The sequence below is a fragment of the Pedobacter quisquiliarum genome (genome assembly GCF_014642175.1).
Classification (GTDB): Bacteria; Bacteroidota; Bacteroidia; order Sphingobacteriales; family Sphingobacteriaceae; genus Pedobacter; species Pedobacter quisquiliarum.
The window spans coordinates 288,358-403,700 of the sequence record NZ_BMIL01000001.1 but is presented as its reverse complement, the minus strand read 5'-3'; the positions used below and the strand labels follow the sequence as shown (position 1 = coordinate 403,700).

112 protein-coding genes and 1 tRNA gene (2 of these 113 only partly in view) are annotated in these 115,343 nt (G+C 45.7%); 58 read left to right on the top strand and 55 right to left on the bottom strand.

The genetic code is table 11. The features are described from left to right. A protein-coding gene (locus tag IEW69_RS01830; protein WP_188625112.1) for an alpha-1,4-glucan--maltose-1-phosphate maltosyltransferase crosses the window boundary here: on the bottom strand, positions 1-1,913 show its 5' portion. 34 nt of this gene lie to the left of the window's left edge; the window shows 1,913 of its 1,947 coding nt (coding positions 1-1,913); it begins with the start codon at positions 1,911-1,913; the stop codon falls past the left edge of the window. Positions 1,914-2,161: 248 nt separating this feature from the next. Between IEW69_RS01830 and IEW69_RS01825 the strand changes: the two genes are divergently transcribed. The 3 genes from IEW69_RS01825 (at position 2,162) to IEW69_RS01815 (ending at position 4,145) form a co-directional block, all read left to right on the top strand. After that, positions 2,162-2,461, top strand: a complete 300-nt coding sequence (locus IEW69_RS01825; RefSeq protein ID WP_188625111.1) for an ArsR/SmtB family transcription factor — start codon at positions 2,162-2,164, stop codon at positions 2,459-2,461. A gap of 23 nt (positions 2,462-2,484) precedes the next feature. Next, positions 2,485-3,585: an NADH:flavin oxidoreductase gene (locus tag IEW69_RS01820; RefSeq protein ID WP_188625110.1), complete on the top strand. Its 1,101-nt coding sequence runs from the start codon at positions 2,485-2,487 to the stop codon at positions 3,583-3,585. A 74-nt stretch (positions 3,586-3,659) separates the two neighbouring features. Beyond that, positions 3,660-4,145, top strand: a complete 486-nt coding sequence (locus IEW69_RS01815; RefSeq protein ID WP_188625109.1) for an FKBP-type peptidyl-prolyl cis-trans isomerase — start codon at positions 3,660-3,662, stop codon at positions 4,143-4,145. Positions 4,146-4,170: 25 nt separating this feature from the next. On the opposite strand, the gene IEW69_RS01810 is transcribed toward IEW69_RS01815, so the two are convergent. After that, positions 4,171-5,007, bottom strand: coding sequence for a protein kinase family protein (locus IEW69_RS01810; protein ID WP_188625108.1), 837 nt, complete (start codon positions 5,005-5,007; stop codon positions 4,171-4,173). Beyond that, positions 5,004-5,765 carry an EcsC family protein gene (locus tag IEW69_RS01805; RefSeq protein WP_188625107.1) on the bottom strand — a complete coding sequence of 254 codons (762 nt, stop codon included), beginning with the start codon at positions 5,763-5,765 and terminating at the stop codon, positions 5,004-5,006. Before IEW69_RS01805 ends, IEW69_RS01810 begins: the two co-directional genes overlap by 4 nt. A 104-nt stretch (positions 5,766-5,869) precedes the next feature. Here IEW69_RS01805 and IEW69_RS01800 point away from each other — a divergent pair, with 104 nt between their 5' ends. Continuing rightward, entirely contained in the window at positions 5,870-7,495 is a 1,626-nt protein-coding gene (locus tag IEW69_RS01800; protein WP_188625106.1) for an amidase, read from the top strand. A 43-nt stretch (positions 7,496-7,538) separates the two neighbouring features. Then, positions 7,539-8,840, top strand: a complete 1,302-nt coding sequence (locus IEW69_RS01795; protein ID WP_188625105.1) for an MgtC/SapB family protein — start codon at positions 7,539-7,541, stop codon at positions 8,838-8,840. Positions 8,841-8,853: 13 nt separating this feature from the next. On the opposite strand, the gene IEW69_RS01790 is transcribed toward IEW69_RS01795, so the two are convergent. After that, positions 8,854-9,819, bottom strand: coding sequence for an SDR family oxidoreductase (locus IEW69_RS01790; protein ID WP_188625104.1), 966 nt, complete (start codon positions 9,817-9,819; stop codon positions 8,854-8,856). A gap of 206 nt (positions 9,820-10,025) precedes the next feature. Here IEW69_RS01790 and kaiC point away from each other — a divergent pair, with 206 nt between their 5' ends. The 5 genes from kaiC (at position 10,026) to IEW69_RS01765 (ending at position 15,010) form a co-directional block, all read left to right on the top strand. Next, the gene (gene kaiC, locus IEW69_RS01785; protein ID WP_188625103.1) at positions 10,026-11,759 is read left to right on the top strand and encodes a circadian clock protein KaiC; all 1,734 of its coding nucleotides are present in this window, start codon (positions 10,026-10,028) and stop codon (positions 11,757-11,759) included. Positions 11,760-11,777: 18 nt separating this feature from the next. Further along, positions 11,778-12,074, top strand: coding sequence for a circadian clock KaiB family protein (locus tag IEW69_RS01780; protein WP_188625102.1), 297 nt, complete (start codon positions 11,778-11,780; stop codon positions 12,072-12,074). Next, positions 12,067-12,372 carry a circadian clock KaiB family protein gene (locus IEW69_RS01775; RefSeq protein ID WP_229663480.1) on the top strand — a complete coding sequence of 102 codons (306 nt, stop codon included), beginning with the start codon at positions 12,067-12,069 and terminating at the stop codon, positions 12,370-12,372. The genes IEW69_RS01780 and IEW69_RS01775 overlap by 8 nt, the downstream gene beginning before the upstream one ends. Beyond that, a complete protein-coding gene (locus tag IEW69_RS01770) occupies positions 12,359-14,029 on the top strand; it encodes a PAS domain-containing sensor histidine kinase (protein ID WP_188625101.1) in 1,671 nt (556 codons plus the stop codon). The genes IEW69_RS01775 and IEW69_RS01770 overlap by 14 nt, the downstream gene beginning before the upstream one ends. A gap of 96 nt (positions 14,030-14,125) precedes the next feature. Then, positions 14,126-15,010 (top strand): universal stress protein, encoded by an 885-nt coding sequence (locus tag IEW69_RS01765; protein ID WP_188625100.1) that lies wholly within the window; start codon positions 14,126-14,128, stop codon positions 15,008-15,010. On the opposite strand, the gene IEW69_RS01760 is transcribed toward IEW69_RS01765, so the two are convergent. Further along, complete coding sequence (locus IEW69_RS01760; RefSeq protein WP_188625099.1) at positions 15,011-15,814, bottom strand: AraC family transcriptional regulator; 804 nt, start codon at positions 15,812-15,814, stop codon at positions 15,011-15,013. A gap of 68 nt (positions 15,815-15,882) precedes the next feature. On the opposite strand from IEW69_RS01760, the gene IEW69_RS01755 reads away from it, so the two are divergent. The 4 genes from IEW69_RS01755 to IEW69_RS01740 all read left to right on the top strand — a co-directional run bounded on the left by IEW69_RS01755 (position 15,883) and on the right by IEW69_RS01740 (position 20,812). Then, positions 15,883-17,226 carry a TolC family protein gene (locus IEW69_RS01755; protein WP_188625098.1) on the top strand — a complete coding sequence of 448 codons (1,344 nt, stop codon included), beginning with the start codon at positions 15,883-15,885 and terminating at the stop codon, positions 17,224-17,226. A 1-nt stretch (position 17,227) separates the two neighbouring features. After that, on the top strand, positions 17,228-18,289 hold the full coding sequence (locus IEW69_RS01750; protein WP_188625097.1) for an HlyD family secretion protein: 1,062 nt from the start codon (positions 17,228-17,230) through the stop codon (positions 18,287-18,289). After that, a complete protein-coding gene (locus IEW69_RS01745) occupies positions 18,289-19,890 on the top strand; it encodes an MFS transporter (protein WP_188625096.1) in 1,602 nt (533 codons plus the stop codon). Before IEW69_RS01750 ends, IEW69_RS01745 begins: the two co-directional genes overlap by 1 nt. A gap of 133 nt (positions 19,891-20,023) precedes the next feature. Beyond that, on the top strand, positions 20,024-20,812 hold the full coding sequence (locus IEW69_RS01740) for an OBAP family protein (protein WP_188625095.1): 789 nt from the start codon (positions 20,024-20,026) through the stop codon (positions 20,810-20,812). On the opposite strand, the gene IEW69_RS01735 is transcribed toward IEW69_RS01740, so the two are convergent. Beyond that, entirely contained in the window at positions 20,809-22,671 is a 1,863-nt protein-coding gene (locus tag IEW69_RS01735) for an LTA synthase family protein (RefSeq protein WP_188625094.1), read from the bottom strand. The genes IEW69_RS01740 and IEW69_RS01735 overlap by 4 nt on opposite strands. Before the next feature lie 490 nt (positions 22,672-23,161). On the opposite strand from IEW69_RS01735, the gene IEW69_RS01730 reads away from it, so the two are divergent. From IEW69_RS01730 to IEW69_RS01700, 7 genes are all read left to right on the top strand, one after another. After that, on the top strand, positions 23,162-24,718 hold the full coding sequence (locus IEW69_RS01730) for a protein adenylyltransferase SelO (RefSeq protein ID WP_188625093.1): 1,557 nt from the start codon (positions 23,162-23,164) through the stop codon (positions 24,716-24,718). A 15-nt stretch (positions 24,719-24,733) separates the two neighbouring features. Further along, positions 24,734-25,918: a nicotinate phosphoribosyltransferase gene (gene pncB / locus IEW69_RS01725; RefSeq protein WP_188625092.1), complete on the top strand. Its 1,185-nt coding sequence runs from the start codon at positions 24,734-24,736 to the stop codon at positions 25,916-25,918. Positions 25,919-25,934: 16 nt separating this feature from the next. Next, positions 25,935-26,159, top strand: a complete 225-nt coding sequence (locus IEW69_RS01720) for a hypothetical protein (protein ID WP_188625091.1) — start codon at positions 25,935-25,937, stop codon at positions 26,157-26,159. After that, positions 26,156-26,668 (top strand): FRG domain-containing protein, encoded by a 513-nt coding sequence (locus IEW69_RS01715; RefSeq protein ID WP_229663479.1) that lies wholly within the window; start codon positions 26,156-26,158, stop codon positions 26,666-26,668. The genes IEW69_RS01720 and IEW69_RS01715 overlap by 4 nt, the downstream gene beginning before the upstream one ends. Before the next feature lie 89 nt (positions 26,669-26,757). After that, positions 26,758-27,372 carry a (2Fe-2S)-binding protein gene (locus IEW69_RS01710; protein ID WP_188625089.1) on the top strand — a complete coding sequence of 205 codons (615 nt, stop codon included), beginning with the start codon at positions 26,758-26,760 and terminating at the stop codon, positions 27,370-27,372. Further along, on the top strand, positions 27,369-28,346 hold the full coding sequence (locus IEW69_RS01705) for an FAD binding domain-containing protein (RefSeq protein WP_188625088.1): 978 nt from the start codon (positions 27,369-27,371) through the stop codon (positions 28,344-28,346). Before IEW69_RS01710 ends, IEW69_RS01705 begins: the two co-directional genes overlap by 4 nt. A 25-nt stretch (positions 28,347-28,371) precedes the next feature. Further along, on the top strand, positions 28,372-30,606 hold the full coding sequence (locus tag IEW69_RS01700; RefSeq protein WP_188625087.1) for a xanthine dehydrogenase family protein molybdopterin-binding subunit: 2,235 nt from the start codon (positions 28,372-28,374) through the stop codon (positions 30,604-30,606). Positions 30,607-30,612: 6 nt separating this feature from the next. Here IEW69_RS01700 and selD read toward each other — a convergent pair whose 3' ends face one another. From selD to IEW69_RS01675, 5 genes are all read right to left on the bottom strand, one after another. Beyond that, entirely contained in the window at positions 30,613-31,653 is a 1,041-nt protein-coding gene (gene selD, locus IEW69_RS01695) for a selenide, water dikinase SelD (RefSeq protein WP_188625086.1), read from the bottom strand. A 17-nt stretch (positions 31,654-31,670) separates the two neighbouring features. Then, positions 31,671-32,693 (bottom strand): tRNA 2-selenouridine(34) synthase MnmH, encoded by a 1,023-nt coding sequence (gene mnmH, locus IEW69_RS01690; RefSeq protein WP_188625085.1) that lies wholly within the window; start codon positions 32,691-32,693, stop codon positions 31,671-31,673. Between the two features lie 25 nt (positions 32,694-32,718). Further along, complete coding sequence (locus tag IEW69_RS01685; RefSeq protein ID WP_188625084.1) at positions 32,719-33,345, bottom strand: gluconate 2-dehydrogenase subunit 3 family protein; 627 nt, start codon at positions 33,343-33,345, stop codon at positions 32,719-32,721. 35 nt (positions 33,346-33,380) lie between these two features. Further along, positions 33,381-35,120, bottom strand: coding sequence for a GMC family oxidoreductase (locus IEW69_RS01680; RefSeq protein WP_188625083.1), 1,740 nt, complete (start codon positions 35,118-35,120; stop codon positions 33,381-33,383). Positions 35,121-35,304: 184 nt separating this feature from the next. Further along, positions 35,305-36,255, bottom strand: a complete 951-nt coding sequence (locus IEW69_RS01675) for a CvpA family protein (RefSeq protein WP_188625082.1) — start codon at positions 36,253-36,255, stop codon at positions 35,305-35,307. Between the two features lie 398 nt (positions 36,256-36,653). Between IEW69_RS01675 and IEW69_RS01670 the strand changes: the two genes are divergently transcribed. Beyond that, positions 36,654-36,881 carry a hypothetical protein gene (locus IEW69_RS01670; RefSeq protein WP_188625081.1) on the top strand — a complete coding sequence of 76 codons (228 nt, stop codon included), beginning with the start codon at positions 36,654-36,656 and terminating at the stop codon, positions 36,879-36,881. A 25-nt stretch (positions 36,882-36,906) separates the two neighbouring features. On the opposite strand, the gene IEW69_RS01665 is transcribed toward IEW69_RS01670, so the two are convergent. Beyond that, a complete protein-coding gene (locus IEW69_RS01665; RefSeq protein WP_229663478.1) occupies positions 36,907-38,040 on the bottom strand; it encodes a Gfo/Idh/MocA family protein in 1,134 nt (377 codons plus the stop codon). A gap of 76 nt (positions 38,041-38,116) precedes the next feature. Between IEW69_RS01665 and IEW69_RS01660 the strand changes: the two genes are divergently transcribed. From IEW69_RS01660 to IEW69_RS01650, 3 genes are all read left to right on the top strand, one after another. After that, a complete protein-coding gene (locus tag IEW69_RS01660; RefSeq protein WP_188625080.1) occupies positions 38,117-38,590 on the top strand; it encodes a glycosyl-4,4'-diaponeurosporenoate acyltransferase CrtO family protein in 474 nt (157 codons plus the stop codon). A gap of 132 nt (positions 38,591-38,722) precedes the next feature. Continuing rightward, positions 38,723-39,421: a zinc metallopeptidase gene (locus IEW69_RS01655; RefSeq protein WP_188625079.1), complete on the top strand. Its 699-nt coding sequence runs from the start codon at positions 38,723-38,725 to the stop codon at positions 39,419-39,421. 135 nt (positions 39,422-39,556) lie between these two features. Beyond that, positions 39,557-40,477, top strand: a complete 921-nt coding sequence (locus IEW69_RS01650; RefSeq protein ID WP_188625078.1) for a TIM barrel protein — start codon at positions 39,557-39,559, stop codon at positions 40,475-40,477. A gap of 47 nt (positions 40,478-40,524) precedes the next feature. On the opposite strand, the gene IEW69_RS01645 is transcribed toward IEW69_RS01650, so the two are convergent. Genes IEW69_RS01645 through IEW69_RS01630 form a run of 4 tightly spaced genes read right to left on the bottom strand, consistent with a single transcriptional unit; the run spans position 40,525 to position 44,584 of the window. Then, positions 40,525-41,814 carry a TolC family protein gene (locus IEW69_RS01645; protein ID WP_188625077.1) on the bottom strand — a complete coding sequence of 430 codons (1,290 nt, stop codon included), beginning with the start codon at positions 41,812-41,814 and terminating at the stop codon, positions 40,525-40,527. 1 nt (position 41,815) lies between these two features. Further along, a complete protein-coding gene (locus tag IEW69_RS01640; protein ID WP_188625076.1) occupies positions 41,816-42,949 on the bottom strand; it encodes an ABC transporter permease in 1,134 nt (377 codons plus the stop codon). 2 nt (positions 42,950-42,951) lie between these two features. Then, complete coding sequence (locus IEW69_RS01635; RefSeq protein WP_188625075.1) at positions 42,952-43,902, bottom strand: HlyD family secretion protein; 951 nt, start codon at positions 43,900-43,902, stop codon at positions 42,952-42,954. After that, positions 43,883-44,584, bottom strand: coding sequence for an ABC transporter ATP-binding protein (locus tag IEW69_RS01630; protein WP_188625074.1), 702 nt, complete (start codon positions 44,582-44,584; stop codon positions 43,883-43,885). The genes IEW69_RS01635 and IEW69_RS01630 overlap by 20 nt, the downstream gene beginning before the upstream one ends. Positions 44,585-44,652: 68 nt before the next feature. Here IEW69_RS01630 and IEW69_RS01625 point away from each other — a divergent pair, with 68 nt between their 5' ends. After that, positions 44,653-45,612 carry a helix-turn-helix transcriptional regulator gene (locus IEW69_RS01625; protein WP_188625073.1) on the top strand — a complete coding sequence of 320 codons (960 nt, stop codon included), beginning with the start codon at positions 44,653-44,655 and terminating at the stop codon, positions 45,610-45,612. Between the two features lie 53 nt (positions 45,613-45,665). Next, complete coding sequence (locus IEW69_RS01620; protein WP_188625072.1) at positions 45,666-46,157, top strand: DinB family protein; 492 nt, start codon at positions 45,666-45,668, stop codon at positions 46,155-46,157. Positions 46,158-46,221: 64 nt separating this feature from the next. Here the strand turns inward: IEW69_RS01620 and IEW69_RS01615 are convergent, their stop codons facing one another. The 3 genes from IEW69_RS01615 to IEW69_RS01605 all read right to left on the bottom strand — a co-directional run bounded on the left by IEW69_RS01615 (position 46,222) and on the right by IEW69_RS01605 (position 47,723). Beyond that, positions 46,222-46,515: a hypothetical protein gene (locus tag IEW69_RS01615; protein WP_188625071.1), complete on the bottom strand. Its 294-nt coding sequence runs from the start codon at positions 46,513-46,515 to the stop codon at positions 46,222-46,224. Positions 46,516-46,521: 6 nt separating this feature from the next. After that, complete coding sequence (locus IEW69_RS01610; RefSeq protein WP_188625070.1) at positions 46,522-46,989, bottom strand: VOC family protein; 468 nt, start codon at positions 46,987-46,989, stop codon at positions 46,522-46,524. 155 nt (positions 46,990-47,144) lie between these two features. Continuing rightward, complete coding sequence (locus tag IEW69_RS01605) at positions 47,145-47,723, bottom strand: Crp/Fnr family transcriptional regulator (protein ID WP_188625069.1); 579 nt, start codon at positions 47,721-47,723, stop codon at positions 47,145-47,147. A gap of 105 nt (positions 47,724-47,828) precedes the next feature. Between IEW69_RS01605 and IEW69_RS01600 the strand changes: the two genes are divergently transcribed. Together IEW69_RS01600 and IEW69_RS01595 are read left to right on the top strand one after the other, a co-directional pair. Beyond that, positions 47,829-48,572 (top strand): nucleotidyltransferase, encoded by a 744-nt coding sequence (locus tag IEW69_RS01600; RefSeq protein WP_188625068.1) that lies wholly within the window; start codon positions 47,829-47,831, stop codon positions 48,570-48,572. After that, complete coding sequence (locus IEW69_RS01595) at positions 48,572-49,318, top strand: metallophosphoesterase family protein (protein ID WP_229663477.1); 747 nt, start codon at positions 48,572-48,574, stop codon at positions 49,316-49,318. The genes IEW69_RS01600 and IEW69_RS01595 overlap by 1 nt, the downstream gene beginning before the upstream one ends. A gap of 228 nt (positions 49,319-49,546) precedes the next feature. Here the strand turns inward: IEW69_RS01595 and IEW69_RS01590 are convergent, their stop codons facing one another. Then, entirely contained in the window at positions 49,547-49,756 is a 210-nt protein-coding gene (locus IEW69_RS01590; RefSeq protein WP_188625067.1) for a hypothetical protein, read from the bottom strand. Positions 49,757-50,089: 333 nt separating this feature from the next. Between IEW69_RS01590 and IEW69_RS01585 the strand changes: the two genes are divergently transcribed. The 10 genes from IEW69_RS01585 (at position 50,090) to IEW69_RS01540 (ending at position 62,232) form a co-directional block, all read left to right on the top strand. Then, a complete protein-coding gene (locus IEW69_RS01585; RefSeq protein WP_188625066.1) occupies positions 50,090-52,399 on the top strand; it encodes a putative monovalent cation/H+ antiporter subunit A in 2,310 nt (769 codons plus the stop codon). 1 nt (position 52,400) lies between these two features. Beyond that, positions 52,401-52,814, top strand: a complete 414-nt coding sequence (locus tag IEW69_RS01580; protein WP_188625065.1) for a Na+/H+ antiporter subunit B — start codon at positions 52,401-52,403, stop codon at positions 52,812-52,814. Position 52,815: 1 nt separating this feature from the next. After that, positions 52,816-53,172: a Na+/H+ antiporter subunit C gene (locus IEW69_RS01575; RefSeq protein ID WP_188625064.1), complete on the top strand. Its 357-nt coding sequence runs from the start codon at positions 52,816-52,818 to the stop codon at positions 53,170-53,172. Next, positions 53,169-54,671 carry a proton-conducting transporter transmembrane domain-containing protein gene (locus IEW69_RS01570; protein WP_188625063.1) on the top strand — a complete coding sequence of 501 codons (1,503 nt, stop codon included), beginning with the start codon at positions 53,169-53,171 and terminating at the stop codon, positions 54,669-54,671. Before IEW69_RS01575 ends, IEW69_RS01570 begins: the two co-directional genes overlap by 4 nt. Positions 54,672-54,674: 3 nt before the next feature. After that, positions 54,675-55,151 (top strand): Na+/H+ antiporter subunit E, encoded by a 477-nt coding sequence (locus IEW69_RS01565; protein ID WP_188625062.1) that lies wholly within the window; start codon positions 54,675-54,677, stop codon positions 55,149-55,151. After that, complete coding sequence (locus IEW69_RS01560; protein WP_188625061.1) at positions 55,148-55,420, top strand: monovalent cation/H+ antiporter complex subunit F; 273 nt, start codon at positions 55,148-55,150, stop codon at positions 55,418-55,420. Before IEW69_RS01565 ends, IEW69_RS01560 begins: the two co-directional genes overlap by 4 nt. Further along, entirely contained in the window at positions 55,417-55,785 is a 369-nt protein-coding gene (mnhG, locus tag IEW69_RS01555) for a monovalent cation/H(+) antiporter subunit G (protein ID WP_188625060.1), read from the top strand. Before IEW69_RS01560 ends, mnhG begins: the two co-directional genes overlap by 4 nt. Before the next feature lie 80 nt (positions 55,786-55,865). Further along, positions 55,866-56,228, top strand: a complete 363-nt coding sequence (locus IEW69_RS01550; RefSeq protein WP_188625059.1) for a hypothetical protein — start codon at positions 55,866-55,868, stop codon at positions 56,226-56,228. A gap of 145 nt (positions 56,229-56,373) precedes the next feature. Then, entirely contained in the window at positions 56,374-57,510 is a 1,137-nt protein-coding gene (locus tag IEW69_RS01545; RefSeq protein ID WP_188625058.1) for an efflux RND transporter periplasmic adaptor subunit, read from the top strand. Positions 57,511-57,582: 72 nt separating this feature from the next. Next, positions 57,583-62,232, top strand: a complete 4,650-nt coding sequence (locus tag IEW69_RS01540) for an efflux RND transporter permease subunit (protein ID WP_188625057.1) — start codon at positions 57,583-57,585, stop codon at positions 62,230-62,232. Positions 62,233-62,505: 273 nt separating this feature from the next. Here IEW69_RS01540 and IEW69_RS01535 read toward each other — a convergent pair whose 3' ends face one another. From IEW69_RS01535 to IEW69_RS01510, 6 genes are all read right to left on the bottom strand, one after another. Continuing rightward, entirely contained in the window at positions 62,506-62,697 is a 192-nt protein-coding gene (locus IEW69_RS01535; protein WP_188625056.1) for a cold-shock protein, read from the bottom strand. Positions 62,698-62,825: 128 nt separating this feature from the next. Continuing rightward, positions 62,826-63,329: a DUF1579 domain-containing protein gene (locus tag IEW69_RS01530; protein ID WP_188625055.1), complete on the bottom strand. Its 504-nt coding sequence runs from the start codon at positions 63,327-63,329 to the stop codon at positions 62,826-62,828. Positions 63,330-63,398: 69 nt separating this feature from the next. Next, complete coding sequence (locus IEW69_RS01525; protein ID WP_188625054.1) at positions 63,399-64,817, bottom strand: efflux transporter outer membrane subunit; 1,419 nt, start codon at positions 64,815-64,817, stop codon at positions 63,399-63,401. Next, positions 64,804-67,989: an efflux RND transporter permease subunit gene (locus tag IEW69_RS01520; protein WP_188625053.1), complete on the bottom strand. Its 3,186-nt coding sequence runs from the start codon at positions 67,987-67,989 to the stop codon at positions 64,804-64,806. The genes IEW69_RS01525 and IEW69_RS01520 overlap by 14 nt, the downstream gene beginning before the upstream one ends. Before the next feature lie 10 nt (positions 67,990-67,999). After that, positions 68,000-69,193, bottom strand: a complete 1,194-nt coding sequence (locus tag IEW69_RS01515; protein ID WP_188625052.1) for an efflux RND transporter periplasmic adaptor subunit — start codon at positions 69,191-69,193, stop codon at positions 68,000-68,002. Positions 69,194-69,315: 122 nt separating this feature from the next. Next, positions 69,316-69,915 (bottom strand): TetR/AcrR family transcriptional regulator, encoded by a 600-nt coding sequence (locus IEW69_RS01510; protein ID WP_188625051.1) that lies wholly within the window; start codon positions 69,913-69,915, stop codon positions 69,316-69,318. A gap of 212 nt (positions 69,916-70,127) precedes the next feature. On the opposite strand from IEW69_RS01510, the gene IEW69_RS01505 reads away from it, so the two are divergent. Beyond that, the gene (locus IEW69_RS01505) at positions 70,128-70,355 is read left to right on the top strand and encodes a hypothetical protein (protein WP_188625050.1); all 228 of its coding nucleotides are present in this window, start codon (positions 70,128-70,130) and stop codon (positions 70,353-70,355) included. Between the two features lie 155 nt (positions 70,356-70,510). Here the strand turns inward: IEW69_RS01505 and IEW69_RS01500 are convergent, their stop codons facing one another. The 15 genes from IEW69_RS01500 to IEW69_RS01430 all read right to left on the bottom strand — a co-directional run bounded on the left by IEW69_RS01500 (position 70,511) and on the right by IEW69_RS01430 (position 85,703). Then, the gene (locus tag IEW69_RS01500; RefSeq protein ID WP_188625049.1) at positions 70,511-71,926 is read right to left on the bottom strand and encodes a TolC family protein; all 1,416 of its coding nucleotides are present in this window, start codon (positions 71,924-71,926) and stop codon (positions 70,511-70,513) included. Next, positions 71,904-73,226, bottom strand: coding sequence for an HlyD family secretion protein (locus tag IEW69_RS01495; RefSeq protein ID WP_188625048.1), 1,323 nt, complete (start codon positions 73,224-73,226; stop codon positions 71,904-71,906). Before IEW69_RS01495 ends, IEW69_RS01500 begins: the two co-directional genes overlap by 23 nt. A gap of 11 nt (positions 73,227-73,237) precedes the next feature. Next, complete coding sequence (locus IEW69_RS01490) at positions 73,238-74,908, bottom strand: peptidase domain-containing ABC transporter (RefSeq protein ID WP_188625047.1); 1,671 nt, start codon at positions 74,906-74,908, stop codon at positions 73,238-73,240. 356 nt (positions 74,909-75,264) lie between these two features. Beyond that, positions 75,265-75,344, bottom strand: a tRNA-Leu gene (locus IEW69_RS01485). A gap of 53 nt (positions 75,345-75,397) precedes the next feature. Beyond that, the gene (locus IEW69_RS01480) at positions 75,398-75,688 is read right to left on the bottom strand and encodes a DUF3817 domain-containing protein (protein WP_188625046.1); all 291 of its coding nucleotides are present in this window, start codon (positions 75,686-75,688) and stop codon (positions 75,398-75,400) included. A 5-nt stretch (positions 75,689-75,693) separates the two neighbouring features. Then, positions 75,694-76,218: a Fe-S protein assembly co-chaperone HscB gene (gene hscB / locus IEW69_RS01475; RefSeq protein WP_188625045.1), complete on the bottom strand. Its 525-nt coding sequence runs from the start codon at positions 76,216-76,218 to the stop codon at positions 75,694-75,696. An 8-nt stretch (positions 76,219-76,226) separates the two neighbouring features. Continuing rightward, a complete protein-coding gene (rseP, locus tag IEW69_RS01470) occupies positions 76,227-77,558 on the bottom strand; it encodes an RIP metalloprotease RseP (RefSeq protein ID WP_188625044.1) in 1,332 nt (443 codons plus the stop codon). 37 nt (positions 77,559-77,595) lie between these two features. Beyond that, entirely contained in the window at positions 77,596-78,747 is a 1,152-nt protein-coding gene (locus IEW69_RS01465) for a 1-deoxy-D-xylulose-5-phosphate reductoisomerase (RefSeq protein ID WP_188625043.1), read from the bottom strand. Between the two features lie 10 nt (positions 78,748-78,757). Further along, positions 78,758-80,257 (bottom strand): GH3 auxin-responsive promoter family protein, encoded by a 1,500-nt coding sequence (locus IEW69_RS01460; RefSeq protein WP_188625042.1) that lies wholly within the window; start codon positions 80,255-80,257, stop codon positions 78,758-78,760. A 5-nt stretch (positions 80,258-80,262) separates the two neighbouring features. Then, positions 80,263-81,090 (bottom strand): hypothetical protein, encoded by an 828-nt coding sequence (locus tag IEW69_RS01455; RefSeq protein WP_188625041.1) that lies wholly within the window; start codon positions 81,088-81,090, stop codon positions 80,263-80,265. Continuing rightward, positions 81,087-82,055: a glycosyltransferase gene (locus IEW69_RS01450; RefSeq protein ID WP_188625040.1), complete on the bottom strand. Its 969-nt coding sequence runs from the start codon at positions 82,053-82,055 to the stop codon at positions 81,087-81,089. Before IEW69_RS01450 ends, IEW69_RS01455 begins: the two co-directional genes overlap by 4 nt. Continuing rightward, a complete protein-coding gene (locus tag IEW69_RS01445; protein ID WP_188625039.1) occupies positions 82,055-83,008 on the bottom strand; it encodes a glycosyltransferase family 2 protein in 954 nt (317 codons plus the stop codon). The genes IEW69_RS01450 and IEW69_RS01445 overlap by 1 nt, the downstream gene beginning before the upstream one ends. A 164-nt stretch (positions 83,009-83,172) precedes the next feature. After that, positions 83,173-83,745 (bottom strand): DUF4199 domain-containing protein, encoded by a 573-nt coding sequence (locus IEW69_RS01440; protein WP_188625038.1) that lies wholly within the window; start codon positions 83,743-83,745, stop codon positions 83,173-83,175. A 25-nt stretch (positions 83,746-83,770) separates the two neighbouring features. Beyond that, positions 83,771-84,448 carry a hypothetical protein gene (locus IEW69_RS01435; protein WP_188625037.1) on the bottom strand — a complete coding sequence of 226 codons (678 nt, stop codon included), beginning with the start codon at positions 84,446-84,448 and terminating at the stop codon, positions 83,771-83,773. Further along, complete coding sequence (locus tag IEW69_RS01430; protein WP_188625036.1) at positions 84,441-85,703, bottom strand: dihydroorotase; 1,263 nt, start codon at positions 85,701-85,703, stop codon at positions 84,441-84,443. The genes IEW69_RS01435 and IEW69_RS01430 overlap by 8 nt, the downstream gene beginning before the upstream one ends. Positions 85,704-86,074: 371 nt before the next feature. On the opposite strand from IEW69_RS01430, the gene hisG reads away from it, so the two are divergent. From hisG to IEW69_RS01385, 9 genes are read left to right on the top strand one after another with little or no spacing between them, the layout of a single operon-like run. Next, complete coding sequence (gene hisG, locus IEW69_RS01425) at positions 86,075-86,926, top strand: ATP phosphoribosyltransferase (protein WP_188625035.1); 852 nt, start codon at positions 86,075-86,077, stop codon at positions 86,924-86,926. A gap of 55 nt (positions 86,927-86,981) precedes the next feature. Beyond that, the gene (gene hisD, locus IEW69_RS01420) at positions 86,982-88,280 is read left to right on the top strand and encodes a histidinol dehydrogenase (protein ID WP_188625034.1); all 1,299 of its coding nucleotides are present in this window, start codon (positions 86,982-86,984) and stop codon (positions 88,278-88,280) included. Further along, positions 88,270-89,316, top strand: coding sequence for a histidinol-phosphate transaminase (gene hisC, locus IEW69_RS01415; RefSeq protein WP_188625033.1), 1,047 nt, complete (start codon positions 88,270-88,272; stop codon positions 89,314-89,316). The genes hisD and hisC overlap by 11 nt, the downstream gene beginning before the upstream one ends. Positions 89,317-89,318: 2 nt before the next feature. Then, positions 89,319-90,452, top strand: a complete 1,134-nt coding sequence (gene hisB / locus IEW69_RS01410; protein ID WP_188625032.1) for a bifunctional histidinol-phosphatase/imidazoleglycerol-phosphate dehydratase HisB — start codon at positions 89,319-89,321, stop codon at positions 90,450-90,452. Then, positions 90,453-91,040 carry an imidazole glycerol phosphate synthase subunit HisH gene (gene hisH, locus IEW69_RS01405; RefSeq protein ID WP_188625031.1) on the top strand — a complete coding sequence of 196 codons (588 nt, stop codon included), beginning with the start codon at positions 90,453-90,455 and terminating at the stop codon, positions 91,038-91,040. A gap of 7 nt (positions 91,041-91,047) precedes the next feature. Further along, the gene (gene hisA, locus IEW69_RS01400; RefSeq protein ID WP_188625030.1) at positions 91,048-91,797 is read left to right on the top strand and encodes a 1-(5-phosphoribosyl)-5-[(5-phosphoribosylamino)methylideneamino]imidazole-4-carboxamide isomerase; all 750 of its coding nucleotides are present in this window, start codon (positions 91,048-91,050) and stop codon (positions 91,795-91,797) included. Between the two features lie 2 nt (positions 91,798-91,799). Next, positions 91,800-92,555, top strand: a complete 756-nt coding sequence (gene hisF / locus IEW69_RS01395) for an imidazole glycerol phosphate synthase subunit HisF (RefSeq protein WP_188625029.1) — start codon at positions 91,800-91,802, stop codon at positions 92,553-92,555. After that, the gene (hisIE, locus tag IEW69_RS01390) at positions 92,552-93,142 is read left to right on the top strand and encodes a bifunctional phosphoribosyl-AMP cyclohydrolase/phosphoribosyl-ATP diphosphatase HisIE (RefSeq protein ID WP_188625028.1); all 591 of its coding nucleotides are present in this window, start codon (positions 92,552-92,554) and stop codon (positions 93,140-93,142) included. Before hisF ends, hisIE begins: the two co-directional genes overlap by 4 nt. A gap of 2 nt (positions 93,143-93,144) precedes the next feature. Next, entirely contained in the window at positions 93,145-94,044 is a 900-nt protein-coding gene (locus IEW69_RS01385) for a WD40 repeat domain-containing protein (protein WP_188625027.1), read from the top strand. A gap of 28 nt (positions 94,045-94,072) precedes the next feature. On the opposite strand, the gene IEW69_RS01380 is transcribed toward IEW69_RS01385, so the two are convergent. Continuing rightward, the gene (locus IEW69_RS01380) at positions 94,073-94,846 is read right to left on the bottom strand and encodes a C40 family peptidase (RefSeq protein WP_188625026.1); all 774 of its coding nucleotides are present in this window, start codon (positions 94,844-94,846) and stop codon (positions 94,073-94,075) included. A gap of 95 nt (positions 94,847-94,941) precedes the next feature. Between IEW69_RS01380 and IEW69_RS01375 the strand changes: the two genes are divergently transcribed. Then, complete coding sequence (locus tag IEW69_RS01375) at positions 94,942-95,391, top strand: universal stress protein (RefSeq protein ID WP_188625025.1); 450 nt, start codon at positions 94,942-94,944, stop codon at positions 95,389-95,391. A 19-nt stretch (positions 95,392-95,410) separates the two neighbouring features. Here IEW69_RS01375 and IEW69_RS01370 read toward each other — a convergent pair whose 3' ends face one another. The 6 genes from IEW69_RS01370 to IEW69_RS01345 form a co-directional block, all read right to left on the bottom strand. After that, entirely contained in the window at positions 95,411-96,166 is a 756-nt protein-coding gene (locus IEW69_RS01370) for a hypothetical protein (RefSeq protein WP_188625024.1), read from the bottom strand. 193 nt (positions 96,167-96,359) lie between these two features. Further along, positions 96,360-97,802: a glycoside hydrolase family 30 protein gene (locus tag IEW69_RS01365; protein ID WP_188625023.1), complete on the bottom strand. Its 1,443-nt coding sequence runs from the start codon at positions 97,800-97,802 to the stop codon at positions 96,360-96,362. Between the two features lie 69 nt (positions 97,803-97,871). Continuing rightward, positions 97,872-99,281 (bottom strand): RagB/SusD family nutrient uptake outer membrane protein, encoded by a 1,410-nt coding sequence (locus IEW69_RS01360; RefSeq protein WP_188625022.1) that lies wholly within the window; start codon positions 99,279-99,281, stop codon positions 97,872-97,874. Between the two features lie 10 nt (positions 99,282-99,291). Next, positions 99,292-102,201, bottom strand: a complete 2,910-nt coding sequence (locus IEW69_RS01355; protein WP_229663476.1) for a SusC/RagA family TonB-linked outer membrane protein — start codon at positions 102,199-102,201, stop codon at positions 99,292-99,294. A 263-nt stretch (positions 102,202-102,464) separates the two neighbouring features. After that, positions 102,465-104,372, bottom strand: a complete 1,908-nt coding sequence (locus IEW69_RS01350; RefSeq protein WP_188625021.1) for a 7TM diverse intracellular signaling domain-containing protein — start codon at positions 104,370-104,372, stop codon at positions 102,465-102,467. 89 nt (positions 104,373-104,461) lie between these two features. After that, a complete protein-coding gene (locus tag IEW69_RS01345) occupies positions 104,462-104,812 on the bottom strand; it encodes a 4Fe-4S dicluster domain-containing protein (protein ID WP_188625020.1) in 351 nt (116 codons plus the stop codon). A 75-nt stretch (positions 104,813-104,887) separates the two neighbouring features. Here IEW69_RS01345 and IEW69_RS01340 point away from each other — a divergent pair, with 75 nt between their 5' ends. Next, positions 104,888-105,907 (top strand): acyl-CoA reductase, encoded by a 1,020-nt coding sequence (locus IEW69_RS01340; RefSeq protein ID WP_188625019.1) that lies wholly within the window; start codon positions 104,888-104,890, stop codon positions 105,905-105,907. A gap of 1 nt (position 105,908) precedes the next feature. Here IEW69_RS01340 and IEW69_RS01335 read toward each other — a convergent pair whose 3' ends face one another. After that, a complete protein-coding gene (locus IEW69_RS01335; RefSeq protein ID WP_188625018.1) occupies positions 105,909-106,112 on the bottom strand; it encodes a hypothetical protein in 204 nt (67 codons plus the stop codon). A gap of 234 nt (positions 106,113-106,346) precedes the next feature. On the opposite strand from IEW69_RS01335, the gene IEW69_RS01330 reads away from it, so the two are divergent. The 7 genes from IEW69_RS01330 (at position 106,347) to IEW69_RS01300 (ending at position 112,432) form a co-directional block, all read left to right on the top strand. Continuing rightward, positions 106,347-106,550: a fructose-6-phosphate aldolase gene (locus IEW69_RS01330; protein ID WP_188625017.1), complete on the top strand. Its 204-nt coding sequence runs from the start codon at positions 106,347-106,349 to the stop codon at positions 106,548-106,550. A gap of 2 nt (positions 106,551-106,552) precedes the next feature. Then, the gene (locus IEW69_RS01325; protein WP_188625016.1) at positions 106,553-107,236 is read left to right on the top strand and encodes a cell division ATP-binding protein FtsE; all 684 of its coding nucleotides are present in this window, start codon (positions 106,553-106,555) and stop codon (positions 107,234-107,236) included. A 170-nt stretch (positions 107,237-107,406) separates the two neighbouring features. Further along, a complete protein-coding gene (locus IEW69_RS01320) occupies positions 107,407-107,982 on the top strand; it encodes a nucleotide exchange factor GrpE (protein WP_373284088.1) in 576 nt (191 codons plus the stop codon). Between the two features lie 4 nt (positions 107,983-107,986). Further along, the gene (dnaJ, locus tag IEW69_RS01315; RefSeq protein WP_188625014.1) at positions 107,987-109,156 is read left to right on the top strand and encodes a molecular chaperone DnaJ; all 1,170 of its coding nucleotides are present in this window, start codon (positions 107,987-107,989) and stop codon (positions 109,154-109,156) included. Positions 109,157-109,262: 106 nt separating this feature from the next. Continuing rightward, entirely contained in the window at positions 109,263-110,168 is a 906-nt protein-coding gene (locus IEW69_RS01310) for an ABC transporter ATP-binding protein (RefSeq protein WP_188625013.1), read from the top strand. Further along, positions 110,168-111,496 (top strand): ABC transporter permease, encoded by a 1,329-nt coding sequence (locus IEW69_RS01305; RefSeq protein ID WP_188625012.1) that lies wholly within the window; start codon positions 110,168-110,170, stop codon positions 111,494-111,496. The genes IEW69_RS01310 and IEW69_RS01305 overlap by 1 nt, the downstream gene beginning before the upstream one ends. Positions 111,497-111,499: 3 nt before the next feature. Continuing rightward, the gene (locus IEW69_RS01300; protein ID WP_188625011.1) at positions 111,500-112,432 is read left to right on the top strand and encodes a Ppx/GppA phosphatase family protein; all 933 of its coding nucleotides are present in this window, start codon (positions 111,500-111,502) and stop codon (positions 112,430-112,432) included. Here IEW69_RS01300 and IEW69_RS01295 read toward each other — a convergent pair. The 6 genes in view from IEW69_RS01295 to IEW69_RS01270 are tightly spaced (at most 60 nt apart) and all read right to left on the bottom strand, a layout consistent with a single transcriptional unit that may run on beyond the window. Further along, complete coding sequence (locus tag IEW69_RS01295; protein WP_188625010.1) at positions 112,408-112,977, bottom strand: Maf family nucleotide pyrophosphatase; 570 nt, start codon at positions 112,975-112,977, stop codon at positions 112,408-112,410. The genes IEW69_RS01300 and IEW69_RS01295 overlap by 25 nt on opposite strands. Positions 112,978-113,037: 60 nt before the next feature. Continuing rightward, the gene (locus IEW69_RS01290) at positions 113,038-113,565 is read right to left on the bottom strand and encodes a KdsC family phosphatase (RefSeq protein ID WP_188625009.1); all 528 of its coding nucleotides are present in this window, start codon (positions 113,563-113,565) and stop codon (positions 113,038-113,040) included. Further along, positions 113,565-113,807, bottom strand: a complete 243-nt coding sequence (gene iscX, locus IEW69_RS01285; RefSeq protein ID WP_188625008.1) for a Fe-S cluster assembly protein IscX — start codon at positions 113,805-113,807, stop codon at positions 113,565-113,567. The genes IEW69_RS01290 and iscX overlap by 1 nt, the downstream gene beginning before the upstream one ends. Before the next feature lie 18 nt (positions 113,808-113,825). Next, positions 113,826-114,158 carry a 2Fe-2S iron-sulfur cluster-binding protein gene (locus IEW69_RS01280; RefSeq protein WP_188625007.1) on the bottom strand — a complete coding sequence of 111 codons (333 nt, stop codon included), beginning with the start codon at positions 114,156-114,158 and terminating at the stop codon, positions 113,826-113,828. Positions 114,159-114,197: 39 nt separating this feature from the next. Further along, positions 114,198-114,959: a Rossmann-like and DUF2520 domain-containing protein gene (locus IEW69_RS01275; protein WP_188625006.1), complete on the bottom strand. Its 762-nt coding sequence runs from the start codon at positions 114,957-114,959 to the stop codon at positions 114,198-114,200. A gap of 55 nt (positions 114,960-115,014) precedes the next feature. Next, positions 115,015-115,343, bottom strand: partial view of a heme lyase CcmF/NrfE family subunit gene (locus IEW69_RS01270; RefSeq protein WP_188625005.1) — the 3' portion only. The gene runs 2,140 nt beyond the window's last position; only the last 329 of its 2,469 coding nucleotides appear in the window; its start codon lies off the right edge, out of view — the gene reads right to left on this strand; the stop codon is at positions 115,015-115,017.

Below are 115,343 nucleotides of genomic sequence, written 5' to 3'. Positions count from 1 at the left end.
AGGTATGGATTCAATTCCACATATTGCCATTCGCCCTGCCAATGGTATTCGTCGCCACTTAAAAGATCCTGAACGCGGTACGGGCTGCCTGGTGTGATACCGAGCAGTGCTTCCGGAATGCGGACAGATGCAGAATGTGTATTCCAGAAGTCGAGGTTGACTGCAACAATTAACTTGTTGTTGGTCATCGGATCCGTTTTGATGTAGCAAATGATCTGATCGTTGGTGGTTTCCGCAAACTCGATGTTCCATGTACTTTGCAGCGCAGGGTTTTCTTTCCGAAGGCGGTTCACCCGGATCATGATTTCCCGGATGCGGGTATATTTATCCCAATCCCAGTGGTGTATTTCGTATTTCTCGTTATCTACATATTCTTCCTTCGCACCATGTGGCACGTTGATACCAAACTCATATACCGGTCCGTAAACGCCATAGCTGGAGGATAGTGTAGCCGCCAGAATCAGTCTGGTGATATGCGCATTCTCCCCTCCTGTGATTAATGCCGGCGGAAGAATGTCGGGCGTATTTGGCCAGAAGTTCGGTCTGAAGTAGTACCGCATTTCGGTCTTGGTCAGCTCTGTCAGGTATTCTTCGATTTCCTTCTTTGTGTTGCGCCAGGTGAAGTAGGTGTACGATTGGTTGAAGCCAGCTTTGGCAAGTCGCTCCATTACTCTGGGCCGTGTAAAGGCTTCTGCCAGGAAGAGTACTTCGGGATTTTTATTCCGGATTTCTGCGATGGTCCACTCCCAGAATCTAAACGCCTTTGTATGTGGATTATCGATACGGAATATGGTCACACCGGCATCTACCCAGTAAGCAATAACATCCTTAAGTTCTGTCCACAGGTTTTCCCAGTCGTCTGTTTCAAAGTTAAAAGGCAGAATATCTTCATAACGCTTGGGTGGGTTCTCTGCATATTGCACGGTGCCATCAGGTCTCCAGATGAACCACTCGGGGTGGGCTTTTACGTAAGGATGGTCCGGTGCACATTGAAACGCGATATCCATGGCAATTTCGATGCCCATGCTTTTGGCTGTGACCACAAGCTTTTTGAAATCATTCAGGGTGCCCAGCTCCGGATGGATGGCTTTATGGCCGCCCCTACGGTTTCCAATTGCCCAAGGGGACCCTGGATCATCTGCTGTCGCTTCCAGGGAGTTGTTTTTACCTTTCCTGTTCTTCTCCCCTATGGGGTGTATCGGTGGGAAATACAAAACATCAAAGCCCATCTGCGCTACCCGTGGCAATAAGGTCATCACATCCTTGAAAGTTCCATGTTTACCAGGCACTTTCGAGGCTGATCTTGGGAAGAGCTCGTACCAGGTGCTAAATGCAGCTTTCTTCCGCTCGATTTCGATCTGGAAGACTGGAGAAGAGCTTATGATGTCTTCTGGTCGGTAAGGAAACATTAAATCGGCGAGCGCTTCGTCAAGTGCCAGTTCCACGGCTTCCGCTGGTGTAGCTGCCTGCTCGAGCCGCTGGGCCCAGTCCTGTATAGCAGATGCATGCTCCGGAAGCGCCGCACTTGCCTTTTCGAGCAACAATAAGCCGATCTGTATTTCTACAGCAATGTCCTGCCCTGCATCAAACTTCTTTTTAAGTCCTTTTTTCCAGTTTGTGTAATGGTCTTCCCAGCCTTCGATCCAGAAGCTGTGTTTGCCCATTTCAGTGAAGGTATGTTCAACAGTCCAGTAGTCATTTATCTGAAAAACCAGTGGCAGCTCCTGCACCTGCTCATCAGCAGCGTTGCGGAGGTAAAGACTCGCAGCGATGGCATCATGGCCATCGCCAAATACGTCTGCCGAAAAGGAAATGGTATCGCCAATTACAGCCTTTGCCGGGTAGTTCCCGCCTTCAACCACAGGCTTAACATTACTGATAATAACTCTAGTTTTACCGCTTGCTTTTATCATCTATTGAAAATTGGTTACTATATAAATCGCAAGGGCATGCTAATGTTTTACAAAGACCCCCAATCTTCATTAAACCGAATTAATACGCTTAAACAACACTCGCATAATGTGTTAAGGACGGAATAGCCACAGTATTAATATCATGAACATGCGTGATATATATAGGCTTGATAGGTTTCAAATACAGCCAAATGTCATCTCTGCAGCATTAATAGGTATATCGGAAAAAACCGATATATATTTGCAACATGGATCAGGTAGACATTTTTAAAGCGCTTTCAAACAAGACCAGATTGCAGATACTGAGCTGGCTGAAAGACCCGGAGACGAACTTTGTTGAACAAAGTGCGATGGGGTTTGAAAATGGCGTTTGCGTAGGTCAGATCCAGAAGAAGACCGGGCTAACACAGTCTACTGTCTCGGAATACCTTGCTGTTTTACAGCGGGCAGGTCTGGTTAGCGCGGCCCGTGTAGGTCAATGGACTTACTACCGTCGTGACGAGGCGGCCATCAAGGCGCTGTTAGCGCGTATTAATATTGAATTATAAAAGCTTAATTAATATACATACTTATGAGTAATGAGAGCCTTTTCAAACCATTTAGTTTGAAGTCTTTGAATATCAAAAATAGAATTGTTATGGCGCCGATGACCCGGTCATTTTCTCCAGGTGGCGTCCCTACCCCGGAAGTTGCGGCTTATTATCGCAGAAGAGCCGAAGGCGAAGTTGGACTGATCCTTTCAGAAGGAACGGTAATTGATCGTCCGGCATCCTCTAACGACGGCTCGGTACCACATTTCTATGGCGATGCGGCACTTAAGGGCTGGAAGCAGGTTATAGACGGAGTACATGCGGGTGGCGGACTGATGGGCCCGCAAATCTGGCACATGGGCATTATGGATAACCACCCTTCGGGCTGGTTACCGCCAACAACTTTTGAAGGACCATCTGGTTTAAACCGCCCGGGCTTCAATAATGGGAATACGATGACAGATGCAGATATTGCCGATACCATCGCGGCCTTCGGTCGTGCGGCAGCAGATGCGAAAAGATTAGGGTTTGACTGTGTGGAAATTCATGGTGCACACGGTTATCTTATCGACCAGTTTTTCTGGGAGGGTACAAACGAGCGTACCGATAGCTTTGGTGGTAAAACTTTAGCAGAACGTAGCCGCTTTGCGATTGAGGTTATTAAAGAAGTTCGTCGCGCTGTTGGTGAAGATTTCGCCGTAATCATCAGGCTTTCACAATTTAAACCATCCGCATACACGAACAAACTGGCGGCAACACCTGAAGAAATGGAACAATGGTTGACGCCTATGGCTGATGCTGGTGTGGATATTTTCCACTGTTCACAACGTCGTTTCTGGGAGCCGGAATTTGAAGGTTCGGACTTGAACTTTGCGGGTTGGGCGAAAAAGGTTACGGGTAAGGCAACCATTACGGTAGGTTCTGTTGGTCTGACCGGGGAATTCCTTGCAGCGTTCGCTGGCGAAAGTTCAGCACCTTCGTCACTTGATGAACTGTTGCGCAGAATGGATCGTGGTGACTTTGATTTAGTTGGCGTGGGTCGTGCAATTCTGGCGGATCCAAACTGGACGGAGAAAGTGAAAAATCACCGTACAGCCGACCTTAAAGGCTTTAGTAAAGAAGCGTTAGGACAATTACTATAAACCTGACCTTGTAAAATGTGCTATTCCAATTGGGATAGCACATTTTTTATGTACAATAGTTTTTATCTTTGGATATGAGAAAATTCAGATATATACTTGTCCTATTCTGTATAGCAGCAGGCTTTGCAGCTTGTAAAAAATCTTCCAGTAGCAATTTCGACGTGGCTGCGCAGCTCGCTGCAGACACCGCAGCAATCCGTGCCTACATCGTTAAGAATAACATACCAGCTTTAAAGCATGAGTCTGGCGTATTTTACCAAATCATTGCGCCGGGTAACGGCAATGTAGAATACAAGCCGAGCACATTGGTAACCGCACACTATTCTGGTCGTGTACTTGGAAATACGGCAACTTTCGACACCACTGAAGGTGGAGCAGCTCGCGAGTTCCCACTAGGCGGTGTAATTGCAGGCTGGCAGATTGGTATTCCGATGATCCAAAAAGGTGGAACGATCAGAATTATCATCCCTTCCTATTATGGTTACGGAAACAGAGGAACCGGACCGATCCCGCCAAATTCGATCTTAGACTTCAACATCACGTTAACTGACGTTTACTAATCCGATCTTTAGATTGGTGAAAAGCTTATCTGGGTTTGTTAAAAAGATCCGGATAAGCTTTTTTTAATGCAGAGACAGCAATTTCAATTAACTGTAGATTCTGTAATTGATGCCCATGCTGCACCTCAACATTGATGTAAGGAATATTCTTCTGCATGGCGTAAAGTGACAGCGATCCATCATCTGCAGCATCCCTGCTTTGTAGCACGACATTCACGTTGTGCTTTTTTATTTCCGTAAATAACTTATTATCAGTTACTAGAATGAGATCATCCGGATCCATACTGAAATTGATGTGCAAAGAATCTGCGACCAGCTCCAACTCGTAGCCTTTCAAATAAGAGTTGATTCCGAAGGCACCGTCTGTATTGTTATGTAGGGTAAATATATAATCAGGTTTGCCGGCATGATAGAACTCAAGGATCATTTCTGCTGCGCTGTTCAAGCTTGCATTAACATCCGGATGCGTGGCACCATAATATTCCAGGCCTTCCATAATGCCGTAAGCAGAGTAAATTTTATTGGGGTCGATCTGATATCTACGATCCTGATGACTGAAGCTATAGTTCCGGACGCCGCCATATTGCGAATCTACAAGACTTCCTCCGCTGAATCTGATGTATTCAAAACCAGCTTTAACACCAGTATCCTCATTATCGTGTATCACCAGGAATTTAACATTAGGCTTCCCGTAGCTATACTTCACAAGTTTTAACGGCAGGGAGTACATGTCGAGGTAAAGGCTATCCATGTTCATGCCTTCAAACACCGGAGGATGTTGCGCGTACGCAAGTGTTGAACCAAGTGAAATGTTGATGAAAGCAAACAGGAATAGCAACTTACAGGTTAACTTCTGAATCATTCATTTAAAGGATAAGGGTTTTGATTGATGTCGCTGATTAGATGTCCAACCAGGCGCAGTCGATAGCAGTTCATAGCCGTTTCACCCAGTTGGGCGACCAGCTTGTAGTTTGCAATCGCACCGACCGCAGCGCCAATAACCGGAACGAGTTGCGCCATCTTAGCCAGGTCAATGTAGTCGCGATACTCCTGCTGGAAACTGCGCCAGTCGAAGTCCTCCGCCTTTTCCGGCAGGGTTCTGGCGAATTCGTTCCAGCCCAGGATGTGTTGGTATACCGCATTGCGCCGCTGCTGACTGGAGAAAGCGAGTTGAAAAACATACAAAATGTACAGTCTTTCGCGGTAATCTTTTACATCAAAACCGTATAGTGAGGCAATGTCGAACAGGAGCTTCATCTTTAAGCCAATGAGTACCGGAAAGTCTGCAAGCCCCATCAACAAGCCTCCTGCGCCAGTTACGGCACCCTCCAGGGATGCGGTTTTCTGATAGAATGAAATTTGATTACGCACGTATGCTTCCCGGTACACGAGCGTGCCGTTGGTCATTTTTCTACCTGTGGTGTATTCGGCACCAAAGAGTACCGCCTTGAAGAGCTTTTCCATGGTAACGGTAATGGCTTTATGCACCTTTTCAGGGATGTACCCATTTATTTTGTCTTGTACCCGCTTAGAAAGCCGGTCTGTAAAAGAAGGTGCGCTGCTCATTTTCTTATGCCAGAACAGTAGGTCTGTACGGACGCTATCCTCGTAGTTATTCATTGATTATCTTGCATAATTGTGCCCTTAAGCTATGTAATATTTTTATCTTACCCCTTGATCGGGCTCTACAATTTTGTTACTTCAGTTTAAATCTGTCAAATTTCATGCAAAGAAGAAGTTTTCTAAAATCCGGATCACTTGCGGCAGTTGGCCTGGGTGTTCTGAGCAGCTCGTCCTGCAGCATTATTGTTGAAGAAAGTAAGCAAAGCCAGGCCGCAAAGTCAGCGCTGGATTTCGAACTTAACGAAGTGACCATCCAGATGTTACAGTCGAGCATGGTCGATAAATTGCGCAGCGCGAGGTCTATTGCGGAGCAATACTTAAAGCGTATCGCAGAGGTAGACAAAAAGGGTCCGCAGCTGAACGCCGTTATAGAACTTAATCCAGACGCATTGGCCATAGCGGACGAGATGGACAAAGAACGTGCAGCTGGAAAAGTACGCGGCCCTATGCATGGGATACCCGTATTGATAAAAGACAATATAGATACTGCAGATAAAATGCACACCACTGCTGGGGCACTTGCCCTTGCCGATAACATTGCGTCACAGGATGCGCATATTGTAAAGCGCCTGCGCGCTGCCGGCGCCGTAATTCTGGGGAAAACCAATCTCAGTGAATGGGCCAACTTCCGTTCTTCAGATTCGACGAGTGGCTGGAGCAGCCGCGGCGGTCAAACGAAAAACCCGTACATACTAAACCGTAATCCAAGTGGATCGAGTGCTGGATCAGGATCTGCCGTGGCTGCAAACCTTTGTGCAATAGCGATTGGTACAGAAACGGACGGCTCCATCGTATCCCCCAGCTCCGTATGCGGCGGTGTCGGTTTTAAACCAACCGTAGGCCTGTGGAGCCGGAGTGGCATTATTCCCATCTCCAAAACGCAGGATACCGCAGGGCCGATGGCTAGAAATGTAAGTGATGCAGCGATCTTACTTGGGGCGCTTGCCGGAGAAGATCCACGAGACCCCTATACGAAGGAGAGCCGCGGCAAGGGCCTGGAAGATTATACCCGGTTTCTGGATGCTGAAGGGCTGAAAGGCAAAAGACTGGGCGTTGAGAAATCGGCCTTAACGGCGGGTAACCTCGCCGCCCAAGCATTGCTCAAGGAAGCATTGGACCTGATGCGCAGTAAAGGTGCAACCATCGTGGAAATAGAATTGCTGAAGCCACTTCGTGTGATCGGTAACGCCGAGTTCACGGTGTTGCTGTATGAATTTAAAGCCGGCGTTAACGATTACCTCAGTCACGCAAACTCTGCCATGAAGAATCTGGCTGACGTCATTGCATTTAATAAGCAGAATGAAAGCAAGGCCATGCCCTTTTTTAAACAAGAAACACTGGAGCTTGCACAGTCCAAGGGTGGTCTTGATCAGGCAGAATATACAGAAGCTTTAAAGAAATCGAGTTTAGAAACCCGTAAGATCATAGACGACATCATGGATAAGAATCGGCTGGATGCAGTTGTCGGACCGACCAATGGCTTTGCAGTGTGTATAGATCTGGTAAACGGCGATTACGGAAACGGTTTTTCTTTTTCTTCTCCAGCAGCAAAAGCGGGGTATCCACATATTACAGTTCCAATGGGTGCCTGGCATGACTTACCTATGGGCATTTCATTTTTTGGCAAGGCTTTTACGGAGCCTGAACTGATTCGTATTGCTTATGCGTACGAGCAGGCAAGTCGAAAACGTAAGGCTCCAAGTTTCAACCCGGCCCTATTTGGTTAAAACCAATATTATCTGCTTTTGTTAGGTTAAAAAATTGTTAAGAATGAATGATGAATTTCTGCACTATCCCGCCGCACCGATTGCCTTAAAAATGGCGGTATCACTTGGCATTGGGATGCTCATTGGTATGGAACGTAAATGGTCGAACAAAGAGATGGGTATCCGCTCTTTTTCGATGGTCGCACTGTTGGGTATGCTTGCTTCGGTGATCGGCACAAACTTCGTTATAGCGTCTTTAGCTGGCGTTTTATTACTGGTACTTTTAAATAATGGGCGGAACATTCTGGTAGATCGCACGCTGGAAATCACCACCTCTGTGGCCTTGATCGTCACCTATGTGTTGGGGGTGCTTGTCGGGCTGGGTCATATATTTCTGCCTGTTGCAGGTTCTATAGCCATCATGATGCTATTGGCCTGGAAGGCGGAATTGAACAAATTTGCAGGCGGCCTCAAACCCGCTGAGGTTCGAAGTGCCGTCCTGCTCGGCTTAATTGGATTCGTCATTTACCCGATCATGCCTGATCGTTATATAGACCCCTGGGGTTTATTCAATCCCGGCGATGCCTGGGTAAGCGTTATTGCCATATCGGGCATTGGCTTTTTAAACTACTTTTTACTGCGGGTATTCAGCACGAATGGGCTCTACCTGGGCGCAATCTTTGGTGGACTGGTGAATAGCACGGCTACGCTTGCGGAAACAAGTCAGCGGGTACAACAGGCCGGACTGACTTCTAAAATCAGCACTTTGTGCCTGTTAACGACCATTGCCATGTTCGCGCGCAACCTCATCCTCTTACTCATATTCTCTCCATTATCCATAACGTCGACATTTTTACCAATCCTGGTGATGTCCGTTCTATCGGCTTTATGGATCTGGAAAGATCATACGGATGAGAAAGAAGATTCCGGGAACCTGCCAGCCTTAAAGCTTGCTTCTCCCATTTCCCTGAAAAATGTATTGATCTTTGGATTGATATTCGTGATCATCGCAATTGGCGGAACACTGCTCACCAAGCTATTTGGTAACTACGGTATTATGGCAACAGGATTTTTCGGTGGGTTTGTAAGTAGTGCGAGTACGACTGCGGCCGCAGCGACAATGGCGAGCCATGAAAAGATCTCCGCATCCCTGGCAGGAAGCGTAACCATTGTAACTTCACTTACGAGTGCCTTGGTAAGCTTGCCCATTGTTTGGAAAATCGTGAAGGACAGAGCAGCAGTTAGAAAGCTAACTTTCCAACTGCTGAGTGTTTTATTTGCCGGTATTGCGGTGGTGATCCTGGACCGGTATTTTGAATTCTCAGAACAGCTCATCAACATCAATCCAGACATGTTCAAGTCTTAATTTGTTGCTTTCGCTACCGCGTTTTGCGAACTAACAGCAGACTTAGCGCTGTTGTAGCGAGCAATCCGGCAGCAATATATTTCCGGTGGGCCTTTGGGCGCCCCGGTAATCCCCATCCTCCGAAAACAGCATTGCCAAAGGCAAGGGTATTGAAGATGTTCCCATTCGTTTTACCGGAGTCTTTTGCCTGATTCAGGTATGTAGAAATGACGGCCTTGGTTATGGTAAGTGTAATGCCTGGTAAAATACCGTAAGCGAGACGGATCAGGTTTGAAATGCTGCCGACCATCAGTTCCGAGCGGGGATTCTCAGCAAGGGAGACAATGGCCATGGCGAGTCTTCGCGGATCGTACACAGGTGGTGCAGGTTTAAGCACTTTACCGGTATAATTGGCGGCATGTTGTATGCCTGGGGAATCCAGGAATGCGGGATAGGCATCACAAACATGGATATCCGGGAAGTCCTTTAGCTCTGCTTTAAGTGCTGAGGAGAATCCACGAATACCGAACTTGCTTGCGGAGTAACCCACGCCATAGGGTACCGGCATGAAACCGCCGATTGAAATATTATTGATCAGTATGCCCCTGCCCTGCTTTTTAAAGTAAGGCATGACCGCGTGAGCGCCGTAGATATATCCTAGCAGGTTTGTACGTATTACTTGTTCCGTAACTTCTAAGGGTGTGTCTGTGAAAGAGCCAACGGCGAGTATACCGGCATTGTTTACCCAGACATCAATGCCATTGCCGAAGTCATCCGCTTCGGACGCTAAATTGATCAAAGCGGTGGGTTCACTTACATCCGTCTGTACGCATTTCACCTCAGCACCGAGCGCTCTGCACTCTTCTGCGGTTTCCTCCAGTGCGACCATATTTCTTGCTGCAAGCACCAGTTTATTTGCTTGCTGCGCAAATTCCAGGGCAATAGCCTTACCAGCTCCACTTGAAGCGCCGGTTATTACGATTGTTTTTTGATTCAGCATATTGGTTGTTTTTAGTAAACAACTTCTGCCCACAGAATAAGTTTTGTGTAATTGAATTAACCGGTTTCAGGCTTCAGACCCATGTAATCTCATCCCTATTTTTTTGGTATATTATTTGGAGTACTAGGGCGCTTTCCGTAGTTTTATTGTTTTTATCAAAGCGGATGAGACTAGCCTTATAGTTACATAGACGCTGATTTTTCCCAATGAGTTCAAGTACAAATCAACACCACCATCAGGCTTCCGCCGCCATTCTTCAAAAGTCACCTACCGGTATAAGCGGCCTAGACGAGATCACCAGAGGTGGTCTTCCACTCGGCAGACCAACCCTGCTTTGCGGCAGTGCCGGCTGTGGCAAGACGCTCATGTCCATCGAATTTATTGTACGGGGTGCACTGGAATTTAACGAGCCCGGCGTGTTCATGGCCTTTGAAGAAAAGGCTGATGAGCTTGCCACAAATGTGGCGTCTCTTGGTTTCGACCTGAACACCCTTGTTGCTGACAAGAAAATCAGAATTGATCACGTCCACATCGAACGAAGTGAAATTGAGGAAACTGGCGAGTATGATTTGGACGGATTGTTCATCCGCCTGGGTTATGCCATTGACAGCATTGGTGCAAAGAGAGTTGTTCTGGATACCATTGAAAATCTATTTTCAGGCTTAACAAACCAAAACATACTCCGTGCAGAACTCCGACGATTGTTTGGATGGCTGAAGGAGAAAGGTGTAACCGCGATCATCACGGGTGAACGTGGCGAGAACTCATTGACCAGACAAGGTCTGGAAGAATATGTATCGGACTGCGTGATTCTATTGGATCATCGCATTAGCAACCAGATTTCTACGCGCCTGCTTAGAATCGTTAAGTATCGCGGCTCGATGCACGGCACCAACGAATATCCATTTCTGATTGATGAAGACGGGATTTCAGTATTGCCCATTACCTCTCTTGCGCTGGACATGGAGGTTTCAACCAAAAGAATTACTTCAGGCATTGAATCGCTGGATAAGATGCTCGGTGGTGATGGCTTTTACGAAGGTAGTAGCATTCTGGTTTCTGGAACCGCTGGCACGGGTAAAACTAGTCTGGCAGCATCATTCGTGGATGCCAACTGTAGAAATGGTAAACGTTGTTTATATTTCGGATTTGAAGAGTCACCCTCGCAAATTCAACGCAACATGCGTTCGATAGGCTTAGACCTTTCCGCACATGTTGAAAGTGGTCTGCTTGAATTTCATTCATCCAGACCTACCCTATTTGGGTTAGAAATGCACCTGGTTGCCATCCATAAACGTATTAAAAAATTTCAGCCGGACATCGTTGTACTGGATCCAATAACCAATCTGATTACCGTAGGCTCTGTAAGTGAGGTAAAGGCTATGCTGATCAGACTGGTTGACTTTCTCCAAAATGAAGGTATCACGGTACTTTTTACGGCGCTCGCCCTGAACAACACCATCAACGAGCAAACGGATGAAGGCATATCTTCATTAGTGGACTCCTGGTTATTGATCCGGGATATTGAGTTTAACGGTGAAAGGAACCGCGGCATGTACGTGATGAAATCCCGAGGCATTGGACATTCCAATCAGGTGAGGGAGTTTATTATCACAGCGGCGGGGCTCGACCTTGTAGACGTTTACCTGGGTCCAGAGGGTGTGTTAACCGGCTCAGCCAGAGAAGCACACATTGTGAAAGAAGAAACGGGCCTTGCTTTGCAGGGTTATGCGGTGAGCAGGAAAGATCGCGAGATCTTACGTAAACGAAGGATGTTGGAATCTCAGATAGCGAATCTTAGAACGGAATTTGAATCTGTTGAGGAAGAACTCAACAAAGTTTACATGGAAGAAGAACTTAAAAAAAACATTCAGGAGAAAAACCGGAATGATCTGGCTAAGAAACGCCTTGGCGACGACAATAAGAAAAGCGAGGATTAGGCCCGATAAATATATTTTATGATTGAAGAACAGCAAACATGGGAGTTGCGGTTATATATAGCTGGAAAAACCCCAAAATCTGTAAGTGCCCTCAATAACCTGAAACGTTATTGTGAGGAGCATCTTGAAGGCAAATACAAAATTGAGGTTATAGACTTGCTGTTACATCCCCAGCTTGCTGAGGGCGATCAGATTTTTGCGGTGCCAACGCTGGTTAGAAAAGTGCCGGTACCCATCCGCAAGATTATTGGTGACCTGAGTAATGAAGAAAAAGTTCTTGTTGGTCTGAATATCATTCCGCTACGCCTTGACTAGCCTTGAAACTACAGACACTTTGATCCTGACGCTGTTCATCACCGGTGCATCAGCAAACTCCGTGCGTGCTGTTAATAACATCCGCACGATCTGCAATACGTATATTCCTAATCAGTATACCCTGGAGATCATTGATGTATACCTGCGACCGGAGCTCGCACAACAGGAGCAGATTATTGCACTGCCCACGCTTATAAAAAGAAGTCCTGCTCCAGAAAGACGATTTGTTGGAGATTTATCTGACACGAAGAAAGTCCTAAACGGATTGGGGATCGTAATTACAAATGATGGCTATTGAACCAACAGCAGAACAACTAAAAGCAGAGATTGCTGAATTAAGAATACAGCTTGAAGAAGCAAAGGACACTATTGAAGCGATACGAACTGGTATGGTGGATGCTTTTGTTGTACACGGCGCTGAAGGACATGAAATATACACCCTAAAAACAGCTGACCACACCTACCGCGTTTGGATTGAACGGATGATGGAAGGTGCAATAACGCTGGATAAGGACGGTTTCATCCTGTATAGTAATCCACGTTTTGCTGAAATGGCTGGCATTGCGCTGAATCATGTTGTTGGAAAGGGTCTTGATGCTTTTCTCGAACCAAGCAGCCTCACTAAGTTAAACGTCGCCATGCGTTCCATCGGCTTATCTGATTATAAGACAGAAACTAACCTGCTTCGCCCCGACGGGATGCAGTTGCCAGTATTGCTTACTTTAACCCGGATGAACCTGGAGGATGGTACAGCCATGAGCATCATTTTAACGGATCTGACAGAACAGAAACAAAGTGAGAATCTTCTTAAAAAGAACAACGAAGCGCTAGAGGAAGCGAGAAATCAGACCTTGAAGTTAAATAATGAACTCGAAGGCATCGTTGCGGAAAGAACCAGAGACCTATCCGTAAGCAGGGCCCACTTCATGCTTTTGTCGAACAATATTCCACATATTACCTGGACGAACCTTCCGAACGGTAAGATAAACTTCTTCAACGCGAGGTGGTTTGAATATACAGGTCTAGGTTTCGATGATGAACCTGCAATGGTCTGGGAGACCGTTCTTCATCCTGATGATGCCCAACGAACCAAATACGCTTACATTGAATCTTTAGAAACAGGGAACTTGCTAGAGGTAGAAAATCGCTACCGCAAAGCAGATGGGACGTATCGTTGGCACCTATCCAGAAGCACACCATTGAAAAACGCTGCTGGAGAAATCCAATTCTGGGTGGGTACGGCAACGGACATTGATGATCAGCGAAAGGCCATTGAGAAGAAAGATGAATTTATCAGCATCGCCAGTCACGAGTTGAAAACGCCACTCACAAGCTTGAAGGCCTACCTTCAGCTTATTGCTAAGTTTGACCAGGAGCCTATACCACAACGCATCCGTAATTTCATTGACAAAGCAGATAACTCCATGAATAAGTTACACCTGCTGGTAAATGACCTCCTTGATTTTAGCAAAATACAGGCTGGGAAACTAGACTTTAATAAATCACCAATAAGCGTAAATGAATTGGTCTCCCTATGTGTGGAGCATGCCCGATACATGTACCCTGCTCATCAAATCAGCTACACACCAGGCACTGATTACCTCGTAGAGGGAAATATGGAACGCCTGGAACAGGTTGTCATGAATCTGATTAATAATGCAGTGAAGTACGCTCCAAACCACAAAGAAATCATGCTGCAGGCAACGGTTGAGGACGCAAAGGTTAAAGTTGCCGTTAAGGACTTTGGCATTGGGCTGTCCGCGGAGCAGCAGGAACGGATTTTCGAGCGTTTTTACCGCGTGGCAGATAGCACGTACATGGCAAGCGGACTGGGCATGGGGTTGTATATCTCCATGGAGATCATCAAATCACACCAGGGTACTATGGGTGTGGAGAGCAAAATAGAGGAAGGTTCTACATTCTATTTTATGCTTGACTTGCTACAAACTGATTAAGGTCACAATTATTTAATGCAGCAATCATATTATAAGCGGCTGATATTCCCGACCTTTAAACTGCAGTTAAGGATTAAGGACTTTAAACTTACGGATATGAAAAAGCTTGTTGTATTTACCGACTTCTCAGAACGATCAGAAAATGCATCCGAGTATGCGATTCACCTTGCAAGGGCAATTCACGCAAACATCATCTTATATCATGCATACTTAAATCCGGCTGCGCAACCTTATGCGGCACAGGTTGCATGGCCGATTGTGAATACTGGTGAACTTGAAATGACGAGCAGGAAGGAATTAGCGCTCAATGCTTCCAAATTATCCAAGTTAGCGGCAGCAAACCCTGGAGCTGCTTTTATCCCGAAAATCGAAACCCGCTGTGATGAGGGGAATGTAACGGACCATCTCGAGGCACTTTTCGCAGATCGCGATATTGTCTTGTGCATCATGGCTAACCATCGCAAAGGATTTAGCAGCCTGATCTCCGGTAATCACCTGAATAAAATGCTTGGCGCTTCTAAGGTTCCAGTGTTGGTTGTACCAGATAAGATCACGTATAAGGCCATCCACAAAATAGCTTTCGCAACAGACCTGAACCTGGAGGATATAGACATTGTGCAATCGCTGGCTACATTGGCGCATCATGGTGATGCAAGCATCATGCTGGCACACATCTCTGCAGATCCGGAGCATGCGCAGACTAAAGCAAAACGAGATCAGGTGCAGCAGTTCTTATGTGAAGTAAGCAACAAGATCAATTATCCACACATCTACTACCGCCACATACAGGATGCTGATGTATCGGCTGGACTAAAATGGGCATCAGAACATGTCGCGTTCGATCTGCTGACCATGGTACACCATCAAAGAAGCTTTCTGGAAGGACTGTTCAACAGCAGCCACACCAAGGCGACGATAACAGATGCAAATACACCAATGCTGATATACCCCCGCGGTGCAGCACACTTCCCGATATTCTAATTACCGTATGGACTGTGCAAACTGGGAGGGTCGAACATTTGTCAGTTGATAAAAGGTATTGCTGAAAGCAGCGATACTCTGATAACCGGTCCTATATGCAATTTCACTTAACGTGAGCTCTGTTTGAAGCATCATTTCCACCGCCTTAACCATCCTCAACTGCTTTAAGTACTGTAAGAAAGAGATGCTGAGTTCCGACTGAAATATGCGTGAAAGTGTACGCTCACTAATAGAGAATGCTTTGCTGATGGAAGAAAGGCTAAGCACTTCCGATACATGCTCCTCCATGTACTTTAGAATTGGCACCAACCGCTCATTACGCGTTACAGGCAGTACCGTATGCAGGTGATTGTTGCTGATGTCTGGAAGAATATTGAACAAAGCTTTCAGAAATGGATAATACCGGTTTGTTTTACCTACCTCCCACTCGAAGCGTTCCGTAAATAAAAGCATCTCCAATAGCAGACTGTCGACAGGATAAATGCCCATCTGCTGGTAGAATGTTTCTGTGGTGTCCAGTGTAAAATATATGGTGCGGATGGCGGTGGCAGAACTCCTAACCGTCAGGAAGTGTAATAAACCTGGTGGTATCCAGATGTAATGCCTTGCGGGGATAACCAGGATCTTGTCCTGAACATGTACATAGGCCAGACCTCCATCTACGTAGGTCAGCTGGCCCTTTGTATGCTGGTGCACGGGAAAGCGCCTTTCTAACTTTTCGTGAAGCACAAAAATGGCATCCGGCGTGGCATCGATGTAATGGAGATATTCCTCCACGTTGCGTGCTATGGGTGTTTGGCTCATATCATATAATTTTAGGCAAATTACATAAAATGCCAGAAAACACATTGCTGTACCTTTGCATTGTAATTATGAACATCATAAATCAATGCCAAAGGTATCTTGCATGTACCTTTATATTTTTAACGCTCATCATTGGAAATGCTGCTGCGCAATCTGTTTCTAAAACGCCAAGTGTGCTAGGGCTCAATGAAGTATGGGAAAAGGTAATACAACATAATAAAACCATCAAGATTGAGGGTTTTAGGGTGGCTGCAAGTACAGAAGAAATCCTGGATGCGAAAGCGGAGCGTTTACCGGAGATCGGCACTGAGGCTGAGTATGGCAGAGTCAGTAACTTTGGATTGTTCACCAAAGGTATACTCCACAAGCCGGAGCTGCTTCCTGTAGAACATACTTTATATAAGGTCGGCGGCGACGCTTATTTAAACCTGTACAATGGTCGCAAAACCAGAACAAACATCAGCAGGCAGCAGATATTACATGAGCTCCATACCGAACGTCGGAATGAAAGTGTTTCTGAAGTAAAACTCCAGGCCGCTACATATTATCTGGATCTCCAACGAAGTATTGCTTTTAAGTCTCTGATTCAAAACAACATTGCAGATCAGGAGCGACAGCTCAAGGAAATCTGCCAGCTGCACATCAACGGGGTCGTACTTAAGAGTGATGTGTTGCGCGCAACACTGCAACTTTCCCGTCAGAAGTTAGCGCTGGAAGAAATCAACAACGACATTGCGATTGCACAGCAGAAGTTGAACATACTGATGGATGAACCTGATGATCAGGTTGTTATTCCTGAGCCCTTATCCGCCAGTCAGCCGTCGGTGCTGTTGAAGTATGAGGACTACCTGGCGCAAGCGATGCAACGCTCGCATCAACAGAAGATTTCTGAAGAAGAAACTAAGCTTAGTAAATTGAATTTGAAGGATGTAAAAGCCAATGTAAATCCCAAGATAGGCTTGTATGCGAACTATGCATATTCCTATCCACAGATTCAATTCTATCCTTATGCAAATTACCTGTACGGCTTAGGCACCGCTGGAATAAAGGCAAGTTTTGCTGTGGATGCTTTTTATCATAATAAACACAAGGTTAAGGTGGCACAAATTGAACTACAAAGCCGCGAAATGGAACACCTGCGTACTCAGGATCTGATCAGACAGCAAGTTAATGAAGGCTACCTGAGGTACAATGAGGCCATGAACCGCATTCAGGTTGCAGAAACCAATGTCCTGCAAGCACAGGAAAGTGCCAGAATCGTAACCAACACCTACTTCAATCAACTCTCGCTGGTCACCGACCTGCTTGAATCCAACACCCAACTTCTTCAAACACAGTTTGATCTCGCTGCCGCCAAAATTGCCGCACAACTACAATACTTCCAACTCCTTAACACTATAGGTAATCTTTAACATGACAACAAATACCGACCATTCCCGAACGGATAAACTCATTACGCAAATTACAGCCTGCATTGCAGGTGCTATACTGCTGGTGCTGGTCATTTGGGGTTGCTTTACACTATGGGACCTCTACCGATATGAAGAAACAAACGATGCACAAGTACAGGAATACATCAATCCAGTAACCTCACGAGTAGGTGGATTTATAAAGGAAATCCGGTTTGAAGAAAATCAGGAGATCAAGAAGGGCGATACACTCATCATGATCGACAATCGTGAATATGAGCTTCAGGAACAGCAGGCACAGGCAGAACTTGCAAATGCAAAGGCGCAGCTTGCGGTGCTGAAGAGCCATATCGGAAGCGGTACCGCCTCAGCGCAGATTAATGAGTCGCAGATTATTGCTGCAAAAGCCAGGCTGCACCATGAAGAACAGGAATTTGCACGATACAAGAAATTATATGATGTAGAATCCGCTACCCGTCAGCAACTGGAAAATGTACAAACGGCACTGGAGGTTGCACGTGCAAACTATGAGTCTGCACTGAAGAACTACGAGGCAGACAAATCTAAGGTTCAGGACACCAGGGTACAAACAGACGTGGCAGAGGCGGAGATTAAACGTCGCGAAGCGATGCTGAACAGGAATAAGCTCGACGTAGGTTATACGGTAGTTGTTGCGCCTTATGATTGTAAAATGGGACGCAGAACGATTCAGCCGGGGCAGATGGTACAAGCAGGACAAACCCTGGCTTACATCGTGGATCAGGAGGCTGGCAAGTGGGTTGTGGCGAACTTCAAAGAAACGCAGTTACGACATATGCATGTGGGCGAGATGGCGGAGATCACGACAGACGCTTACCCGGGAAGAACATTCATGGGAAAGATCGAGTCCCTTTCACCAGCTACGGGATCAAGCTTTTCACTCCTTCCGCCAGATAACTCCACTGGCAACTTTGTGAAGATTGTACAACGTGTGCCCGTAAGAATCAGGCTGGTTGACAAGCCTGAAGAAATCGCCACGCTACGCGCCGGAATGAATGCTGAAGTACTGATTCGTAAGGTAAACTGATGTTCGACAAGCACACAGATGAGGCCGTAAAAGCCTGGGTACCCGCCTGGCTCATGAAGGTGGCGCTCTTCATGGTCATCATTCCAACAATGGGGCTGTTCGGCATATCGAGTGCAAACATAAATGCCGCTTCAGGATTTTATGGCTTTGAACCAATGGATGTTCAGTACTCGGGCATCGCGTTCTATGCTGCTGTAACCAGCTTTTTTGCGCTGGAACGCCGGTTTTTTAACTACATCGCCGTCAAGGAGTACTTGCTGCTTGGAGCTATACTTGAGCTTGGTGCAACTTACATCTGCTTCAGCACGCACAATTTGCCTGTGCTTTTCACTTTCCGCTTCATCCAGGGTATGGCGAACTGCTCCATTTCAAGCATCTGCATTACCTTGGTGTTCAGGCAGCTTCGCGGAGAACGGGCAAGAGAAATCGGCTACTCCATCTTTTACGGAATGCTGCTGTGTGTGTCGCAAATTAGCATGATGGTCACCTCCCCCATCCTGGAAACCTTTGACTTCAACGTCCTTTATAAGGGGCTGATGTTCGTATTTATTCCAGGCGTCATTCTACTTTACTTTCTATTGAACAAGGCGCGGCTAAGCGATAAATCACATTTATATAAGCTGGACTGGCAGAGTTTTGTGATTTATGCAGCGCTGCTCCTGTTGGTTGGCTATATGTTGGTTTACGGACAGCAGTATTACTGGTTTGAAGACAAGCGTATGGTGTGGAGTCTGGTGGCAATTGTGTTGTTCCTTTCCCTGCATATCCTCAGACAACTTTATCTGAAACGGCCATATTTAAGCCTGGAAGTATACAAATACCGCAACTTCAAAGTGGGTGCAGTGCTGATCTTTGCACTTTATATCTGTAGAGGTGCATTGAACGTAACAAATAGTTATTTCGCCGCAGTTATGGGCATGGACCCGATACACATTGCCTATATGTTACTCGCAAATTCCGCAGGCATTGTATGCACTGCCTTTGTAAGTTCGAGGTTAATTATCATGAAAAAGCCTATGCGGCTAATCCTCATGGCGGGATTTGGGCTGATGCTGATCTTTCACCTTTGGATGCGCATGTTGTTCAGTAGCGAGGCAATTGAGACTGCTTATTTACTGCCCTTGTTTATACAGGGGGCGGGCGCAGGCTTGCTGATGTCTCCACTCATCTTATACATGGTGTCTGCAGTGCCAGCACAGCTTGGTGGCATGGCATCTGCTACGGGTGTATTCTTCCGGTTCTTCGGTTTTAGCTGTAGCATTGCTTTCATCAACTACTATTCTTTGGTGAAACAGCGTGTGCATTACGACCGCTTTCAACAACACATCACGGCATTGGATCCCATCGCTGTGCAAAAGCTAAGTGCGTATAAACAATCATTTGTTGCAAAAGGGATTGCACCAGAACAGGCCAAAGTAATGGCCGACAGGTTGATGCACAAGTCAGTGGTTGTACAAAGTCAGCTGCGTTATGCCATCGACTACTACGAGTTGATCAGCTGGTGCCTGTTGGTCATCATACTCTTGATCGCCGTGTACCCCTATTTGAACCGGACCATTGTAAATGTAAAATCGAACCAGCCAGCACCTGCTTCTTTCTAATTCCAGCAGGTTCCGCCTTGTAATTGCAGTACTTCCCTCACTGTAGGTTCAACACTTGCCTCTTTCTAATTTGTGCAAACCATTTGCAGTTGTTGCAGTTTTTAAAATGGTTGAACCCCTAAAAACTGGCTTTATGAATACGATACGTACACTTACATACCTGATGATCGGGGCAATTGGATTAAGTTCCTGTGGTGGTGGGAATACCCCATCTAATGTCACTGCTCCAGGGGACGAGAAATCGACGAAAGACAAAGTGCTGAATACCGGCGCTGATCTGCTGCAGGATAAATCCCCATTACGGAAGTTTAATGCCTATCTGGATGGTTTTCACTTCTATAATGGCAACATCAACGCACAAATGGAAGCACATCATTATGTCAATCAGCTGAATGAAGATGTATATCAGGCGATCATTTTTGATGGCAATGAAGGCAGTCCTAAGATCATGGGCATAGAATACATCATTACCGCCAAGCTTTTCAAGACCCTGTCTGCAGAAGAAAAAAAGCTATGGCACTCCCATGTTCACGAAGTGAAATCCGGAACCCTTATCGCCCCTGGCATACCGGAAGTAGCGGAGTATGAGCTAATGGAAAAGCTGGTAAACACATATGGAAAGACCATCCACACCTGGCATACGGACCAGGAACGAACCCTCCCGGTGGGTTCGCCAATGATCATGATGGGCTTCACCAAAGATGGACAATTGCATAAAGAGCTGGTGGATGCAAGAGATAAGCGTTTCAACGTATCCAGTGCAGAGAACAGGAAAAAGCGTGCAGACATCAAAGCGCTGCCGATTGACCCGATGGCAGATGCATGGCAAAAAGGAGAAATCCGACAGTTTGTAATCTCCAATAAGGCGGATAGTGCGCAGCACAAACATCAGGGCCAGCCGACGCCAGCGGAACACCACTAATATTCCATGTACTGCTGATAAACTTCCTGCATGAAGGATTTAGCTGCGATTACCGCAGGGTCTGCATTGGTCTGATTGGGCTTGGTGCTATAGATGACTTGTTTACTCACGGCATCAAATCCAATGGTGTTTTCCGGAGTCATAAACCCGAAGCCCTGGTCCCAATTGTAGAAGGCAAAAGGTTTTGAAGCAGGGTTCAGCAGATCTTTACTCCAGGTAAATGCTTTTGCATCTATGTTTAGCTGGGTCAGTAAGGTATTGGCAATATCAGTTTGTCCACCAATCATATGGATGGTTTTACCCTTAAACGCCGGTTTAATTACCGGCCCGAAAAACAAGAGCGGAATACGATACCTGCGTGGATCGAAAATCTCCAGGTCTGTGCGCGGTAGGAAATGTCCGTGATCTGCGACAACGACAAACAAGGTGTTGTTATACCAGGGCTGACTTTTTGCATGTTCGATGAAAGCACCTAAACAGGAATCTGCGTAAAAGGCGGTACTGCGAAACTTGTCTTCGGTATTGTCGCCCTTATAACGAGGTGGAACAGGCAACCCAAAGGGTTCGTGATTGGTAAGCGTCAGCATCGTTGCAAAGAATGGTTGCTGCTCTGTAGCTAGTTCCTGGGTCATACGTTGATAAACCGGCCCGTCGAAAGCGCCCCAGCTCGAATTCAGGTACTGCTTATCAAAGCTGCTTTTTTCAATAATCTTCTTCACATCATGGCTGAGCAGATAAGACTTCATGTTTGCAAATCTGGATTCTCCACCATAGAAAAAAGGTGTTACGTAGCCATTCCTGCTGAAGATCTGGCTAAGCGCCGGTATGGCCGACTGCTTGCTGTTTTCTTTCATGATGCTTCGGGATGCCTGTGCAGGAAATCCACTCAGTACGGCAACTACCCCTTTATCTGTCCGGCCCGCAGCAGAATAAATCTGGTCGAAGAATATCCCATCCCCTTTTAATCGTTCTATGGAATTTGAAATACCCGGTTCGCCACCCAAAGATTCGACCACATTGCCGGTATGGCTTTCCATAATGATCAGCACCACATTGGGCTTTGCGGTGGTCAAAATCTGCAAGCCCGCACTGTCAGGCTTTTCATAAAACCCTGCTATGGTCTGCAGGGCATTTTCTCTACTGAAGTATGCATATGGATTTTTGGTGTTGTACTTTGCATTTTTGATGTCTGTGGCCAGCCCCCACTCTGTATTTACCGCTGCATAATTTAGCGTTAAATTTGTGGAGTAATATGCCATGCTTTCATTCATTGGAGCATCCTGAAAACCACCACGAATGGATAGGACCGTTAGACCCGCCAGCAATAAGCTAGCGGCAAGTTTACCCAGCAAGTGCCCTTTTCTGTTGATGTGCCAGTTGATGATGATCCTGGCTAAAAACACAGCGACAATAATCAAAGCAAATAGTATGGTAAAGCTCAGCAGTAAGGGCGAAGATCTACTGCTTGCCAACGCCTCTTTCGGGGAGTGAATGGCAAATTCGAAGGTTCGATAATTTACCTTGGTGCCCCACTCTCTATAGATGTTGAAGTTGATGACGGTGAGCAACGAACAAATTGCAACCAATATCCACGTGTAGTATTTTAGAATACCTGCTGGAACATTTAGCCGGGGAAAATACCAGCTGATCAAGAAGATTAAAAGAGGCACTGCGCAGATGTAACCCGCCATAGACGCGTCCATCCATAAGCCAAAGCGAAAGGCAGGCAGTACTTCAGAAAAAGATTGTGTGGCTAGCCTCGGCGCATTATAAAGGATAAATACGAGTCGCTCCAGAAAAAAGAATAGCAACCAGAAGCAATAATACCTGATGAGTGTCCAGATGGTCTTCAATAACATATCGAAGCAAACCTAGAGAATTTTACCTAGAAATTCTCATCATCGGTGTCTAATTCAGCTGCGTTGAACCAGGCGCTAAGACAAGAGAAGATCACAAGTACAGTTAAGATGAGCAGGACAATTTCCATAAAGCTGAATTTTTGATTAAACAGTTGCGAACATCGGAAATAAAAACGTGAAAATTTGAGAAAAGTTCTCACAGCTTCACATTTAATTTGAGAAAAGAAAAGATGTCCCACCTTAAAAAGGGTTAACATACAGGATATCAACCATCAAGTTCTATTCTTGCGCATTATAATTTACCATGTAGAAACCGCATAATTCGCGTTTGTGAAATCTTATAGCTAATAATTGAATGTCATTTTAGACCAATATTCTTTCGGCAGGCCTTAAATTGCCGCGGCATTCGTCAAGAATTGCAATTATTAAGAACATCGCCTAATCAATCCTGTTACCAGTATGTTTAGCCGTTAGCATTATTAACACAGATATGGAACCGATTCATTCAAAAATATTCAAGAACCGCTTTGTTGAACACTTTCCTGGTGATCAGTCAGGCAGCACCAAGCCCAGGCAAACCCCTGGAGTACTTTACAGTGCCACCAGACCCACCCCGGTTGCAAGTCCAAAGCTAATTGCCTGGTCAAATGAACTTGCTGCAACCCTGGGTATTGCCGCACCTGAGGAACAGGATGTTGCGATCTTAGGGGGTAATCTAACCACCGAGTCCATGCAAAGCTATGCCGCCTGTTACGCAGGCCATCAGTTTGGTAACTGGGCAGGGCAACTTGGCGACGGGCGGGCAATTACGCTTGGCGAATGGGAAACACCTGCAGGTGAAAGTTGGGAATTACAGCTCAAAGGTGCGGGTCCAACGGCATACTCCCGGCGTGCCGATGGCCGTGCGGTGCTGCGTTCCTCCGTGCGGGAATACCTGATGAGCGAGGCCATGCACCACCTCGGGGTACCAACCACACGTGCATTGAGCCTGGTTTCTACCGGCGACAAGGTGGTGCGGGATATGTTTTACAACGGCAACCCACAATATGAACCCGGCGCCATTGTGGCCCGGATGGCACCTTCTTTCATCCGCTTCGGCAGCTTTGAAATGCTGGCCGCAAGGCAGGAACTGGAACAGCTAAAAACACTTACCGATTGGACCATCGACAAGTACTATCCGCATCTTACCGGTGAAAACCGGATGCTGGACTGGATGGCTGAAATTGTATCTCGCACTGTAACCATGATTGTAGAATGGATGCGGGTGGGCTTCGTGCACGGTGTGATGAACACCGATAACATGTCCATTTTAGGTCTGACAATAGATTACGGGCCTTATGGCTTCGTCGACAACTATGATCCGGAATTTACGCCGAACACCACGGACCTTCCGGGAAGACGATATGCCTTCGGTAAACAAGCCTCTGTAGCTTACTGGAATCTAGGACGCCTGGCGAACGCCATTGCACCTTTGATCACAGACACAGAAAAACTGGTCGCCATTATTGAAGGATACGAAGACATCTTCTGGTCTAAATACAGCCTCATGATGGCACAAAAGCTTGGGTTGGATGAACTATTGCCTGAAGATCATGTACTGCTTCAGGAGTTGGAAAAGATGCTGGTCTCCATCCAGCCTGACATGACTATTTTCTACCAGTTGTTAATCACGCTTCCGCCCACGCTAGAAAGTCCGGAAGACATCGAGACATTCTTTAAACCTGCCTTGTACAACGAGTTGACACCCGCAGAGCGCAGGGGTTTGCAACAGTTCATCTCACTTTATTTGGCTCGCTTAGCCACCAATACGATAGATGAAGCGCAACGAACAGCACAAATGAAGGCTGTGAACCCGCGGTTTATCCTAAGGAACTACCTTTTACACCTGGCGATAACTGATCTGGAGAAAGGCGATGATGCCATGTTCAAAAAACTGGAACAAGCGCTAAAGGACCCTTACGGCCATGGTGCCGACGAGTTTTTCAAGACAAGGCCCTTCTGGGCAAGTGACCAGCCAGGTTGTTCTATGTTGTCTTGCAGTTCTTAATCAATACCTTCGGCCATGCAACTGAAACAGGACTTCTCCTTTACCTCCATCCTCGATAACGACTTTTATAAATTCACCATGCAACAGGGTGTCATACGCCTATTTCCCGATGCTAAGGCGAAATACAAGTTCATCAATCGTGGGAACCATGTGTTCCCGGAAGGTTTTGCAAAAGTGCTCCGTGAAGCCGTTAACGAGATGGCGCATCTAAAGCTCAGCCGGGAGGAAAAGCAGTTTCTAAAAATTACCTGCCCCTACCTCAATGCCGTGTACCTCGATTTTCTTGAGGGCTATCGCTACAATCCGGAGGAGGTAACCATCGTACAGCATGAGGGCAGCCTCGAGCTACACATCGAAGGGCACTGGTACCGCACGATCTTGTGGGAAGTTCCACTGATGTCCATGGTTTGCGAATTATACTACAGACTTACCGGCCTCACGCGCGTACCCAATGAGGAGGTTATTGAGCGTACACGGGATAAAATCGAAAACTATAAGGCCCTGGGCGTGACCGTTGCAGATTTCGGAACACGCAGACGTCACTCCTATGCGGTACATCGTCTGGTACTTCAGGCCTTGTCAGATTACGGCCAGGGTTCCTTTATCGGCACCAGCAATGTACATATGGCCATGTTGCACAAGACGAAACCGATCGGCACCCATGCACATGAGTGGTTCATGTTCCATGCCGCACGATATGGATTTAAAATGGCGAATGCGATGGGCCTGGAACATTGGGTTGATGTGTACCGGGGTGATCTCGGCATTGCCTTGTCTGACACCTACACCACGGAAGTTTTCTTCAGCCAGTTCGATAAGATGTTCTCAAAGCTCTTCGATGGCGTGCGGCACGACAGTGGCGACCCAATCCTGTTCGCGGATAAAGTCATCGCCCATTATCAAAAGTTGGGCATTGATCCGAAAAGTAAAACGATCATCTTCTCCGATTCGCTGAACTACGACAAGGTCGCGAGCATCGCTGAATATTGTAGGGATAAGGTTGGGATGTCTTTCGGAATTGGCACCAGCCTGACCAATGATGTAGGCCTCACGCCAATGAACATCGTCATAAAGATGACCGCTGCACTGCCAAAAGACGGCGCCTGGACAGAAGTCGTAAAGCTATCTGACGAGCAGGGCAAATACACGGGCAGCATGGAGGTGATAAACCTTGCAAAAACATTGTTAAACATTCATTAACCTTTGTACCTGAATCATGTTAAAAGAAGTTGAAGTGACCAGCATCGAAGCCTATCTGAACCTGATTAAGCAAAGCAAGGTGAGTTTTAGTAAACAGACCCATGCGGTAGACTTCCTATTCCGTGGACAAACCATAGACTATCCGCTAATCCCAAAGATTTGTCGTTTGAAAGCCAAAGGGGATCTTTTGAAACGGAGAAGCTGCTGCTGGAAGAATTTAAACGTACAAACCCGCTATTGATTGAGCAACACCGCCCAATGGATGACTGGGATTTTCTAACCTTGGGGCAGCACTTTGGCCGGCCGACACGCCTGCTTGACTGGTCCAACAACGCACTCACGGCATTATGGTTCGCCACCGCAGATAATTATGCTAAAATAGAGGAACAAGATGCCGCTTACGCCGTAGTGTGGATCCTGATGGCAGAAGCAGACGACTTTAGCCTCAACATTGCCGAAGTCGCTCCGTTTAAGGTTAAGGAGACCAAGATTTTCAGGCCCCGCATCATCAAACAGCGCATCAACAACCAGTCGGGGGTCTTCAGCATCCATTCTTCTGCAGAGCTGTCGGAGATGCGATTTATGAATGAGATCGACTCTTTCGCGCAGAAACTTATAAAAGTGAAGTTCCCAGCCAAAGTGGTACGGGAGATCCGGACAGACCTCGATACCTTAGGTGTAAATGCCTTTACCATCTTCCCGGAACTTGAAGGATTATGCAACTACCTGCAGTGGCGTTATTTTGAATAGTTCCAAACTAGGTTTTAAAGGTGTATTTGTTACGTGATCACAAAACATTTAGCCAGCTTAAGGTGTAAATCAAACAGATAACACCAACTATGGAAAAGGAAAACGCTACCCCTAACCCACGCCGGGATTTCCTCAAGAAATCCAGCCTTATCACTGCGGTTGCACTTACGCCCACAGCAGCAATCAAGGCTGCTGATAATCAACTCGATGAACGCATTGCACAGGCGATCGAAAATGTACCCTGCAGCATAGAAATAAATGGCACCAAACATACCATGAAGATCGATCCCCGGATCACACTGCTCGATCTGCTCAGAGAACGTCTGCATTTAACCGGTACAAAAAAAGGCTGCGACTATGGACAATGTGGCGCCTGCACCGTTCACGTCGACGGTCAGCGGGTAAACTCATGCCTCACACTAGCCGTGATGAACGACGGCAAGAAAGTGACGACCATCGAGGGCTTAGCCAATGGATCCGAACTTCACCCCATGCAGGCTGCTTTTATCAAACATGATGGTTTCCAGTGCGGGTACTGTACACCAGGACAGATTATGTCCGCTGTAGCATGCATCCGCGAGGGCCACGCTGATAATGAAGGAGAAATCAGGGAGTTTATGAGCGGTAACATCTGCAGATGTGGTGCCTACCCCAATATCGTTGCCGCCATACAGGAAGTAAAGAAAGGAGGCAAGAACATATGAAGCAGTTTCAATACATCAGATCGGTAAGTCAGAAAGCCGCAATCTCAGCGATTACACAGGAGCCTAAGGCCAAGTTTGTTGCAGGTGGAACAAACCTGCTCGACCTTATGAAACGGCACGTGATGACACCAGAACGCTTGGTAGACATCAATAAACTGCCACTCCGAGATATAAAAGAAGAAAATAAAGGTTTACATATCGGTGCATTGGCGCTGAACAGCACCGTAGCGGAACATGCGACCATCGTTAAGAAATTTCCGCTCTTAGCAGAAGCCTTGAATGCTGGTGCGTCTGCACAACTCCGTAACATGGCAACTGTAGGTGGAAATCTCATGCAGCGTACCCGATGCCCTTACTTCTATGATACCACAACACCATGCAATAAGCGTGAACCTGGTACGGGCTGTAGTGCGCTGAATGGTTTCAACCGTATGCATGCCATCTTTGGTGCTACACCGCATTGCATAGCAGTGAATCCAAGTGACATGAACGTCGCACTCATTGCGCTGGATGCGTCGGTTCAGGTGTCTGGTCCTAAGGGAGATCGGATCATCAAAATGCAGGACTTCCATCGCCTGCCAGGAGATCAGCCTGAGAAAGATACCATCCTTGATAAAAACGAGCTTATTACTGCAGTAACGATCCCCGCCTCTACTCTCACCCATAATCATTACCTGAAAGTACGCGACCGGAATTCATATGCTTTCGCATTGGTGTCTGTAGCGGCAGGGTTAAACTTAGACGGTAAAACCATCAAAGTGGCAAGGCTTGCGATGGGTGGCGTGGCGCATAAACCATGGCGACTTACAGCGGCAGAGCAGAGTTTACAAGGCAAACAGGTTTCTATCGAAGCTTTCCAGCAAGCTGCAGACATTGCGATGCAAGGCGCGAAAGGCTATGGACATAATGATTTCAAGCTCAAGCTTGCACCCAATACAATTGTTGAAGCTTTGAAAATTGCTTCCCGCATTTAACCATTCATCTAACATTACAGATCTTATGAATACTTTTTTTAAAGCGGATGAACCCCTTCAACGGGTGGATGGCAAAATGAAAGTTACTGGCGCAGCAAAATACGCTGCAGAATATGTACTGCCAGATTGCAGATATGCAGTGTTGGTAACCAGCAGCATTGCGAAAGGCAGAATAAAATCCCTTGACACCAAAGCTGCATCAAACGCACCAGGGGTCATTGCCGTCATCTCCTATCTAAATGCCATCCGTCCGCCAGGCTATGCAGCAGACAATGAGCATCCCACTGAACCGGCCACTGGCGGTCAGCCGCACCGTGTCTTCTATGACAATAAAGTTTACTTCAATGGACAACCCATAGCAATGGTCGTTGCAGATACCTTTGAGCGGGCTACCTATGCGGCTCATCTGGTAAAAGCACAATACATCGTTGAAGAACATTTAACAGACCTGAACAAGAACTTAGATAAGGGCGTATTGCCTGCTTCGGCGAAGAAGAATCCAAAATCGCCCCTGGCGGATTACGACCGTGGCGTTGTAGACGGCTACAAAACAGCCCCTGTGAAGCTGGAGATGGAATATGAACATCCAGCCGAAATGCACAACCCAATGGAACTACAAGCCATTGTGGCACATTGGGAAACAGATGATAAACTCACCCTTTATGATAAAGTTCAGGGTACCCAGCCGACGCAACAGAACTTTGCTAAAGAATGGAAGTTACCCCCTGAAAACGTGAAAGTGATCGCGCCCTTTGTTGGTGGTGCATTTGGAAATGCCCTTCACAACTGGCCACATGAAACTGCAGCCATCATTGCAGCAAAAATGATCAAGAAGCCGGTGAAGCTGATGCTTACCCGTGAGCAAATGTTCTTCATGGTTGGCTACCGTCCAGGAACCTTCCAAAGGATCGGAATTGGCGCAAACAGAGACGGAAAGCTGGTGGGCATCAGCCACTTTTCCATCGGACAAACCTCAAGCTACGAGGAGTTCACGGAAAGCGTTTTGCAACAAACAAGAATGATGTACACGGCTCCGAATGTAAGTACGCGCTACCGGATTTTGCCAATGGACGTGAGTACCCCAATCTGGATGCGCGGACCTGGTGAAGCAACTGGTGCCTTTGCGCTGGAAAGTGCGCTGGACGAAATTGCTTACGAGCTCAACATTGACCCGCTCGAACTCAGAATTATTAACCATACCGATCAGGACCCCGAACGCAACATGCCATGGTCTACAAAATACCTGAAGGAATGTTTTAAACTGGGTGCTGAAGCCATCGGCTGGAATAAGCGGCCTTTAAAAGCTGGCACACTGAGCGACGGCCCATGGAAGATTGGTTATGGTATGGCGGTCGGCACCTTCGGTGCAAATCGCAGAAGCGCGAAGGTTAGGGCCAAGCTTTTCGCAAATGGCTCCTTACTCCTGCAGAGTGCGGTGACAGATATCGGTCCCGGTACAGGTACGGCAATGGTCGGCATCGCAACTGATGCTATTGGCATCCCTGCGGATCAGATTACCTTTCAACTCGGCAACTCAGAGTTCCCGGTGGCAGGTAATCAGGGTGGCTCTTCAACGGTCAACAGTGTTGGCTCCGCCGTGCTCGCCGTGTGCGACGTATTAAAGCAGAAGTTGCTGGAGATGGCCAACCAAAACATGCCGGAATTTAAGTCTGCAACACTGGAGCAGGTGACCTTCAGCAATGGTGGACTTCAACTTAAAGGTGGAAGTGCGAAAACAACCATAGGAGACCTCATGAAAAAAAGCGGCTCCGCAGATCTGGACCTGATTGAAGAGGCTAAACCCGGACCTGAAGCAGCCAAGTATTCCAAATACTCCTACTCTGTACACTTCGTCGAAGTGCGTGTACATTCCATCACCGGCAGAATTCAGGTAACAAAAGCGGTAACCTGTGCAGACGCAGGAAAGATCATAAACATGAAAACGGCAGGCAATCAGATGATTGGTGGCGTTACGGGCGGTATTGGTATGGCGCTAACAGAAGATGCGGTAATGGATCATCGCTTCGGAAGATACATGACGAAAGATCTCGCGGATTACCACGTGCCTGTGCATGCTGATGTTCCACATATTGAAGTGAGATTCGTAGACAAACCCGACTACATTGTAGACCCAATGGGCACAAAGGGTATTGGCGAAATCGCCATCATTGGTGTTGCACCCGCCATTGCAAATGCAATCTTTAATGCAACAGGTAAACGAATCAGACAGCTACCAATTACACCAGATAAATTGATTTGATACAGGTTAAATAACCTGTATCAAATCCTTACCTTCAGCGGCTTTCAGTCTACCGAAAGACACTGAAGGTAAATTTAGTTCCTCCAACAGCTGCTCAAAAGCAGCAGATGCTTCTTCCGTAACCGCAACCAGCAAACCACCACTTGTTTGTGGATCTGCCAGTACATAGCGTTGCGCATCTGTTATTTCACCAATCTTGTGTCCATAGCTATTCCAGTTGCGCTGCGTCCCTCCTGGGAAACAGCTTTGTGCCAGGTAATCACCCAATGATGCAATCACCGGAACCTTTTCAAAGTCGATTTCTGCAGTAAGCCCGCTACCTTCGCACATTTCCGATAAATGCCCGAGTAATCCGAAACCTGTTACATCCGTCATTGCCTTTACACCTTCAATGGTTGCAAAGCGCGCCCCGGGCTTATTAAGTGTTACCATACTCTTTAGTGCAATAGCAGCATCTTCCGGTTTTAGGATACCTCTTTTTTGCGCCGTAGATAAAATACCAACACCTAACGCTTTGGTCAGGTAAAGCTTGCAACCCGCAGTTGCCGTTGAGTTTTGCTTGAGTTCAGCAATGTTTACCATGCCATTTACGGCCAATCCGAACACCGGCTCAGGACAGTCGATGCTGTGCCCACCTGCTAAGGTTATCCCAGCTTCTGCACAGATTGACCGCGCGCCTTCCAAAACTTTTTGCGCCACCTCCGGTGGAAGCTTGTCGATCGGCCAGCCTAAAATCGCAATAGCCAGCACTGGCTTACCGCCCATTGCATAAACGTCACTGATGGCGTTCGCAGATGCAATCCGGCCGAAGTCGAACGGGTCATCTACAATGGGCATAAAGAAGTCGGTGGTTGAGATCAACGCAGTACCGTTCCCCAGGTCAAGCACTGCTGCATCATCCCGCTTATCGTTACCAACAAGCAGACGGGCATCCGCTGGCGCAGCGATAGGACTGTGTAAGATCTTATCCAATATTGCGGGACTGATTTTACAGCCACAACCTGCGCCATGGGAATACTGGGTAAGTTTTATTGTAGATGTTTCCATTGTAAATTATAATGATTTTATACCGGAAGCGTGCCGGCGAAGGTTTTTAAATGTTGCGCCATGGAGGCGATGCTGCCTTGACATGCTACCGGGAAGATTTTCTCCGGACTTCTTTTTTGAACACCTCTTTGGTAGGTTTTATCATAATAGACAAGCAGCAGGCGGATGAAATCTGCCATCCTGCCTTCATTTATTGCAGCAATCGCATGGTCAGTCTGTTGAGGACCAAGACGCTTTCGAACACGTGTAGTACAATCTATTAAAAATTCAGGGTCCAACTTCCCATATTCTTCCACCAGGGTGGAAACACGAACTTCGTCTGAAACCTGCAGTTTAATCAAGTTTGTATTACGCATATTCTTCCAGAACGCATTGGGAATTACACGCCTGCCGATCGTAAGACTTTCATCCTCTACCCAGATCGTATGTGCCGGTTCTTGTTTTTGCAGCGCCCAGGCGAAGTTGTTTTCAAACTGCTCTTGTGTGGGCTGTTTGAGTTTATTCATGGTGCCGAATGCGGAGCCCTGATGTTGTGCAAGATCTTCCAGATCAATGATCTGTTCATCCATGTTCTGCAAAGCATAAAGGATTTTGGTCTTCCCGGATCCAGTCAGGCCGCCGAGTACGTTTAGCTTCCAGGGCTTTTCAAACTGAGCCAACGCCCATCGGCGATAGCTCTTGTAACCACCTGCTATGGTATAAACTTCAAAGCCATAGAGACCAAGCGCCCATGCCATAGCGCCGCTACGCATGCCGCCCCGCCAGCAATGTACCACAATCCGCTTCTCAGGTGCCAATACCAGTGCTTCTTTGATAAAGCCCGACCATTTCGGACCGGCCAGATCAAAGCCGAGTAAGATGGCCGCCTCGCGACTTTGCTGCTTGTAGGTCGTACCCACCTGCACACGTTCTTCGTTGCTGAAAATAGGGAGATTATATGCGCCGGGCACATGTCCCTGCGCATATTCTAATGGTGTACGCACATCAATCAGCGGAATATTCAGATCGAAATATGCTTCTATACTGATGGCTTGTGTCATTGAGAATTTTTCTCAAATATAGCATCTAAACCGCGCCTTCCAAGCCGTATTGTTTAAGCACATCGGCAGGTACGCCTTCCCAACGGTTTGGCTTATTACCCGCATACCCGAGATCCTTTACGCCCATCTCGCTGGTGAAGAAGCCTGAAGCGGTCAGATCACGCATAAGGTTGAAAAAACCAGCCCCTTGTAACATACCTGGTTTCAGCTTATTCGGGTAAGCAATATCATCAACGATGTTAAGGCGCTGTTCCGGACTTGCATCTGCAAAGGACTTTTCAAAACGTTGTAGCGATTGCAGGTCTAACCACCGTAAGCCACCACGCATTGGTGTCTGGTAACTAGGTATATCTTTCACAATGAACTCAATAAAGTCGGGTACTTTCGCGTCAGTGGCAGAACCAGATTTATCATCCTTAGGAATGATGATGTCTGCCAGAATACCTATTGTAGCCAACTCATGATCATTGAAAAACTTTTCTTCGTGAAGGCGCTTGTCGCGCTCTACTTCAAAATCTTGTCTCCCGGCCTGTTTGGTACTGTCCGTACCTGGCGCTGGTACTTTGTCCTCGCCAGACTTACAGGCCTCCAGTAAAACGGTAGTGCTTATTGCGGTAAGGCCTAAGGCCTTGAGTGAATCACGTCTATTCATGATCTAATGATTAAATCAGCATTAATGTAAATTACCTATCCTACGTTTAATTTTTTCTTCTGTGCAAGAATATATTCTGCGGTACGCATCGAAAGCGCAAGAATGGTCCAGGTTGCATTTTTATCACCCTGCTGAACAAAAGGTGCAGCATCTACCACAAATAGATTCTTGCAGTCATGCGCCTGGCAGTACTTGTTCAATGCAGACGTCTTCGGATCATCTCCCATTCTAACCGTTCCAACTTCATGGATAATCTTACCTGGTGCTTCCAATCCGTAGTTTGTATCCGCGCCAGGTAACTTTGAAGTAATCACGGCGCCCATACCATGCATAATTTCTTTGAAGGTCTCCTGCATGTGTTTCGCTTGCTTAACTTCTTCAGGAGCCCATTTGTAGTGGAAACGTAGCACCGGAATACCGAATTTATCAACTGTTTTCGGGTCTATTTCACAGTAGTTGCTTTCACGGGCAATCGCCGTTCCGCGACCAGCCATACCTACACCGGTTCCATAAAACCTTCTGTAATCATCTTTCAATGATGCACCATAGCCTCCTGCTTCTTTCATTTGACCATCACGGCCGGGCACCAGACCATTCATGCCCTGCATGCCACCACCAAAACCGTAAGAAGGCATGTGCATACCGCCACCATACTCAATATGGTAACCTCTAGGGAAATCCAGATTTTTATTGTTTAACCACCATGGTGAATAGATGTGCACACTGCCCACACCATCTTCATTATAGCGTTTACGATCCATCAATTGCGGAAGGAAACCACTTAAACTTGCACCGGTAGAATCATGAAGGTATTTACCAACAACACCAGAACTGTTCGCAATCCCATCCGGGTGTGCTGCAGATTTTGAGTTCATCAATAGCCTTGCAGATTCACAGGCACTTGCACCCAGGATCACGACTTTACCGCGTACCTGATGTTCCTGAAGATCACGTGTATTCACATAGGATACGCCTGTTGCCAGACCAGCTTTATCTGTTAGCACTTCGCGTACCATGGCATTCGTGATAACCGTCAAATTGCCTGTTTTTACGGCAGGAATAACCAGACATGAAGAAGCAGAGAAATCCGCATAAACCTTACAAGCCCTGCCACATTGGCCACAGAAGAAACATGAACCACGTTCTTTGTTGCCCGGAAGCGCTTCTGTTAATACCGACCCACGACCTGGAATAACCGTAACTCCCGCCTTCTTCGCACCTTTACGTATGAATAACTCATGAAGTCTTGGTTTTGGTGGCGGAAGAAAGATGCCATCCGGTTCATTTTCGATCCCTTCAACCGTGCCATAAACACCAATTAAACGATCTACTTTATCATAAAAAGGCTTTAAATCATCATAGGTAATCGGCCAGCTATCAGTCAGGCCGTCTTTAGGCTTGAAATCTTCCGGACCCATACGCAATGAGATCCTACCCCAGTGGTTCGTACGCCCACCAAGCATTCTGGATCTAAACCATGCAAATTCCGAGTTGTCCTTTTGGGTGTAAGGTTCTCCATCCAGTACCCATCCGCCATAGGAAGCATCAAAATCACCGAATGGTCTTGTTGTACTTGCACCACGGCGAGGCGACTCCCATGGCCATTTCAGTTGTTGCGCGTCGGTCCTGGGATCAAAATGATCTCCTGCCTCCAGCATCAAAACTTTTTGTCCGGCATGGGCCAGCACGTAAGCTGCCATACCTCCGCCAGCACCTGATCCGATAACAATCGCGTCGTACTCAGTGTCTGACTTCTTAATTTGAAAATCTTTCATTTCACACTCGGTATTAAGGTTTATAATGGTTTCTGCCTGTAATTTAAGGATAATATTCACACCTCAAAGTCTTTCCAACAACATTGATACGTTTTTACTAAAACGTTTTCGCAGGATATGAGCCCATATTATGCATGAGCATGCTCAATATCAGAGCAGATGCGGCCGTTTAGCAGTATTCGTCCTAGTTTCTAAAATTCTGGGTGATCATTAAGCCATAGAAGCCGCCATCCTGAATCCCAATGCCTACTCGTCCGAAAGCGCCATTTAGAATATTTGCACGGTGACCGGGTGATTTCATTAAACCATCATGGGCAATTTCCAGGGACTGCGCCAGGGCCAGATTTTCCCCTGCCGTCAGAAACGACACCTGCTCAGCAGCCATACGGTCGAAAGGATCCTTGCCTTCCGGGCTCCGATGTGAAAAGTACCCCCGCGCAAACATATCGGCAGCATGCTTACGTGCAACCAGCCGCATTTCAGGATCAGTAACAAGGGGCTTCAAGCCCATGAGTTTGCGCTCCTTATTGATCAGCACCAGCATCTGCTGCTCCAAAGTTGGATTGGGTACCGGATCACTCACTTTGAACGGCAGCTTAATGGTTTCTTCGGCATTTACATGACTGGGATGCTTGGTGAAATCATTGCCTCCAGAAAATATACCTGCGAGTTGCTTTCCTAACCAGTCGATTTCAGTTATCAATGGTCTCGCAATGCGACTTTCCCGCACCTGCATGGGTACTTTACTATTTAGAGGCAGTAACAAGAGCAGCGTCGCCACAAAAGCCGCACATAAGGCACCATTAACTAAACCCGGAAGCAGACCAAGGCTCCTGTTTACCAAACTTGCATGAACGCGTGGCGGTATGTACCGGAACAGGTGCCCTACAATCCAGTCAAGCAGGAGCTTTACAGCAATCGCTGTGAAGATGAAAGCGAAAGGGCGTGACCAAATCACGACACCTGGAAATAGCTGTTCGATAAAGCGACTTGCCTGTGCGTTGGTATAGAAAGCTAAGACTAAGCTCCCAAGCCAGCTGATAAGGTCTGCCGTCGTAAATAGAAAACCCCTTTCCCAAGCTGAATAGATCGGAAGCACGAGAACAACAACCAATAAAACGTCAATATAATTCATAGCATAAAATCGAAGACCAAAGAAATAATGAGAAAAAATCTCCCCGAAATGTGCAAATACGTGAAATACTTACTACCTTAAAAATATTAAACCCTAATAATCAATCATCTCAATCCCAAATTCAACCAGGATGGATACCTCCATTGATCAATCCTCACACCAGGTAACCCCTCCAACTTATTTGAAAGCACGCTGCGCTTGCGCCATTGCTGCACCAACGCTATTTTGCGCCATCAGCAACAGCTATAAAGCTCTGGGTATTAATATTTTAATATTCAAAAAATTCCTTACACAAGAAGGGTATTTATTTCAAATATTTGGGGGTTTTCCTTGTAAAGTTTTGATTATGGTTAAACTAAATTTGGGATACCTATATTTTTTGTCTAAAACCTATGACTATGTTCAGACTTGTTTATTTTGATCCTGCACAAGGATATGGAGCGATCGACTCCCAACGTTACAACCAGATTATTGACACTGACAACCACCTCAAGAAGGAAGGTAAAGAGGTCATTTGTATTGTAGATTATGATCAGAAAATGATTGATCATAAAAGCGCCGACTATCGGGAACATCGCGACAATATAGACGACTACATCTTTGACTACGAGTTTCTAAACAGCTGAGGGGGTTCTCCCCTCGCTGCTCATTCTATTTAAGAACAATGCGCTTGCCGCTTTTCGCGGATGCTTTCGCTGCTTCCAGAATTTTGACCACTATAAGGTTATTCTCCAGGGAAGACAAGTCGTTTTTCGGCGAGATCTTCCCACTTAATAGTGCTTCAAGATACTTCAGATGATCCGCAAAACCATCTGGCCGTGCTGCTGCTGTAGACAGTTTGTAGCTATTGCCATCACCTGCCCGTGTACGTAAGGTTTGCGGATCTACTGCTTGAATATAGCCGCTTTCGCCGAAGACCTCCATGTCTTTAATGGCAAAGGGCCAGTTCCATGAAGCTTCAACAATACCTGTGGCATCCGCATACTCCAGCAGTATGGTTGCATCATCGTCCACATTCGGGTAAATGTCTTTCTTAAGCTGACGGGTCACTGCCCTGACTGCGACAGGCGCCTTACCATCCATCAACCAGGTCATGAGGTTTGCACCATAACAGCCAAAGTCGACGATAGCTCCGCCACCGTTTTTAATTGGGTCGGTCAGCCAGCTTAAAAATGCCGCACTCACATTGATTTCCTTCGGTCCCTGGTGTCCATCATGAACAATCATCTTCCTCACACGACCAATTTCCTTGTTCGTCTTAATTCTGGTATAAGCCTCCTGATTGCTCGGGTACCAGGTTGTTTCATAATTGGTAAGCAAATGGATTTTATGTTGCCTGGCGAGCTGCGCCATGCGGTTAGCATCCTTTACCGTTGTTGCAAGTGGTTTCTCCACCATGACGGATATGCCCAGCGGTGCCGCAGCTTCAACAACCTGGAGGTGGTCGCTTATGGCATTGTAAGCAAGCACAACATCGGGCTTGCGTTTCGATAATAGAACTTTAAGGTCCGGCTCAAAAATGGAATCCGGGAGTTTATACCGCGCTTTGAACCGCTTGATTAAAGCAGGATCTGATTCTGCAATGCCTAAAAGCTGCACCGCTCCTTTTTCGTAGCTGTTCATAATCGAATAAACATGATCATGATTTAGCCCCGCAACCACAACTTTCAACTGCTGACCTTTCGCATCTGCTATAAAGCAAACTAGTAAAACACACCAGACCCAGAATGCCGGTCCTATTTTGTAATCTCGCATATCATCTTTCTTGATGAGCAATTTAGGCATTCTGCGTCGTTAAACTTTCCTGAAATGCGTCTCAAAATCAAAAATATAGGTTAATTTTATGTTAAATCTAAGGGTTATGCTGAATCACTTCCTAAATATTGGCTGGACCATTCTGGGTTTTCTACCGGTTTATTACTTCTGGTCTTTACATGGTTTAGGCTGGCCATTCTATGCCTTACTGCTGATCAGTTGCATAGCGTTTTTCCTGCCTGAAAAACTATACAGCAAACTAAAAGTCAGTAAAGATCTTCGTGTGTATAAGCGACTCGGTGTCAAGTTCGTGAGGCGTTTTGCGCAGGATGGAGATTTTGAGCCGAGCAAAGGTGTTAAGGGCTACCTCAGCAAAATCCGAATGTTTGAACGTTATCATTTCTGCTGCCTGATATTCTTTGAGGCGAGCAGCGTATATGCCTGTTATTTCGAGGAATATCTTCTTGCTTTCCTGATCTTTTTCGGCAACATCCTGTATAATGTATTTCCGATACTCCTGCAACAGTATAATCGTATACGGATTACCAGAATCCTAAAGCAGCAGGGCTTACACATGTAAAGTTGCCATACAAACATCAAATTAGCTGAAATATTGGCATCTTCTACCGCATTGCACCATTTTTGATTTAAGCATTCAAACGGCATAAGATAGTTGCCGTCGGAAGGTTGATTAAAAAAAATTGAAATAGCTATGGGATTAATGGGATATTACCTGATTGCAGGCGTTATGTTTCTGGTGGGCATGATTGTCAGCAACAGACTGAAAAGTAAGTTTACAGAGTACAGCCAGATTGGTTTAAGAAACGGCCTAAGCGGTCGCGAGATCGCAATGCAGATGCTTCAAGACAATGGCATCTATGATGTTCGTGTACTGTCTACTCCGGGGGAACTGACAGATCACTATAATCCGGAAAACAAAACAGTGAATCTAAGTCCGGACGTGTATTCGGGTCGCAGTGTATCCGCAGCAGCAGTAGCCGCACACGAATGTGGGCACGCGGTGCAACATGCAACAGCATACAGCATGCTGAAATTCAGAAGTGCAATCGTACCGTTGGTAAACATCAGTTCCCAACTCTCCCAATGGATTATTTTAGCTGGATTAGGACTGATGTTTGGTCGTTCAAACCCCACGATCCTGCTGATCGGCATCTTACTCTTTTCGTTAACAACATTATTCACACTCATCACCCTGCCGGTAGAATATGACGCCAGTAATCGTGCTTTAGCGTGGCTGGAGCGCAAGGGTATGACAACCCCTGCCGAACACGACAAAGCGGCTGACGCCTTAAAATGGGCTGCAAGAACATATCTTGTTGCTGCAATAAGTTCTGTTGCTACACTACTATATTACATATTGCTGTTTCTGAATGCGAGAGACCGGGATTAATCCCCCTCCCTTAACCTATATTTTACAACAAAGAAAGCGGGCCTCAAGCCCGCTTTCTTTGTTGTAAACCCATCCATTTGCTTCTATCGAATATTTTTAGCTATTTTTAAGTGCTAACCTAATAAACCTATTCACATGAACACAAATTCAAGAAGGTCTTTCCTTAAAAATCTGGGGATGCTTTCAGCCGCTACTGGCCTGGCTCCACTTGTACCTTTTGACGCTTTCTCAATAGAGAAAAAAGCTTTTTTCGACATTTCTCTAGCGGAATGGTCTTTCCACAAAGCGCTGTTTGCTAAGAAAATGACAAACCTGGAATTTCCGCTAAAAGCAAAAAAAGATTATGGCATCAACATCGTAGAATATGTAAGTCCGTTCTTCGACAAAAAGGAATCGGATCAGGCCTATTTAAAGGAATTGCTAACCATTACCAAAAACGAAGGTATTCAGAACCACCTGATCATGGTTGATGGCGAGGGCATGCTGGGCGATTCAGATGAGAAAGCAAGAAAAGAAGCCATTGAAAAACACTATAAATGGGTTAGTGCTGCGAAGTATCTGGGCTGTAAAAGCATCCGCGTAAATGCTGCTGGTCGTGGTACTGCAGAAGAAGTAAAAACCGCTGTGGTAGACGGGCTGGGGCGCCTTGCAGAATACGGTAAAGCACATAAAATCAACATCATCGTTGAAAACCATGGTGGCCACTCTTCAGACGGTAGCTGGCTGGCTTCCGTAATGAAACAGGTTAACAATCCATACTGTGGAACGCTACCTGACTTTGGTAATTTCAGAATCAGCAAAGATCAGGAATACGATAAATACAAAGGTGTAGAAGAGCTCCTGCCTTATGCAAAAGGCATCAGTGCCAAAGCCTTCAACTTTGATGCAAATGGGAATGAAGACACCATTGATTTCGACCGTATGTTTAAAATCATCAAAGATGGTAAATGGAGTGGCATTGTCGGTATAGAATACGAAGGAACGAAGCTTTCTGAAGAAGAGGGCATCAAGAAAACCGTAGAGCTACTACGCAAAATACAAAAGCAATACGCCTAATTGCTAGCCAAATTATAATCTTGAAAGCCTGATACCTTTTAAAAGGATCAGGCTTTTTCATTGCCATAAAGCTCCAGCACAGTGATCAGTTGATCATACTCTGCCTGCCACACATTCTGCATGTTTTTAAAATGCGCACTAAGCGCCTCATTCAGTTCTGAAAGCAAGATGCGCCCCGCTTTGTATTGTTCCTGCACCAGGTTAACGTTCTCCGCAGAGAGTTGCTCAATCGCTTTTGCATTTTGAAGCACTTTATCTGCCTGCTGAATATTTAACTGCTGCTGCCGGCGATTCGCAGCTTCCAGGGACTGCTCTTCCCGGTACTGTGAAGACAGCAGTTGATTCTGTAGGCCAAGCTGCTTACGCTTCAAGCTCCGGTCGACCGTTTCTGAAATCGGTAGCCTGATCCCCATATTCACATAGCTATTGCCAAACCAATTGTTATTGTTCCATAAGGTAAGACTGTTACTATAAAACTGACTTCCATAGAACGCATTTAACGTGAACGTTGGCAAGGCTTCAATTTTCAGAGACCTGAGCTGCAGCTCCACTTTCTGTTGCTCCAGACGTAAAGATTCCAACTGGAGATTCGTATGCTCCCCTTTTAACCTCGATATGATGTCTCCCGTAGAACTTGATAATTGGGTATAACCACTAACGTCCGCGAACTTGGAGAGTTCAATGTTTGCAACTTGGAGCACGCGGTAGGCCTCATGCAGCTGTGTTTGCTTATTCAGCAATTCCTGTTTTGCTTTATTCAGCTCAACGGTAGTCATACGGCCTGCACGTTGTCGATCTGCAGTAATTTGCACGATCGCCGCATATCTTGTTGAATCGGCAATGGCCTCCAGATACTGTTTAGAGGATATGATCACCTTCGCATAGGCGGAAGTCGCTTGCTTCTTCCAGTCCTGCAAGGTCTGCGCATAATCCAGTTGCGCAGCCTTGCTATCCAGCGCTGCTGTTTTCAGGGACAGCTTGTTCTGCGGATTGAAAACATCCATAGAGAACTGGATACCTGCTTTAGCGGACCAGTCTGTCGCAAATTTCAGTGGCAATATCTCTCCCGGGGCAGCATTTGGGTTAAAAGCAATAGCCGGAACAGGCGTAGATGGGGTAATCAGGTTGCGCTGCAGGTTCGCATCTCCGTAGATCAAAGGCAATCTGCCGAGCTTTTCAGCCCTAATATTCAGCGCTGCAAGTGTAAGATTGGTATTTGCCTGTTTAAGCTTTTCGTAGTTGCCCGCCATTGCCCACAAGGAATCTATAGACAAGTTTTGGGCAAAAGCGCCAAGACTAAAGCAACATAGGATTGTGGTAACTATTATTCGATTCATATTAAAATACTGATGCTGGTTCCAACCTGGATATTTTCCGCACGGCAAACAATGAACCGCCAATGGAGATGAGCAAGGTTAAGCCAAAAAGAAATGCAACAAATGGTAAACTAAAGTTGATAAACAGGCCACTGTTCTTTACGCCCTGCTGGAAGCCCAGCAGTAGCAGCATGGCGATTACAAATCCAAACACCGCGTACAAAAATGCTTGCGTAACGATCAGCCGGTTCACATACCCCTTCTTAGCCCCAATGGCCTTCAGCGTACCATAATCCTTTATGCGGTCCAATGCAGAAGAGTACAGCGTTAAGCCAATAATAAAAAATCCACTGATCATCGCAAAAACGACCAATGTGCCAAAGCTCATACCCATATTCGAGGAGATCAAAATTTCCTTCACCGTAGAGTTCCTCAGTTTTTCCACATCCCAGGCCCGTAGTTTTGGATATAAACTGTTGATACGCTCAATTACTTCCATTTTGTCAACCCCCGGCGCAAGTCTCACAGAGACAATACTCACCGTTGAAGGATCCAGATTTCCATAGAAACGCGCATTTTCAATCGTCGTATACATGAAATCACCACCAAAGGCCTGTGCTTTCTTGGTAATGAGCTTAATACGTGCACTTTTCCCGTTTAGCTCTATCGGCTTATTTAAAAACAGTTCCGTTTTCCAGGAGGAGGCATTGAAGAACTCGGCAGAAACTGCTTCCGGTGTAGCCAAGTCGGCCAGCCTACCCTCAAAGATGCGGTCCTGTGTTGGCCCGGTAATAAATACAGGCGCTTCACTGCCAATCAGATTCACCCCTGCGGTCTTGCCATCCAGAAAAGAAGCCTGACAACTCACAATAACAATTGGATAGGTTTGTTCTACCCCTTTGATGCTACGTATTTCCTGCACGTAGCGCTGATCAATCCGGTTAAGTACGTTCACATTCTCAGTCTGATTTTCAATCACCCAGATGTCGCGGTCCGTCAGGTTTGCATTACTCACCAGGTTCCCCATCAAGCCCATGAGGAAACCCAACAGGCCAAGCTGCTGTCCGATCAGGAAAATACTGATCACAATGGCCGTCACGATCCCAATGCTTTTGGAACGGTCAAACTTTATAAATTTCCAGGCGAGCAGAATCATAATTAGTTTAAAATAATCTTACATTCTACCTTATCATTGATGAGCAAAGGTCGCTTGGAGCGCTTGATGGTCACCGTCATCCGGCGTACCCTGCGGTCTGTCCCCTCACCTATCTTCTCATACAGAATAGACTTATCCTGAAGTGAAGCCCCGACAAAGCTGATTTCCCCCTCTGCAACTGGCGTTGCGCTACTCGTCGGGTAGATCAAAACACGCTGCCCGACTTTAACTTTGCCGGCATAAAGTTCATCCACCTCGCATTCAGCAACCACATCACCTTCTGGAGCCAGCTCCGCAAATACCGCATTGGCTTGCAAAACCTGACCTTGTCTTACGTCCATATTCAGCAATATGCCCGCAGCAGGGGCTTTTATTTGCCTGTCCTTCAGGTTCAGTGTTGAACGTTGCTGCCGCTGCTTCAACTCATTCAGCGACTCCCGGTTTGCACTAACCGTTTGTCTTGCCTGGGCAACTTTTTGTAGCTGCTGCTGGTAATTCGCCAGATCGGTGGTCAACACTTCCTGGGTTTCTGCACCTTTTTCCGCAAGTGCCCTGCTGGTCTGGTATTTTGCTTGTAGCTCATCCAGTTTTATCTCCGCAAGTCGAACTTCATACGCATCCGCAGTATTGCGGGTGGCCTGTGCTGCAACTTGCGCCTGACTTTCCGATGCCGCTAGCTGTTCTTCCCTGGCGCGCAGCTCCAGAATCAGATCGCCTTTTTTCAGGCTATCTCCAGCTTTAACATGAAGTTGTTCAATGTTTCCCGTCACCGTGGCAGAAAGGCTGATGATACCTGCTTTTGGCAGGATCTTACCCACACTTATTACTTCTTTCGCTTCCGCAATGACCTGTTCTGGCTTCACAGGAGCAGGCTTGTCTTGATCGCCGCCCCCACAAGCACTGAGCAGCAACATCGTCGTAGCGCAAAATAGATTACTTATATTCTTCTTCATTCGATATGGTATTAGATACTTTGCCTTCCTCAACATAAATGATTCTGTCGGCAAATTTCCGAAGTCTTAAATCGTGTGTCACAATGATGACCGCCTTACCTTCCTCTGCCAATGCTTTCAGCTCCTCCATAATCACGGCGGCGCTGCGCGCGTCTAATGATGCCGTTGGCTCATCACATAATACAATTGGCGGATTGGTCACCAATGCTCTTGCTATGGCGACGCGCTGCTTTTGTCCACCGCTGAGTTTCTTCGGTAAGTTGTACATGCGGTCAAGCAGGCCTACTTTCTCCAGTGCGTCCTTCGCACGTTGGCGGGCTTCAGCTTTGGGCAATTGCTGAAGTACCATGGGTTGCATCACATTCTCGAGTGCATTCAGTGGCTCCAACAGGTTGAACTGCTGGAACACAAAACCAATTTGGCCCAACCGGATCGCTGCAAGTTCATTTTCCTTGAGGTCTGTAACCTTCCTGTCGAGGAAAAAGACTTCGCCCGCAGTTGGGTAGATCACACAGCCGATAATGGACAACAAGGTCGTTTTGCCGGAACCCGATGGCCCCATAATCAAGGTCAACTCCCCTTTTTTAAGCTCTAAATCCGTACTGTCCAGCGCCGTGATGGTCGTATCGCCAGTTTTATATATTTTATTTACCCCTTTTAAGGAGATAACGGTTTCCTGCATCACCTGCTTAACAAAAATTCCTAATCAAGGTTGCCAATTTAGCAGTTTTATAATGATAAATTTGGTTTATGAACCGTTTAGATCGATTAGTCGCAATACTGGTACAGTTACAATCCCGGAAGGTATTAAAGGCACAGGATGTTGCCGATCGGTACGAAATTAGCTTACGGACGGTGTACCGCGACATGCGCTCTCTGGAAGAGGCTGGCGTCCCCCTGATCGGTGAAGCAGGTTTAGGCTACGCCCTAGCTGCAGGTTACCGGCTTCCGCCCGTGATGTTCAGCCGGGAAGAAGCCACAGCCTTCCTTACCGCCGAAAAACTTGTCTCCAAATTTACAGATGCCGCAAACAGCGCGAGTTATCAAAGCGCAATGGATAAGATTCGCGCCGTGTTGCGCAGCACGGAACAGTCGTACCTTGAAAATATTGACACCCGGATTGAAGTGCTGCAGAGCAAGCGTCCTACAGCCCCGCTCCACGACAATTTGATGCAAACCATATTGAAAGGCATTGCAGACAAACTGCTGCTTGAGATTAACTATTTCAGCTACTACAGGCAGGAACAGCTACGCCGGCAGGTTGAGCCAATTGGCGTATTCTACCTTGATAACTACTGGCATCTAATTGCTTACTGCCGCAGCAGAAATGCCACTCGCGATTTCCGATTCGATCGTATTTCCGATATAAAGCTGCTTGATACAAGCTTTGATGATGTTCACGGACCCTTTCTGAATTATGTCAAAAATCTTTACAAAGACGTATCACTCCTGGCGGTGCAGATTCGCGTAGACCATAATGCATATCGGCATTTGGGTGAGCAGAAATTTTACCAGGGATTCATCGGAGAGGAAATTATGCCGGATGGCGTCGTAATGGACTTTATGACCCTATCACTAGAGGGTTTTGCACGCTGGTACATGACGATGGCTGATTGTGCAGAGATCCTTTCGCCCTCGCGATTGGCAGATCGCGTGCAGGAGTTGCTAGTCGCCGCTTCGAAAAAAATAAATAGTTTTCAAGGCTGCTGACATAGGGTTGTCAGTGGAACCTGCTTCTTTGTATCAAATAAAAAAACAAGCATATGTCGACAATTAAAGAATTTTTAGAAGAGCTGGATCAGGAATCTGTGGTAACCCGTAAAATGCTGGAGCGTATTCCGGACGATAAACTTGAATGGCAGCCACATGTGAAAAGCATGCCCATAAAAATGCTGGCCGGACACATCGCGGAACTCGCAGGCTGGATCACATTAGCCTTTGCTACTGATGAACTGGACTTCGCAACCACGCCCTACAAGTTACCGGAATGGAATACCAATGCCGAGCTACTTGACTTCTTTGAGCAGCAACTAGCAGGTGCAAAAGAACACCTGATGAACGGCAAGGAAGAAGACCTTGAACCACAATGGACTTTACGTAACGGAGAGATCGTTTACATGACCTTAACCAAAAGAGCACTCGTAAGACAGTCCTTGAGTCAGATTATTCACCACCGCGCGCAACTGGGCGTTTACCTGCGATTGCTGGATATTCCAATCCCCGGTACTTACGGCCCAAGTGCAGACGAGCAATAGTCATTTTAAGCCTGCCAAAATATGGCAGGCTTAAACTACTTTTTCGGAAAGCCTGCATCTGCTTTCAAAGCTTCAATTTGTCCTGTATGCCGGGCCGTGTGTCCTGCAATATACAAGAACCCATGGTAGCCATCGGTGGCACCGAATGGTGTATCACTGATGTGAACTGTTCCGCACTTAGTCCACTCACACTCCGCGCCAGGGCGTCGTAAGTCTGCTGGAAATAAGCATTCAGAAAAGCTTTATCTTTTTGCTTTTCCGCTCCTTTTCCAGTTATTTTAAGGTTTGTCGTGGATTGCTGCGCATGAACACCAAAGAGGGTCATGACCAGCAATGATAAGATGAATATCCGTTTCATAACGCATCAATTAGATTCAAATACATGGATACCTGGCTCCGACGCATCGTTTTCAACTTTGCTGTTTTCAAAGATGATCATCCAGTATACCCCATACTTATCTTTGAAGGACCCAAAGTAATCTCCCCAGAACATATCCGCCATCGGCATTTCAATCATTCCACCAGCAGACAAACCATCAAAGATGCGATCAGCTTCATCCCGGCTGTCGGGCGATACCGCGATGTAGTTGTTGTTTCCGAATTGAAGTTGAACACCCGCTTGCCCGGTACAGTCTGAAGCCATCAGATACTGACCCGCACCAATCGGGATGGAAACATGCATGGCCATATTTCGCTCCGCTTCAGACAGCTTTTCCGCGCCAGGTGCATCACCCATTCTCATCACGATCAGCTCACCGCCAAAAACGGATTGGTAAAAACGGAAGGCTTCTTCTGCATTACCATTGAAATTCAGATAAGGATTTAATTTCATGATCTCGTTGTTTAAGATTTACATTGATTTACAACTCAAAGCTATATTATCAATCCGCGTTAGCGCTTGCCCTAGGACAAGAAATCAAGTCCAAAACAGTTAATTAACAGCGGTTAAGCGCGCGCTTTAACAAGGATAGGTGTCGGATGCAGCAGTTAAGTTGACTTACAAAGTTCTTTTCTTATTCTACTGAGCGAAGAATCCGTTACTCCCAGGTAGCTGGCGATAAACTTCAGTGGTGCCTGTTGGAGAATTTGGGGATGTTGTATTTCGAGTTTACGATAGCGCGCGCTTGCTGATTCCGTGATCATCGCGATGGTTCGTTGCTTTAATGCAAACAGGCTGCCCGACATCCAGGCCCTGCCCCACTCGTTTAACCCTTTGATGGAGTGATACAACTCCTGTAAGGTTTCCAGGTCAATCATGTAGCACTGGCAGTCGGTAAGCGCCTGCAAGTATTCCTCCGATGGAACGCCTGTAAACAGCGAAACGACATCAATGGCAATCTCATTCTTTCCAATAAATCCTGTAGTGATGTCATTGCCGTTGTAATCATACACGTATGATCGTATGAGTCCTTCTTCAACACAGAAATATGCCTTGGAAGTCTGCCCCTTTTGTAGCAGAAAGTCCCCCTTTTTGAAGGATTTCAGCTGATGTGCAGCAAAAATCACCTGCAGATCGCGGTCACTCAAAAGTGGATGCTGGTATACGGCGGCTAAGGCTACGGACATAACTTCAAGATAGAAAAAATCCCCTTTGCAGCCTCAATATTAAGCTCAAAAAAACATTGACCCGGCCTAATGAGTTATAAAGACGCATCAAATTGCTGAAAACAAATGGCCCAAACTGAAAAACAAAAAGCCGAAGCACAGGAATTTTATCTTGACGTGATCAGGATTCTAAATGAAAATGATTTGAATTTTATGCTCGGTGGTGGCTTTGCCATGTTCAACTACACCGGCATTGTAAGAGATTCTAAAGACCTCGATATCTTCTGCAAGCCTTCCGAATATCCCAAGATTCTAAAAGTAGTCGCAGAGCATGGTTACGACACGGAACTGACCGACGTTAGATGGCTTGCAAAAATTCATAAGAACGGAGAATACATAGACATCATCTTTGACACGGTGAACAACATCTGCACCGTAGATGACTCCTGGTATGAACATGCGGAGGAAGGTGAATATGCAGGTGTGCCCGTCAAGTTCTTACCCCTGGTAGAACTCATCTGGTGCAAGTTGTACGTGCAGAACCGCGAACGTTACGACGGCTCAGACATTAACCACATGCTGATTAAGCAAGGGAAAGACATGGACTGGAAGCGGCTGTTGTTCAGAATGGACCAGCACTGGCACTTACTGCTTGCGCAGTTGCTGATCTTTCAGTTTGTTTATCCAGCCGACTACATGGAGATTATTCCAAAATGGCTCTTTGATGAACTTGTGGATCGTGCTAAAGAACAGTACGACATCCCCTCCTCAACTGAAAAGGTTTGCCGTGGTCCCATCATAGACCAGACACAATACGAGGTAGACATTAAGTTATGGAACTATAAAGTGAGTACAATTAAGACGACATAATGATGGAAGAAATAACTGAAAATAAAATCCGCATAGCGGCTATGGCCGATATCCACGTGAAGGAAACAGATAAAGGACGTTTCGCCGATTGCTTCAAAGAGATTTCAACAAAGGCTGACGTGCTGATCATTGCTGGTGACCTTACTGACACTGGTGATGAAGGTGAAGCCTCGATCTTAATTGAAGAGCTGAAGCAATGCACCATCCCTGTGCTTGGTGTTCTTGGAAACCATGATTACGAGAAGGGGCGACATAAGTTGATCCGCCAGATGCTGCAGGATAGTGGTATGATGATTCTTGATGGGGAGTCTGTGGTGGTAAAAGGCGTTGGTTTTGCCGGTGTTAAAGGCTTCGGCGGCGGCTTTGATAAATATACGCTTTCCATGTTCGGTGAAGGTGCAATGAAAGCCTTTGTTCAGGAAGCGGTAGATGAAGCCCTGCATCTGGAGCGTGCGCTGGCCAAATTAGATCAGCAACATGAGAACATTAAAAAAATTGCCATCCTGCATTATGCGCCCATATACCAAACCATCGTGGGGGAACCCGAAGTGATTTATCCCTTTCTTGGATCTTCCCGATTGGCAGAACCCCTATCCAGGCATAACGTTGTGGCCACCTTTCACGGCCACGCACATGCCGGTACCCTGGAAGGAGAAGTCCCAGGCGGCGTAAAGGTGTTCAATGTAGCATTACCGATCCTCAAAAAACATGGCTATCCATGCGGCTATTATACCTTTGAAGTTTAAGTTCGGATGATGCCTAATTACAACAGCATGACTTAAGAGTTTATGCGTCTTTACGGTATTGATGGGGCGTTCACCCGGGGTTGATACGGCTATAACCGGCGGGAACCGCATAGACGCCGGATCGACCCCGTATGGAGGCCGCGTTGATACCGAAGCTGGTACCTATCTGCTACCCACTTGGTATAAAGCAATTCCAATGATGTTAAGGTTAAATTCAGAGATGCTTTGCTAACAAAGAATGTTCAGTAGGGAGCTGTACAGCGCAGCCTCCACATTCGCAAAGTCAGACGATCCACTTTTAATGATTCCGTTTTCAAGAATGCAGAAAATGCGAATGGCAGAATCCTTGGTGCTATCTACGAAAGCAGCAGCATCCATGTTATGCAATCTGATTTGCTGAAGCTGGTTGTAGGTGTTGTGGTAAAAAACTTCTGTCATTTTAAAAAAGGTATTAAATGAATAGCATGCCTGCGCGCACCTGTGGAGTTATTCCCCGATGTGTGGCGTTATTCTTTCCCAATCTGCCTATTACACAGGCACTAAGCCCGTGAATTGATCAAATAAGGCGGATTCCTGGATATTGAATGCTTTCCACAACATATCATGCAAGGATCAGCCCAAAAAGCTGTTGCACAAAATACCCAATTACAATTGAGGCGTGTATTTTTTGCCATACCAGCGCAGTCAAATCCAAAGAATATTAGGAAAAATGCAGGAAAACAGCTCTTTTTTTACTATTTTGGGGGTCATTCACAACAAAATCCCCTTAAAATGCTATTTACTGTTTTATCAGGATTAATAACATCGGGCCTTTTGATTCCCTTCGGAAAATACTTCCGGACAAAATGGTGTGCTGTTTTAATTTTACTTCCGCTATCCATTTTTTGCTATCTGCTTGGCTATATCCCGACGGTACGCAGCGGTAACGTAGCATATGAATTCTACCAATGGGTGCCCTCGTTGAACATTAACCTCGACCTGAGAATTGACGGGCTGTCGCTACTATTTGCGCTCTTGATAAGCGGGATCGGATCGTTGATCTTCCTCTACGCCAGTGCATACCTCAAAGGGCACCAATATCTCGATCGATTTTATGCCTATCTGTGTTTATTCATGGCATCCATGCTTGGCATCGTGTTATCAAATAACATCCTGCTGCTCTTTATATTCTGGGAACTCACCAGTATTAGTTCTTTCTTTCTGATCGGGTTCAACAATGACAATCCAGATTCGAGGAAGAGCGCACTTACGGCGCTTAGTGTAACTGGGATGGGTGGATTTTTCCTGCTTACGGGTATGATTCTCATCGGGAACATCGCCGGCACCTACTCCATTTCGGAATTGATGAACGCTGCAGATGTGATTAAAAATCATGAGCTCTATCCATTGGTGCTGCTGCTGGTGTTTATCGGAGCATTTACAAAATCCGCACAATTCCCTTTTCATTTCTGGCTCCCCGGCGCCATGAAAGCACCAACGCCCGTATCTGCCTACCTGCACTCGGCAACGATGGTAAAGGCGGGGATATTTTTACTCGCCCGCTTTTCGCCCATCCTGGGAAATACCACGGCATGGTCGTACACCCTGATGATTGTTGGTGGCCTTACCATGTTATATGCGGCAATCCATGCCTTGTTCCGCACGGATCTGAAGAGTATTTTAGCTTACTCGACCATCTCTGCCCTTGGGGTTTTAACATTCCTGATCGGGCTGGGCACGGAAGCGGCCCTAGTGGCAGCCGTGACCTTCATTGTGGTACATGCGCTCTACAAAGCAACTTTGTTCATGACCACTGGAATTATCGATCACGAAACCGGCACGCGGGAACTGACGCAGCTTGGAGGTTTGAGAAAGGTGTTGCTCCCGGTTTTCATCGCGGGCTTGTTGGCGGCTTTATCCAGTGCGGGAATGCCGCTGCTGTTCGGCTTTATTTCTAAAGACCTCATTTACGAAGCGACATTACACGCAGATCAGCAGCTTGCCATATACCTGACCGCAGCAGCTTTCGTCACCAATCTATGCCTTGTTGCCGCTGGTTTTATGGCGGGCATTAAACCCTTTACAGGTTCTTTACCACAGGCTTATGAAAAAGTGCATCTGCCCTACAAAGCCATGTGGATCCCACCGCTGGTTCTGGCCTTTGCAGGTTTGTACTTTGGTTTCTTCCCGAATTCCGCTGGGGAGCAGCTGATTGCCCCGGCCGTAAACGCGATGTCTATTGCGCCAGCAGCGGTGCACTTGAAAATCTGGCATGGCTTCAACACTGTATTAATTTTAAGCCTGGTGACACTCGTTACCGGTACAGCGATATACTATGTGAATAAGGCGGACAGCAGAAAGCTGGCTTGGGTTCAGTCCTTCCAATCCGCTTCACCGCAGGCCATCATTGAGCGCCTTTCGAGCGGGTTTGTTAAATTTTCAGACTGGTACACGGACACCATGCACAATGGTTTTCTACGATCCTATCTCCTCAAAATCATCCTTTTTGCGGAGTTGCTGCTGGCATATGAGCTTTTCATTGGCGGGCCGATCTATATCGATTATAGTAAGTTGTCGGCCATCAGTGTATACGAAGCCATTAATGTATTGATCCTGATTGCGGCAGTAGTACTTACGGTCACGACCTCATCAAGATTAACAGCAGTTGTAGGTACTAGTGTTATTGGTTATGCCATTTGTTTGATGTTCGTTTACTATAGTGCACCGGATCTGGCCATGACGCAATTCACAATTGACACCCTAACGGTTGTGCTGTTCGTATTTGTGCTGTTTAACCTGCCGCCTTTCATTAATCAGGCAAACAATACCATCGTCATACGGGACACTGTGGTTGCGCTGGGTTTTGGGATCATCCTTTCGGTTATTGCAATAAAGGTACTACAGGTACCGACGGACATATCGATCAGCAAGTTCTACGGTGACTTCGCCTATACCCTTGCGAAAGGTAAGAATGTGGTCAACGTGATTCTGGTTGACTTTCGTGGGTTCGATACCATGTTCGAGATTGTCGTGCTCAGCATTGCTGCGCTTGGCGTTTATAGTTTAATTAAATTGAGGTTAACCTCATCAGAGAAAGAATAGTATGAGAAGTGCGATATTACAAACAGCATCAAGGTACTTGCTACCCATCCTGCTTTTATTTTCGGTTTTCCTTTTACTGCGCGGGCATTATTATCCAGGTGGAGGCTTTGTGGGTGGCTTAGTGGCAGCGATCGCTTTTGTGCTGCACAGTTTCGCCCATGGTACCACAAACACTATGAAAATTATTGGTTATAAGCCGATGGCACTTATTCCGGTCGGGCTCGGCATTGCATCATTGGCGATGTTTCTGCCAGTACTCATCGGCTACCCGGTAATGACCGGATTGTGGTTTGAAGAGCCGATCCCGGTAATAGGCATGATGGGATCAGCGCTATTCTTCGACCTCGGGGTATACCTAGTTGTTATTGGTGTGGTACTCACCATTTTGTTCACCATCTCCTTACACACACATTGATATGGAGTTACTACTTGTATTACTGATTGGTGTACTTTATTCCGCAGGTGTTTACCTGATTCTTCGCAGAAGTATGGTGCGCTTGCTCCTGGGCATCATGTTACTGGGGAATGCCACCAATCTCCTGATCTTTTTGTTCGGCAACATTACCAAAGGTAAGCCGCCGATTATCAAAGCAGACCTGAAGGTCTTTGAAGAAATTTATGCCGATCCAGTGCCGCAGGCATTAATCCTGACCGCCATCGTAATCAGTTTTGGACTGACCTCTTTCGCCATTGTTTTGCTTAAACGGGTATATGCGCTGATCAACTCAGACGATTTAGATGATTTAAACACTCCGGAAGAAGAAGATTTATGATTGATAACCACATTATAGCACCAATACTTATTCACCTATTCACGGCCATCATTCAACTTGCATGCTGGTCGAAAACCATTACGCAGCGCGTACTGAGTATCGCCGGTGCTACGTCGGGTTTTGCATTTTCGTTTGCCTTGTTCATCAAGGTTTACAATGGAGAAATCCTGACGATGAATGCTGCAAACTGGGAAGCACCTTTTGGAATTGTATTCGTCGCGGATCTTTTCAGCAGCACGCTGGTCTTGTTGACTTCCATAGCGGCGCTTGCCGTTTCGATCTTCTCCTCTGTTGGTGTAGGAAAAGCAAGAATGCTATATGGCTATTTTCCCATCTTTCACTTTCTGATCATGGGCCTGAATGGCGCATTCCTTACGGGCGACATCTTCAACCTTTACGTATGGTTTGAGGTGATTATCATTGCGTCCTTCGTACTGCTGACCCTGGGTGGTCGGAAAGAACAGCTCGAAGGTGCAGTAAAATACATGGCATTGAACATTCTGGCCTCGACTTTTTTCCTGACCGGAATCGGGATATTGTACGGAATCACCGGGACTTTAAACATGGCCGACCTATCCTTAAAGGTACCGCTGGTGGAGGACCAATCCATTGTGAACTTAACGGCCATGTTCTTCATCATTGGGTTTGGAATCAAGTCGGCAGTGTTCCCGCTATACTTTTGGCTGCCTTCCTCCTATCATACCCCACCTTCAGCCGTTGCGGCGACCTTCGGTGGTTTGTTAACCAAAGTAGGCCTGTATGCCATGTTCCGGGTTTTCACACTAATCTTCATCCCCAATGAGTTTATGAGAACGGTGCTGATTGTACTTGCCATTCTTACTATCCTCACGGGGGCCTTTGGCGCATTGGTCAAACTGGATATCCGACGTTTGTTTTCCTATTTAATTGTTTGTCACATTGGCTTTATTGTAGGCGGCCTGGGGCTGTATACGAAAATCGCATTCATGGGTGCGATATTCTACCTGATACATGACATCATGGTAAAGACGAATCTGTTTTTGATTTCGGGCCTGATCAGGCAGATGCGCGGGACGCTCGACACACCCAAGCTTGGCGGCTTATATTCTGAATATCCGAAGATCTCGTTGCTTATGGCATTGGTGTTGTTCTCGTTAGTCGGCATTCCGCCACTATCAGGGTTCTGGCCAAAGATTTATCTGTTTGAAGCCAGCTTTAATGCGAATAGCTATTTCTTTATCGCGAGTTTGATTCTTGCGAGTTTTATTACACTCTATGTTATTGCGAAATTGTGGGCTGAGGTATTCTGGAAAGAAGCGTCGAGGACAGAACCGCTGTCAGACAGCTTTAAAGAGCTGGATATTTTTAGAAAAACCCTGCTCGTTTTACCGGTAGGCATACTTGCAGCAGGAACCCTTTTTATCGGGCTTAATGCAGAATTTATCATCCAGGTTGTAGACCGTATATCAAATGAATTGTTGGACACATCTCCTTACATCAAGGCGGTTTTAGGAAAATAAGCTATGATGAAACACTTTTTAATGAACCTGTTGCTCTCCTTTATCTGGGTGGCATTAACCGGTTCACTGTATTACTCAAATTTCCTGTTCGGTTACCTGATGGGCTTTTTTATCCTATGGATCATGAACCGGCAGGAAGCGGACCGCAGGTATTTTAACAGGGTTCCGAAGACCATCGGTTTCATATTCTATTTTCTTTATGAAATGATTGCCGCAAATGTTCAGGTTGCTTATGATGTAATTACACCAAAATACTTTTTTAAGCCGGGCATCATCCGTTATCCGCTGGAAGCGACCACAGACATTGAGATCAACCTGCTCTCGACAATGATTTCCATGACGCCAGGTACCTTGATCCTGGACATTAGTGAAGACAAGAAGTCATTGTTTATTCACGTGATGTACCTGAGGGACCGGGACCGCTTCATACAACAAATTAAAAAAGGCTTTGAACACAAACTATTAGAGATTTTACGATGACACTGGCAACCTATTTTGACTATGTGATATTCCCGATTTTAATCATCTCCGTTGTGCTGGTGATGATCCGGCTTTATAAAGGGCCGCAGGTGGTGGATCGGGTAATTGCGCTGGACCTAATCATTACCATTGGTATTGCATTAATTACGGCTTATAGCATACGATCGGGTGAGTCAGTCTTGCTGGATGTGGCGATGATATTCGCGCTGATCGCATTTTTGGGCACCATTGCCTTTTCGTTTTACCTCGATAAACAAATTAAGAAATGACGGATATACTAACTGCAATATTCAGCACGATTGGCGCACTGGCCATATTGTTCGCCTCCATAGGCATTTTAAGGATGCCTGATTTCTATCTCCGGCTGTCCGTTACCGTGAAAGCCTCTACACTCGGTGTGGGGCTGCTCCTGATTTGTGCAGCATTCACTTTTTCTGATGTCTCTGTAACCACGAAGGCAATGGCGATCATCTTCTTCCTGATTTTAACTGCACCAGTTGCGGCACACATGATTGGCAAAACTGCTTATCATACCGGAGTAGCCATCTGGAAAGGGACCATAATTGATGAGTTAAAGGATTTTTACGAAAAAAAGGCGCCAGATGGGGATGAAAATCCTGAGCAACAGCCATAAAGTGCAACTAAGGTTCATTTAACTGTCAAAATGGTATTACAATTCCCCGGGGGCCGTTCAGATTCCTAACTTTGCGGCGCATGTTATTCAAATTTTTCCATATCGTAGGACTGTTTGCGTATCTCAACATCATTGTTTACGAAGCTGGCTTCAATGCGCTTAGTAAAGATACGACGTTGGATGGGCACTCCTTTGTGGAATATGTAATTGATGATTTGCTTGATCTTCCACAGAGCAACGTTCAAGATGTCAAGATTCCTAATGAGGAGTATCGTCTTGTAAAGACTGCAACACCAGCACTCGCGGCGGTTACATTCTTCCTTTGTTTCTTTTTGTTCCGGCAATTGATCCGGACCAGGGTTGTTGAACACCCATATTATAGCGCCCGAAGCCTTTGTCTTCCCGGGTATTACTCCTTTCTATTCCGGCTAAAGCCATTCTAAGTTAATTCCGCTAACGTAATGATCATGTTGCGCTGTTCTTGTCTATCAAGAGCTTAGCGTAGCCTTTTGCTGTTTCACAGCTTTTTATCTCCTGTCATTAAGCACAGGACGACCATCTTTTAATTAAACCATAGTCAACAATAACATGAAAGTTAATCTTTTAGCTAATTTCCTATTCCTATCTACCGTCGGATTAATTGGTTGTACCGCGCAAAGCAAGGACAACACAGAAACTGCAGCCCCAAGAACAGTACCGGTGACCGCTGTAACCAAATTGGACACCGTCATTTACAACGAATATATTGCAGATATACAGGCGGTAAAGAATGTAGAAGTAAGATCCAGATTGGCGGGTTTCTTAGATAAAATATATGTAGAAGAAGGCGCTGCTGTAACACAGGGCCAGGTTTTGTTTAAGATACATGATGAGGAGTATAAAGCAGAATATGCAAAAGCGGAAGCCGCGTTGAACAACGCCATTGCAGATGCAAAAACCGTAAAGCTGGAGAAAGCAAGAACAAAGATTCTTGTAGATAATAACATTGTTTCTAAAACGGATATGGACTTAGCAGCCGCTAAGCAAAAAGCTGCTGAATCCCGCGTGGCGGAAGCGCGTTCTGTGCTACAACATGCAAGAACGAGGTTGGCAAACACCATGATTCGCGCGCCGTTTTCCGGCCGCATTGACAGGATTCCTTTGAAAGCAGGAAGTTTACTGGAAGAAGGATCTCTACTGACCTCCGTTTCAGACCTCTCCGCAGTGAATGTTTACTTCGATATTTCTGAAAAAGAGTACCTGAATATGGTGGCAGATGCAAGCTTCAAGAAGAACAATATTCAGAAGCGCGTTAAGCTTACACTGGCGAACGGTGAGCTTTACCCCCACCAGGGAGATGCCGTATTTGCGGAAAGTGAATTTGCGCAGAATACAGGTTCATTATCCTTAAAAGCACGTTTCCCTAACCCTACCGGGTTGTTGAAACACGGCGCTTCGGGTAAGATCAGTGTGCCTGTTGAAACCGGCGAATTGCTGGCGGTGCACCAGAAATCGGTCTTCGAGATTCAGGACAGGACATACGTGTATGTATTACAGCCAGACAACACCATTAAGATGACTGCTTTTAAGGCTGGTCAACGTGTTGGGCACTATTACACTGTGCTGGATGGACTTGAAACAAAGGATAAAGTTGTTTTTGAAGGCAGCCAGACTTTGCGTGACGGACTAAAAGTTTCACCAAAAACGATGGCGCTGCCGCAAAGCACACTGGTCGCGAAAAACTAATTCCACCTACTATCTAATTAATCATTGATGTGAGTCCTTTTCAGGACTCCACTAATACCATCATGCACAATTATGTTTGAAACATTCATAAAACGACCAGTCTTATCACTGATCATATCGCTCTTTATTACCCTGTTGGGGATACTGGCGCTCTTTACATTACCGGTGACGCAGTTCCCGGATATTGTTCCCCCATCCGTTGTGGTAACCGCGAATTATACGGGTGCGAATGCTGAAGTAAGTACCAATGCTGTGGCCATTCCACTAGAAAGGGCAATTAACGGTGTTGCGGGTATGACTTACATGAACTCCGTGTCCACCAACAACGGAACGACGCTGATTCAGGTTTTCTTTAAAGTTGGCACGGATCCGGACATCGCTGCCGTGAACGTACAGAACCGGGTAACCACGGTGCTGGATGAACTTCCCGAGGAGGTAATCAAGGCCGGTGTAACCACGGAGAAGGAAGTAAATAGTATGTTGATGTATTTGAATGTGTACAGTGAAGATAAAACTGCTGACGAGCGTTTTATTTACAACTTTACGGATATCAACATATTAAAAGAGCTTAAACGTATTGAAGGTGTGGGTTTTGCGCAGATCATGGGTTTAAGGGATTATGCAATGCGTGTGTGGTTAAAACCCGACCGCCTGGCCGCCTACCAGATCTCCAGTGATGATGTTGTTGCCGCATTAAGGAAGCAGAACGTTGAAGCCGCACCGGGGCAAACCGGTATTGGCTCGGATAAATCCATCAATATGCAGCAATATGTATTGCGCTATCCAGGGAAGTTTACCGAAGCTGAAGAGTACAAGAATATTCCGATCCGCGCGAATGCGGATGGATCCATCATCCGTATAAAGGACATTGCTGATGTAGAGTTCGGCTCCCTGGATTACGAGATGGTATCCAAGACTGACGGCCGCCCTTCGGCTTCCATCATGCTGAAGCAGTTACCAGGTTCCAATGCACAGGATGTTATTAAGAACGTAAAGGACCGTATGGCGGAGCTTAAAGGTAGCTCCTTCCCACCGGGTATGACTTATACCATGGGCTATGATGTTTCACGATTCCTGGACGCGTCAATTTCCAGTGTATTGATGACCCTACTAGAGGCCTTTATTCTGGTGTTTATTGTGGTTTACATCTTCTTACAAGACTTCAGGTCGACCTTGATTCCGGCACTTGCCGTGCCTGTTTGTCTGGTCGGTGCGTTGTTTTTTATGCAAATGCTTGGCTTCTCGATAAACCTGCTTACGCTCTTTGCCCTGGTGCTCGCCATCGGTATTGTTGTGGATAACGCGATTGTTGTTGTGGAGGCGGTGTATGCCAAAATGGAGGAAGAGCACATGCAACCTATGGAAGCAACACTTTCTGCCATGAGCGAGGTGGGTAAACCAGTTGTGGCAATCACCCTGGTGATGTCGGCGGTATTTGTACCCGTTGCATTCCTTTCCGGCCCGGTCGGTATATTCTATCGGCAGTTCTCGCTGACGCTGGCCTCGGCCATCGTCATCTCCGGGATCAATGCCTTAACGCTTACGCCAGCTTTGTGTGCAATTATCCTGCGTTCCCCGCACGATAAACCTGCAGCAAAAGGCTTTATGGCGAAGTTGTTTGGTGGCTTTAACAAAGGGTACAATCGTACATCAGGTGGGTACCAAAGCCTGATTACGCGTATTGCAGGACGCCGGGTGTTAACTTTTGGATTGCTAATTGGCTTCTTTGTGGCCACATGGGGCATGGCTAGTGTATTACCATCGGGCTTTATCCCAACAGAAGATCAGGGGATGATCTATGTGAACGTAAATACCCCTCCTGGTGCAACGGTGGACCGTACAGAGGCTGTATTAAATGAAATTGATGCCATCAGTCGCAAAATGAAGTCGGTGGAGACTGTTTCTACCCTTGCGGGATATAGTTTAGTAAACGAGGTATCTGGTGCGTCTTACGGTATGGGTATGATCAACCTGGTTGGCTGGGGCGATCGTGATCAATCCGTTACAGACGTGATTGGCGAGCTTAAAAAAGCGACGGCACACATTATGGATGCGGAGATTGAATTCTTCCCACCACCTACAGTTCCAGGGTTTGGTAACTCTTCCGGTATTGAGATGCGGATTCTGGATAAAACCGGACAAGATGATTTGAATAAAACGGCTGTGGTGCTGGATAAGTTCATGGCCGACTTGACGGCAACGCCAGAGCTTGCAAGTGTGTCCAGCACATTTGACGTGAGCTTTCCCCAATACCTCATTAAGGTGGACTATGATCAGGCCGCTAAAAAAGGGATCAGTGTGGAAAACGCAATGAACACCTTGCAAACATTGATGGGTAGTTTCTATGCAACGAACTTCATTAGATACGGTCAGATGTATAAAGTAATGGTCCAGGCCGGACCGAATTACCGTGAAAAACCGGAAGATGTGTTGAAGTTATTCATCAAGAACGATGCTGGCGAAATGCTGCCATTCTCTTCTTTCATTACGATGGAGCGCGTTTACGGACCGGAACAAATTACGCGATATAATATGTATTCTTCGGCGATGCTTACAGGTGAAGCGGCCGCAGGTGTTAGTAGTGGTCAGGCCATTGAGGCTGCAGAAAAGGTGGCGGCAAGTTTGCCACAGGGCTACGAGATTGAATGGTCGGGTATGACCAGGGAGCAAATTCTCTCGGGTAACCAGGCAGTTTATGTATTCGCGCTGTGTCTGGTATTCGTGTACATGATCCTTGCGGCGCAGTATGAAAGCTTCTTACTGCCATTGCCGGTATTACTTTCTTTACCAGCGGGGGTATTTGGTGCCTTCCTGTTCTTAAAGGTATTTGGATTAGAAAACAACATCTATGCACAGGTTGCACTGGTGATGCTCATCGGCTTACTCGCCAAGAACGCGATCTTGATTGTAGAATTTGCCATTCTAAAGCAGAAAGAAGGTATGAGTTATCTTGATGCCGCAATCCAGGGATCTGTAGCACGTTTGCGCCCGATCCTGATGACGTCCTTTGCATTTGCAGCAGGATTAATCCCATTGATGCTGGCAAGTGGCGCGGGCGCGCTGGGTAACCGGTCTATCGGTACCGCAGCAGTTGGCGGTATGGTTGTAGGTACGATTGCCGGGGTAATCGTTATTCCTGGACTATATGTGCTGTTCTCCTCTTTTATGCGGAAGAAGAAAGCAATTCCTGAGGCAAGCGCTGACGATGATAATGGTTCCGGAGCTGGCGGCTCAGGACCGGATATAGATCCGGATCATGGTCCGGTGGCACCGAAGAAGAAGGCTATTGAACTGGTAGCGCTTCCGTTAATCGGGTTCATTATCTTCTTAAGCAGTTGTTCTGCTAACAAAGACCTTCCTGAGTATAAGCACAGGGATGTGCCAGCAGCTTTTCAGCAAAGCCTGGATACCAATACCATCGCGAATCAGACCTGGAAAAACTTCTTTAAGGATGAGCAGCTCGCAAAGCTGATTGATACGGCGCTTGCGAACAATCCGGATATGAAGCAGACTTTGCACAGGATTGAAATTGCAGCAGCTAATCTCCGGATCCGAAAACGTGCGGCATTGCCAAACTTAGATCTTTCGGTTGAAGCAGGTTTGCGGAAGTATGGTTTCTATACGATGGATGGAATTGGTAACTATGACACCAACTTTTCAGATAATCTGAAGGAGGACGAGCGTTTGCCGGATCCCCTGCCCGATTACTTTATAGGGCTTCGTACATCCTGGGAGCTGGACCTTTGGGGTAAGCTAAAAAACAGAAAACAGGCGGCATTGAACAAATTCCTGGCTTCTTATGAAGGTCAGAAACTGGTACAAACGGAATTGGTGAGTAATGTGGCGACAGCATATTTTGAACTCCTTACCCTGGATGAAGAACTGGAAATTATTAACCGGAACATCGGCTTGCAACAACGGAGCTTACAAATTATAGAAGTGCAGAAATCCGCTGGTGCGGCTACGGAGCTGGGTGTGCAGCAGTTTAAAGCCGTGTTGGCCAATTCGAAAGCGAGACAGCAGGAAGTGCTGCAACAAATCAGCATCCTGGAGAACCATCTGAATTTCCTTACAGGAACTTTCAACACATCAATTTCCCGTACACAGAACGGACTTGAAGCCACGATTATGAACGATTCACTGGCAAGTGGCACGCCACTACAGATGCTTGCCTTGCGGCCTGATATCCGTCAGGCAGGTCTGGAACTTATTGCTTCAAATAAGGAGGCTAAGGCTGCGAAGCTATCGTTTTTGCCAGCGGTTGTATTAGCGCCGTATGTTGGCTTGCAGTCGTTCGATCTTGGAAAACTGTTTAGTACGCCGACATCAGTAGCCTATGGATTACTTGGCGGCATTACGGCGCCGATCTTTAGTCAGCAGCGCTTACGTGCGGAGTACGCTGGCTACACCGCTAATTATGGAATCGCATTCCAGGAATATGAAAAGGTGGTATTGAATGCTTACAAGGAGGTGCAAAATGCACTTAAAGCGGAAGACTTCATCAAGCAGAAAAGGACACACATCACGGATGAGGTTGATGCGCTAAATGCTTCTGTAAAAGCTGCAAATGATCTTTTTATAGCAGGGCGAGTTACTTATCTGGATATTCTGAACACGCAGCGAAGCGTGTTGGATGCGGAGATTAAAGAAGCGCAGGTTAAGAAAGAACAAGTGCTAAACCACATCTCGCTATACAAAGCGCTTGGTGGCGGTTGGAAATAAGAACTAGGTTAGGTTGGTTGAAAACATGGGTGCCTGCATTTGCAGGTGCCCTGTTTTGTTTAAGGGAATTATTGGAAGCGGTTGAATGCGCTATCATCTGACGAGGCACCCAGCAACAAACAAATCACAAGATATTTATCCCTCTAGCTACTGAATAAGCAGCCCGTAAGCTTATTGTTTGGCTGATTCTTGACCAATAACAAAGCATAATTTTGGGCAAAAAAAAACATCCGCTTAGCGCGGATGTTCTTCCAATTTATGAAGGAAATCTAATTAGCTGATCTTAACATTAATTGCGTTTAAGCCTTTTTTACCTTGCTCAACGTCGTAGCTTACTGAATCATTCTCACGAATGTTATCCATTAGGCCTGAAGAATGAACGAAGATTTCAGCGTCACCATTAGCTGGCACGATAAATCCAAAACCTTTTGTCTCATTGAAAAATTTTACTGTTCCTTGTTGCATTATACTGTATTTAAATATATACAAATGTAATAAAAATATTTATACTTTGGTTAAAAAAGGACGAAAACAGTTAAATATAGGTTAAATTATGCTATGCTGAAATTAAGTTTCTCGTACCGATCATCGTATTATACTTTCCTGTGGTAATTTATCTCTGTAGCTTTAGCTTCTGCCCCACCCGGTTCCACATTGTACGCCGTAATGATCACATGATCTTGATCAACAACCTCAATTTCAGTCCGCCAACCCCAGGGTTCTAGCATCCCTTCGCCTCCATAGCTTCCTAGAACTGAATGTCCTTTCTCGGTTGCCGCCCCCTCGGAGAACATAATTCCTGTTCCCATGTGAAAGCTATCCACCCAGGCCGTTTGGTATCGACCGTAGGGAAAACTGTAGCCAATGATTGCAAGCCCCTCAAGTGGTTTACCCGCTAAACTGCTCTGGTACTGGTGCAGAATAAAACGACCTCCAAGAATGGATGTTATGGTTCCACTGACCGGGGATTCATCTGCAAGCACATCTGCTTCAAACCAGGTGCGCGAGGTGCCTGCCCAATTTCCAGCTAAAAGGGCTAGTTGGTGGTGAATGCCTTCCGCCAGCGAGGTTTCAAATCTATTCTTAACTGGTTCCATGTTTTCATATTTTGTATGATCCAAGTTAAATAAGAATCCGGACATCTACGCGCAAAACTGTCGCTGGATTTACATCTGGACAGTCCCGCCACCCAGTGCACGGTATAGTTCTACTGCAGCGATGAGTTGCGAAGTCTTTACTTCGGCGAGTGCAAGTTCACTTTGCAGGAAGTTGCTTTGCGCCGTGATGACCTCGAGGTAGGTTGCCATACCATTCTTAAACAACAGATCTGCATTTTTAACGGCCTGCTGTAAGGTTTGTACACGGTTTGAAGCAATTTCATATTGCTGCTGTAGTCGCTGGATCCTGGTTAATTCATCGGAGACCTCTGCCGTAGCATTAAGTACGGCCTGCCTGAACTGAATAACCGTACGTTCACGATCGATTTTAGCCAGTTCATATTGTGTTTTCAGTTGCTTGCGCTGAAAAACCGGCTGGGTGATGCCGCCCGATACTACACCAAACAAGGAGGCTGGGATGGTAAACCAATTACTTGCCTTTAGTGCATTGAGTCCTGCACTGGCGTTGATGTTCAGGCTTGGATAAAGATTCGCTTTGGCAATACCGACTTCAGCATTCGCAACATCCAGCGCGAGTTCAGCACCTTTCACGTCTGGTCGCAAGCTGACCATGGACGCCGGGTACCCTGCCGGAAGTTTCAGGGGTGTCTTCAGGCTGTTCAATGTGCTCTGCCGATCTACTGCCGCAGGTACTTTACCGCTGAGCACGCTTATGGCATTCTCCTGAATGGTTATTGCCTGTTCAAGTTGTGAAATGAGTTGAGCCGAAAGGATCTGTTCTGCCTCGGCCTGCTGAATGGCCAGGGAGGTAACCTGCCCTGCATTATATTGTAGCTTTATAATTTGCAGCGTGCGATCACGCAGTTCAAGGTTCCGCTTAGCAACCAGCAGCTGTGCATCCATCATCATCAGCTGATAAAAACCTTGCGCTACATTGGCGACAATCCTGGTCTGCACTGCTTTTTTTGCTTCGGCGGTTTGCAAATAAGCAGCTAAAGCAGATCTTTTCTGGTTCTTGATTTTACTCCAGATATCTGCTTCCCAGCTTAGGCCCAGGCCCGCACTGTAATCTTCAATGTGTCGTGTGCCTAGAAATTGACTTGAACTTAAGCCATTCAGACTGTTGTCTGACGGCCTGTTGGAACTCGCCGTAACCTGCATGTTGATGCTGGGCAGATTACCTAAGCGGGACTGTTTGAACAAAAGTTCTGCAGCTTCAACGTTCTTTAGTGCAAGCTGCAGATCGTAATTCCGCATTAAAGCAGTATCCACCAGCCGCTGAATGTCGGGTTCTTTAATGAAAGCATGGAGCGGCAAAGTCGCAATGCTTGTAGAATCGGTTGACGGACTTTCCCTGAATGTAGCTGGTGTGGCATTTTGTGGAACAGGAATATCCTTCGAAACTTTACATCCGGCCGCTATGGCCGAGATGCAAAGGAGGTAAAATAAAGCTTTATACGTTTTCATGAACTAATTCTTTGATGTGGATTTCTTTTTTGGGCGCAGGTACCGAGAAGGCAGACACGCGCTCCTGCAAATACTGGAAGAAAATGAAGAGCACCGGAATGAAGAACAGCCCCAGTATTACGCCGAATACCATTCCGCCAGCTGCCCCAATACTAATGGAGTGATTGCCGAGCGCAGATGGACCTGCGGCATTCATCATCGGGATCATACCCACGATGAAGGCAAGCGAGGTCATGATGATTGGGCGGAGGCGCAACTTGGCGGCTTCAAGCGCTGCAGCGGTCAACGACTTTCCGGCCCGTCTCCGTTGCACGGCGAATTCCACTATCAGAATCGCATTTTTGGCGAGCAAGCCAATGAGCATGACCAGTGCAACCTGCACATAAATGTTGTTTGAGATTCCAGTAAGGCCGATGGCGGTGAAAACCCCAAGGATCCCTGCAGGGATGGATAGAACGACCGCCAGAGGCAAAATATAGCTTTCATATTGTGCAGCAAGCAAGAAGTAGACGAATACCAGACACAGCGAAAAGATGATTACAGATTGTCCGCCGGAGGAGATTTCCTCGCGGGTTAATCCGGTGAACTCATAGGAGTATCCGAAAGGAAGCTGCTTTTGTGCAACCTCTTCAACTGCCCTGATCGCATCTCCGGAACTATAACCGGGCTTTGGAATGGCATTGATCCCTATGGAATTGAACAGGTTGTAGCGGGAAACGTTTTCAGGTCCATACACCCGCTTTAGTTTTACAACTGTGTTGATTGGCACCATATTGCCCTGAATGCTCTTGACAAATACGCCATCCATGGCAGCAGGATTAACCCGGTTTGCTTTGTCGGCCTGCACCATCACCCGGTAATATTTACCGAAGCGGTTGAAGTCTGAAGCCTGCGTACTACCAAAGTAAGCTTGCATGGTTTGCAGTACAGCTTTCACGGGAACGCCGAGTTGATCTGCTTTCTCATCATCCACCTGAAGTTCAAGCTGCGGGTAATCGGATCGGAAAGATGTAAACGCCATCGCAATCTCCGGACGTTTCATGAGCTCGCCAATAAACTTACTGCTGATGCCACTGAATTTGTCCAGACTTCCGCCGGTGCGGTCTTGAAGCACCATATCCAATCCGTCGACATTACTGAAGCCCGGTACAGTTGGGAAGGTAAATACAAAGAAGTTTGCCCCTTTGATGGTGGAGAGCTTCGCCCGAACTTCATCCATGATCTCGTTGATGTCTTTGACCTTGCCCCGCTCCGCCGTAGGCTTAAGCAGAATGAAAGACACGCCCATAGAGGGACTGGAAGATTGTGTAAGGATGTTGAAACCCGATAGCCCCATCAGCGTCTTTTTGGACTCCATGTTGTCGAGCTTACTTTCCAGTTCTTTGATGACGGTGGTGGTACGATCCAGGGAGGCACCCACAGGCATGGACAACGATATGGCGATAAATCCCTGATCCTCTGAAGGGATGAAGCCAGAAGGCGTAGTTTTTACAAGCACACCAGTGACCAGCATGACCACCGCTAGGCCGGCTACGCTGACCCATTTATAGCGGATGAGGAAACGTAGGGACCCTAGATATTTGTCGCTAAGCTTCTCGAACCCGGAGTTGAAGCCAATGAAGAACTTTTCTTTGAAGCTTTTTTTCTTTTGTGGGACACCGTTATGGGTGTGGCTTTCCTTGAGGAAAAGTGCTGTAAGTGCCGGGCTTAGCGTAAGCGCGTTGACCGCCGAGATGACAATGGCAATGGCCAGGGTAAAAGCAAACTGCCTGTAGAACACGCCTGTGGAGCCCTCCATGAAACCCACGGGGAGGAACACGGCGGACATCACGAGCGTGATGGAAATAATTGCACCAGTGATTTCACGCATGGCGGAAACGGTTGCGGCTTTCGGTCCAAGATTGCTATGTTCCATTTTGGCATGGACGGCCTCTACCACGACGATGGCATCATCGACCACAATACCAATGGCTAGTACCAGGGCAAACAGGGTGAGTAGGTTGATGGAGAATCCAAAAAGCTGCATGAAGAAGAACGTTCCCAATATGGCTACGGGCACTGCAATGGCTGGAATGAGCGTGGAACGGAAATCCTGAAGGAAGATGAATACGACAATGAAGACTAGTATGAAAGCCTCAATAAGCGTAGCTTTAACCTGATTGATCGAGATGTCTAGCGAATCTTTGGTGTTGTAAAGCATCAGGTGCTTGACCCCTTTGGGGAAGTCTTTGCTTGACTTCTCCATTAGTTTAGCAATGGCAATCTGGATCTCGTTGGAATTTGACCCCGAAAGCTGCATAACGGCGATGTTGATGCCGGGTTTGCCATTTACCCTGGTGAAGTTGCTGTAGGTATAGGTACCAAATTCAACCCTGGCGACGTCCTTTAGCCTTAATATGGAACCATCAGCATTGGATTTAACGGCAATGTTCTCATAGTCTGCAGGTTTGTTCAATTTCCCTTTATACTTGATGACATACTCAAAAGAAGCGGTGCTGCTTTCACCGAACTTGCCGGGTGCAGCCTCAAGGCTTTTGTCCTGAATGGCCGCCATTACTTCGTTGGGCGTTAACTGATAAGTCGCCATCTGCGCCGGATTAAGCCAGACCCGCATGGAGTAGTCTTTATTTCCACCAAAGATGATAGACTGGCCTACGCCGGGTATCCTTTTGATCTCTGGAATGATGTTGATCTGCGCGTAGTTAGCGAGAAAGGCCTGATCGTAGTTGGTGGTGTCGTCTGTGTACATATCAACAACCATGATCAGGCTGTTCTGCTGCTTGGAGGTGGTGATGCCGGCTTGCACAACTTCTGCTGGCAGCTGACTGGTTGCTTGTGCCACGCGGTTCTGCACGTTAACCGCAGCCTGGTCGGGGTCGGTGCCTAGCTTGAAGTAAACGGTGATCACGAGGGATCCGTCATTGCTGGCGGTGGAACTCATGTAGCTCATGTTTTCCACGCCATTGATGGATTCTTCCAGTGAAGGTGCCACAGCACGCAAGACCGTTTCCGCATTCGCGCCAGGGTACAATGCCATCACCTGTACAGCTGGTGGGGCAATGTCTGGGAACTGTTGCAGTGGTAGTTTGGTAAGACCTAGCACACCAAGTATGACCAGGAGTATGGAGATTACGGTAGCGAGTACCGGGCGCTCGATAAATTTTTTGAACATCTGTATTTCGTTATTTGATATTAGCTGCAGTTAAATCTTTGCTGGATTCTGGTTGTATGACTTCACCGTCTTTAAGGCTCTCAATTCCTTTTAACACGATTCTATCGCCCGCTTTAACGCCGTTTCTAACCAGGTAATTGGTGCCACTTGTGCCAAGGACCGTAATTGGCTGTTTGCTGACTTTGTTGTCTTTGCCCACGGAGAAAATGAAGATCTTGTCCTGGATTTCCATAGTTGCCTCCTGTGGTACCGACAGCGCATCTTCATGGGTCATCGTCATTTGAACCCTTCCGGTATTCCCAGAACGAAGCATACCATTTTCATTTGGAAAAGTTGCTCTTAGGGTGATGGCACCGGTTTGTTTGTCGAACTGACCATCAATCATGTCGAGTTTACCTTTAGATGGGTAAAGGGTGTTATCAGCAAGCATCAGGGAAACGCCCGGAATGTTACGGATGCGTTCAGCGACGGTTTTACCAGCATACCTTTCGTTGAAGTTGATGAAATCATCCTCGCTGAGGGAGAAGTAGACATGAACGTCATGCGCATCTGAGAGCCTGGTCAGTGGAATCGGATCTTCGGCACTAATCAGACTGCCTTGCTTTTTGGGCAGACGGCCAACGTAGCCTGTTACGGGCGCTTTGATTAAAGTATAGCCCAGATTGATCTTTGCTGTTGCGATGCCGGCTTTGGCTTGTTCTACACTTGCCAGTGCAGCCTGGTGTGCTGCTTTGGCGCTCTTCAATTGAAACTCCGACACCACATTATTGGCAACCAGTGGTGTAAGTTTTTCAACCTCCAGCTTCGCGTTCTGGGCAGCAGCTTGTGCAGACTGCAAAGTTGCCTTAGCATTGTTCATAGCTTCAAGGAAAGGTTGTTCGTTAATTTTAAATAATGGCTGGCCTTGTTTAACAAGTGCACCTTCATTGACAAACACTTTGTCGAGCGCACCGGATACTTGTGGACGGATTTCCAGATCAACTGCGCCCTCTATTAGTGCAGGATATTCTAAGAGGGTGCTTTCTGAACTATTCTTTATGGTTTGAACAGGCAGGGCTTGCACGACTGGTGCCGCTAACTGCATTTTTTCCTGGCGATGACAGGCAAATAATAGAATGGAGAAGACCAGGCTCATGAGCCAAATAACGATATTAGATCGTTTAACACTGTTAAGTGATGGTGGATAGTTTTGCTGCGTTTTCATGACATATTGATTTTTATGGTGATCGATATAACGGCTGTAGGTAATCTAACAGCGTTAGGTAGTTGATGTAAAATAAGGCCCATTGGATGGGCCTGAGGTTATTTCAGTTTTAAAGGAGTTTGTTAATCGTTAATGTATTTAATAATGCCTTTGATAGCGTCTTGTAGAATTTGTTGGTTCATCTCTTGTCCCCGACCACGGTTTACCAGGTTGATGGATATTAGTCCATGGATTATTGACCAGAACGTGTAGAACTTTCTGCAGATCAGATCCCGATTGGGTTCTTCATCAGTCATCACTTCCTTTATCTTGTCAAAGAATAGATTCAAGGAAAGCTCTGCTTCTACGAATTCATTTTTACGGTAGCAGCAGTTCATCTCCACACCGTACATCAGTTGGTAAAGCTCTTTGTGTCCGAAGGCAAAATTCCAATAAGCGATCCACATTGCTTCGAGTTGTTTCACGGGATCCTGTTCTTTAGCACTCGCTTGCTTGATTTCCTGAGCCAAAATCACATAGCCCTGGCGCGTGAGTTCAAAAAGTATACCTTCTTTATTTTCGAAGTACTCGTAAATGATTGGTGCAGTGTATTCAATCTTATCCGCAATCTTGCGCATGCTTAAAGCCTGCCAGCCATCTTCTTTAACGATCTCCAAGGCCGCTTCCAGAATGTTGCTCTTCGTGTCTTCTTTTAACCTTGCGATACGTTCTTTACTTCCCATGGTGTTTCCCGTTATATCATTTAACAGTGTTAAGCAAATGTATAACCGTTTTACTAGGATATGATCATCTATTTGTCAAGAGTATAGGAGAGACGGTGATTCTTGTGGCAGGCCTGTCTCGAGTCTTGATCCCGATTTTATCTCATTGTATTTATTGTCGAGGTTTCCGGCTGGTTTGAAGTATCTTTACGGCAAACAGATGCTTATTGAACATGAACGATACATTTCAAGTAGAACTTATTGAGCTTAAAGCTAGTTATCAGCACCAAATGGACCTGATTGATGGTTTGCTTCAGAGCACGCACAGTGACCTTCTTGAATTTGAAATTGAGTTGGGCGATATCGTTGCAGCTCGTAGAAGATTGGTGTTACAAGCAATAAACCGGTTTGAGGGTATCTGTGAGAAGCATGGGGCAAATCCTGAAGCTTCTAATTTTTAGGAGTTTTAATCAGGCATTTCCATTGATTTATATGTAGTACCAAAAGTCAAGCCACTGCGCTCTATTTCAAGAAAGTGGCTTAATGCGATGCCTTAGTAGCAGAAGTATGTTCTACTGTTTGAATATTTGGATTAGCTAAAGATGGAGATCCAACATTAAAAACTCTCCGCTAAATACTTCAACTCCGCGTAGCCTTTTAGAAACTTAAATCGCAGTTCTATAACCTTCTCCTGTGCTTCAATGAGCTTATTTTGTCTGGAATTTATTAAAAACAAGGAGCTTTCTCCATTGCCGTACCTGGCTTCCTCCCCTTGCAAAAGCCGTTGGTAATTCTCCAGGTTTCGGCCAGCCAAGTTGATCTGCGCATTGTAGTTCTGCACCTCATTCGAATAATTGGAGATTTTAACCTGCAATTCCTGCTCTTTCAACGTTAGATCCATCTGGTTCTGGCCGATTTTGGCTTTAGCCATCTGGTACCCTGCACGGGCCTGCCTTAAAAAAACGGGAATCTCCAGCTTCAGCCCATATTGATAGTTGTTATGGAACAATGGGAAATATTCGCTCTGATAACCTTCTTTATTGAAAAAGTTGTAGGTAAAATCAAGCTTAGGCAAGAAGCTTTGCCACTTCAACCTGCGTTCTGTTTCTAGAAAACTCCCTTTCTGCTGATAGTATACTAAAGATAGGTGTGCATTCAGATTGGTCGTGTTCAGCTTAGTAATAAGCAATGGATAAGACTTAAAGGCCTCACTAGCCACGAGCTCGTCCGTTGGAACGATTGGCTGACGAAGGTCGAAAGGTTGGTACTGATCTTTCCAAAGGAACAACGATAATTCTGCTGTGGCTTTCAAAAATTGAAGGTATGCATCTTCCTGTTCCAGCTCATAACTTCTCAATTGTGCGAGGGCCTCGGTGGTATCGATCGCGGCACGTTCACCGTAATCGAAAGTTCTTTTGATCATGTCCAAACGTTTGACATTGATGTCTACGGCCTGCGTTTGCAAACGGTAAATTTCATAATACCTCACCCAATCCCAGTATGTCGTTTCCGCATCCCGGAAAAGTGCGTTGGTCAGCAGTTGCTGTTCAGCGGCCGTCATCTGCAATGCTGCCCTGGCTTGCTGCAGCAAAGCCCTTTGTTGATCAAACAGCAGCCCCTTTGCCAGCGGCACCGTCACACCAAACTGGTAAAGGCCACCTCGTGTGTCACTGTTATTAAGTCGCTGTCCTTCAATATTATTATAACTTCCGCTTAAAGACACCCCATACCAGGTCGGGATCTCCAAACCCACATTACTTTCCTGGTAATAGTCTACACCATCTATGGTTTTCTTGCCGTCTTTGGCGCTCAGAACCGGATCGAAATACCCGCGAGCCTGCTGCACCTCCGCTTTAGCAATCTGGTTTTCCAGGCGATACTTGAAGGCTAGTGGATGATATTGTTTTACAATAGCCAAAAATTCTCCATGCGACAACCGTAGGGTGTCCTGTGCTACGACAACTTGTGCCGAGGCAAATTGCAGCATGCACAGCAAGAATAGTAAGCCGCTAATTCTTTTTCCCTTTTTCATCGGCGGTATTTGCACTTTCTGATTTTGAGACATAATAATCCGGTGGGAAACCATTGATATTCCGCCAGAGTTCATACCATATCGGAACGTCATTGAGAATGGCGATTCCCTTTACACCGGCACCGATTTTAATCTGCCGCGGCCAGGGCTTTTCTGATTTGTCCTCCACAATGAGCGCCTTAAAAAGACCGTTTGCGCCGATGTTGTTTTCAATGGCAACCACCTTACCCGCAAAGGTACCGTAGCTGGAATTTGGCCAGCCGGAGAATACAATGGCAGGAAAACCGTCGAAAATACACATTACCCGCTGCCCAACCTGCATCAGGGGCAAGTCTACCGGCTTGACGTAGATCTCAACGGCCGAGTTGGCCATCTTCGGCACGATGGTTCCAATACTCTCCGTGTCCTTCAGGATCTCACCTATCCCCGATTTGGTTAGTTGAACCACCTGCCCATCCTGAGAGGCGAGCACAGCATACATATTCTGGCGAGCGCGGTAATTCGCTGCCTGATTCTCCAGCTTCGCGATATCGCCCGTATTCCCTTCAATCTGACCCATACTCTGGAAGCGTTCTCCTTGAATTTTACTCACCTTTTCGGTATAATCCTGCATGATGGCATTTCGTTCAATGTCGAGCGTTGTGAGCTCCTGGCGAGACTGGCTGAGCTTGTTTTCAGCAGCCGTTCTTTTGGCAAGCGCGTTTTGGTAAGACACGGCGCGTTGTTGGAACTGCGTTAGTGAAACCAACCCTTCTTCATACATCTTCTTCTGCCGGCCGTATTGATCTTCAAGCAGCTTCATTTCATTCCCTATTGCCGCAAGCTCCGCCTCTTCCGCAGCAATTTTGCTGTTGAGCTGCGATAGTTTAATCTTCAGTTGTGACAGTTTCAGATCCCTGCTCGCGTTTATGGCGCCCAGCTGCGCTTCCGTAGTACCCACTTTTGCCCGGTAGTATTCGCCTACGCCCTTTTTGGCTGCTACCTGCTCCTGGGTGCGGCGAAGCAGTTCCGGATCCAGGTAATCATCCTTCACCTCGGAAAGCTGGAGAATGGTATCTCCCTTTTTTACAAAATCACCATTTTTAACGTGCCATTTGATGATCCTACCGGGTATTTGCGAATTCAGTTGCTGTGGTCGCTGGTCCTGGTACAAGGTACTGACGCTGCCACGTACCTGGATGTTCTGCGTCCATGGCAGGAATAGGACGATAATAAATAAGATTGCGAAGTAATAAAACCAGGTTTTTACCTGCGACTCTTTATTGATATGATAAATGCTTTCAAAAGATCTAAGCTTCATTTTCCTCACGTTTATTTAACCGTATACAAGTGCCCATCTTCCAGGTGCAGATGCTGGTCAGCAATGTCCTGCAAGGCGCTGCCCTGTGATATAATGATGATGGTGGTGAAAGCCTTAATTTTCTCCAGATGCCTGATCATCCGGGTCCGGAACTCCTCGTTCATGCCTTGCAGCGGATCTTCCAGCATGAGCAGGCGGTTAGTGCCCAGTAAAGCACGGAGCAGTGTAATCTTTTTCTTGCCACTAAAAGATACCTCGGTATCCGTTTCACTGATCTCGGTATCAAAACCCTTGCTAAATAAGCTTGGCAGCTCTTCCAGGCCAATCTCCTCACTCAGTTTGATCACCTCATCGGCACTCACATTCTTACGTCCTAGCAGGATATTCTCCAGCAGGGTGCCCTTGATGATAATCATATCCTGTGTGTACAGTCCAATGCGGGACCTTAGCTGGTTCTTATCAAGGTTATTCAGCGGAATTTTATCGAACATAATTGCACCGGACGTATTCTCGTAAAAGCCAGCCATTACACTCAGCAAGGTTGTTTTGCCTGCGCCAAAAGCACCAGAAATAACGGTAATGGTATTCGGCTTGGCTTCAAAGCTGATGTTCTTTAGGATAGGCCGATTATCGGTGAAGGCGAAACTCACATCATCCAGTTTGACCTCCATACCCCCATGTTCCTTTTGCAGGTTGATGATGCCATTTTGTTCCTCCGGCAGCTCGGTGACCTTGTTCAGCTTTACCAGCGAAGCAATCACATCATAATAGCTCTCGAGGCTTTTAATAAGTCTTTCCACCGCGCTCATAATGGTAAGCACCACAATTTCCGTCGCAATAAAGGCACCGATGTTCAGCTGCTGAGTAACCAGGAGATAAGTACCAATCGTTAGCATGAGCATTGTGATGATTACGTTGAAGCCGATGATTGTCTTGTATTGAAATTCAAGCACCCGGAAATGGGAAGTCCGGTGTTTCAGGTAACGAACCACACGCTCGTCTGTTCCGGTAAGATGGGCATCAGCGGTTGAGTTGATCTTAAAGGTTTTCACCGCGCCCGCGATATCCTCAAGCCATGAAGCGACGGCATATTTCTTTTCACTTTCTTCCAGGCTGGAGCGGATACCGGAGTTCATGGTAAATTTGAAGATGATGGCGACAATGATGATCACCAGGGCACCAAATACCAGGAACCAGGGATGGTAGAATGAAAGTAGGAGGATACCAAATACAATCTGGATCAGTGCCGTGGGGATTTCGAGCAAGATCTTGGAAATACCCTTTTGCAGATTCTGCGTATCAAAGAAGCGGTTTACCAGCTCCGGCAGGTAATACTTCTTGGTTGCAGAGAGGTTGATCTTCGGAATTTTGGTCGCGAAAGCAATGGAATATTCTACGAACATCTTCTGCTGGATCTTCTCAATGATCTGCATCACCTTCACTCTGAAAAGACCTACCAGGAAGGTACCCAATACAATAAAAAAAATCAAGATGTAGAGAGAAGTCACCATGGTAGCACCCATAATGAAACTAACAATTGCCTGTATGCCGAGTGGAATGCTTAGCTGCACCAAGCCGCTTAAAATGGCGTAGATGTAAATGGACCAGACGTCCTTTTTCTCTTTAGTGATATAGTTAAAGAGCGCTGCATTGCTCAGCGTGAAATCCTTATCCTGATACATCTATACGAATGATTTAGGGAGGTCGTCCATAAGTAATTTAATGCTTTGTTTTCAGCGGTGCAATAGTAAGGCAAAAACAGTAAAAAAGTTTGTTATAGATATTAGGATTTCATTAGAATTTAAACGTGTACCCAGATCTTCTAATAAATTGGGACTGGTTTGAAGATTGGCGAATTGGAAATTGTATGGATTGATTGATTTTCAGGATCAGCTTCCAAGGGCTCCCAAACATGGTAATTTGATTTGAATCTGAAAAGGGTTATGTTGACGGTGGCTAAGCTGTAGGTAACTTCGTATGTACGTAAATGAAAAAAGCCTGTAAATCAAAATTTACAGGCTTTTTAGTGTTTCCACTGTACCCAGCGCCGGAGTCGAACCGGCACGGTTTCCCACAGGTGTTTGAGACCAGCGCGTCTACCAATTCCGCCAGCTGGGCATTTCCTTGTTAGCGGGATGCAAATCTATTCATTGTCCCCCAAACTTCCAAGATTAATTTACATTATCTTCTTTCAATTTTTTATCCACCCAAAAAGGCGCGAATGGCAGCAAGGATGAAAACAGGTACATCGCAGCCTTGCTAATCTTCCATTTGCTTTCCTGCCAGCTCATTAGCCAAAAAACAATGTACAGCACGAACAGTAAACCATGTGCCCAACCGGTGTATTTTACGGCCAGCGGCATGCCGGCCCAATACTTCAAAGGCATGGCAATAAACAAGAGCAGGATGTAAGATATCCCTTCAGCAACGGCTACTTTTCTGAAAATGGCGGAGGTATGCATAGTGATTATTTTATTTTGGCCAGGCTTTCCCTGATCCGGTATAGGTATTTACTTCTGTAATAAACATCTTTAATTTCGCGCAATGTTGCGTCCTGCGCTGAAGGATCCTGCGCATCAAAAGCAGCAGCAAGGGATTCAAGTTCCTGATTTAAGGATGCTTCAATACCATCTATCTCCTGCTTCACCTGCGACAGACGCGCCGCATCAGGATCAAATTGCAGGTCCATTAAAGCTTCATTTACGTCCATCATTTCCATCAGGAAAGTTTGTGGGAGCTTGTAGTTCTCCCCTTCTTCCAGCAGTCCCTTCAAGGAAAGAATGTAATGTATCCGCTTCTGCGGATCGTTGAGTACCTGAAAAGCTTTGTTGTTCAATGTGGAAAGTTCAAGTACCTCCTGTTGTTTTTCTTCACTTTCATTGATGAAGAAATCAGGATGATACTTCTTACTTAGCTCATAGAACTTCTGCTTGACGAGCTTTAAATCCGGATTGAAGCTTATCGGCAGCCCGTACAGTTCAAAATAATCCATGAGACCGGCTATTTTATAAAGTTCTTAAAGATATCATTCCCGAGCACAAAGACCATCAACGAGAGCAGGATCACAAAACCAACCATCTGTGCACGTTCCATGAATTTGTCGCCCAGCGGCTTGCCTTTAACCATCTCGATGAGCAAGAACACCACGTGACCGCCGTCCAAAGCCGGAATTGGCAGTAGGTTCATAAATGCAAGTGCTACAGAAATGAAGGCTGTAGAAGCCCAGAATCTAGCCCAAACCCACTCACCACCATAAACCTTACGTGCGATATCCACAGGTCCTGAGAAAGCTTTATTTGCCTTGATTTTACCGGTGAATACCTTGCCGATACCTTTTGCATTGTCGCTGAAGGTTTTCCAGGCCTGCGTAGCACCAATTGGCAATGCTTCAAGGAAGCCGTATTTGGTTGTTTCCTGTTTAATTTCGTCGAAGTTGAAGAACACACCAACCACACCGGAGGTGTCTGCAGGAACCGTCAAAGGAATGGTCTCTCCCCCACGTTTAACGTCGAACACCATCGGCTTGCCTTTCAACTTCTGCACGGCTGCAATCACGTCTACGCTGTATTTTACCGGCATCTTATTCACGGCAGTAATAACATCTCCTTTTTGTATGCCCGCTTTAGACGCAGGGCGATTCGCCACAACCGAGTCAATCGTCGAGCTCAATAGAGGCGCACGACTAACGAAGGATTCGATACCATCGTCTGAAATATCGTTTAGGATGTTATCTGGCACTTTAACGTACAAGGTATTGTTGCCTCTTAAAACAGTTAAAGTTGTATTGCTCAAAAGTACCTTTGAAGAGGTAATCTCTTCGAAACGGATTACTTTTTTACCATTAATCGCAAGTACTTTATCTCCTTTTTGCAGGCCGATCTTCTGACCGACTTCTCCAGGATTAATGCCATTCTGTACTGAACTGTTCGGAATATAAGTTTCGCCGTATTTGAAAGTTAGCATCCAGAAGATCAGGATACCCACTACAACATTTACGAACACGCCACCGAGCATTACAATCAATCGCTGCCAGGCAGGTTTAGAGCGGAACTCCCAGGGTTGTACAGGCTGCGCAAGTTGTTCTGTGTCCATCGACTCGTCGATCATACCGGCAATCTTCACATATCCGCCAAGCGGCAACCAGCCGATGCCGTATTCACAGTCGCCCTTTTTGAAGCTGAAAAGCTTAACGTTCCAGGCGTCGAAGAAAAGGTAAAACTTTTCTACTTTGATGCCGAAGGCTCTCGCGGCTAAAAAGTGCCCCAGTTCGTGTAAAATCACTAATATCGATAATCCCAACAGCAGCTGGGCGGTCATAATCAGTCCATTCATATATTACTTAATGTTTTTATTTATGATGAGATAAAATCTATTTTGTTACCAGTTGACCGGCAAATATACGGGTATGCTGGTCCGTTTCTAAATAATTGTGCAGCGTTGGTTCGGCAATGAACGCGATATCGCTCATGCAGCGCTCAATAACGTCACTCATTTCCAGGAATCCGATGCGGTCCTCCAGAAAGGCATTTACCACAACTTCATTCGCTGCATTGATGATGCATGGCATGTTCCCACCCTGGTTCATGGCCTGATACGCAAGTTCCAGGTTACGGAACACTTCACGGTCCGGCTGCTGAAAGGTCAGTTGCTGGTGATCCATAAAATTAAAGCGTGGGAAGTTCGTCTGTACGCGTTGCGGGTACGCCATCGCGTAGTGAATGGGCAGCTTCATGTCGGGAAGGCCCATTTGTGCCTTCATCGAACCGTCGGTGAACTGCACCAAAGAGTGTATTATGGATTGCGGATGAATGATGACGTCAATTTGCGATTCCTCCAGGTCAAACAACCATTTGGCCTCGATCACTTCCAGACCCTTGTTCATCATGGAAGCCGAATCTATGGTGATTTTAGCGCCCATCACCCAATTAGGGTGTTTCAATGCAGCTTCCTTTGTAACAGAAGCCAGAAATGATCGGTCCTTACCTCTGAATGGGCCACCCGATGCCGTGAGATAGATTTTCTCCACTGAATCGTCCGGTTCCCCGACTAAGCACTGGTAGATCGCCGAATGCTCGGAATCTACAGGAATGATCTTAACCCCATGTTCCCTGGCCAGCTGCGTAATCAATTGTCCGGCAACAACCAGCGTTTCTTTATTCGCTAAACCAATATCTTTTTTCGCCTTTATGGCTGCGATTGTGGGCCTTAACCCTACTGCACCCATAATGGCGGTAATAACCAAGTCGGCTGCATCCAGACTTGCCGCATCTTCCAGTGCCGCTTCGCCGGCAAGCACCTTTATGCCTGTGCCGGAAAGCGCCGTGCGTACCTGCTCATATTTGCTTTCATCGCAGATAACCACCAATTCGGGCTTGTACTTCAGCGCCTGCTCAATGAGCAGTGCCGCATTTCTTTGCGCCGTCAATGCAGCCACCCGATACAGTTCCGGGTTTGCTGCAATAACTTCCAATGTCTGTGTGCCGATAGATCCTGTCGAGCCCAGTACCGATATATTTTTCAATGATGTTCTGTTAAATTGTAAAACTACTCAAACTATCCGCAATCTTTCTGTCGTTAGACAACCTGGGCACCTTATTCTGGCCGCCAAGTTTACCTTCAGCACGCATGTAGTCTACAAATGCATTCTTTTTCAAAGACCGGATCACCAGCGGTTGTAACACTTTTCCGGTAATCAGATCATGGTAATATATATTCTTTTGTTGTAACGTTTCATCCACTTCACGTGAAAACGCGACCATATCCACCGGTGCCGTACCAAATTCCACAAACCATTCATGGTAAGGTAATCCACCTTCAGGGGGATTTATCTGCGGCGCCACCGTGAATTCCGTAATGCTCAAGCCTTCACGCTGTGCCACGCTCCACAAGGCATGTTCCACTTCCTCTCCAATCACATGTTCGCCAAAGGCGGAGATAAAGTGCTTAATCCTGCCCGTCACCAAAATCTTGTAAGGGTTTTTTGAAACAAACTTTACCGTGTCGCCTATGCTATAGCCCCAAAGGCCGGCATTGGTATTCAATACAAGTGCGTAATTCTCGTCAAGCGCCACTTCTTCTAAGCTTAAACGTACCGGATTATCATTATAATATTCCGCTGCAGGAATAAATTCGTAGAACATCCCGGCATTTGCCAGCAGCAGCAGGCTTTTATCGTGTTGACTATCCTGATAAGCTATAAATCCTTCTGAAGCCGGGTAGGTCTCAATAGAATCAATCTGACGGCCAATACTGCCTTCAATCTTTGCACGGTAAGGCTCATAGTTCACACCACCGTAGACAAACAGCTGTAAGTTCTTGAAAATGTCCTTAATCTTCTTACCGCCGCTTTTATCTGTCAACCGATCGAAATACATCTGCACCCAGGGTGGAATGCCAGAAATCAGTCGCATATCCTCATGAACGGTCTCATCCACAATGGCATCCACCTTGGTCTCCCAGTCTTCTATACAGTTGGTTTTGTAAGACGGCATTCTGTTCCGCTGCAAATATGCAGGCACTAAATTGGCAACGATGCCCGATAAGCGGCCCACCTTGATCCCGTTTTTAACGGTCATTACGGGACTGCCCTGCAGGAAGATCATTTTTCCATTTACAAAATCGGCTTTGCCGGTTTCATGAATATAGGTCAATAAAGCGTTTCTGGCGGCCTTTAGATGTTCGGGCATCGACTCCTTTGATATTGGAATGTATTTAGCACCAGATGTTGTTCCGGAGGTCTTGGCAAAGTATTCCGGCTTCCCCTTCCACATCACATCAGCCTCACCGGAGACCACACGATCAATGTACGGGCGTAGCCCTTCATAATCGCGAACCGGCACCCGTTGTTTGAAATCCGCATAAGATTTTATGGATGCAAAATCATGGTCTTTACCAAAGCTCGTATGTGCAGCTTCACGGATGAGTTTCATAAAAACCTGCTGCTGCGCTGCCGCCGCCTTGAATTTCCACTTGTTTATGCCTCGTACGATGAAGGCAGCAAAGGGTTTACTTAATGCCGCTTTTAGTCCCATAGAAATTAGACAATGTTGTGAATGATATCCGGTTCTTCAGTGCCATCGTAAGCAGCCATCATCTTACGATAGACAATGGTCAGCGCAACGCTCGATAGCGGAACGATGATAAATGAACTTAAACTGATCACGAGTAAAGAGATTACCGACCAGTGCAGGTAGTTAAACACAAGCGATAGCAGGTGAAAAAAGCCTAAAACCAACAGCAATAGAAGGATCTTCGTGAAGTTACCTCTTGTGGTTGCCAGACTATACTTAATGGCCTGAAAAGGCTTCGCCTGCTTATCAATGATGAAAAACTGAAAAAAGGAAATTCTTATAAACGTGATGAAAATCGCAACGATGGCAATTGCGACAGAAACATTGGTCACAACCCGGCCTGCTTCAGCAAGATTGCTCACCAACCCCAGCCGTACCGCATATCTTAATAGCGGATCCAGGATAAATAGCACCGGATATAACAGCACACCCACAAACACAATGCAGAGGGCAAAATAGAAAGTAGCAATTAGAAAACGAATAATCTGCACCCGCGTTGGCAGTGTACTTACAATCGTAATCTGCTCGTTTTCGTTATCCAGCAAATGCAGGATGTATTTAAACAGCGAAAGGTTTATCGTACAATAGAGCACGATAAATAGAAAGACCATCAGAATGCGCAGCGCGATATTCACATCCTTAAGAAAGAATGCCATCAGACTTGAGGTTGTAAATGTAATGAAGATCAAAAAGCATAGGGTGGCCAGCGAGAAATAGTTGTCGTAAGTAACGCGCCATGCTTTCCCAATGACCTCGTTTACTGTAAAAGTGCTTTCCTTTAAAAAATTAATCATGCTGATTTAAATACTACTCTTTTAACAAAATCCTGTATAAAACCCAATCCATATGCCCCCAGCTGTATAAATGCAGCGATGATGCTTAAAAATGCAACGTTCAGGGATCTGTTCACTTTCCAGGAATGTAGAAATATCAATAGAAAAAAGATCAATATGCCTGCATCACAAAGATAGGCTAATGGTTTATATATAACATGTAGAATAAGGGTCAGGATAATGCCAACAGTAAATACCGCTGGAAAGAAGTGCACCAGCTTCAGTTCTGAAGGGAAATGTTTATAAATGTTAATCCTCGCCCGGCCAAAGAAGTGCAGTTGTTTATAGAACTGTGCGAAACTCGTGCGACGCTTATGATAAACTTTTGCTGCAGGAATCAAGCCAATCTTGTAGCCATGGGAATGTATGCGGATGCTATACTCGATGTCTTCCCCAAGTCGTGTCAGGATAAATCCACCAACTTTTTCCCACACTTCACGGGAAACACCCATGTTAAAACTTCTTGGGTGAAATTGTCCGATGTGTTTGGCATTGCCCCGAATCCCACCAGTTGTAAATGGTGAAGTCATCGCATAGCTGATGGCTTTCTGTACCGGCGTAAAACTTTCATGGGCAGCGTCTGGCCCCCCATAAGCATCCAGCTGATGAACAAGGAGATAATCTTTAACGATTTCCAGGTAATCTTCAGGAATCAGGCAGTCGGAATCAAAGATGACGAAGTAATCCCCGCGCGCGCGTTCAAAGCCGTAATTTCTGGTAAAACCCTGGCCTTCATTTTCTTTGGCAAAGTATTTCAGATCCAGCTTGTTGCTGTATTTTTCCACCACAGCCCGGGCATGGTTTACAGATCCATCCTCAATCACCAGCACCTCGAATTGCGTGTAAGACTGACGGGTTAGCGTAAACAGCAACTCATCAATCTCCTGTGGGCGATTATATAATGGTATAATGATAGAAAAAAACATTAGCGTAGTTCTTTTTCTATTAGATACTGATTGCGTTCAGGGGCATTACGGGTAACCAATTCGGCCACAAAGCCAGTTAGAAACATCTGGGAGCCTACAATTATAGCCACCAGTGCAATGTAAAAAAGTGGCTGGTCGGTAATTTCCCGCTTGTAAGGCACATGAGCCGCAATGTGGTATAGCTTTACTCCGATCATCCACAGGGCCATAAATATGCCCAGGAAGAAGGAAAGCACCCCCAGTGAACCGAAAAAGTGCATCGGTCGTTTACCAAATTTTCCGACAAAGAAGATGGACAGCAAATCCAGGAAACCATTGATGAAGCGACTCATGCCGAATTTCGTCACCCCATACTTGCGTGCGCGATGTTCTACGACCTGCTCGCCAATACGGGTAAATCCGGCCCATTTGGCAATCACAGGAATATAACGGTGCATTTCGCCGTACACCTCTATCGTTTTAACCACATCCTTACGGTAGGCCTTTAAGCCACAATTGAAATCGTTTAATGCAATGCCAGACATTTTGCGTGTGGCAGCATTGAACAACTTTGTAGGAATTGTTTTTGTAATGGGATCATAGCGCTTCTTCTTCCATCCAGAAATGAGGTCGAATTTCTCCTCTTTAATACGACGAAAAAGTTCTGGGATTTCATCAGGGCTGTCCTGAAGATCGGCATCCATGGTGATAATGACATCACCTGCTGCAGCCTCAAAAGCCACATTTAAAGCAGCAGACTTACCGTAATTCCGTCTGAATTTAATGGCTTTTACCGTGGGCTGTGTAAGCCTAAGCGTTTCAATAATGCTCCAGGAAGCATCTGTACTCCCATCATCCACAAAAAGAATCTCGTAAGAAAAACCATTTTCCGTCATTACACGGGTAATCCAGCTTGTTAATTCCGGTAAAGATTCTTCTTCATTGTAAAGGGGGATGACAACAGATATATCCATGTGTACTTTTGAAAGGCTTAATACGGCAGCAAATTTTGTCAATTTAAATGACATTCTACAGAATGGCTTTAACATTGACAGCAAAATGTCCATAAGAAAGCCAATATCGCTTAAGCGTGTTGATCACGACTTAAACAATATTGGCTTGTAGGGGTATAAAATTTCTATTCTTCTGTTTTAAAGAATATAGGTCGTTCTTTCTTAAAAATAGCAGCAAAAATCAACGCGCCGATGAAGTATAGGGTAGCGGAGATTCCAAAACCAACAATCATCTGCGAGAAGCTAGGATTTAGCGTTTTATCAAGCTCGACAGACATCTTGCTCATTTCCTCTTCCATCCTTGAACTGTCCAGACCAACGCTTCGATAAGTAGATTCTACGTTCTCCATCATCATCGTTTTCATTCTTTCCGCATATTCCGGTTCAATGTACTTGCTGAAAATGATGGTGAAGAAATACAACATGGCTGTTGAAATCAGGAACATAATGAAAATGTTCAGCAGTGCCTGTGAAAAGTTCCAGTACCCGCCTGCTTGTTTACGTAAATCCAGGCAAAAGTAAACTGCTAAACCGATCCCCACTAAGAAGGTAATCCCGTTGCCAATCCATGAGCCCAAAAGCTCCGGTGCAATGTAATAGATAACCAAAAACAACACGATACTAATCGCGCCCCAGATTAAACCATTCTTTAGGGCAGCACTTCTTACCGCGCTTGTGTTGATCGTTGTTGTTTCCATGATTATTGCTGTGTTTGTTTAATTACTAAATTCTATTTTCGTTAAAATTAGCAATTAAGCTATAAACCGCAACATCAAAAGCGGGATTTGCACTATTTTCTTCAAGTTCTTTTACAGACTCTGCGGTAATTCGTGGTTGGTGGAAGAAAACCATAAACGGTACGAACAATTCTTCCATTTCTTCACCAATCTCGATCATACCAGCATGACTACAGATGTCTTCAATGCTGCTTTCCACAAGCTGCTGATTGCTGATTAAATCTTCATAGATGTGGAATTCATCCTGGAACTCATCTTCCTCAACCAACAAGAATTCCTTAAGGAAGTCGTTAAGCTCAGGCTTAATCTTCTCATCATGACACTCATTGATGTAAAGAAGCAAATTCAATAGCTCCGTACCACGGTCAATCGTCTCTTCTTCGATATTCGCCCACTCGTCTGTTTCTAGATAATCTTCTTCCAGTTTCTTGATGTCATTGGCGAAGAAGTTAATCATCAACAAATCGAAAAACACCTCACGAAGCTCTTCGAACGCAGGATATTCATCGAATGCCGCATCAAATTCTTCAACCTTCTCCAGAAAGCCAAGATCCTTGCTGAAAACTTCTACAAGCGCTTCTTCAAGCTTTAGCGAATTTTCACCTGATTGTTCCGCAAATTTGTCCAGGGAAGCGATAAGCGCGCTTTTTACATTACTATCCATAAGTTTCAAGTTTATTGTTGTTGTAAACCAGCTTAACTTTTCCGCTGAGCTGTTGATTTATTAGTGGTGAATTTTTAGACTTACTCTTATTGCTGGCTTCATCATAAAGCCATGAAGTTTTAAGGTCATAAAGGGTGAAGTTTGCCTCAGCACCAACTTCAATTACAGGAACCACCAAATTCAACACCTTTCTCGGCGCGATGGAAAGTTTATCTGCAATCTGCTGCGCATTTAAACCAGCTTTCACGAGCATCGGCAGGGCTGTTTGCAACCCAAGTATGCCGTATGCTGCAATTTCAAATTCAACGGCCTTGTGTTCAATTTCATGCGGCCGGTGTTGCGTAGAAATGGCGTCGATGGTGCCGTCCTTTAATCCAGCAATAAGTGCCTTCACATCATTTTTCCCACGCAGCGGGGGTTTAACTTTATAATTGCTGTCGAAATCATTCAGCAGCTCTTCCGTAAATACGAGATGATGAGCAGCCACGTCGCAGGTCACTTTCGCGCCTTCTCGTTTCGCTCGTTTAATCAATGCTACAGCACCTGCGGTGGATATGGTACTGATGTGGATCGGGGCATCATGATACGCTGAAAGGAACAAATCACGGGAAATCTGCATTTGTTCGGCAAGTGCAGGAACACCCTTCATGCCCAACAGCACGCTGTTTCTACTCTCATTAACCTGTGCTTTCCCTGCAATGGAACCATTTTCCGGATAAACCATCAGTAAGGCGTTCATGCCTTTGGCGTATTGTAAGGCGCGACTCATAAAGCCGTCGTCCGCCACCGGTTTGTTGCCGTCAGAGAAAGCAACTGCACCCGCTTGCTGCATGTCATAAAGTTCCGCAAGGGTTTTACCATCCAGGTCTTTGCTAATGGCACCAATCGGATGGATGTCTACTAGCGTTTCCCGGGATCTGTTCAAAATATACGCTACCTCTGCCTTAGAATGCACCACCGGATCAGTATGCGGCAGCACAGCAATACCAGTGAAACCTCCGGCCTGTGCAGCCGCTGCTGCACTTTCAATGTCTTCCCTGGTTTCGAAGCCAGGATCGCCAATGGCACAATTCAGATCAAAAAAGCCCGGACTTAAATAACATCCGGTTCCATCAAAAACCGTTTCTCCATCCTCAGGACTCAAGCTTTCGCCTATAGCGATTAGCTTACCCTGCGCTACACGTACATCACAAGTGTTTTGATTGAACGGACTATTGGGGTCGGCAATAGTTACGCCTGTGATTACAAGTTTCATATTGTTTTTTTAAACAAAAATAAGGATTAAAATGGAATGTGTTCGCTTTTTGTCAGCTTCAAACAGCAGCATTGCCCTTTTACAATGTATTATTTCTTAAACATAGCGGCAATCCTGGTGTTTGCATGTTAAACTTACATTAACAATACATTTTCGGACACAGTAATTCTTTATTTTATTTCTCAGCTACTATATTTGCCGCACCCCAACATGCATTTGCATATTGAACGGAAGAAATAAATGAGAAAACACTTGAACCACCACTTACATTTGCACCATCGCCAGTTATGGCGATAGATATGTAATGTTTTGTACTTCAAGACTAGTTTCCGAAAATTTTATTTTTATTCCATTCATTCAATATAAGCAAATTGAAAACACTCAAAATAGCTATCCAGAAGTCGGGTAGGTTAAACGAAAAATCTGTAGAGATTCTTAAAAATTGTGGTTTATCATTCGAAAACTACAAAAGCTCCCTAATCTCCAGCGTTAGTAATTTCCCTTTAGAAATCCTTTTTTTAAGAGACGATGATATTCCTGAATATGTTCAGGATGGTATCGCCGACCTCGGCATTGTTGGCGAAAATGTGATCACCGAATCTGGTGCACAAGTTTCCTATTTACAAAAGCTGTCCTTCGGAAAATGCACCCTTAAAATTGCAGTTCCCAATAACAGTGACATCACTGAAATTTCAGAATTAGAAGGCAAAGCAATTGCAACTTCTTACCCGGTTATTCTCGAAAAATATCTTCAGGAAAACAACGTTAATGCGCAAGTTAGAACCATCTCCGGATCGGTTGAAATTGGTCCAGGTTTAGGCTTAAGTGATGCCATTTGTGACATCGTATCTACTGGTGGTACATTGAAGAGTAACGGCCTTAAACCATTCGCAGAAGTGATGAAATCTGAAGCCGTTTTAATCGGTACTGCAGGTGTTGAACTTGAACCCGAAGTACTCGAGTTATTACAACGTATCCGTTCGGTTTTAAGAGCCAAAGAAACAAAATATGTTGTACTCAATGTTGCAAAAACAAACCTTGAAAAAGTAGTCGCATTACTACCCGGTGTTAAGAGCCCAACTGTAGTGCCTTTGTTCGATGAAGGTTGGGTCGCTTTACACTCCGTAATTGCGGAGCAGGATTTCTGGGAGAAAATCAATGCACTTAAAGCAGCAGGTGCGGAGGGCATCGTCGTTATGCCGATGGAAAAGATCATCGTATAAGCCTGAAATCATCAATTTAAGCGTTAACCTTTAGTTAATATTAAAACTTAAAACATTGAAAGTCTACAGATTCAAAGAATTGTCTCAACAAGACATTCACAACATATGCTTACGACAGCTTGAGGATGATGGCAGTATTCGGGACCGTGTTTCGGAGATCGTGAATCAGGTGAAGCAACACGGCGATGAAGCTTTAAAGTCGTTTTCCAGCCAGTTCGATAAGGTAGAATTAAAAAAGCTCTACCTGGATGAAGCTGAACTTGCCAGTATTGCCGCAGGGATCCCAGCGGAGGTTAAAACCGCTATTGACGTGGCTTACAGCAACATCAAGCGTTTTCATGAAGCACAAATCCATACTGAAGCGCCCATAGAGACGATGCCTGGCGTTACTTGCTGGCGAGAAAGTCGCGCAATTGAACGCGTGGGCCTCTATATCCCCGGCGGAACAGCCGTACTCCCTAGCACATTCCTAATGTTAGGCATTCCAGCCACGCTTGCAGACTGTAAGCAGATTGTGGTATGTTCACCCCCACAACAGGACGGCAAAACCAACAGCTATCTGGCTTATTGTGCAGTACTACTGGGCATTAACCGGATCTATCTTGCAGGCGGCGCACAGGCGGTAGCCGCTATGGCGTATGGTACAGCAACGATCCCCAAAGTAGATAAGATCTTCGGTCCTGGAAACAGATACGTAACACAGGCGAAGCAATTAATCCAGGGTAACACCCTCACGGCGATCGATATGCCTGCTGGTCCTTCAGAGGTTTTAGTGCTTGCTGATGAGACTGCCAATCCGTCATACGTTGCTTCAGACCTACTTGCACAAGCAGAACATGGCATTGATAGTCAAGCTATTTTGGTCGCTACTTCAAGCGATATGATAGATCGCACGTTAGCTGAGGTACAGGCGCAACTTGCTGTACTGCCTAGACGCGACATCGCTGGGAAAGCGCTTGAGAATTCATACGCAGTATTGGTTGATGATCTTGCTGAAGGCATGGCTTTTAGCAATCAATACGGCCCTGAACACCTGATCATTGCTACTACAGGATATGAATCAATGGTTCCCCTTATTGTAAATGCAGGATCAGTGTTCCTTGGCAACCTTACGCCAGAGAGTGCCGGCGATTATGCCTCAGGAACGAATCATACGCTCCCCACAAGTGGTTATGCTAAAGCGTATTCAGGTGTCTCAATTGATTCTTTCATTAAGAAGATCACCTTCCAACGAATTGATAAAACAGGCCTAAATAATATTGGAAACACGGTAGAAGTGATCGCAGCTGCAGAAGGCCTGCAAGCACACAAAAATGCCATTACCATACGTTTAAATTCAGAAAATGGATATTAACAGTTTACAGCGGGAAAACATCAAGAACCTGCGGCCCTACTCCACAGCCCGCGACGAGTACAAGGGTCAGGCAAGCGTTTACCTTGACGCGAATGAGAATAGTTTCGGTTCGCCCCTTCCGGCAGATTATAACAGATACCCGGATCCATTGCAGCTGGATCTTAAAGATGCCATCAGCAAGATCAAAGGCGTACCTATAGAAAACACTTTCCTTGGTAACGGAAGTGATGAGGCGATCGACTTACTTTACCGAGCCTTCTGTGAGCCGGCAAAAGACAACGTTATTATACTTCCACCGACCTACGGAATGTATGAAGTATCGGCGAATATTAACAACGTTGAAGTACGCATAATCAACCTTCTGCCGAACTACCAATTGGACCTGGATGGCATCGCAGAAGCTATAGATGCAAACACTAAATTGATCTTCATTTGCTCGCCAAATAATCCAACAGGAAACTCCATTATCCGCACCGATATCGAGACCATTCTAACCAATTTTAAAGGCTTAGTTGTGATCGATGAAGCGTACATTAATTTCGCGAAACAAAGGAGTTTCATCAAGGAATTAACAGAGTATCCAAACCTGGTTATTTTGCAGACTTTTTCAAAAGCATGGGGCCTTGCGGCACTTCGTTTAGGGATGGCATTTGCAGGTCGACCGACCATCGATATTCTGAATAAAGTAAAGCCACCTTACAACATTAATCAGGCAACACAAGACCTGGCATTGGCGGCACTGCAAAACATTAATCAGGTTAATGAATGGATTAAATTAACCGTTGAAGAACGAGATAAATTAAGTACCGATTTGCTAACCATTCCTGTCGTTAAAAAGGTGTACCCCTCCGACGCAAACTTCATCCTCGCAGAAGTTACAGATGCTACCGGCATCTATGATTTTCTCGTGAACCAGGGGATCATCGTGCGCGACCGTTCTAAGGTTACATTATGTGAAGGTTGCCTGCGAATTTCCATCGGCACACCTGCAGAGAACCAAACCTTACTTATTGCATTAAAAAACTACCAAGCCTAAACATGAAAAAAGTATTATTTATAGATCGCGATGGTACACTGATCCTTGAACCTGAGGATGAGCAAATCGATTCCTTTCAAAAGCTTAAATTCTATCCACGCGCACTGTACTACCTCTCTAAGATTGCTACGGAGCTGGATTATTCGCTGGTAATGGTAACCAACCAGGATGGTTTGGGCACGGATTCACATCCCGAAGCGAACTTCTGGCCAGTACACCAGTTCATCCTGGATACTTTCGAAACCGAGGGTGTACGTTTTGATGAGGTAATCATTGATCGCACCTTTGCACACGAGAATGCCATCACCAGAAAGCCAAATACAGGGCTGCTACAGCATTTCTTCGCAGAAGACATCAATTTAAAGGAATCTTTTGTCATTGGCGACCGTCTAAACGACGTGATATTGGCAAAAAATCTAGGTGCTAAGGCCATTTGGCTGCGCAACAATGACCTGCTGGGTCAAAACGAGATTTTAGAGAAAGCAGAGGATCTGCAGGAGGTTATTGCACTTGAGACCCAAAATTGGGCAGATATTTACACCATGTTGCGCGCCGGTACTCGTACCGTGCAACACGATCGTAATACCAATGAAACTAAAATCAGCATTAAGCTGGATCTAGATGGTACTGGAAAAGCAGCTATTCATACCGGATTAAACTTCTTTGACCATATGCTGGATCAAATTGCACGTCATGGTGGCCTGGATTTAAGCATTCAGACCAAAGGTGATCTCCATATTGACGAACACCATACCATTGAAGACACCGGAATCGCTTTGGGAGAAGCTTTTGCAAAGGCCATCGGCAACAAACTAGGGTTAGAGCGGTACGGCTTTTGTTTACCAATGGACGATTGCCTAGCCCAAGCCGCTATTGATTTTGGCGGAAGGAGCTGGATCGTGTGGGACGCAGAATTCAACCGTGAACGCGTTGGTGATGTGCCTACCGAAATGTTCTATCACTTCTTCAAATCGTTCAGTGATGCCGCAAAATGCAACCTGAACATCAAAGCAGAAGGGCAAAATGAACATCATAAGATCGAAGCAATTTTCAAGGCTTTCGCAAAAGCAATTAAGATGGCCATCAAGCGTGACCCAGAAAAATTAGTATTACCCAGCACTAAAGGCGTTTTGTAGATGATTGGAATTGTAAACTATGGAGCAGGAAACATCTTTTCCCTGACTTCAGCACTGCAGCGATTGAATATCCAGTATGGAATGATCAATGAAAAAGCAGATTTTGACCAGTATAGTCATATCATTATCCCTGGTGTTGGACATGCGGGTGCAGCCATGAAGAAATTAGAAGACACAGGCCTTGTCGAGGCCATCAAAGCACAAACAAAACCGGTTTTAGGGATTTGCGTAGGCATGCAACTGCTTACCGAGCACTCCGAAGAGGGTGATGCAAAACTAATGAACATCATTCCCGTAAAAACCAGGCTGTTTGATAAAGCCGGGCAAATAAAAATTCCGCACATGGGCTGGAATAATGTGTCCCCAAAAAACAATAATTTGTTCGAAGGTGTTGAGGATCAGGCACAATTTTATTTCGTACATTCCTACTTTATAGAATACAATCCTACATTTGACATTGCAACAGCAGAGTATGGCGCACCATTTTCGGCTGGCATCCAAAAGGATAATTTCTATGGCGTACAATTTCACCCCGAAAAATCCGGAGTAGCCGGAGAACTCGTATTAAAGAACTTTTCAAAAATTTAAAGATAACATGTATATAATTCCAGCAATTGATATTCTAGATGGCAAGGTTGTCCGTCTCAGGGAAGGTGATTACAACCAGAAAACGGTTTACGACGTTTCCATCGCCGACATGATTGAAACTTACCGATCTAACGGCACTGAATTTATACATATTATTGACCTGAACGGCGCTAAAGGCGATTTCAGCAATCAACAAACCCTGTTCGATATCATCCGGAAAACAGAAATGAAAGTCCAGTATGGTGGTGGTATAAGAACCATTGAACAGGTTACAAACCTGCTCGATGCCGGCATTCACCGTGTAATTGTAGGCACGCAAGCCATCACCAACCCTAACTTCCTGTCCGACCTGAGCAAAGAAGTGGGTAAGAAGTATGACTATGCAAACCGCATCGTAATCGCTATCGACGTATTGGATGAAGTGATCAAGTACTCTGGCTGGATGGAAAGCTCCCCAATCAAGTTACTGGACTATGTAGATAGATGTCTTGAACTTGGCTTTTTCCGCTTCCTATGTACCGACATCAATAAAGATGGTAAATTAGGTGGTGCTGCAGTAGATCTTTACCGCAAACTTTTAGACCACTCCCCTTTCATAAAGCTGATTGCTTCTGGCGGTATCAGCTCCATGGCCGATATTGAAGAGTTGGCGAAATACAACATTCGTTCTTGCGTAGTGGGTAAAGCGATCTATGAAAACCGGATTACCATTGATGAAATAAAACAATGGAACCTTAAAGCATTGTCTTCACTGTAAATATGCTGAGTAAGAGAATTATCCCCTGCCTGGATGTAAAAGACGGCAGAACGGTTAAAGGTGTAAACTTCGTAAACCTGAGTGATGCTGGCGATCCTGTAGAACTTGCCTGGCAATATGGGCAGCAAGGTGCCGATGAGCTGGTGTTCTTAGACATTACCGCCACACATGAGCGCAGGAAAACGATGATCGAGATGGTGAAATCCGTGGCCCGCCAGCTTAACATCCCTTTTACCATCGGCGGTGGTATTACTTCGGTAGCGGATGCAGAAGCACTTCTAAATGCCGGTGCCGACAAGATCAGCATCAATTCCGCAGCAGTAAACAATCCACTATTGATCGAAGAGTTGGCTAATGCCTTTGGCGTACAGTTTGTCGTAGTTGCTGTGGACACCAAATTCGTTGATGATAAGAATTTGGTGCACTTGAATGGTGGACGTAAGATCACTGCACTCGAAACCACATCATGGATCAAAGAAGCGGAATCCAGGGGTGCAGGCGAGATCCTGCTGACCTCCATGGATCATGATGGCACCAAGAACGGATTTGATTGTGGCCTGCTTGCAACCGTTTGCAACAGCGTGAACATTCCGGTAATCGCATCTGGTGGCGCTGGCAGCAAACAACATTTCGTTGATGTATTTCAACAAACCGGTGTGGATGCAGCTTTAGCAGCCTCGGTCTTCCATTTTGGAGAGATCGCAATACCGGATTTAAAACAAGAATTAAAAAAGAACAGCATACCGGTAAGGTTATGAATATAGATTTTGATAAAAGCAACGGTCTGGTACCTGTAGTGATACAGGATGTACAGACCCTGGAAGTATTAATGCTCGGTTACATGAACGAAGAAGCATGGACCAAAACTCAGCAAGAAGGGATTGTAACTTTCTTCTCAAGAACCAAAAACAGGTTGTGGACCAAAGGCGAAAGCAGCGGAAACTACCTGCATGTTAAAGAAACGTATCTGGATTGTGATAACGACACGCTTTTGATTAAGGTCACACCAGTCGGCCCCACTTGCCATACCGGCAACCGCAGCTGCTTTGATACGCCATACAACCAGAATTTCTTTTTTCAATTGCAAAACATCATTGCAGATCGATACGCCAATCCTTCAGAAGCTTCCTACGTGAATAGCCTGAGACAAAAAGGGATCAATAAAATTGCGCAGAAAGTTGGCGAAGAGGGTGTTGAAACAGTCATTGCCGCTTTAGCGGAAACGGATTTCGATTTTGTAAATGAGAGTTCAGACCTGATTTTCCACCTGCTTGTGCTATTACAGGAAAAAGGCAAGACCTTGGAAGATATTGCATTGAACCTGGAAAGCAGACACAAGAAATAAACATGCTGAAACTTGAGGAAACACTTGTTGGCCATTCAAACCCTGTTTATGCACTGAGCAGTGCTGTAGATCCCGACCGCTTTTATAGCGCAGGGAACGACAAAGGCGTGGTCGAATGGTCGCTGAGTAGTATGACCTACGTGAAGATTCTTTTACCAGTGCAAAGTTCCGTATACGCTTTGCACCGGTATAATGAACTGCTCTTTATTGGCCAGCGCAGCGGAACCATCCTGGTTTACGATACAAAAGCAGATAAACTGCTCGCCCGACTGGATCATCATAAAAAAGGCGTATTCGACATTAAAACCATCCCTTCTAAAAACGAGCTCATCAGCACCGGTGAGGAAGGTAAGGTTGTCATTTGGTCACTTGAGGATTTTTCCTTTCTATATGAGTTCCCCGTAATCGATAATACCCTACGTGTTATTGAAATCAGTAAGGATGAAAAAACCATTGCTATTGGTGCGAAAGATGGGCTGATCCGGCTCTATAATGCGGATGACTTCAGCTGCTTTAAAGTCTTGGAAGGACACACCCTTCCCATTACATCCATTCAGTTTGCACCAGATGGTGGGTACATGATCTCCGGAAGCAGAGATGCACAGTTAAAAGTCTGGAGAACAATGGATTTTGAACTGGAACAGAATATTCCAGCACACCTATTCAGCATCTACAGCGTGATCTTTCATCCTACACGACCTTATTTTGCAAGCTGCAGTCAGGACAAAAGCATAAAGCTCTGGAGTAGCCGTGACTTTCGGTTACTAAAAATCCTGAGCAATGAAAAAAACACCGGCGGACATTTCCATTCCATAAACCACATGATTTGGAGCGCCGATGGGCGATACCTGATCTCCACAGGAGACGACCGGCACGTCATGATCTGGAAATTTGAAGGCTAGCTCCGTTAAATAAGCCTGCATTTCATACCTAAATAAATCGCTTGATGATCCGCAGCTTATGTGAGTACCTTTTCAGTTCTGCATTGTATATGCCCTGATCATCTATCGGATCAATACGGACCTGGCCGGAAGCATGTATGATTTCCTTTTGGCTCAGGATCATACCCACGTGGATGATCCTCCCTTCATCATTATCGAAAAAGGCCACATCGCCCGGCTGAACTTCTGGAAGAAAATGTACGGTCTCGCCTTGCAGCGCCTGCTGTGAAGCATCACGCTGTAAATTAAGCCCATGCATCTTATAGACGATCTGCATGAATCCAGAGCAATCTATTCCGAACAACGTTCGCCCTCCCCACAGGTATGGTGCGTGCTGGAAGAATATTGCCGTTTTAACAAGCTGTTCTGTACTGGGAGGCTCCATAACCTTAAGCGGTTCAAAATCGACCTTATATCGCTGCTCAGCAATCCTGCAATATCCCCCATCATAGTCTGGAAGCGTACTGCCTGCGGCGAGATACATTTTACTGCCATCTGTTAAGGTTAGGCTGTTCAGCACGTTTGCCGGTGCAACAAAGGTTTTGCCGGGCGTATTATCACCAGTAACTGCTTGTACTTGCTTAAAATCTACGTAGCCTTCATACCCGTCAAATTCGCCGCGTACCTTTAGCCATTTCTCCAGACGTTCAAGTATCAGCACCTTGTCGCCAAAAAGCAGTTGCGAAACAATTTCCGCCTGATCTTTAGGCGCAGCTCTTAGTGGTGCAATAGACACCCTGCAAATTCCGTATTGGTTTTCCATTCAGGATATAAAACTAATGAAAGCCGGATAAAACTGCACATTAAACATTATATTCCTGAAATTGTTATTATCCGTAGAACCTAAAACCAGCAGCCATGAATGTCAAAAAAGTACTAATTGCCGTAGATAACAGCACCTCTTCTGAAAAAGCGGCACGCGTAGGTTATGAAATTGCGCAGACCTTTGGTGCAGAAGTGGCTTTGGTCAATGTTATTGAACCCATACCCGCAAATGTAAACCCGGATATGACCCTCGCCCCTGTATTCCTGGAAACCTATGATAACAGTGAAGAGAACAGTCACATTCTGCTAAAAGAGATGGAAGACAAATACGGCATGGGCATCCCTACCACGTACTTCAGTGTGATGGACAGTGCGGCGCATGGCATCATACAGCAGTCTGACGAATGGGGATCTCACCTGATCGTCATTGGTACTTACGGTCGTACAGGTCTATATCATTTTCTGATGGGCAGTGTTGCCGAGCACGTCGCCAGAAAGTCCGCGTGTCCCGTGCTTATTGTGCCCAACAAAGCAGATGTATAATCTGCTTTAATTCCAATGCTTAATCCGCATCATCTTTACAGAGGATGTACCGAATGTTTGCAATTGCAAATCCATACGGCTGGTTGGCACCGTCGTTATCTCCATTAAAGCTGATCTCAATTACATTAAACGGCCTTTTCGATTTTACAGCAAATAGCTTTGCTCCCATTGGTGTTGCTGCCGACTGGGTTAGTGTTGCAACAGGTGGATTTTCCTTGCTGTCATAAAAGCCTACGGTAAATGCATAGGCATCATACAAATTGGGTGCTAATTCAAACCCAAACGTTTCCACATATTTTGAAAGCTGAATGGTCAGCCGGTTTCGCTGTTGCGTGTACAACACGTCCGGGGCATCCTGCTCTACAAAAGGTTTACTGTTCCACAAAGCCGTCCAGCCGTTGGGATAGCCGGGCATCATCATTACGGAATCAGTGAAAGTAAGTTTCAGGCGTTTGTCTTCAACAGAACCGGTTACATAATGACTCGTCAGAACCGAAAGGTCCATCAATCTCGTTGAATTTACATAAGCATCGTCAGGTGTAAGTATCTGAGTGACGCGATTCAAAAACGAGGCTTGACTGGCAGCTGAAGTCCTTGATAGGGCATTGATTGCACGCGCGATGTGTGTACGGCCATCTTTCAATGGTACGCTCAGCTTTTTAGTTTCTTGCGCCGTGGCGACTTCAGCTTTGGCAGCTGGTTCATCTTTGGTACAGGCAACAAAGCACAAAACGGTTGCGAGTACTGCGATTCGGCTAAAATGTTGGGTGTTCATATGCGGTAGATTTGGTTGCAAGCGCTGTAGAACGTTACACCAATATAACATAAAATCAAGCTCGTTTTTGGCTGAAGCAGGATTGTACCGAAAATGTATTGAACTGTGGAGAACTGTGAAGTATGCCTGGATATTAATACGGGGTTGGTTAGGCTCACCCTAACCAACCCCGTATTAATATCCAGGCAGGCTGCTACCAGACATAGGTCGCAACAGCAGCTGCTGGCAAGGTTGCCGTGGCTGTTTTACCCTGATGTTTAATACTGAAGGTCTTGGATTCCTTGCCGGTATTTACGGCAATAAGCACGGTTTTACCGTCTTTTCGCTTAAATGCAACATTATCCAGGTTTTCCACCAGATTAGATGCAATGCGAACCGAACCTGCAGGCACGAACTTGCTGGCATGACCGATGATGTAATAAGCGACATTTCTGCTTACTTTAGGCGCAATGGTAATTGCACCCAGGCAGGTTGTACAGCCGCCAACGGTATGCGGTTTATATGCCGGATCGGCAGCTAAATTCCACTCCAGTACATTTCTGCTCCAATTCCGGGTTGCCCCGATGATGAGTGTAGACACGTGCCACTTCAAATCTTCGGGAAAATTAGAAGGACCGCCAACCCATTGTTCTGTGAAATACAGATTTTTATCCGGGAAGGCCTCATGTACCTGCGACAAAGCTTCAATCTTTCCGCCATATAGGTGGAAAGCAGAACCATCAACATATTTGTTTGCTTCCGGATCCTTAAGGATGGAGATTGGATAATCCGGGCGGTCGGCATTATGATCGTACAGAATGATCTTTGTTTTGATACCCGCAGCCTTAAATGCCGGACCCAAGGCAGTTTTAATGAAGATTGCCTGATCTTTTGCTTCCATGTACATACTTGGTACGTTACCTGGATGCAGCGGCTCATTCTGAATGGTAATGGCGTCTATGGTGATGCCTTCTGCCTTCATCGCGTGGATGTATTTCACGAAGTACTTCGCGTACGAGGCGTAATATTCTGGTTTCAGACTGCCCCCTTTGAAGCTGTTGTTGTCTTTCATCCAAGTTGGTGGCGACCATGGTGAACCCATGATCTTAATAGCAGGATTTATGGCAACAATCCGTTTTAAGACTGGCAATAGATCTTCTTGTTCTTTGGAGATGGTAAATTTTGCCTGATCCGGATCCGTTTGTCCAGACGGCAAATCGTTATAGCTGAAAGGCTCAGCGCTTAGATCTGAAGCCCCGATGCTGATCCGGAGATAACTTACGCCGATGCCGTTGTTTGTCGTGGAAAACAGTTCTTGCAACAAAGCAGCCTTTTGTGCCTCCGGCAGTTTGTTGATTAACGTAGCACTACCGCCTGTTAAGGTGTAGCCGAATCCATCTATAGATTGATAAGTTTGCTTCTCATTAACTTCAATGAAAGCAGCCGCCTGTGCCGCTTGTGTTGCAGAAAATTCCAGACCAGTTGGCTGTTTAGCCAACAAGGATTTTTGATCTGGCGTGGTGAGCCAAATTCCGGTTTCCTGAGCATTGGCTGGTGTCTTTATCGACTTCGACGTGCCGCATGCGCTAAGCAGCCCCACAGCAAGGAAGAGGCCGTACTGCAATGCGAGATGATTTTTAAGTTTTTGAATAATCATATCTTCTGATTTGAGTTATTGGATTGTATTTAATGATAAAGGCTGATGACTCAGCCTTATCATTGATCTCTATCTCATGTTTGGATTTCTGTCAACCTCTGTCTGTGGCAATGGCCAAAGCAGCTTACTTTCTGTGACGTTGTAATTTAAGTTTTTACCGGTTCCATCCTGCTGTGCATTCATCACAGCAATGGCTCTTCCTGTTCGTACCAGATCAAACCAGCGGTGCCCTTCAAACGCAAGCTCTAATCGTCGCTCTTTTTCAATGGCCAGGCGCATAGCTGCCTGATCCGCAGCGGCCGTCGCAGGTAAATTCACGCGGCTTCTGATTTGGTCCACAAGCTGTTTTGCCTGTGCCCATCCGCCTGCAGACAGTTCATTCTGTGCTTCTGCCTTAAGCAGCAAGATATCCGCTAAACGGAGGATGTAGGTATCCGTTTTATCATCTCCACGGTATTTGTTGATGTGTGGGTAGATCTTCGGATCTTTCCAGTAGTCATCATCCCAGCCAACACCATCGGTGAAGATGCTGGAGCGCTTACGTACCAGATCTTGCTCTGCATCGAAAGTATTCACAAGATCATTTGTCGGTGTATTAAATTTCTTCCAACCTGCACCAAAAAGCTGACTTGGCATCCAGTTGCCATGTTGTCCACCCCAACCATCATATTGCATCTCCCAGATTGCTTCTGCGTTGTTGTCATGCTGCGAATCCCAAAGGTGGTCGTAATTTGCTAGCAAGCTGTAGCCATTGTTAATTGTTGCATCTGCATGTTGCAGCACCTTCTGCCAGTCTGGATTAGCCTGTGTAGCATACACTTTGGCTAGCAAAGCATTTGCAATGCCTTTTGTAATGATGCCTTTGTTAGCAGATGTAGCGCGTGCATTTGCAACTCCATACTCCAGGTCTGCTTTAATCTGTGCATAGATCTCCTCAACAGAAGCCTTTGCAGGTTGGAATTCAGCATCAGTAGATGGAATCTTTAAAACCAAAGGCACAGCGCCCCATAACCTAACCAAATTGAAATACATATAGGCGCGCATGGTTCTCGCTTCCGCAAGGATTTGCTCGCGGCGCCCACCTTCATCAAGCTTCGGGTCCTGTATGTTCGGAACATTATCTGTTACGAGATTACAGTTCTTAATGTCGCTGTATAAGGAGTTCCAGTCACGGCTAATGTTACCGTTTGTAGAGTTAACAGTGAAAAGATCTATCTGGATGTTTGCCGGATTGTCTCCACCTGCATAGCAGTTGTCGGCCATGGCATCACCATTTACCAGGAAATCGTTGATGTGGTAATCGTTATACATACCATCGTAAACACCTTGTATTAATTTTTCGGCAGCAGCAGCATCAGCAAAAGCGATGTCTGGTGTTACCTGACTGATTGGTTGTTTATCCAGAAAGTCTTTTTTGCAGCTTGCAAAGCTTAAGGTCACTGCAGCAGCTGCTATGATTGAATATTTTGTGAGTTTCATTTTGTTCGAGTTAAAAGCCAACATTTACGCCAAACAAGAAAGTTCGGGCTTGCGGATAAGTTCCATAATCGATCCCCATTGATGGGCTGTTACCACTGTACTGCTGTACTTCCGGATCGAAGCCATTATACTTGGTGAAGGTAAGCAGGTTGTACCCTGTTGCGAATACAGTGAGTTTGCTCATGTTCCATTTGCTCAGGGCAACTTTACCAAAGTTGTAGGACAATGTTGCAGTTTTCAGTCGCAAGTATGAGCCATCTTCCACATATCTGCTTGAGGTACGTGAGTTATTGGTATTACCGCGTTCTGCCTTTGGAATGTTTGTTACCTGTCCCGGTGTGGTCCATCTGTTCAACACCGTTGCCAACTGGTTTTTAGAGTCATACAGTCCTTCAAGTTCAATGCGTGAAGCGTTGAAGATGTCATTACCCTGAACGCCCTGGAAGAATAGTGAAAGTGCTACAGGACCATAGGCCAGGTTGTTATTGATACCGTAAGTGAATTTCGGTTGCGCACTGCCAATGAATGTACGGTCACCCGCATCCACACTGCCATTGCCATTCAGATCAGCATATTCTGCCGCGCCGGTCTGTGCATTTACACCTGTGAACTGGTAGCCGTAGAAAGCGCCCAGCGGTCTGCCTACTTCAACACGAATGGCATTGTCACGTTCGTAAACCCCACCGAAGTTTATGGAGGTTAACGAATTACCCAGGCTGGTTACTTTATTCTTGTTGATCGAGAAGTTCAAGTCTGTGGACCAGCTGAATTTCTCACGTTCAAAGTTCTTGGTTGAAAGCACAAACTCTAAACCTTTATTTTCCATAGAGCCGACGTTTCTTGCCTGACTTCCGAAACCTGTTGCTTGTGGCAAAGGCACATTGATTAACAAGTCATTAGTCTTCTTCAGATATGCATCAGCAGTGAAGGTGATTCTTGAATTATAAAGGCTCAAATCCAAACCGATGTTGGTCTGTGTGGTTTTCTCCCAGGAAATATTCCTGTTTTCAAGTTGTGTAAAGTTGTAAGATCCTTGTGGTGTAGGCTGGTATAAAGCAAGGTAAGCGTAATCGCTTATGCCTTCATCGTTGCCGACCTTACCCCAGCTTCCTCTAATCTTTAAATCATTGATGACTTTGCTATCGCTCATGAAATTCTCAGCAGACAAGCGCCATCCCGCAGATACGGAAGGAAAATAACCGTAACGATTCTCCTTCGCAAATCTTGAAGAACCATCGGCACGCAAGTTCGAGCTAAAAAGATACTTGTTCGCATACGCATACGTTACTCGTGCCAAATAAGACCGTTTAGTCCATTGCGCAAATGCTGGAAGCTGCGGTAAAATTGATGTACCATCCCGCAGCAAATTCTTATTTGCGTCCAGGAATCTGGTTACTTCATAAGGATAGAATTTATAATCGGAAGACTGCAAAGTCATACCACCAGTAGCAGTTAATGCGTGCTGTCCGAAATTCTTAGCGTAGTTAAGGATGTTTTCATTTAGCCACACTTTGTCGTAGGACTGATTGTCGCGATAGATCCCCTGTTGTACACGGCCGTAGTCGGTCGAAAACGGATCCAGGAAGTAGCTATAGAAGTTGTTGCTATTGTTCGTGCTGATGCTGGACTTAAAATAGAAATCATCCGTAAAGTTCACCTGAGCAGAGAAAGCACCTAAAAAGCGGAAGTTCCTGGTTGCATTTTTGGCTGCAAAAGCATTTGCAATTGGGTTTTCCCAACCACCAGCATTAGGGTTCCCTGCATATTGTCCGTTTTCATTGAAGATACCAATGTTTGGCGGTGTGGTCAGTGCTGAAAGAATCGTTCCACCGCGGGCTACACCTGCGTTGTCACTTACATCAATTGATTTCCTTGACGTGAAGGACGCTGAACCAGTTAAGGTTAGCCATTTTGTAAGTTTCTGTGAACCGTTGAAATTAGCCGTGTATTTATCCAACACCGCAGGTGCTACAGTACCCTGATCACGTTGGTAACCGGTGGAGAAATAATATTGTCCGCCTTTTATACCACCTGCAAGAGATAACTGGTAGCTGTGCTGCTTACCTGTACCAAAGGTTAGGTCCTGCCAATCGGTCTGTTGCGTTCCAATACTTTGATAACCTAGTTCAGTCATCAAGGCGCCATACTGCGTGCTATTTAGCACCTCTTGTTGTTGCCATAAATTAGAAAAGCCCGTGAATGCATTGAAGCCAACCTGCAATTTGCCGGCTGTACCTTTCTTAGTCGTGATTAATATTACCCCATTGGCTCCGCTTGAACCGTAGATGGCTGCAGCAGATGCATCCTTCAGGATGGTCATGGTTTCAATGTCATTGGGATTTAGGAAATCCGCATTCCTTGAGGTCACCCCATCAATTACATACAGGGGACTGTTTGAGGCAGTGATGGAGGTATTACCACGAATACTTACAGCCACACCTGAACCTGGCTTGCCCGATTGCGAGGTGATCTGTACCCCTGCCGCCTTCCCCTGGATGGCTTGAAGTGGATTGGTTACCGGCTGATTCTGGATGTCCTTAGCGGAAACAGAAACAACAGCCGTAGTAATGTCCTTTTTTGTTGTCGTACCGTAACCGATCACCACAACTTCATCAAGTTGATTGTTGTCTTCCGACAGGACAACATTCATAGCGGTATTCCCAGTAGCGGGCTGTTCTATGGTTGTATAACCGATGAATGAAAATACGAGTGTTGAATTGGCTGGTGCCGATAGGCTAAATCTGCCTTCTGCGGAAGTTACAGTACCTCTTTGTGCACCTTTAATCTGGATGGATACTCCGGGTAGTGCCAAACCCTGTTTGTCTTTTACGCTCCCGTTTATTGTAATTTCCTGTGCGATCGCGATTGAGAAACCATACAGTAGAAAAACAACAAACAGCATAATCTTCTTTGTGATCATTGCTTTATGTAGTTTATAATTGGATGGTGTAAAATTGGCGCTATTTACCCTGATTTCAAAGCACAATCAGAAAATTCAGTTACACAACTTCCTGTAAAACAATATCTTACAAATATTTGATACGCTTCGGTACCGTAAGTAGAGGAATCAATATGATGCTGATATTCAACCCTTAAGCATAGGAGAACGAGCATTGGCTAATCCGCGTTGATACGCTTGTACACCATAGGAAATATTGCACGTATTTTTGAATATTTGGGAGTTTAGTCGAGAATTAACTGGTCCCAACCCTGCTTTTCTGACTTTTTCATGAGGGATTTTTTCTCCTCCATGGCTGTTTTTACCCGGTCGCCATAGTTCCAGCAGGTACTTTGTCGCATCTCAAGTAATTCAGCAAGTTTATGTGAGGACACTTTCCCCTTGGTGGTATAGATCAGGTAGACCATGTAAAAAGCTTTGTTGATCGGGATGCGTGTATTATGGAAAATGCTGTAAGACGTGACCGATTCTTCGTATCCGCATTTGCTGCACCGGCGACTAAATGCGGTGTGTCCATTGTAGTATTCAGTGTGCTTGCATTTGCGGCAGCTGTAACCGTTTTTCCATTTCAGATCGGCAAGGAACTTATGACAGGTTTCTTTATCCGGATAGATTTTACTGAACTCTTCAAAATCCATTTCGGCTGACATCACACGGGCATGTGTTACCTTTTCTACATTCGTATGTAGCGCCTTGTTGTCCTGCGCCAAGAGCACATTCATTCTGCTAATGTTTTCCGACTGCTGTTGCAACAAAGCATTCATCTGTTCCAGCTCCACATTTTTGGCTTCAATGATATGAGATTTATGAGATACTTCCTGTGTACGCTCGACGACTTTAGATTCTAGTTGCTGATTGATGCTGTCGATGAGCTTGACATTATCAGCCATTTGTTGGATCATGTGGCGTTGTGTCTGTTCTCTCCTAATTCTGAGTAAACTCAGCTGATCCGCAATTGCGAAGGAGAAGAAGACCATTTCCGCAACGAATGAAAAACTCAGGCTGTAGTAGCTAATGGCGCCGAAATTCAGCCAGCCATATCCAAGCATGATCAGGAACTTCAATGTAAAGCCGATGAAGAGGACGCTATACCCTAGTACAAAGAACCTCGCTGCCTGATAGCCTTTATAATATACATAGATACCGGCAAAAAAGGCAATGGTTAGTGGCACGACCTCCAGGAATTTAAAGCTGAATAGCGAATGATTAAACAACAGGCAATATAAAAAGAACAACAGTCGGGCAACGACTGCAATTACAATGACCCGATTGATTTTAGGTGCTTTAACCTTTAGGTGCAGCAAGGCCCGGGTAAACAGAAGTGCAAATACACTGGTACTGCATAATGCTACGCCATAGGCAATCTGGTTCCAGGCGGGTTGATTAGGCCACAGGTACTGATAGGCAATACCATCTGTACTCATTTCATAAAAGCCGACGCTCAGGATGTAGAGCACGTAGAAAAGATACTGCCGCTGTTTCATGGAGATGAACATGATCAGGTTGTACAAACTGAATACGAGGATCATACCATAGAATATACCGAACATGAGGTACTCGTTCAAGGCGTAGGCAATGAACCAATCGACCGACCGTAGGACTACGATCGCGTCTGCGATTTGTGAGGATTTGATGCTTATATAATAGGTACTGATTCCAGTGCCTTCATTATCAATGGGGATCTCAAAATTCTTGTGGTTGAGCCGTCTGCTGGAAAAGCGGTATTCATCGCCGAGCTTGACTGCTGAATACTGGCCAATGGTGTCTGGCACATACACGGTGATCTGGTCTATGGTCTGATCGAAGAACTCCAGGAGAAAGTGTTTTTTCGCTTCCGGGTTATTCTTGATCCGGATTTTAAACCAATAGCGGCGATTTAGCTTTAATGTTTGTGGCGTACTGGCCACACTGGGTTTGAATTGTTGATCAATGGCGGAATTCCTGATCCGATCTATATTTAGCGTACCGCTAGAATCTTCCAGCATGTGGATTTCAGCGTAAGTGAATATGTGCTGATCAACATCATCATGAATTTGTACCGCCGTTTGTGCAACAGTTGCCGAACACGCAAATAGCATCAAGATTAGGAAGAGGACGCATTTGGAGCTGCGTGCAGATAGCTGTTTAACCATTAGAAGGCACAAAGTTAAACAATTCAAAAAGGCTGGGCACAAAAAAAGCCGCTTCAGAAGAAGCGGCTGTATCATCTATATGGATATTACTATCCTTCCTGGTGTAACCAGGCTTTTTTCTCTAACAATTCAGTTTCCGTTTCACGAACATCTTCATCGTCAACACAGCAATCTACCGGGCAAACCGCAGCACACTGAGGTTCATCATGGAAGCCTTTGCATTCCGTGCACTTATCTGAAACGATATAATAATATTCATCCGAAACTGCATCCTGAACTGCTTCTGCGTCAACCTGGGTAGCACCAAAGTCGATGATCCCTCTTAGGTTGGTACCGTCAGAGAATCTCCATGCAGAACCGGCATCATAAATTGCATTATTCGGGCATTCCGGCTCACATGCTCCGCAGTTTATACACTCATCTGTTATTTTAATAGCCATGTCTTCTTTTATATCTATGCTAAGTTTACCTTTGCGGTGCAAATATAACAATCTACTTTTAAAATTACCGGAGATATGCCATTCCTTAGCGTTGAAAAATTAATTATTGCTTTCACCAAACTGGGTGCCTTTATGGCTTCACCAGACGCTGCATTCATAGCAGTTATGGAAGGTTCAAGCAATCATAATGCCTGGTTCACGCTGGAAGAGGTTAAAAAAGCAGTTACCTCCCTAAGTAACATGCTCAATAACAACGATATTGAGAAATGGTTTCAGGGTATTGAAATTTCGGATAACCCTAAAAAGCTCGGATTGGTACTTGCAGGAAACATTCCCTTAGTGGGTTTCCACGATGTATTGGCGGTTTTAGCGACCGGCAACATCGCACTGATAAAGCTATCTTCTTCAGATGACAAGCTTCTACCCGCCCTGCTAAGGCAGCTGGTAACCATTGAACCAGCGTTAGAGCGGCAGATTCAGTATACTGATCGTTTGAAAGATTTTGATGCCATCATCGCAACAGGTAGCAACAATTCATCGAGGTATTTTGACTACTATTTTGGAAAAGTGCCGAACATCATCCGTAAAAACCGGAATAGTGTGGCGGTGCTAACCGGTAGCGAAAGCAAGGAATCCATAGCGCGTCTTGGCCACGACATATTCGACTACTTCGGACTGGGTTGTAGAAATGTATCAAAAATCTTTATCCCGGAAGGTTATGAGATCAAGAACTTCTTCGAACCGCTTGAAAGTTTTCAGCCCATCATCAACCACTTCAAGTATAACAACAACTACGATTATAATAAATCCATCTACCTGGTGAATCAGGTGAAGCATTACGACAACGGTTTTTTGCTTTTGAAGGAAGATGAAGGCATGAGTTCGCCACTAGCAGTGCTGTATTTTGAATACTACAACAGTTTGGATGCCGTTGCAGAACGCCTGAATGTGCAGCAAGCAGAAATTCAGTGTGTAGTATCCGAGGCGCAGATGACTTTAGATCTAGCCGTTTTGCCCTTTGGCCAAAGTCAGTCGCCCAAACTTTGGGATTATGCAGATAACGTAGATACCGTAGCGTTTTTAACCAAGCTGTAGGTTATTTATTTCCTTTAAGCTCCGCACGGATTTCTTTAACAAAGGAAAGGGATACCTGCGCAACTTCGGAAGCCTGCTCGTCAGACATACCCAATTGTGAAATTAAGCTAAGCACAAGTTTCTTTTTCTGCAGTTCCTGTCCTTCTTCTTCTCCCTTTTCCAAGCCGCCTGGCGCAACTTTCTTTATCGTTCTGATCAGTCCCATGTTGAGTGTATTTAACGTTGTCTGTAAATAGAACATCAATTTCGCAGCGTTATTGTCTCCCCCATTGCAGGATGATCGCAATTGCCGGCATACATGCAAGCTTGCACGACTATACATGGCAACTTGGACAACCTTGAAATTGTGCTCTTTCGAAATTACATAATCTCCAGCTATTTTCCGCCCCAGCGGTATCCCTTGCGAGAATTTCAATTGTAAATACTATTTTTGAACAAAATGTATATTATTAAAGTAAAAGGCATTGCCAAAATTCCAGACTATGTGCAGCTGCGTGATGATAAGTTCACTTTGCTCGCCTATTTCAGGCTGGACCGGCCAGATAAATCGTTAGAAAAGCTCGGCCTTACGGATAAAATACCTTACATAATGAGTCAGATTAATGATCTTCCTTTTGGGGAAATCAAGAAAATAGATATTTAAGCATGGCAGGAAACGCAGTTATAAATCTTAAGAATGTTGATGTTTATCAACAGAAACACCTGGTACTAACCAATGTAAACCTGAATATCGACAAAGGGGAATTTGTTTTTCTTATCGGACAAACCGGTTCAGGGAAAAGCAGCTTGTTGAAAATCATTTATGGTGACCTGCATATTGGGAATGGCGAAGGCAGCGTAGCCGGATTTGACTTAAAGAAACTTGCCATTCGTGATGTACCCTATCTTCGCCGGAAGCTAGGCATTGTGTTTCAGGATTTCCAACTGCTTACCGATAGAACCATCGAGAAAAATCTGGAGTTTGTCCTGAAGTCCACGGGGTGGACAGACAAAAACCTTATCCAGGAACGCATAAAAGATGTACTTGAGAAAGTAGGCTTACGTTCTAAAATCCGCAAAATGCCACATGAGATCTCTGGAGGCGAACAGCAGCGTGTGGTAATTGCACGTGCCTTGCTGAATAATCCTGAAATCATCCTGGCAGACGAGCCTACCGGTAACCTTGACCCCGATACTTCCGAGGAGATTGTAATGCTTTTAAAGCAGATCAGTCAGGGTGGCACAGCCGTGTTAATGGCTACGCATGATTACCACATTATCCGCACCTTCCCTTCAAGAATCATCAAATGTGAAAGCGGTGTGGTCCATGAAGATGCAACCATCGGCTAAGGCCAAAGCTGACATAATTATTTCTTTTCAGCCATAATGAACAGCTTATTTTAAGAAGGCTGACAGCATGGCTGATAATCTTTCATTGGCAAACCTTTTGAGTTTACCACCAAAAATTCTATTCTACCATGTTTAGCAAGAAGAAAAAGAACGATAACGAGACCACGAATATGGAAAATAATGCCGAAGCGCAAGTAACGAACGAAGAAACTACTGCGGCGCAAAATGCAGCAGCAGAACAAGGCGGCGCAGAATCCGGAGCTGAAGAAACGAATACCGAAGCTACACCTGAACTGTCTGTAGAAGAAAAACTTAAACAGGAAAATGCTGCGTTGAATGACAAGTATTTGAGACTGTTTGCTGAGTTTGACAACTATAAACGCCGTACGCAAAAAGAACGTATTGAGTTACTGCAAACTGCTGGAAAAGACGTTATTGTATCCCTCCTTACTATTCTGGATGATTTTGACCGGGCTAACAAAGCTGCAGAGACTGCCGTTGAAGTTGGGCCAATTAAAGAAGGTGTACAATTGGTACACAATAAACTCATGAGCGTTTTAGGTCAGAAAGGCCTGAAGGTTATGGAGAGTATCAACACACCATTTGATACAGATTTGCATGAAGCAATTACAAAAGTTCCTGCTCCAAGTGAAGAACTGAAGGGCAAAGTAATAGATGAACTTGAAAAGGGATATACTTTGAATGAAAAAGTAATCCGTTTTGCAAAAGTTGTTGTAGGTAGTTAAGATTATGAGCAAGAGAGATTATTATGATATCCTTGGCGTTTCCAAGAGTTCTTCGGCAGACGAGATAAAGAAGGCCTACCGGAAGCTTGCCATTAAATATCACCCGGATAAAAACCCGAACGATAAATCCGCAGAGGATAAGTTCAAGGAAGCTGCAGAAGCATATGAAGTGCTGAGCAACCCGGAAAAGAAACAAAGGTACGACCATTATGGCCATGCCGGTGTAGGATCATCTGCCGCAAGCGGTGGTGGCTATGGCGGTGGAGGCATGAACATGGAAGATATCTTCAGCCAGTTTGGAGACATCTTCGGCGGTGGCGGTGGCAGCCCGTTTGAAAGCTTCTTCGGCGGACAGCAGCAGTCACGCGGCGGTCGCCGTGTAGCTAAAGGTTCGAACCTTAGAATTAAAGTAAAGCTGACCCTGGAAGAAATTGCCAACGGTGCGGAGAAAAAGATAAAAGTAAACAAGCAGGTTACCTGTAAGACCTGTGAGGGAAGTGGCGCTAAAGACCGTAACTCTGTAAGTACTTGTAGTACTTGTGGTGGTAGCGGCGCGGTAAGAAGGGTGACCAACACCATTCTTGGCCAGATGCAAACTTCTTCTACCTGCCCGACGTGTAATGGTAGCGGTAGTCAGATTACCAACAAATGTAATTCATGCCATGGCGAGGGTACCGTGAGAGGCGAAGAAACCATCTCGATCAATATCCCTGCAGGTGTGAGCGACGGCATGCAGTTGAGCATGAGCGGCAAAGGTAATGCTGGTCCGAATGGCGGTATCCCAGGTGATTTAATCATCCTGATTGAAGAGATTCCACATGAGACCCTAAAACGTGAAGGTAATAACATCGTTTATGACCTGCACCTAAGCATCATTGATGCGGCTTTAGGCCTTAGCGCTGAAGTACCAACCATTGACGGTAAAGCAAAGATTAAGATTGAGCCGGGTACACAGAGCGGCAAACTGCTGCGCTTAAAAGGAAAAGGTATTCCTGAAATTAACTCTTACCAACGTGGTGATGAGATTATTCACGTGAACATCTGGACACCGAAAGCGTTGAGCAGCGAAGAAAGAGAGCTACTGGAAAAATTGAGAAGCTCGCCAAACTTCAAACCGCAGCCAGGTAAAAATGATAAAAGCTTCTTCGAGAAGATGAAAGAATATTTCGAATAATTGATTTTTTATTTTTTTAAGCCACCCTCGGGTGGCTTTTTTTTTGCCACAGGGTGTAACTTTTACGCCATCTTACCTACTAAGTAAGTATATCTAAATTAATAAGATGCTTAGCGTAAGAAACATTGTAAAACAGTATGCCAGCCACCGGGCGCTCGACGAGGTAAGCCTCGAAGTGCCGGAGGGTAAAATCTTCGGCCTGTTGGGTCCGAACGGTGCAGGCAAGACATCCCTGATCAGGATCATCACTCAAATCACCGGACCAGACAGCGGTGAAGTATTTTTTAATGGGCAGCGGCTCAATGCGAACCATATCGCACAGATTGGCTATTTACCGGAAGAACGTGGGTTATACAAGAAGATGGAGATCGGTGAACAGGTGCTTTACCTTGCGAAACTGAAAGGGTTGAGCACCCCGGAAGCCACTAAGCGGATTAAATACTGGTTTGAAAAGCTGGAGATGCAGGACTGGTGGAACAAGAAAGTGGAAGACCTGAGTAAGGGTATGCAGCAGAAGGTGCAGTTCGTGGCCACAGTACTGCATCAACCTGAACTGATTATTCTGGATGAGCCGTTCTCGGGGTTTGATCCGGTAAATGCAGACATTATTAAGAATGAGATCCTGGAGCTGAACAAGAAGGGCGCTACGTTTATCTTCTCTACACACCGCATGGAGTCGGTGGAAGAGCTTTGCGATCACATTGCGTTGATCCATCACTCGAAGAAGATTCTGGATGGCTCTGTGGGTGACATTAAGTCTACCTACCGCAGCAATACCTACTGGGTAGAATACGAAGGACAGTACAACCTGAACCAGGCTGACCCGATCTTTGCCGTGCTTGATACGCACCAACTTGGTAACACCACCAGGATCAAAATTCAGCTTCGGCCGGGCCAGACTGCCAACCAGGTGCTCATCGCATTGCTGCCTCATGTAAGCATTCACCGGCTGGATGAGGTTATCCCAACTATGAACGACATATTTATTGACAAAGTTAAAAACGTAAACTAATGGCCACAAACAAGACCTTACTCATCATTGAGCGTGAATACATGTCAAGGGTAAAGAAGAAGTCGTTCATTGTAATGACACTTTTGGGCCCGGTAATCATCGCCTTATTTTACGGACTAATCATCTACTTCTCCATCCAGGGTGTTACAGACACTTCAAATAAAATCGCCGTTGTAAATGACAATAAAACCATTACAGAGCGGCTAAAATCGACTAAAAACACCCAGTACGAATATGTGTCTAAACCTATTGAAGACATGAAGAAGTCTGTAAAGACCTCCGGTTACGACTACATCCTGTACATACCTGAGTTTCCGTTGGATAAACCCGAGGGTATACAATTACTTGGGGAGAAACAAGCTGGACTGAGTTTAAGTGGAAAGGTTTCGGATCACATTGAAGAAATGATCCGTAATCAAAAGCTTAAAGAATCCGGACTGAAACAAACAGACCTGGACAATCTAAAATCATCTGTAGACATCAGTACCAAGAAGATTAACGAGACTGGTGCAGATGAAGATTCCAGTGCCGGTGCAAGCACGATCATTGCATACGTTGCCGGCATCCTCATGTTTATGTTCATCATGTTGTATGGTATCCAGGTGATGCGCGGTGTTATTGAAGAAAAAACGAGCCGTATCATTGAGGTTATGATCTCCTCTGTGAAGCCGTTTCAGTTGATGCTTGGTAAGATCGTCGGGATTGCGCTTGTCGGTTTAACACAGTTCGTGTTATGGATCGTGCTAACCTTCGCCATCTCCACGGCTGTGGTAAAGATTTTTGTATCGGACAAAGACATGAAACAAACCACTATGGTACAAAACGATGGTAGCAGTGTCAGCACGCCCGCAGCAGCACAGGACAATCCGATTGGAGACATCCAAAAAAGCATGGCTAACCTTAACGTCGGTAAGATCGTCGTGGTATTCCTCTTCTTTTTTATTGGTGGATACTTGTTTTACAGTGCACTATACGCGGCCATCGGCTCTGCTGTAGACAACGAAACAGAGACGCAACAGTTTATGATGCCTGTGATGATGCCGCTGTTTCTAGGCTATGCATTGTCTTTAAGCGTGGTTACAAACGACCCTTACGGTTCTATTGCTTTCTGGCTGTCCATGATTCCTTTTACCTCCCCTATTGCCATGATGGTTAGGCTCCCTTATGGCGTGCCGGACTGGCAGCTTGCTTTATCCATGTTCATTCTTGTGGCAGGTTTTATTGGCACGGTTTGGGTTGCATCGAAAATTTACCGCGTTGGTATCTTGATGTATGGCAAAAAGACAAACTTCAAAGAGATGGTAAAGTGGTTTACCTATAAAAATTAATACATGAAAGCAGCCGTTATAGATCTTGGTACAAATACTTTTCACCTGATTATTGCCGATCTGGCAAAAGGTGGCGCAGTGATCTATAAAACAACGGTGCCGGTAAAACTGGGCGAAGGTCGGATAAATGACAACATGATCATTCCGGAAGCCCTTGAACGTGGGCTACAGGCATTGGAAGCTTTCGCAGCAACCATTAAAACACATGAGGTGGATGTAGTAAAAGCTACAGCCACCTCTGCTGTAAGAAGCGCTGCCAATGGTGAGGACTTTGTCCATGCCGCCAGGGAAAGAGCGGGCATTGAGATTAAGGTGATTGACGGCGATGCCGAAGCTGGGCTGATTTACAAAGGCGTGCAAGCAACGGGGCTGATCGATACAACAACTCTGGTTATGGATATTGGCGGCGGCAGCACGGAATTCATCATCTGCAGCCCGCAGGAAGTTCTCTGGAAAAAAAGCTATGATATCGGTGCCGCACGGCTGATGCAGGCTTATTTCAAATCAGATCCCATCAGTGCTACGGAAAGGGATGCGATCTATCGCCATGTGGAAGCCACCACTGCTGAACTTATAGCGAAATGTAAAGTCTACAAGCCGGCCAAGTTAATTGGCTCCGCAGGTGCTTTTGAATCTTTTGCAGGCATGCTGATGATTCAGAACAACAAGCCTGCAAAAGATATAGCGTCGGGGGTGATCGATTATGATCAATATTTACAGCTTTCAGCTCGACTGATTGCCTCAACGCATGAACAGCGGATGCAAATGGATGCTTTGCCGCCGGTAAGGGTAGACATGATTGTTATTGCAGCTTTGCTGCTAAACTTTGTGCTGGAGCAAACGGGTATTAAAGTGCTGAACCTATCTACTAACGACCTGAAAATGGGTGTTCTGGCGCAACTCCAGGAAGACTACAACTTAGACAGCTCTCTATAGAGTTTCTCCGTCGGTAAGCCCATCACGTTGGTATAAGAGCCAACGATCTTCTCCACGCCAATCATGCCAATCCAATCCTGCACGCCGTATGATCCGGCTTTATCGAAAGGGTTATAGTGATTCACATAGTAGTTGATCTGCGTGATGTTTAAGGGTCTGAAGTAAACTTCTGTAACGTCATAAAAGGTGTTCAGTTCTCCTTTGTAGGCGAGGCTCACGCCGGTAAACACCTCGTGCATATTGCCCGAAAGTTTGGATATCATTTCTACAGCATGCGCAGCATCTGTTGGCTTACCGAGTATTTCATTCTGAAAGGAAACAATGGTATCAGCCGTAATTACGACTGCTTTAAGTTCATCCGGTAGAAATGCTTTCGCTTTCTGCTCGCTGATATACTGCGCGACCTGATGTGGTTTTAAGCCCTCAGGGTAACTTTCATCAATGTCTTTAAGCAATACTTCAAAGTCGAGATCCATGAGCTTCAAAAGCTCTTGTCTGCGTGGCGACTTGGAAGCGAGTATAATGGGGTGATTTTGTACTAGCATAGCATTTAGTTTAGGGCTAAAATAAGAAAAGCGGCTGTAAGCCGCTTCTATAATATTGTTTTAGACGCCGGAGTCGGAAGCAGATGGGTTGGGATCAAACCATTTGCCTTGAATGCGGAGTACTTTTTCAATGATGTCGCGGACGGCGGTTTTTCCTCCGGTAAATGGAGAAATGTAGGTGGACAATGCTTTGATTTCTTCCACGGCATCTGCGGGGCATGTTGGCAGGCCTACAAGTTTCATGATGTTGTAATCGGGCAAATCATCACCCATGTACAGCACCGTTGAGGCACTGAGCTGATACTTTTCCAGGATCTGCTCAAAGACCGCAACTTTATCCGATACGCCAAGGTAAATGTTCTTGATGCCAAGCGCTTCAAAACGCTTTTGCATCGCCTCACCGCTACCGCCGGAGATGATGCAAACATGGTAGCCCTTCTTTACCGCAAGCTGCAATGCATAACCATCCTTGATGTTAAATGTACGAAGAAACTCGCCAGTGTTAGAAGCCAGGACATCCCCGGTGGTTAAAACACCATCAACATCAAAAATAAGGGTTGTAATCTCCCGAAGCTGCTGTAAGAACATTAGTCCTGGTTATCGCGCCACTCGTAAACCCAGGCCGACTGGATTTGCTCTAAATGACCTTCATTGCTTTCTTCTCTCGTGCCTTTAAAGTTCGGCAAGGTAAGTACCCACTCCATAAGTTCTGTAAATCTTACCCGGTAGATCTTAGCTTCATTAAATTCATCACCGAACTTCTCGTATAGCTCCTGAGCAATGTCTTCATAGTCGTTCCAGTAAATTGGAAGCGCAAATTTATCCTGCATATTCGTTTATTTATTTAGTTAGTGACCAAGGAATTCCGACTGATCCGGAATGGTAACGGAGATGTCTCCAGATAGTACTACACACTGACAGCCTAGTCTTGAGGTAATCCTCGGACGAACAGCGCGGTCAATGAAATCTTCTTCCTTGTCTGAAATTTCCTGAATGTTGTCCATGCCTGCTGTTACATATACATGGCAGGTACTGCAACCACAAACACCACCACAGTTGTGCTGTAATTGAATGCCGTTGTCAAGACAAACGTCAAGAACGTCTTCACCTGCTGCAATAGGAAGCTCCACAGGTTCTTTAGTTTTATCTTCGAAGTTTATTTTTAATTTATAAATGCTCATAATCGTTTTCAAAAATAAGAAGCCTAACTCGCAATTTTGTTATAGGTGCGTCTTTTTAATACTTTCACTTAAAGTTTTATAGATATCCTGTAAATCGGGCCGATCCTCTAGGAGCTGCAGGTGTTTAGACATGGTCTCCTCATCACCACGAACGGCAGGTCCGGTTTGCACGTCAAATGGGACCGCATTCTGCACCTTCCGGGCCGTCTCCATAATCAGGGGTTTCAAAATCTCAAAATCAAGGCCATGCTGTTGCATGATGGAATACCCCATCTGATACAAGTGATTGCTGAAATTGCATGCAAACACCGCAGATAAATGCAGCAGCTTACGCTTTTCAGAGTCCACAGGATAGCTCGCGCTGCTAATCAGCTTTGCTGCATCCTGCAACACCGCCATTGCTTTAGCATCACTCGCTTCAAGACATAAGGGTGCATCAGAAAGGTCTATGCTTTTCTGCTTTGAAAAGGTTTGCAGGGGATAAAACACGCCGTAATGTTCAGGACTTTGAAGTGCATCAATGGATGTTGCACCAGAAGTATGTGCCACCACCCCGGCTAACTTCGGCAGTGCAGCGGCAACATCTGAGATCGCTTCATCCTTAACGGCGATCAGGTATAGGTCGGCATAAATATCCAGCTCTGCCAGATCCGTAATCGCTACAGCACCCAATGTTTGTGCAAGTGCCCGCGCATTCGCTTCGGTCTTGCTCCAGATTTGTGTGACTTCCTGCCCTGCCTGTTTAAAGGACTGTGCAAGATGTGTAGCGACATTTCCCGATCCCAGAAAAACGATCTTCATGACTTATGATTAAGATAAAAACAAAAAACCTGCAGCTTGGTGCTGCAGGCCTGTATTAATTTGTTGTTAGTTCTTTTTTCCTTCTGATGATGGATAGTAAGAATCCGATGACCATCACGATGGTACCTACCCAATACAAGTTGATGAAAGGGAATTCAATGGATTTAAACACCACCCAGTCTTTCGCCTGTTGTGGCTTTTCATATACCTGTAACTCTACGGTGTTTTGCTCCGGTATAATCTTGGTGAATCGCACCCGTAAGCCCAGTTCATCAATGTTTCTGGCGAAGTCGAACGTGTTGTTCCCTTTAACCAGGAAGATCGGCTCCGTTTTATAGATCTTGCCGTTAAGGTTTACCTCAAGCGGAAGTCCTACAGCAACAT

Excerpts from the sequence above, each read along its gene's own strand:
- IEW69_RS01825 (WP_188625111.1), top strand. The coding sequence starts at position 2,162 with ATGGATCAGGTAGACATTTTTAAAGCGCTTTCAAACAAGACCAGATTG.
- IEW69_RS01820 (WP_188625110.1), top strand. The coding sequence starts at position 2,485 with ATGAGTAATGAGAGCCTTTTCAAACCATTTAGTTTGAAGTCTTTGAAT.
- IEW69_RS01815 (WP_188625109.1), top strand. The coding sequence starts at position 3,660 with ATGAGAAAATTCAGATATATACTTGTCCTATTCTGTATAGCAGCAGGC.
- IEW69_RS01810 (WP_188625108.1), bottom strand. The coding sequence starts at position 5,007 with ATGATTCAGAAGTTAACCTGTAAGTTGCTATTCCTGTTTGCTTTCATC.
- IEW69_RS01805 (WP_188625107.1), bottom strand. The coding sequence starts at position 5,765 with ATGAATAACTACGAGGATAGCGTCCGTACAGACCTACTGTTCTGGCAT.
- IEW69_RS01800 (WP_188625106.1), top strand. The coding sequence starts at position 5,870 with ATGCAAAGAAGAAGTTTTCTAAAATCCGGATCACTTGCGGCAGTTGGC.
- IEW69_RS01795 (WP_188625105.1), top strand. The coding sequence starts at position 7,539 with ATGAATGATGAATTTCTGCACTATCCCGCCGCACCGATTGCCTTAAAA.
- IEW69_RS01790 (WP_188625104.1), bottom strand. The coding sequence starts at position 9,819 with ATGCTGAATCAAAAAACAATCGTAATAACCGGCGCTTCAAGTGGAGCT.
- kaiC (WP_188625103.1), top strand. The coding sequence starts at position 10,026 with ATGAGTTCAAGTACAAATCAACACCACCATCAGGCTTCCGCCGCCATT.
- IEW69_RS01780 (WP_188625102.1), top strand. The coding sequence starts at position 11,778 with ATGATTGAAGAACAGCAAACATGGGAGTTGCGGTTATATATAGCTGGA.
- IEW69_RS01770 (WP_188625101.1), top strand. The coding sequence starts at position 12,359 with ATGATGGCTATTGAACCAACAGCAGAACAACTAAAAGCAGAGATTGCT.
- IEW69_RS01765 (WP_188625100.1), top strand. The coding sequence starts at position 14,126 with ATGAAAAAGCTTGTTGTATTTACCGACTTCTCAGAACGATCAGAAAAT.
- IEW69_RS01760 (WP_188625099.1), bottom strand. The coding sequence starts at position 15,814 with ATGAGCCAAACACCCATAGCACGCAACGTGGAGGAATATCTCCATTAC.
- IEW69_RS01755 (WP_188625098.1), top strand. The coding sequence starts at position 15,883 with ATGAACATCATAAATCAATGCCAAAGGTATCTTGCATGTACCTTTATA.
- IEW69_RS01750 (WP_188625097.1), top strand. The coding sequence starts at position 17,228 with ATGACAACAAATACCGACCATTCCCGAACGGATAAACTCATTACGCAA.
- IEW69_RS01745 (WP_188625096.1), top strand. The coding sequence starts at position 18,289 with ATGTTCGACAAGCACACAGATGAGGCCGTAAAAGCCTGGGTACCCGCC.
- IEW69_RS01740 (WP_188625095.1), top strand. The coding sequence starts at position 20,024 with ATGAATACGATACGTACACTTACATACCTGATGATCGGGGCAATTGGA.
- IEW69_RS01735 (WP_188625094.1), bottom strand. The coding sequence starts at position 22,671 with ATGTTATTGAAGACCATCTGGACACTCATCAGGTATTATTGCTTCTGG.
- IEW69_RS01730 (WP_188625093.1), top strand. The coding sequence starts at position 23,162 with ATGGAACCGATTCATTCAAAAATATTCAAGAACCGCTTTGTTGAACAC.
- pncB (WP_188625092.1), top strand. The coding sequence starts at position 24,734 with ATGCAACTGAAACAGGACTTCTCCTTTACCTCCATCCTCGATAACGAC.
- IEW69_RS01720 (WP_188625091.1), top strand. The coding sequence starts at position 25,935 with ATGTTAAAAGAAGTTGAAGTGACCAGCATCGAAGCCTATCTGAACCTG.
- IEW69_RS01710 (WP_188625089.1), top strand. The coding sequence starts at position 26,758 with ATGGAAAAGGAAAACGCTACCCCTAACCCACGCCGGGATTTCCTCAAG.
- IEW69_RS01705 (WP_188625088.1), top strand. The coding sequence starts at position 27,369 with ATGAAGCAGTTTCAATACATCAGATCGGTAAGTCAGAAAGCCGCAATC.
- IEW69_RS01700 (WP_188625087.1), top strand. The coding sequence starts at position 28,372 with ATGAATACTTTTTTTAAAGCGGATGAACCCCTTCAACGGGTGGATGGC.
- selD (WP_188625086.1), bottom strand. The coding sequence starts at position 31,653 with ATGGAAACATCTACAATAAAACTTACCCAGTATTCCCATGGCGCAGGT.
- mnmH (WP_188625085.1), bottom strand. The coding sequence starts at position 32,693 with ATGACACAAGCCATCAGTATAGAAGCATATTTCGATCTGAATATTCCG.
- IEW69_RS01685 (WP_188625084.1), bottom strand. The coding sequence starts at position 33,345 with ATGAATAGACGTGATTCACTCAAGGCCTTAGGCCTTACCGCAATAAGC.
- IEW69_RS01680 (WP_188625083.1), bottom strand. The coding sequence starts at position 35,120 with ATGAAAGATTTTCAAATTAAGAAGTCAGACACTGAGTACGACGCGATT.
- IEW69_RS01675 (WP_188625082.1), bottom strand. The coding sequence starts at position 36,255 with ATGAATTATATTGACGTTTTATTGGTTGTTGTTCTCGTGCTTCCGATC.
- IEW69_RS01670 (WP_188625081.1), top strand. The coding sequence starts at position 36,654 with ATGTTCAGACTTGTTTATTTTGATCCTGCACAAGGATATGGAGCGATC.
- IEW69_RS01665 (WP_229663478.1), bottom strand. The coding sequence starts at position 38,040 with ATGCCTAAATTGCTCATCAAGAAAGATGATATGCGAGATTACAAAATA.
- IEW69_RS01660 (WP_188625080.1), top strand. The coding sequence starts at position 38,117 with ATGCTGAATCACTTCCTAAATATTGGCTGGACCATTCTGGGTTTTCTA.
- IEW69_RS01655 (WP_188625079.1), top strand. The coding sequence starts at position 38,723 with ATGGGATTAATGGGATATTACCTGATTGCAGGCGTTATGTTTCTGGTG.
- IEW69_RS01650 (WP_188625078.1), top strand. The coding sequence starts at position 39,557 with ATGAACACAAATTCAAGAAGGTCTTTCCTTAAAAATCTGGGGATGCTT.
- IEW69_RS01645 (WP_188625077.1), bottom strand. The coding sequence starts at position 41,814 with ATGAATCGAATAATAGTTACCACAATCCTATGTTGCTTTAGTCTTGGC.
- IEW69_RS01640 (WP_188625076.1), bottom strand. The coding sequence starts at position 42,949 with ATGATTCTGCTCGCCTGGAAATTTATAAAGTTTGACCGTTCCAAAAGC.
- IEW69_RS01635 (WP_188625075.1), bottom strand. The coding sequence starts at position 43,902 with ATGAAGAAGAATATAAGTAATCTATTTTGCGCTACGACGATGTTGCTG.
- IEW69_RS01630 (WP_188625074.1), bottom strand. The coding sequence starts at position 44,584 with ATGCAGGAAACCGTTATCTCCTTAAAAGGGGTAAATAAAATATATAAA.
- IEW69_RS01625 (WP_188625073.1), top strand. The coding sequence starts at position 44,653 with ATGAACCGTTTAGATCGATTAGTCGCAATACTGGTACAGTTACAATCC.
- IEW69_RS01620 (WP_188625072.1), top strand. The coding sequence starts at position 45,666 with ATGTCGACAATTAAAGAATTTTTAGAAGAGCTGGATCAGGAATCTGTG.
- IEW69_RS01615 (WP_188625071.1), bottom strand. The coding sequence starts at position 46,515 with ATGAAACGGATATTCATCTTATCATTGCTGGTCATGACCCTCTTTGGT.
- IEW69_RS01610 (WP_188625070.1), bottom strand. The coding sequence starts at position 46,989 with ATGAAATTAAATCCTTATCTGAATTTCAATGGTAATGCAGAAGAAGCC.
- IEW69_RS01605 (WP_188625069.1), bottom strand. The coding sequence starts at position 47,723 with ATGTCCGTAGCCTTAGCCGCCGTATACCAGCATCCACTTTTGAGTGAC.
- IEW69_RS01600 (WP_188625068.1), top strand. The coding sequence starts at position 47,829 with ATGGCCCAAACTGAAAAACAAAAAGCCGAAGCACAGGAATTTTATCTT.
- IEW69_RS01595 (WP_229663477.1), top strand. The coding sequence starts at position 48,572 with ATGATGGAAGAAATAACTGAAAATAAAATCCGCATAGCGGCTATGGCC.
- IEW69_RS01590 (WP_188625067.1), bottom strand. The coding sequence starts at position 49,756 with ATGACAGAAGTTTTTTACCACAACACCTACAACCAGCTTCAGCAAATC.
- IEW69_RS01585 (WP_188625066.1), top strand. The coding sequence starts at position 50,090 with ATGCTATTTACTGTTTTATCAGGATTAATAACATCGGGCCTTTTGATT.
- IEW69_RS01580 (WP_188625065.1), top strand. The coding sequence starts at position 52,401 with ATGAGAAGTGCGATATTACAAACAGCATCAAGGTACTTGCTACCCATC.
- IEW69_RS01575 (WP_188625064.1), top strand. The coding sequence starts at position 52,816 with ATGGAGTTACTACTTGTATTACTGATTGGTGTACTTTATTCCGCAGGT.
- IEW69_RS01570 (WP_188625063.1), top strand. The coding sequence starts at position 53,169 with ATGATTGATAACCACATTATAGCACCAATACTTATTCACCTATTCACG.
- IEW69_RS01565 (WP_188625062.1), top strand. The coding sequence starts at position 54,675 with ATGATGAAACACTTTTTAATGAACCTGTTGCTCTCCTTTATCTGGGTG.
- IEW69_RS01560 (WP_188625061.1), top strand. The coding sequence starts at position 55,148 with ATGACACTGGCAACCTATTTTGACTATGTGATATTCCCGATTTTAATC.
- mnhG (WP_188625060.1), top strand. The coding sequence starts at position 55,417 with ATGACGGATATACTAACTGCAATATTCAGCACGATTGGCGCACTGGCC.
- IEW69_RS01550 (WP_188625059.1), top strand. The coding sequence starts at position 55,866 with ATGTTATTCAAATTTTTCCATATCGTAGGACTGTTTGCGTATCTCAAC.
- IEW69_RS01545 (WP_188625058.1), top strand. The coding sequence starts at position 56,374 with ATGAAAGTTAATCTTTTAGCTAATTTCCTATTCCTATCTACCGTCGGA.
- IEW69_RS01540 (WP_188625057.1), top strand. The coding sequence starts at position 57,583 with ATGTTTGAAACATTCATAAAACGACCAGTCTTATCACTGATCATATCG.
- IEW69_RS01535 (WP_188625056.1), bottom strand. The coding sequence starts at position 62,697 with ATGCAACAAGGAACAGTAAAATTTTTCAATGAGACAAAAGGTTTTGGA.
- IEW69_RS01530 (WP_188625055.1), bottom strand. The coding sequence starts at position 63,329 with ATGGAACCAGTTAAGAATAGATTTGAAACCTCGCTGGCGGAAGGCATT.
- IEW69_RS01525 (WP_188625054.1), bottom strand. The coding sequence starts at position 64,817 with ATGAAAACGTATAAAGCTTTATTTTACCTCCTTTGCATCTCGGCCATA.
- IEW69_RS01520 (WP_188625053.1), bottom strand. The coding sequence starts at position 67,989 with ATGTTCAAAAAATTTATCGAGCGCCCGGTACTCGCTACCGTAATCTCC.
- IEW69_RS01515 (WP_188625052.1), bottom strand. The coding sequence starts at position 69,193 with ATGAAAACGCAGCAAAACTATCCACCATCACTTAACAGTGTTAAACGA.
- IEW69_RS01510 (WP_188625051.1), bottom strand. The coding sequence starts at position 69,915 with ATGGGAAGTAAAGAACGTATCGCAAGGTTAAAAGAAGACACGAAGAGC.
- IEW69_RS01505 (WP_188625050.1), top strand. The coding sequence starts at position 70,128 with ATGAACGATACATTTCAAGTAGAACTTATTGAGCTTAAAGCTAGTTAT.
- IEW69_RS01500 (WP_188625049.1), bottom strand. The coding sequence starts at position 71,926 with ATGAAAAAGGGAAAAAGAATTAGCGGCTTACTATTCTTGCTGTGCATG.
- IEW69_RS01495 (WP_188625048.1), bottom strand. The coding sequence starts at position 73,226 with ATGAAGCTTAGATCTTTTGAAAGCATTTATCATATCAATAAAGAGTCG.
- IEW69_RS01490 (WP_188625047.1), bottom strand. The coding sequence starts at position 74,908 with ATGTATCAGGATAAGGATTTCACGCTGAGCAATGCAGCGCTCTTTAAC.
- IEW69_RS01480 (WP_188625046.1), bottom strand. The coding sequence starts at position 75,688 with ATGCATACCTCCGCCATTTTCAGAAAAGTAGCCGTTGCTGAAGGGATA.
- hscB (WP_188625045.1), bottom strand. The coding sequence starts at position 76,218 with ATGGATTATTTTGAACTGTACGGGCTGCCGATAAGCTTCAATCCGGAT.
- rseP (WP_188625044.1), bottom strand. The coding sequence starts at position 77,558 with ATGAATGGACTGATTATGACCGCCCAGCTGCTGTTGGGATTATCGATA.
- IEW69_RS01460 (WP_188625042.1), bottom strand. The coding sequence starts at position 80,257 with ATGGGACTAAAAGCGGCATTAAGTAAACCCTTTGCTGCCTTCATCGTA.
- IEW69_RS01455 (WP_188625041.1), bottom strand. The coding sequence starts at position 81,090 with ATGATTAATTTTTTAAAGGAAAGCACTTTTACAGTAAACGAGGTCATT.
- IEW69_RS01450 (WP_188625040.1), bottom strand. The coding sequence starts at position 82,055 with ATGTTTTTTTCTATCATTATACCATTATATAATCGCCCACAGGAGATT.
- IEW69_RS01445 (WP_188625039.1), bottom strand. The coding sequence starts at position 83,008 with ATGGATATATCTGTTGTCATCCCCCTTTACAATGAAGAAGAATCTTTA.
- IEW69_RS01440 (WP_188625038.1), bottom strand. The coding sequence starts at position 83,745 with ATGGAAACAACAACGATCAACACAAGCGCGGTAAGAAGTGCTGCCCTA.
- IEW69_RS01435 (WP_188625037.1), bottom strand. The coding sequence starts at position 84,448 with ATGGATAGTAATGTAAAAAGCGCGCTTATCGCTTCCCTGGACAAATTT.
- IEW69_RS01430 (WP_188625036.1), bottom strand. The coding sequence starts at position 85,703 with ATGAAACTTGTAATCACAGGCGTAACTATTGCCGACCCCAATAGTCCG.
- hisC (WP_188625033.1), top strand. The coding sequence starts at position 88,270 with ATGGATATTAACAGTTTACAGCGGGAAAACATCAAGAACCTGCGGCCC.
- hisB (WP_188625032.1), top strand. The coding sequence starts at position 89,319 with ATGAAAAAAGTATTATTTATAGATCGCGATGGTACACTGATCCTTGAA.
- hisH (WP_188625031.1), top strand. The coding sequence starts at position 90,453 with ATGATTGGAATTGTAAACTATGGAGCAGGAAACATCTTTTCCCTGACT.
- hisA (WP_188625030.1), top strand. The coding sequence starts at position 91,048 with ATGTATATAATTCCAGCAATTGATATTCTAGATGGCAAGGTTGTCCGT.
- hisF (WP_188625029.1), top strand. The coding sequence starts at position 91,800 with ATGCTGAGTAAGAGAATTATCCCCTGCCTGGATGTAAAAGACGGCAGA.
- hisIE (WP_188625028.1), top strand. The coding sequence starts at position 92,552 with ATGAATATAGATTTTGATAAAAGCAACGGTCTGGTACCTGTAGTGATA.
- IEW69_RS01385 (WP_188625027.1), top strand. The coding sequence starts at position 93,145 with ATGCTGAAACTTGAGGAAACACTTGTTGGCCATTCAAACCCTGTTTAT.
- IEW69_RS01380 (WP_188625026.1), bottom strand. The coding sequence starts at position 94,846 with ATGGAAAACCAATACGGAATTTGCAGGGTGTCTATTGCACCACTAAGA.
- IEW69_RS01375 (WP_188625025.1), top strand. The coding sequence starts at position 94,942 with ATGAATGTCAAAAAAGTACTAATTGCCGTAGATAACAGCACCTCTTCT.
- IEW69_RS01370 (WP_188625024.1), bottom strand. The coding sequence starts at position 96,166 with ATGAACACCCAACATTTTAGCCGAATCGCAGTACTCGCAACCGTTTTG.
- IEW69_RS01365 (WP_188625023.1), bottom strand. The coding sequence starts at position 97,802 with ATGATTATTCAAAAACTTAAAAATCATCTCGCATTGCAGTACGGCCTC.
- IEW69_RS01360 (WP_188625022.1), bottom strand. The coding sequence starts at position 99,281 with ATGAAACTCACAAAATATTCAATCATAGCAGCTGCTGCAGTGACCTTA.
- IEW69_RS01355 (WP_229663476.1), bottom strand. The coding sequence starts at position 102,201 with ATGATCACAAAGAAGATTATGCTGTTTGTTGTTTTTCTACTGTATGGT.
- IEW69_RS01350 (WP_188625021.1), bottom strand. The coding sequence starts at position 104,372 with ATGGTTAAACAGCTATCTGCACGCAGCTCCAAATGCGTCCTCTTCCTA.
- IEW69_RS01345 (WP_188625020.1), bottom strand. The coding sequence starts at position 104,812 with ATGGCTATTAAAATAACAGATGAGTGTATAAACTGCGGAGCATGTGAG.
- IEW69_RS01340 (WP_188625019.1), top strand. The coding sequence starts at position 104,888 with ATGCCATTCCTTAGCGTTGAAAAATTAATTATTGCTTTCACCAAACTG.
- IEW69_RS01335 (WP_188625018.1), bottom strand. The coding sequence starts at position 106,112 with ATGGGACTGATCAGAACGATAAAGAAAGTTGCGCCAGGCGGCTTGGAA.
- IEW69_RS01330 (WP_188625017.1), top strand. The coding sequence starts at position 106,347 with ATGTATATTATTAAAGTAAAAGGCATTGCCAAAATTCCAGACTATGTG.
- IEW69_RS01325 (WP_188625016.1), top strand. The coding sequence starts at position 106,553 with ATGGCAGGAAACGCAGTTATAAATCTTAAGAATGTTGATGTTTATCAA.
- IEW69_RS01320 (WP_373284088.1), top strand. The coding sequence starts at position 107,407 with ATGGAAAATAATGCCGAAGCGCAAGTAACGAACGAAGAAACTACTGCG.
- dnaJ (WP_188625014.1), top strand. The coding sequence starts at position 107,987 with ATGAGCAAGAGAGATTATTATGATATCCTTGGCGTTTCCAAGAGTTCT.
- IEW69_RS01310 (WP_188625013.1), top strand. The coding sequence starts at position 109,263 with ATGCTTAGCGTAAGAAACATTGTAAAACAGTATGCCAGCCACCGGGCG.
- IEW69_RS01305 (WP_188625012.1), top strand. The coding sequence starts at position 110,168 with ATGGCCACAAACAAGACCTTACTCATCATTGAGCGTGAATACATGTCA.
- IEW69_RS01300 (WP_188625011.1), top strand. The coding sequence starts at position 111,500 with ATGAAAGCAGCCGTTATAGATCTTGGTACAAATACTTTTCACCTGATT.
- IEW69_RS01295 (WP_188625010.1), bottom strand. The coding sequence starts at position 112,977 with ATGCTAGTACAAAATCACCCCATTATACTCGCTTCCAAGTCGCCACGC.
- IEW69_RS01290 (WP_188625009.1), bottom strand. The coding sequence starts at position 113,565 with ATGTTCTTACAGCAGCTTCGGGAGATTACAACCCTTATTTTTGATGTT.
- iscX (WP_188625008.1), bottom strand. The coding sequence starts at position 113,807 with ATGCAGGATAAATTTGCGCTTCCAATTTACTGGAACGACTATGAAGAC.
- IEW69_RS01280 (WP_188625007.1), bottom strand. The coding sequence starts at position 114,158 with ATGAGCATTTATAAATTAAAAATAAACTTCGAAGATAAAACTAAAGAA.
- IEW69_RS01275 (WP_188625006.1), bottom strand. The coding sequence starts at position 114,959 with ATGAAGATCGTTTTTCTGGGATCGGGAAATGTCGCTACACATCTTGCA.